General features: G+C 72.7%; 106 protein-coding genes, 1 tRNA gene and 1 pseudogene. 84 read left to right on the top strand and 24 right to left on the bottom strand.

What is annotated here, in order from left to right; all coding sequences use genetic code 11:
- Nucleotides 1–157: 157 nt before the first annotated feature.
- A complete protein-coding gene (locus ACGFZK_RS32850) occupies nt 158–1,642 on the bottom strand; it encodes a M28 family metallopeptidase (protein ID WP_393852505.1) in 1,485 nt (494 codons plus the stop codon).
- A 260-nt stretch (nt 1,643–1,902) separates the two neighbouring features.
- Between ACGFZK_RS32850 and ACGFZK_RS32845 the strand changes: the two genes are divergently transcribed.
- Nucleotides 1,903–2,931 carry an aspartate-semialdehyde dehydrogenase gene (locus tag ACGFZK_RS32845; protein WP_393852504.1) on the top strand — a complete coding sequence of 343 codons (1,029 nt, stop codon included), beginning with the start codon at nt 1,903–1,905 and terminating at the stop codon, nt 2,929–2,931.
- Nucleotides 2,932–2,990: 59 nt separating this feature from the next.
- Here the strand turns inward: ACGFZK_RS32845 and ACGFZK_RS32840 are convergent, their stop codons facing one another.
- Nucleotides 2,991–3,491, bottom strand: a complete 501-nt coding sequence (locus ACGFZK_RS32840; RefSeq protein WP_393852503.1) for a DUF1203 domain-containing protein — start codon at nt 3,489–3,491, stop codon at nt 2,991–2,993.
- A gap of 139 nt (nt 3,492–3,630) precedes the next feature.
- Here ACGFZK_RS32840 and pepN point away from each other — a divergent pair, with 139 nt between their 5' ends.
- Nucleotides 3,631–6,231 carry an aminopeptidase N gene (pepN, locus tag ACGFZK_RS32835; protein WP_393852502.1) on the top strand — a complete coding sequence of 867 codons (2,601 nt, stop codon included), beginning with the start codon at nt 3,631–3,633 and terminating at the stop codon, nt 6,229–6,231.
- Between the two features lie 126 nt (nt 6,232–6,357).
- On the opposite strand, the gene ACGFZK_RS32830 is transcribed toward pepN, so the two are convergent.
- From ACGFZK_RS32830 to ACGFZK_RS32815, 4 genes are read right to left on the bottom strand one after another with little or no spacing between them, the layout of a single operon-like run.
- Nucleotides 6,358–7,260, bottom strand: coding sequence for a LysR family transcriptional regulator (locus ACGFZK_RS32830; RefSeq protein WP_393852501.1), 903 nt, complete (start codon nt 7,258–7,260; stop codon nt 6,358–6,360).
- A 10-nt stretch (nt 7,261–7,270) separates the two neighbouring features.
- Nucleotides 7,271–8,191, bottom strand: coding sequence for a DMT family transporter (locus tag ACGFZK_RS32825; RefSeq protein WP_393852500.1), 921 nt, complete (start codon nt 8,189–8,191; stop codon nt 7,271–7,273).
- 51 nt (nt 8,192–8,242) lie between these two features.
- The gene (locus ACGFZK_RS32820) at nt 8,243–9,175 is read right to left on the bottom strand and encodes an EamA family transporter (RefSeq protein ID WP_393852499.1); all 933 of its coding nucleotides are present in this window, start codon (nt 9,173–9,175) and stop codon (nt 8,243–8,245) included.
- Nucleotides 9,176–9,201: 26 nt separating this feature from the next.
- Nucleotides 9,202–10,518 (bottom strand): MFS transporter, encoded by a 1,317-nt coding sequence (locus ACGFZK_RS32815; protein WP_393852498.1) that lies wholly within the window; start codon nt 10,516–10,518, stop codon nt 9,202–9,204.
- A gap of 104 nt (nt 10,519–10,622) precedes the next feature.
- Between ACGFZK_RS32815 and ACGFZK_RS32810 the strand changes: the two genes are divergently transcribed.
- A complete protein-coding gene (locus tag ACGFZK_RS32810) occupies nt 10,623–11,114 on the top strand; it encodes a MarR family winged helix-turn-helix transcriptional regulator (RefSeq protein ID WP_393852497.1) in 492 nt (163 codons plus the stop codon).
- 108 nt (nt 11,115–11,222) lie between these two features.
- Here the strand turns inward: ACGFZK_RS32810 and ACGFZK_RS32805 are convergent, their stop codons facing one another.
- Nucleotides 11,223–11,462 carry a hypothetical protein gene (locus ACGFZK_RS32805; protein ID WP_393852496.1) on the bottom strand — a complete coding sequence of 80 codons (240 nt, stop codon included), beginning with the start codon at nt 11,460–11,462 and terminating at the stop codon, nt 11,223–11,225.
- 20 nt (nt 11,463–11,482) lie between these two features.
- Nucleotides 11,483–13,507, bottom strand: coding sequence for a 4-alpha-glucanotransferase (locus ACGFZK_RS32800; RefSeq protein WP_393852495.1), 2,025 nt, complete (start codon nt 13,505–13,507; stop codon nt 11,483–11,485).
- 201 nt (nt 13,508–13,708) lie between these two features.
- Between ACGFZK_RS32800 and ACGFZK_RS32795 the strand changes: the two genes are divergently transcribed.
- Complete coding sequence (locus ACGFZK_RS32795) at nt 13,709–16,714, top strand: beta-N-acetylglucosaminidase domain-containing protein (protein ID WP_393852494.1); 3,006 nt, start codon at nt 13,709–13,711, stop codon at nt 16,712–16,714.
- A gap of 25 nt (nt 16,715–16,739) precedes the next feature.
- On the opposite strand, the gene ACGFZK_RS32790 is transcribed toward ACGFZK_RS32795, so the two are convergent.
- Complete coding sequence (locus tag ACGFZK_RS32790) at nt 16,740–17,276, bottom strand: HNH endonuclease (RefSeq protein WP_393852493.1); 537 nt, start codon at nt 17,274–17,276, stop codon at nt 16,740–16,742.
- 286 nt (nt 17,277–17,562) lie between these two features.
- Here ACGFZK_RS32790 and ACGFZK_RS32785 point away from each other — a divergent pair, with 286 nt between their 5' ends.
- From ACGFZK_RS32785 to ACGFZK_RS32720, 14 genes are all read left to right on the top strand, one after another.
- The gene (locus ACGFZK_RS32785; RefSeq protein ID WP_393852492.1) at nt 17,563–18,645 is read left to right on the top strand and encodes a mechanosensitive ion channel family protein; all 1,083 of its coding nucleotides are present in this window, start codon (nt 17,563–17,565) and stop codon (nt 18,643–18,645) included.
- A 156-nt stretch (nt 18,646–18,801) separates the two neighbouring features.
- Nucleotides 18,802–20,076, top strand: a complete 1,275-nt coding sequence (locus ACGFZK_RS32780) for an ROK family protein (RefSeq protein ID WP_393852491.1) — start codon at nt 18,802–18,804, stop codon at nt 20,074–20,076.
- 98 nt (nt 20,077–20,174) lie between these two features.
- Entirely contained in the window at nt 20,175–21,518 is a 1,344-nt protein-coding gene (locus ACGFZK_RS32775; protein ID WP_393852490.1) for an ABC transporter substrate-binding protein, read from the top strand.
- Nucleotides 21,519–21,522: 4 nt separating this feature from the next.
- Complete coding sequence (locus ACGFZK_RS32770; RefSeq protein ID WP_393852489.1) at nt 21,523–22,467, top strand: carbohydrate ABC transporter permease; 945 nt, start codon at nt 21,523–21,525, stop codon at nt 22,465–22,467.
- Entirely contained in the window at nt 22,464–23,318 is an 855-nt protein-coding gene (locus ACGFZK_RS32765) for a carbohydrate ABC transporter permease (protein WP_393852488.1), read from the top strand. The genes ACGFZK_RS32770 and ACGFZK_RS32765 overlap by 4 nt, the downstream gene beginning before the upstream one ends.
- A gap of 5 nt (nt 23,319–23,323) precedes the next feature.
- Complete coding sequence (locus tag ACGFZK_RS32760; RefSeq protein WP_393852487.1) at nt 23,324–24,589, top strand: 6-phospho-beta-glucosidase; 1,266 nt, start codon at nt 23,324–23,326, stop codon at nt 24,587–24,589.
- Nucleotides 24,580–25,569 (top strand): N-acetylglucosamine kinase, encoded by a 990-nt coding sequence (locus ACGFZK_RS32755; protein ID WP_393852486.1) that lies wholly within the window; start codon nt 24,580–24,582, stop codon nt 25,567–25,569. Before ACGFZK_RS32760 ends, ACGFZK_RS32755 begins: the two co-directional genes overlap by 10 nt.
- A gap of 207 nt (nt 25,570–25,776) precedes the next feature.
- Nucleotides 25,777–27,189 carry a hypothetical protein gene (locus ACGFZK_RS32750; RefSeq protein WP_393852485.1) on the top strand — a complete coding sequence of 471 codons (1,413 nt, stop codon included), beginning with the start codon at nt 25,777–25,779 and terminating at the stop codon, nt 27,187–27,189.
- Between the two features lie 5 nt (nt 27,190–27,194).
- The gene (locus tag ACGFZK_RS32745) at nt 27,195–28,301 is read left to right on the top strand and encodes a glutamate ABC transporter substrate-binding protein (protein WP_393852484.1); all 1,107 of its coding nucleotides are present in this window, start codon (nt 27,195–27,197) and stop codon (nt 28,299–28,301) included.
- A gap of 110 nt (nt 28,302–28,411) precedes the next feature.
- Entirely contained in the window at nt 28,412–29,701 is a 1,290-nt protein-coding gene (locus tag ACGFZK_RS32740; protein ID WP_393852483.1) for a hypothetical protein, read from the top strand.
- A complete protein-coding gene (locus tag ACGFZK_RS32735; RefSeq protein WP_393852482.1) occupies nt 29,698–32,484 on the top strand; it encodes a tetratricopeptide repeat protein in 2,787 nt (928 codons plus the stop codon). The genes ACGFZK_RS32740 and ACGFZK_RS32735 overlap by 4 nt, the downstream gene beginning before the upstream one ends.
- 3 nt (nt 32,485–32,487) lie before the next feature.
- Entirely contained in the window at nt 32,488–34,029 is a 1,542-nt protein-coding gene (locus tag ACGFZK_RS32730) for a protein phosphatase 2C domain-containing protein (protein ID WP_393852481.1), read from the top strand.
- A gap of 60 nt (nt 34,030–34,089) precedes the next feature.
- On the top strand, nt 34,090–35,415 hold the full coding sequence (locus ACGFZK_RS32725) for a VWA domain-containing protein (RefSeq protein WP_393852480.1): 1,326 nt from the start codon (nt 34,090–34,092) through the stop codon (nt 35,413–35,415).
- Nucleotides 35,416–35,459: 44 nt separating this feature from the next.
- Nucleotides 35,460–36,500, top strand: coding sequence for an FHA domain-containing protein (locus ACGFZK_RS32720; protein ID WP_393852479.1), 1,041 nt, complete (start codon nt 35,460–35,462; stop codon nt 36,498–36,500).
- 13 nt (nt 36,501–36,513) lie between these two features.
- On the opposite strand, the gene ACGFZK_RS32715 is transcribed toward ACGFZK_RS32720, so the two are convergent.
- Nucleotides 36,514–37,503, bottom strand: a complete 990-nt coding sequence (locus tag ACGFZK_RS32715) for a methyltransferase domain-containing protein (protein ID WP_393852478.1) — start codon at nt 37,501–37,503, stop codon at nt 36,514–36,516.
- 120 nt (nt 37,504–37,623) lie between these two features.
- On the opposite strand from ACGFZK_RS32715, the gene ACGFZK_RS32710 reads away from it, so the two are divergent.
- Complete coding sequence (locus tag ACGFZK_RS32710) at nt 37,624–38,028, top strand: globin (RefSeq protein ID WP_393852477.1); 405 nt, start codon at nt 37,624–37,626, stop codon at nt 38,026–38,028.
- 15 nt (nt 38,029–38,043) lie between these two features.
- Here ACGFZK_RS32710 and ACGFZK_RS32705 read toward each other — a convergent pair whose 3' ends face one another.
- From ACGFZK_RS32705 to ACGFZK_RS32670, 8 genes are all read right to left on the bottom strand, one after another.
- Nucleotides 38,044–38,757, bottom strand: coding sequence for a hypothetical protein (locus ACGFZK_RS32705; RefSeq protein ID WP_393852476.1), 714 nt, complete (start codon nt 38,755–38,757; stop codon nt 38,044–38,046).
- The gene (locus tag ACGFZK_RS32700) at nt 38,754–39,296 is read right to left on the bottom strand and encodes an acyl-CoA thioesterase (RefSeq protein WP_393852475.1); all 543 of its coding nucleotides are present in this window, start codon (nt 39,294–39,296) and stop codon (nt 38,754–38,756) included. The genes ACGFZK_RS32705 and ACGFZK_RS32700 overlap by 4 nt, the downstream gene beginning before the upstream one ends.
- A 10-nt stretch (nt 39,297–39,306) precedes the next feature.
- Complete coding sequence (gene ettA / locus ACGFZK_RS32695) at nt 39,307–40,971, bottom strand: energy-dependent translational throttle protein EttA (protein WP_393852474.1); 1,665 nt, start codon at nt 40,969–40,971, stop codon at nt 39,307–39,309.
- A 170-nt stretch (nt 40,972–41,141) separates the two neighbouring features.
- Nucleotides 41,142–42,617, bottom strand: a complete 1,476-nt coding sequence (locus ACGFZK_RS32690) for a bifunctional phosphatase PAP2/diacylglycerol kinase family protein (RefSeq protein ID WP_393852473.1) — start codon at nt 42,615–42,617, stop codon at nt 41,142–41,144.
- 112 nt (nt 42,618–42,729) lie between these two features.
- Nucleotides 42,730–43,893 (bottom strand): thioester domain-containing protein, encoded by a 1,164-nt coding sequence (locus tag ACGFZK_RS32685; protein WP_393852472.1) that lies wholly within the window; start codon nt 43,891–43,893, stop codon nt 42,730–42,732.
- Between the two features lie 221 nt (nt 43,894–44,114).
- On the bottom strand, nt 44,115–44,522 hold the full coding sequence (locus ACGFZK_RS32680; RefSeq protein WP_393852471.1) for a single-stranded DNA-binding protein: 408 nt from the start codon (nt 44,520–44,522) through the stop codon (nt 44,115–44,117).
- Nucleotides 44,523–44,621: 99 nt separating this feature from the next.
- Complete coding sequence (locus tag ACGFZK_RS32675) at nt 44,622–46,457, bottom strand: GTPase (RefSeq protein ID WP_393852470.1); 1,836 nt, start codon at nt 46,455–46,457, stop codon at nt 44,622–44,624.
- A 4-nt stretch (nt 46,458–46,461) separates the two neighbouring features.
- Complete coding sequence (locus ACGFZK_RS32670; protein ID WP_393852469.1) at nt 46,462–48,078, bottom strand: dynamin family protein; 1,617 nt, start codon at nt 48,076–48,078, stop codon at nt 46,462–46,464.
- 332 nt (nt 48,079–48,410) lie between these two features.
- Between ACGFZK_RS32670 and ACGFZK_RS32665 the strand changes: the two genes are divergently transcribed.
- Nucleotides 48,411–48,483, top strand: a tRNA-Arg gene (locus ACGFZK_RS32665).
- Between the two features lie 193 nt (nt 48,484–48,676).
- Nucleotides 48,677–49,651, top strand: coding sequence for a tyrosine-type recombinase/integrase (locus ACGFZK_RS32660; RefSeq protein ID WP_393852468.1), 975 nt, complete (start codon nt 48,677–48,679; stop codon nt 49,649–49,651).
- 29 nt (nt 49,652–49,680) lie between these two features.
- Here the strand turns inward: ACGFZK_RS32660 and ACGFZK_RS32655 are convergent, their stop codons facing one another.
- Complete coding sequence (locus ACGFZK_RS32655; RefSeq protein WP_393852467.1) at nt 49,681–49,818, bottom strand: hypothetical protein; 138 nt, start codon at nt 49,816–49,818, stop codon at nt 49,681–49,683.
- A 208-nt stretch (nt 49,819–50,026) separates the two neighbouring features.
- Nucleotides 50,027–50,425, bottom strand: coding sequence for a hypothetical protein (locus tag ACGFZK_RS32650; protein ID WP_393852466.1), 399 nt, complete (start codon nt 50,423–50,425; stop codon nt 50,027–50,029).
- Nucleotides 50,426–50,937: 512 nt separating this feature from the next.
- On the opposite strand from ACGFZK_RS32650, the gene ACGFZK_RS32645 reads away from it, so the two are divergent.
- The 23 genes from ACGFZK_RS32645 to ACGFZK_RS32535 all read left to right on the top strand — a co-directional run bounded on the left by ACGFZK_RS32645 (nt 50,938) and on the right by ACGFZK_RS32535 (nt 59,939).
- Nucleotides 50,938–51,204, top strand: a complete 267-nt coding sequence (locus ACGFZK_RS32645) for a hypothetical protein (protein WP_393852465.1) — start codon at nt 50,938–50,940, stop codon at nt 51,202–51,204.
- Nucleotides 51,205–51,280: 76 nt separating this feature from the next.
- Entirely contained in the window at nt 51,281–51,643 is a 363-nt protein-coding gene (locus ACGFZK_RS32640) for a hypothetical protein (RefSeq protein WP_393852464.1), read from the top strand.
- The gene (locus ACGFZK_RS32635; protein WP_393852463.1) at nt 51,640–52,134 is read left to right on the top strand and encodes a hypothetical protein; all 495 of its coding nucleotides are present in this window, start codon (nt 51,640–51,642) and stop codon (nt 52,132–52,134) included. Before ACGFZK_RS32640 ends, ACGFZK_RS32635 begins: the two co-directional genes overlap by 4 nt.
- Nucleotides 52,124–52,489, top strand: coding sequence for a hypothetical protein (locus ACGFZK_RS32630; RefSeq protein ID WP_393852462.1), 366 nt, complete (start codon nt 52,124–52,126; stop codon nt 52,487–52,489). The genes ACGFZK_RS32635 and ACGFZK_RS32630 overlap by 11 nt, the downstream gene beginning before the upstream one ends.
- On the top strand, nt 52,486–52,860 hold the full coding sequence (locus tag ACGFZK_RS32625; protein ID WP_393852461.1) for a hypothetical protein: 375 nt from the start codon (nt 52,486–52,488) through the stop codon (nt 52,858–52,860). The genes ACGFZK_RS32630 and ACGFZK_RS32625 overlap by 4 nt, the downstream gene beginning before the upstream one ends.
- Nucleotides 52,857–53,012 (top strand): hypothetical protein, encoded by a 156-nt coding sequence (locus ACGFZK_RS32620; protein WP_393852460.1) that lies wholly within the window; start codon nt 52,857–52,859, stop codon nt 53,010–53,012. The genes ACGFZK_RS32625 and ACGFZK_RS32620 overlap by 4 nt, the downstream gene beginning before the upstream one ends.
- A complete protein-coding gene (locus ACGFZK_RS32615) occupies nt 53,009–53,230 on the top strand; it encodes a hypothetical protein (protein WP_393852459.1) in 222 nt (73 codons plus the stop codon). The genes ACGFZK_RS32620 and ACGFZK_RS32615 overlap by 4 nt, the downstream gene beginning before the upstream one ends.
- 4 nt (nt 53,231–53,234) lie before the next feature.
- A complete protein-coding gene (locus ACGFZK_RS32610) occupies nt 53,235–53,615 on the top strand; it encodes a hypothetical protein (RefSeq protein WP_393852458.1) in 381 nt (126 codons plus the stop codon).
- Between the two features lie 49 nt (nt 53,616–53,664).
- Nucleotides 53,665–54,696, top strand: a complete 1,032-nt coding sequence (locus ACGFZK_RS32605; RefSeq protein WP_393852457.1) for a hypothetical protein — start codon at nt 53,665–53,667, stop codon at nt 54,694–54,696.
- Between the two features lie 14 nt (nt 54,697–54,710).
- The gene (locus ACGFZK_RS32600) at nt 54,711–54,914 is read left to right on the top strand and encodes a hypothetical protein (RefSeq protein ID WP_393852456.1); all 204 of its coding nucleotides are present in this window, start codon (nt 54,711–54,713) and stop codon (nt 54,912–54,914) included.
- A 12-nt stretch (nt 54,915–54,926) separates the two neighbouring features.
- On the top strand, nt 54,927–55,244 hold the full coding sequence (locus ACGFZK_RS32595) for a hypothetical protein (RefSeq protein ID WP_393852455.1): 318 nt from the start codon (nt 54,927–54,929) through the stop codon (nt 55,242–55,244).
- Nucleotides 55,232–55,456: a hypothetical protein gene (locus ACGFZK_RS32590; RefSeq protein ID WP_393852454.1), complete on the top strand. Its 225-nt coding sequence runs from the start codon at nt 55,232–55,234 to the stop codon at nt 55,454–55,456. Before ACGFZK_RS32595 ends, ACGFZK_RS32590 begins: the two co-directional genes overlap by 13 nt.
- A complete protein-coding gene (locus ACGFZK_RS32585) occupies nt 55,453–55,818 on the top strand; it encodes a hypothetical protein (RefSeq protein WP_393852453.1) in 366 nt (121 codons plus the stop codon). Before ACGFZK_RS32590 ends, ACGFZK_RS32585 begins: the two co-directional genes overlap by 4 nt.
- Nucleotides 55,819–55,846: 28 nt before the next feature.
- Nucleotides 55,847–56,377 carry a hypothetical protein gene (locus ACGFZK_RS32580; protein ID WP_393852452.1) on the top strand — a complete coding sequence of 177 codons (531 nt, stop codon included), beginning with the start codon at nt 55,847–55,849 and terminating at the stop codon, nt 56,375–56,377.
- Nucleotides 56,374–56,544, top strand: a complete 171-nt coding sequence (locus tag ACGFZK_RS32575) for a hypothetical protein (protein WP_393852451.1) — start codon at nt 56,374–56,376, stop codon at nt 56,542–56,544. The genes ACGFZK_RS32580 and ACGFZK_RS32575 overlap by 4 nt, the downstream gene beginning before the upstream one ends.
- Nucleotides 56,545–56,553: 9 nt before the next feature.
- Complete coding sequence (locus tag ACGFZK_RS32570; protein ID WP_393852450.1) at nt 56,554–57,264, top strand: WhiB family transcriptional regulator; 711 nt, start codon at nt 56,554–56,556, stop codon at nt 57,262–57,264.
- Nucleotides 57,261–57,476, top strand: coding sequence for a hypothetical protein (locus tag ACGFZK_RS32565; RefSeq protein WP_393852449.1), 216 nt, complete (start codon nt 57,261–57,263; stop codon nt 57,474–57,476). The genes ACGFZK_RS32570 and ACGFZK_RS32565 overlap by 4 nt, the downstream gene beginning before the upstream one ends.
- Nucleotides 57,476–57,796 (top strand): hypothetical protein, encoded by a 321-nt coding sequence (locus ACGFZK_RS32560; protein ID WP_393852448.1) that lies wholly within the window; start codon nt 57,476–57,478, stop codon nt 57,794–57,796. The genes ACGFZK_RS32565 and ACGFZK_RS32560 overlap by 1 nt, the downstream gene beginning before the upstream one ends.
- Complete coding sequence (locus ACGFZK_RS32555) at nt 57,793–58,023, top strand: hypothetical protein (RefSeq protein ID WP_393852447.1); 231 nt, start codon at nt 57,793–57,795, stop codon at nt 58,021–58,023. Before ACGFZK_RS32560 ends, ACGFZK_RS32555 begins: the two co-directional genes overlap by 4 nt.
- Nucleotides 58,020–58,679: a hypothetical protein gene (locus ACGFZK_RS32550; RefSeq protein ID WP_393852446.1), complete on the top strand. Its 660-nt coding sequence runs from the start codon at nt 58,020–58,022 to the stop codon at nt 58,677–58,679. The genes ACGFZK_RS32555 and ACGFZK_RS32550 overlap by 4 nt, the downstream gene beginning before the upstream one ends.
- An 82-nt stretch (nt 58,680–58,761) precedes the next feature.
- Entirely contained in the window at nt 58,762–59,034 is a 273-nt protein-coding gene (locus ACGFZK_RS32545) for a hypothetical protein (RefSeq protein WP_393852445.1), read from the top strand.
- Nucleotides 59,035–59,122: 88 nt separating this feature from the next.
- Nucleotides 59,123–59,533, top strand: a complete 411-nt coding sequence (locus tag ACGFZK_RS32540; RefSeq protein ID WP_393852444.1) for a helix-turn-helix domain-containing protein — start codon at nt 59,123–59,125, stop codon at nt 59,531–59,533.
- Nucleotides 59,534–59,537: 4 nt separating this feature from the next.
- Nucleotides 59,538–59,939: a DUF6221 family protein gene (locus ACGFZK_RS32535; RefSeq protein ID WP_393852443.1), complete on the top strand. Its 402-nt coding sequence runs from the start codon at nt 59,538–59,540 to the stop codon at nt 59,937–59,939.
- A 97-nt stretch (nt 59,940–60,036) separates the two neighbouring features.
- Here ACGFZK_RS32535 and ACGFZK_RS32530 read toward each other — a convergent pair whose 3' ends face one another.
- Complete coding sequence (locus ACGFZK_RS32530) at nt 60,037–60,282, bottom strand: hypothetical protein (protein WP_393852442.1); 246 nt, start codon at nt 60,280–60,282, stop codon at nt 60,037–60,039.
- A gap of 92 nt (nt 60,283–60,374) precedes the next feature.
- On the opposite strand from ACGFZK_RS32530, the gene ACGFZK_RS32525 reads away from it, so the two are divergent.
- From ACGFZK_RS32525 to ACGFZK_RS32365, 33 genes are all read left to right on the top strand, one after another.
- Nucleotides 60,375–60,584 carry a hypothetical protein gene (locus ACGFZK_RS32525; RefSeq protein WP_393852441.1) on the top strand — a complete coding sequence of 70 codons (210 nt, stop codon included), beginning with the start codon at nt 60,375–60,377 and terminating at the stop codon, nt 60,582–60,584.
- Between the two features lie 138 nt (nt 60,585–60,722).
- A complete protein-coding gene (locus tag ACGFZK_RS32520) occupies nt 60,723–60,878 on the top strand; it encodes a hypothetical protein (protein WP_393852440.1) in 156 nt (51 codons plus the stop codon).
- Nucleotides 60,879–61,390: 512 nt separating this feature from the next.
- Entirely contained in the window at nt 61,391–61,864 is a 474-nt protein-coding gene (locus ACGFZK_RS32515; protein ID WP_393852439.1) for a hypothetical protein, read from the top strand.
- The gene (locus ACGFZK_RS32510) at nt 61,854–63,482 is read left to right on the top strand and encodes a hypothetical protein (RefSeq protein ID WP_393852507.1); all 1,629 of its coding nucleotides are present in this window, start codon (nt 61,854–61,856) and stop codon (nt 63,480–63,482) included. Before ACGFZK_RS32515 ends, ACGFZK_RS32510 begins: the two co-directional genes overlap by 11 nt.
- Before the next feature lie 10 nt (nt 63,483–63,492).
- Nucleotides 63,493–65,001: a phage portal protein gene (locus tag ACGFZK_RS32505; RefSeq protein ID WP_393852438.1), complete on the top strand. Its 1,509-nt coding sequence runs from the start codon at nt 63,493–63,495 to the stop codon at nt 64,999–65,001.
- Entirely contained in the window at nt 64,985–65,953 is a 969-nt protein-coding gene (locus ACGFZK_RS32500; protein ID WP_393852437.1) for a hypothetical protein, read from the top strand. Before ACGFZK_RS32505 ends, ACGFZK_RS32500 begins: the two co-directional genes overlap by 17 nt.
- A gap of 53 nt (nt 65,954–66,006) precedes the next feature.
- The gene (locus tag ACGFZK_RS32495; protein ID WP_393852436.1) at nt 66,007–66,753 is read left to right on the top strand and encodes a hypothetical protein; all 747 of its coding nucleotides are present in this window, start codon (nt 66,007–66,009) and stop codon (nt 66,751–66,753) included.
- Between the two features lie 14 nt (nt 66,754–66,767).
- The gene (locus tag ACGFZK_RS32490) at nt 66,768–67,631 is read left to right on the top strand and encodes a P22 coat protein - protein 5 domain protein (RefSeq protein ID WP_393852435.1); all 864 of its coding nucleotides are present in this window, start codon (nt 66,768–66,770) and stop codon (nt 67,629–67,631) included.
- A gap of 15 nt (nt 67,632–67,646) precedes the next feature.
- Nucleotides 67,647–68,018: a hypothetical protein gene (locus ACGFZK_RS32485; RefSeq protein ID WP_393852434.1), complete on the top strand. Its 372-nt coding sequence runs from the start codon at nt 67,647–67,649 to the stop codon at nt 68,016–68,018.
- A 1-nt stretch (nt 68,019) separates the two neighbouring features.
- Nucleotides 68,020–68,400, top strand: coding sequence for a hypothetical protein (locus ACGFZK_RS32480; protein ID WP_393852433.1), 381 nt, complete (start codon nt 68,020–68,022; stop codon nt 68,398–68,400).
- Between the two features lie 16 nt (nt 68,401–68,416).
- Complete coding sequence (locus tag ACGFZK_RS32475) at nt 68,417–69,013, top strand: hypothetical protein (protein WP_393852432.1); 597 nt, start codon at nt 68,417–68,419, stop codon at nt 69,011–69,013.
- A complete protein-coding gene (locus tag ACGFZK_RS32470) occupies nt 69,010–69,357 on the top strand; it encodes a head-tail adaptor protein (RefSeq protein ID WP_393852431.1) in 348 nt (115 codons plus the stop codon). Before ACGFZK_RS32475 ends, ACGFZK_RS32470 begins: the two co-directional genes overlap by 4 nt.
- Nucleotide 69,358: 1 nt before the next feature.
- Complete coding sequence (locus ACGFZK_RS32465) at nt 69,359–69,694, top strand: hypothetical protein (RefSeq protein WP_393852430.1); 336 nt, start codon at nt 69,359–69,361, stop codon at nt 69,692–69,694.
- Nucleotides 69,694–69,858 carry a hypothetical protein gene (locus tag ACGFZK_RS32460; RefSeq protein WP_393852429.1) on the top strand — a complete coding sequence of 55 codons (165 nt, stop codon included), beginning with the start codon at nt 69,694–69,696 and terminating at the stop codon, nt 69,856–69,858. Before ACGFZK_RS32465 ends, ACGFZK_RS32460 begins: the two co-directional genes overlap by 1 nt.
- Before the next feature lie 2 nt (nt 69,859–69,860).
- Complete coding sequence (locus tag ACGFZK_RS32455) at nt 69,861–70,229, top strand: HK97-gp10 family putative phage morphogenesis protein (protein WP_393852428.1); 369 nt, start codon at nt 69,861–69,863, stop codon at nt 70,227–70,229.
- Entirely contained in the window at nt 70,226–70,639 is a 414-nt protein-coding gene (locus ACGFZK_RS32450) for a DUF3168 domain-containing protein (RefSeq protein ID WP_393852427.1), read from the top strand. Before ACGFZK_RS32455 ends, ACGFZK_RS32450 begins: the two co-directional genes overlap by 4 nt.
- Before the next feature lie 4 nt (nt 70,640–70,643).
- On the top strand, nt 70,644–71,057 hold the full coding sequence (locus ACGFZK_RS32445; protein WP_393852426.1) for a phage tail tube protein: 414 nt from the start codon (nt 70,644–70,646) through the stop codon (nt 71,055–71,057).
- A gap of 30 nt (nt 71,058–71,087) precedes the next feature.
- Nucleotides 71,088–71,489: a hypothetical protein gene (locus ACGFZK_RS32440; protein WP_393852425.1), complete on the top strand. Its 402-nt coding sequence runs from the start codon at nt 71,088–71,090 to the stop codon at nt 71,487–71,489.
- Nucleotides 71,490–71,503: 14 nt separating this feature from the next.
- Complete coding sequence (locus ACGFZK_RS32435; protein WP_393852424.1) at nt 71,504–71,857, top strand: hypothetical protein; 354 nt, start codon at nt 71,504–71,506, stop codon at nt 71,855–71,857.
- A complete protein-coding gene (locus ACGFZK_RS32430) occupies nt 71,805–73,877 on the top strand; it encodes a phage tail tape measure protein (RefSeq protein ID WP_393852423.1) in 2,073 nt (690 codons plus the stop codon). Before ACGFZK_RS32435 ends, ACGFZK_RS32430 begins: the two co-directional genes overlap by 53 nt.
- Nucleotides 73,878–73,888: 11 nt before the next feature.
- A complete protein-coding gene (locus tag ACGFZK_RS32425) occupies nt 73,889–76,588 on the top strand; it encodes a hypothetical protein (protein WP_393852422.1) in 2,700 nt (899 codons plus the stop codon).
- Between the two features lie 10 nt (nt 76,589–76,598).
- Complete coding sequence (locus ACGFZK_RS32420) at nt 76,599–77,042, top strand: hypothetical protein (RefSeq protein WP_393852421.1); 444 nt, start codon at nt 76,599–76,601, stop codon at nt 77,040–77,042.
- 64 nt (nt 77,043–77,106) lie between these two features.
- Nucleotides 77,107–77,382 (top strand): hypothetical protein, encoded by a 276-nt coding sequence (locus ACGFZK_RS32415; RefSeq protein WP_393852420.1) that lies wholly within the window; start codon nt 77,107–77,109, stop codon nt 77,380–77,382.
- Nucleotides 77,382–78,218 (top strand): hypothetical protein, encoded by an 837-nt coding sequence (locus tag ACGFZK_RS32410; protein WP_393852419.1) that lies wholly within the window; start codon nt 77,382–77,384, stop codon nt 78,216–78,218. Before ACGFZK_RS32415 ends, ACGFZK_RS32410 begins: the two co-directional genes overlap by 1 nt.
- Nucleotides 78,219–78,234: 16 nt before the next feature.
- Nucleotides 78,235–78,492 carry a holin gene (locus ACGFZK_RS32405; RefSeq protein WP_393852418.1) on the top strand — a complete coding sequence of 86 codons (258 nt, stop codon included), beginning with the start codon at nt 78,235–78,237 and terminating at the stop codon, nt 78,490–78,492.
- Between the two features lie 33 nt (nt 78,493–78,525).
- Complete coding sequence (locus tag ACGFZK_RS32400; protein WP_393852417.1) at nt 78,526–78,828, top strand: hypothetical protein; 303 nt, start codon at nt 78,526–78,528, stop codon at nt 78,826–78,828.
- 174 nt (nt 78,829–79,002) lie between these two features.
- Entirely contained in the window at nt 79,003–79,320 is a 318-nt protein-coding gene (locus ACGFZK_RS32395) for a hypothetical protein (protein WP_393852416.1), read from the top strand.
- Between the two features lie 10 nt (nt 79,321–79,330).
- A complete protein-coding gene (locus ACGFZK_RS32390; protein ID WP_393852415.1) occupies nt 79,331–80,638 on the top strand; it encodes a hypothetical protein in 1,308 nt (435 codons plus the stop codon).
- Between the two features lie 91 nt (nt 80,639–80,729).
- A complete protein-coding gene (locus ACGFZK_RS32385) occupies nt 80,730–81,914 on the top strand; it encodes a helix-turn-helix domain-containing protein (protein WP_393852414.1) in 1,185 nt (394 codons plus the stop codon).
- Between the two features lie 257 nt (nt 81,915–82,171).
- A complete protein-coding gene (locus tag ACGFZK_RS32380; RefSeq protein ID WP_393852413.1) occupies nt 82,172–82,402 on the top strand; it encodes a hypothetical protein in 231 nt (76 codons plus the stop codon).
- Nucleotides 82,399–82,554 (top strand): hypothetical protein, encoded by a 156-nt coding sequence (locus ACGFZK_RS32375; protein WP_393852412.1) that lies wholly within the window; start codon nt 82,399–82,401, stop codon nt 82,552–82,554. Before ACGFZK_RS32380 ends, ACGFZK_RS32375 begins: the two co-directional genes overlap by 4 nt.
- Nucleotides 82,555–82,617: 63 nt before the next feature.
- On the top strand, nt 82,618–83,178 hold the full coding sequence (locus ACGFZK_RS32370) for a hypothetical protein (protein WP_393852411.1): 561 nt from the start codon (nt 82,618–82,620) through the stop codon (nt 83,176–83,178).
- A gap of 23 nt (nt 83,179–83,201) precedes the next feature.
- Nucleotides 83,202–83,432 carry a hypothetical protein gene (locus tag ACGFZK_RS32365; RefSeq protein ID WP_393852410.1) on the top strand — a complete coding sequence of 77 codons (231 nt, stop codon included), beginning with the start codon at nt 83,202–83,204 and terminating at the stop codon, nt 83,430–83,432.
- Nucleotides 83,433–83,594: 162 nt separating this feature from the next.
- On the opposite strand, the gene ACGFZK_RS32360 is transcribed toward ACGFZK_RS32365, so the two are convergent.
- Nucleotides 83,595–83,834, bottom strand: coding sequence for a helix-turn-helix domain-containing protein (locus ACGFZK_RS32360; RefSeq protein ID WP_393852409.1), 240 nt, complete (start codon nt 83,832–83,834; stop codon nt 83,595–83,597).
- 812 nt (nt 83,835–84,646) lie between these two features.
- On the opposite strand from ACGFZK_RS32360, the gene ACGFZK_RS32355 reads away from it, so the two are divergent.
- Nucleotides 84,647–85,924: a phosphoribosyltransferase family protein gene (locus ACGFZK_RS32355; protein WP_393852408.1), complete on the top strand. Its 1,278-nt coding sequence runs from the start codon at nt 84,647–84,649 to the stop codon at nt 85,922–85,924.
- A 91-nt stretch (nt 85,925–86,015) separates the two neighbouring features.
- Nucleotides 86,016–87,134: a sulfite oxidase gene (locus tag ACGFZK_RS32350; RefSeq protein ID WP_393852407.1), complete on the top strand. Its 1,119-nt coding sequence runs from the start codon at nt 86,016–86,018 to the stop codon at nt 87,132–87,134.
- A gap of 37 nt (nt 87,135–87,171) precedes the next feature.
- Here the strand turns inward: ACGFZK_RS32350 and ACGFZK_RS32345 are convergent, their stop codons facing one another.
- Nucleotides 87,172–87,654: a phospholipase gene (locus ACGFZK_RS32345; RefSeq protein ID WP_393852506.1), complete on the bottom strand. Its 483-nt coding sequence runs from the start codon at nt 87,652–87,654 to the stop codon at nt 87,172–87,174.
- A 215-nt stretch (nt 87,655–87,869) separates the two neighbouring features.
- Between ACGFZK_RS32345 and ACGFZK_RS32340 the strand changes: the two genes are divergently transcribed.
- Nucleotides 87,870–88,385, top strand: coding sequence for a hypothetical protein (locus tag ACGFZK_RS32340; RefSeq protein ID WP_393852406.1), 516 nt, complete (start codon nt 87,870–87,872; stop codon nt 88,383–88,385).
- Between the two features lie 85 nt (nt 88,386–88,470).
- On the opposite strand, the pseudogene ACGFZK_RS32335 reads toward ACGFZK_RS32340, so the two are convergent.
- A pseudogene (locus ACGFZK_RS32335) lies at nt 88,471–89,240 on the bottom strand (alpha/beta fold hydrolase).
- A 116-nt stretch (nt 89,241–89,356) separates the two neighbouring features.
- Here ACGFZK_RS32335 and ACGFZK_RS32330 point away from each other — a divergent pair.
- The 4 genes from ACGFZK_RS32330 to ACGFZK_RS32315 all read left to right on the top strand — a co-directional run bounded on the left by ACGFZK_RS32330 (nt 89,357) and on the right by ACGFZK_RS32315 (nt 94,738).
- Nucleotides 89,357–89,791 carry a GNAT family N-acetyltransferase gene (locus ACGFZK_RS32330; protein WP_393852405.1) on the top strand — a complete coding sequence of 145 codons (435 nt, stop codon included), beginning with the start codon at nt 89,357–89,359 and terminating at the stop codon, nt 89,789–89,791.
- A gap of 276 nt (nt 89,792–90,067) precedes the next feature.
- Nucleotides 90,068–91,774 (top strand): serine/threonine-protein kinase, encoded by a 1,707-nt coding sequence (locus tag ACGFZK_RS32325; RefSeq protein WP_393852404.1) that lies wholly within the window; start codon nt 90,068–90,070, stop codon nt 91,772–91,774.
- A gap of 121 nt (nt 91,775–91,895) precedes the next feature.
- The gene (locus ACGFZK_RS32320) at nt 91,896–93,230 is read left to right on the top strand and encodes a S8 family peptidase (RefSeq protein ID WP_393852403.1); all 1,335 of its coding nucleotides are present in this window, start codon (nt 91,896–91,898) and stop codon (nt 93,228–93,230) included.
- A 224-nt stretch (nt 93,231–93,454) separates the two neighbouring features.
- A complete protein-coding gene (locus tag ACGFZK_RS32315; protein WP_393852402.1) occupies nt 93,455–94,738 on the top strand; it encodes a hypothetical protein in 1,284 nt (427 codons plus the stop codon).
- Nucleotides 94,739–94,894: the final 156 nt, after the last annotated feature.

The following is a 94,894-nucleotide window of genomic DNA, read 5'->3' as shown; positions in this document are numbered from 1 at the left end:
GACCCGCTCCCCCCCCCCCGCGCCCCCGCCGCCGCCCCCGGCAGCGGGCCCAGCGCGAGGGCCCCCCCGTCGCCCCCGGGGGCGGGCACCCGGCGGGGGCGGCCCCCCCCCGCGCCCCCCCCCCTCGGGCCGTTCCCCCTCGGGCCGTTCCCCGGTCCTACTTCCCGCCGAGCGAGCGCAGCGACTCGGCGTACGTGCCGACCGCGTGTGCGATCACGTCCAGGTTGGTGTCGAAGACCTTGAGGTCCAGGTTCTTCAGGTCGTCCCCCGCCCCGTGGTAGTTCGGGTCGTACGGGGCCCCGGCCGTGCCGCCGTGGCGCCCCGCCTGCTCGGCGGTCTTGATGCCCTCGGCGCCGGTGAAGGTGCCGCCCGCCGGGATGCCGTTCGCGATGAACGGGCCGTAGTCGGAGCGGCCGTCGAAGTCACTGCCCTCGTGCGGCTTGCCCTTCTTGTCGAGGAAGCCGTTGATCAGCGCCTCGATCTGCGCCGAGCCCGCCGGGCCCGCACCCGCACCCGTCCTGTCGGAGTCGTCCCCGTCGTAGACGAACTGCACCGGGTTCGGGGAGGCGATCATGTCGAAGTTCAGGTAAAGGGCGATGTCCTTCCTCTGCTTCTCGGACAGCTGCGCGACGTAGTGCTCCGAGCCGAGCAGGCCCAGCTCCTCGGCCGACCACCAGCCGAAACGCACCTTGTTGGCGGGCCCCTTGCCCTTCCTGTTGGCGCCCTCGTCCGCGAGCTTGAGGGCCACCTCCAGCAGACCGGCCGAGCCGGAGCCGTTGTCGTTGATGCCCGGGCCCTCGGGTACGGAGTCCAGGTGGGCGCCGAGGGTCACCACCCGGTCGGAGCGGCCGCCCTTGGTCTCGGCGATCACGTTGCGGGTCGTCTTCTTCACGTGCTCCTGGTCGAGGTCCAGGCGGACCTTGACCTCGCCCTGGGCGGCGGCCGCGGTCAGCTCCTCGCCGTCGGCCAGCGTGATGCCGGCGCTCGGGATGATCCCCTCGGCGGGCGAGGAGAACCCGCCGCGCACCGGGGTGGTCCCGCTGTGGTTGTAGACGATCACCCCGAGCGCGCCGGCCTCGGCGGCTGCCCGCTGCTTCTCCACGAAGGTGCACGCGCCCCGCTTGACCAGGGCGATCTTCCCGGCGAAGGCACCGGCCGGGTAGTCGTCGGCCGTGCAGCCGGGGGTCTCGTCGACCCGGGCCAGGGCGAGCGGCGCGGCCAGGCCGCCGGCGGGGGTGGACTTGGTGAAGGTGAAGGCGGCGGTGGCCAGCTCGCGGGAGCCCTGGCCGAGGACGGTGGTCTTCTCCGTCTTGGTGTGCGCCTCGTAGATGTCGAAGTCCTGGTACGAGACCTGGTACCCGGCCTTCTTCAGCGTGTCGTACACGTAGGCGGCGGAGGCCGCGTGGCCCGGCGTGCCGGCGGCGCGGTTGCCGCCGTTGGCGTCGGCGATCTGCTGGAACTTCTTCAGATGGCGGTAGGCGCCCTTGGCGGTCACCTCCTCCACCAGCTCCTTGGCCAGCCTGCCCTCGCGGGGGTGGGCGGCCGCCGGAGTGGCGGTCAGCAGGACGGGTGCGGCGACGGCGGCGGCCGCGAGGGCGGCGAGCGCCGGTATGGACCGGCGGCGGTGGCGGATGGCGCGCACGGTGGATCTCCCCGAATCGGATGGTTCGTTCTGCGGTCGGTCACGTCCGGAAACCGGACACGACGGACTGGACGCTAACCGGCGCCGACCAGGCGAAACGGGTGTTCAGGCGCCGTGCAACACTCCTGCCACGAACTCGCCACGGGGGTTCACATTCGGGACACCGTCCGTTCCTCGGACAATGGATTGGACAAGGATCGTGGGGTCGTACGCATGATGGCTTACGCGCGCCCGCGTCGTACGTACCAAAAGGAGTCACCGTGAGGGTCGGAATCGTCGGAGCCACCGGACAGGTCGGCGGAGTCATGCGCGGCATCCTCGCCGAGCGGAAGTTCCCGGTGGACGAGCTGCGGCTGTTCGCCTCGGCCCGTTCCGCGGGCTCGACCCTCGTCTGGGAGGGCCAGGAGATCACCATCGAGGACGCGTCCACGGCCGACTACTCCGGCCTGGACATCGTGCTCTTCTCCGCGGGCGGCGCCACCTCCCGGGCGCTGGCCGAGAAGGTCGCCGCCCAGGGCGCCGTCGTGATCGACAACTCCTCCGCCTGGCGCGGCGACCCGGAGGTCCCGCTCGTGGTCTCCGAGGTCAACCCGCACGCGATCAAGAACCGCCCCAAGGGCATCATCGCGAACCCGAACTGCACCACCATGGCCGCGATGCCGGTGCTGCGCCCGCTGCACGACGAGGCCGGCCTGACCGCGCTGATCGCCACCACCTACCAGGCCGTCTCCGGCTCGGGCCTGGCCGGTGTGGCCGAGCTCAAGGGCCAGGCCTGCGCGGTCTCCGAGGCCGCCGACCAGCTGACCTTCGACGGCGGCGCGGTGGACTTCCCGGAGCCCGCCGTCTACAAGCGCCCGATCGCCTACAACGTGGTCCCGCTCGCGGGCAACCTGGTCGACGACGGCTCCTTCGAGACCGACGAGGAGCAGAAGCTCCGCAACGAGTCCCGCAAGATCCTGGAGATCCCGGAGCTCAAGGTCTCCGGCACCTGCGTGCGCGTGCCGGTCTTCTCCGGCCACTCCCTCCAGGTCAACGCCCGCTTCGCGAACCCGATCAGCGTCGAGCGCGCCTACGAGCTGCTGAAGGACGCCCCGGGCGTCGAGCTCTCGGAGATCCCGACCCCCCTGCAGGCGGCGGGCAAGGACGCCTCGTACGTGGGCCGCATCCGCAGCGACGAGACCGCGGAGAACGGCCTCGCGCTCTTCCTCTCGAACGACAACCTCCGCAAGGGCGCGGCCCTGAACGCGGTGCAGATCGCCGAGCTCGTGGCCGAGGAGCTGCGCGGCTGATCCCGCGGGCAGCACGACGAGGAGGGCGGGCGCCGCACGGCGCCCGCCCTCCCGGCGCGTCAGGGCCTGTGCACCTCGAAGTGGAAGCACCCGAACTCGGCGGCGCGGACGTGGACGAGGGCCACCTCGGGATCGGCGAAGGCTTCGGCGAGGGCCCGCTCGAGCACCCCGTCGGGATCGTCCCCGAGGTCCAGGACGCGCCCGCCGAGGATGTGCCCGCGGGCGTCGTACCGCCGGGCGGTGCGCTGCGCCCCGGCGTGGGCGAAGGGGTACCCGCCGCCACCCGCCGGCCCCGCGCACTCCCCGGCGTGGATGAAGACGGGGCCCTGCTCGTCGTAGGCACCGGGATCCACCCCGGTCCGCGCCGCCCAGCGGCGCAGCGGCGCGTACGAGACGAGCGCGATCCGCTCACCGGCCGCGCCGGTCCGCAGGCAGCACCGCAGCGGCGCCCCGCCTTCCCCGTCGGTGTAGGGGACGCACGCGCGTCCCGCGTCGTCGCGTACGCGGAGCTCCGCGAGCACCGCTTCCTCGATGGGCCTCGCCCGGTCTCCGCTGGTCATGGCCTCCAGCGTGCCGCTGTGGCCCGCCGGTGTCCGGCAGGAATGCGACGTCGCGTTCGCCCGTGGATTACTCCGAGACGGTGACGCTGTCCGGATGGCAGGATGGCCGGGCAACGTCACCATCAAAGGAGATGACCGCGTGCCAGGCACGAATCTCACCCGTGAAGAGGCTCAGCAGCGGGCAAAGCTGCTCACCGTCGACTCCTACGAGATCGAACTCGATCTCAGCGGTGCGCAGGAGGGTGGCACCTACCCGTCCGTGACCACCGTGCGCTTCCAGTCGGCCGAGGCCGGGGCCGAGACGTTCATCGACCTGGTCGCCCCGGCCGTGCACGAGGTCGTCCTCAACGGCAAGGCGCTGGACGTCGCCGCGGTCTTCCGGGACTCCCGGATCGCCCTCGGCCACCTGGAGGCCGGGGCCAACGAGCTCCGTGTCGTCGCGGACTGCGCGTACACGAACACCGGTGAGGGTCTGCACCGCTTCGTGGACCCGGTCGACCAGCAGGCCTACCTCTACACCCAGTTCGAGGTTCCGGACGCGCGGCGGGTCTTCGCCAGCTTCGAGCAGCCCGACCTGAAGGCCACGTTCCAGTTCACCGTGACCGCCCCCGAGGGCTGGACGGTCATCTCGAACTCCCCACGGGACATTCCTGAGGGGGCGGAGGCCGCGGACGTCAAGGACAACGTCTGGCGCTTCGAGCCGACCCCGCGCATCTCCTCGTACATCACGGCGTTGATCGTCGGCCCGTACCACGCGGTGCACAGCTCCTACGAGGGCGCGGACGGCCAGTCCGTTCCGCTCGGCATCTACTGCCGGCCCTCGCTCGCCGAGTTCCTCGACGCGGACGCGATCTTCGACGTGACCCGGCAGGGCTTCGACTGGTTCCAGGAGAAGTTCGCCTACGACTACCCCTTCGCCAAGTACGACCAGCTCTTCGTCCCGGAGTTCAACGCGGGCGCCATGGAGAACGCGGGCGCGGTCACCATCCGCGACCAGTACGTCTTCCGCTCGAAGGTGACGGACGCGGCGTACGAGGTGCGCGCGGAGACGATCCTCCACGAGCTCGCCCACATGTGGTTCGGCGACCTGGTCACCATGGAGTGGTGGAACGACCTGTGGCTGAACGAGTCCTTCGCGACGTACACCTCGATCGCCTGCCAGGCCTACGCCGAGGGCTCGAAGTGGCCGCACGCCTGGACCACCTTCGCCAACTCCATGAAGACGTGGGCGTACCGGCAGGACCAGCTGCCCTCCACGCACCCGATCATGGCGGACATCCGTGACCTCGACGACGTCATGGTCAACTTCGACGGCATCACGTACGCCAAGGGCGCCTCGGTGCTCAAGCAGCTCGTCGCCTACGTCGGCATGGACGCCTTCTTCAAGGGCGTGCAGGCGTACTTCAAGGCGCACGCGTTCGGGAACACGCGCCTGTCCGACCTGCTGGGCGCCCTGGAGGAGACCTCCGGCCGCGACCTGACCGCCTGGTCGAAGGCGTGGCTGGAGACGGCCGGCATCAACATCCTGCGCCCGGAGGTCACCACCGACGCGAACGGTGTCATCACCGCCTTCGGCATCCGCCAGGAGGCGCCCGCGCTGCCCGCCGGCGCCAAGGGCGAGTCCACCCTGCGCCCGCACCGCATCGCGGTCGGCCTGTACGAGCTCCAGGACGGCGCCCTCGTGCGCACCGACCGGATCGAGCTGGACATCGACGGCGCGCTGACCACGGTGCCGGAGCTGGTCGGCCGCACCCGCCCGGCCGTCTTCCTGCTGAACGACGACGACCTGTCGTACGCGAAGGTTCGCCTGGACGAGGAGTCCCTCGCCACGGTCACCGCGCACATCGGCGACTTCACGGAGTCCCTGCCGCGCGCACTGTGCTGGGCCTCGGCCTGGGACATGACGCGTGACGGCGAGCTCGCCACCCGCGACTACCTCGCGCTGGTCCTCTCGGGCATCGGCAAGGAGTCCGACATCGGCGTGGTCCAGTCGCTGCACCGGCAGGTGAAGCTGGCCATCGACCTGTACGCCGACCCGGCGTGGCGGGAGCAGGGTCTGGCGGCCTGGACCGAGGCCACCCTGGAGCACCTGCGTGCCGCGGAGCCGGCCGGTGACCACCAGCTGGCGTGGGCGCGGGCCTTCGCGGCCTCGGCCCGCACCGAGGGACAGCTGACCTACCTGTCGGCGCTGCTCGACGGCTCGGCGGAGATCGAGGGCCTGGCCGTCGACACCGAGCTGCGGTGGACGTTCCTGGAGCGCCTCGCCGCGACGGGTGTCGCCGACGAGCCGGCCATCGCGGCGGAGCTGGAGCGGGACGCGACGGCGGCCGGCGAGCGCCATGCGGCGACCGCCCGGGCGGCGCGGCCGACGGCGGAGGCCAAGGCCGAGGCGTGGGCCTCGGTGGTGGAGTCCGGCGACCTGCCGAACGCGGTGCAGGAGGCCGTGATCGGCGGCTTCGTCCAGACCGACCAGCGCGAGCTGCTGGCCCCGTACACCGAGAAGTTCTTCTCGGCGGTCAAGGGTGTCTGGGAGTCCCGCAGCCACGAGATCGCCCAGCAGATCGCGGTGGGCCTCTACCCTGCGCTGCAGGTCTCGCAGGAGACGCTGGACGCGACGGACGCCTGGCTGGCCTCGGCCGAGCCGAACGCGGCCCTGCGCCGCCTGATCTCGGAATCCCGCGCGGGTGTCGACCGCGCCCTTCGCGCGCAGGCGGCCGACGCGGCTGCCGCTCAGGTCTAAGGGCTCACGGGCTCTGCCCGCACCCGCGGGGGCTCCGTCTCCCGCGGGTGCGGCTCCGTACCCGGGGCTCCGCCCCGGACCCCGCGCCTCCAGCGCCGGCGGGGCTGGTTCTGCCCGGCATCCTCGCTACCGCCGGGCCTCGGCCGCTTCGCGCAGGGCCGCGAGGACGTAGGACAGCGCGGGCGCGGATTCGGCGCCCCGGCGGACCGCCGCGATCACGTGGCGGGTCGGGCGGTCGTGGGCCAGCACCCGGACCGTCCCGCTGGGGGCCCGGCGCGAGACCATCCGCGGCACCAGCGCCACCCCCATCCCCGCCTCGACCATGGCCAGGATGGCGGTCCACCCGGACGCCGAGTGCGCCTGTTCCGGGACGAAGCCCGCCGCCTCGCACGCGGACCGGGCGATCTCCGACCAAGGGCCGCTGCCCCCGTAGATCCACGGGTCGCCGGAGAGGTCCGCCAGCCGCAGGTCGACCGCGTCCGCCAGCGGATGCCCCGGCGGGAGCGCCACGTCCAGCGGGTCCTCCAGCAGCGTCACCCGCGTGAACCGGGCATCCCGCGCGGTCGGCGCATGGGCCGCCAGGGACAGCGCCAGGTCCACGCCCCCGGCCGACAGGAGCTCGTACGACTCCGCGGCCTCCGTCTCCCGGACCCTGACCTCCACCCCGGGGTGGGTCGTGCGCAGCGCGGCCACCGCCGGGACCACGAGTGCCGGTACGGCGGTGGAGAAGGCGCCCACCCGTACCTCTCCCGTGTCCCCCGAGAGGTACCCGGCCAGTTCCGCGTCGGCGCGCTCCAGTTGGGCGAACACCGCCTCCGTGTGCCGCAGGACGAGGTGGGCCGCGTCCGTGAGCCGTACCCGGCGGCCCTGTGCTTCCAGCAGCACCACGCCCAGTTGCCGGGCGAGGTTGGTCAGTTGCTGCGAAACGGCCGAGGGCGTCATGTGCAGCGCCTCGGCCGTCCTGGTCACGGTCCCCTGTTCGGCGAGGGTCCGCAGGATCCGCAGCTTCTTGATGTCCCACTCGGTCATGGGCCCGAACCTACCGCCGGGCACTCCCCAGCCCGACTCCGCCGAGGATCAGCGCCATGCAGAGCAGCTGCGCCGGTCCGGTGTGCTCGCCCAGCAGCAGGAAGCCGAGCCCGGCCACGCAGACCGGCTGGAGGTAGTAGACGATGCCGGCGCGGGCGGCCCCGATGATCGAGATCGCCTTGTTCCACGCGAAGAAGGCGACGGCGGAGGAGAACACGCCGACGTACAGCAGCGGTCCCACGGTCCCGGCGGTGATCTCGAAGTCGCCCTGGACGGAGACGGAGACCGCGTAGGCGGGCGCCAGCATCAGCGCGCCGAGCACGAAGGTGGTGATCAGGAAGGCCAGTCCGCCGAGTTCGGCGGGCTTGCGCCGCAGCAGGGCGCTGTACGTGGCGAAGGAGAGGGCTGCGCCGAACATCCACAGGTCCCCGGCGCCGAAGTCGAAGCCGATCGAGCCGTCCCCGACGAGCAGCAGCACCCCGAAGGCGGCGAGCAGCATGCCGAAGGCCCGCCGCCTGCCGAGCCGTTCGCCGCCGAGGCGGGCGTAGAGCGCCATGATGACCGGCGAGGCGGCCATGATCATGCCCATGTTGGAGGCGGAGGTGGTCAGTCCGGCCTGGTGCACGAGCGTGTTGTAGAGGGCGACGCCGAACAGCGAGGCGAGGGCGATGAAGCCGAAGTGCCGCCGGATCAGGGCCCGCTGCTGCCAGGCCTGACGGGCGGCGAAGGGGGCGACGGCGAGCAGGGCGATGATCCAGCGCCAGAAGACCGCCTGGACGGGCGGGACGGTCTCGGCCATGCCCCGGGTGGCGACGAAGCTGCCGGACCAGACGACCGTCGCGAGCAGGGCGAGGAGGACGCCGAGCCCGGCGGCACCCTTTTTCCCCGTGCTGCCGGGCTCGGCCTGCGAAACGGTACGGACGCGGTCCATGACGGCCACTGTGTGTCTGCTCCTCGGTGTCGACGGGTGGTGCGGTGTGGCCTACCGTCGCACCTCCTCATCCATCAGGTCTATCGAAATGTTCTGATCCTTCTGTTCAGCAGAACTGAACGATCGCGCCTGGCGTGCGGCCGCCAGCTGACCGGCGACGGTGGCTCCGAAGGCGATCGCCATCCCCACGAGCTGTACGGGCGACAGCGCCTGCCCGAGGGCGGCCCAGCCGATGACGGCGGCGGTGAGCGGGGAGAGCGGGCCGAGCAGGGTGACCGAGGTGGCGCTGAGGGCTCCGATACCGCGGAACCACAGCCAGTAGGCGATGCCGGTGTTGATCAGCATCATGTAGCCGTAGCCGAGGAAGGCCTTGCCGTCGAGCGCGGGCGGAGCCCCCTCGACCAGGGCGGCCACCGGAATGATGAACAGCCCGCCCGCGGTGAGCTGCCAGCCGGTCATGGCCAGCGGGCCCACGCCCTCGGGGCGGCCCCAGCGCTTGGTCATCACGGTGCCGGCGCCCATGGAGGCGGAGGAGATCACACCGGCGAGGATGCCGACCGCGTCGAGTTTCGCCTCGGCGGTGAGGACGACCATGCTCACGCCGAACGCCCCCACGACGGCGGCCAGTACGGTGCGCAGGCTCGCCCGCTCGCCGAGGACGAGTGCGGCCAGTCCTACGACGAACAGCGGGCCGGCGGCGCCCAGGACGGCCGCGACCCCGCCGGGGAGCCGGTAGGCGGAGAGGAACAGCAGCGGGAAGAAGGCGCCGATGTTGAGGATGCCGAGGACGGCGGACTTCCACCACCACTGGCCCCTGGGCAGGGTGCGGGCCAGGGCGGTCAGCAGCAGACCGGCGGGAAGGGCCCGCATGACCCCGGTGAACAGCGGCCGGTCCGGCGGCAGCAGTTCGGTGGCCACGGCGTAGGTCGAGCCCCAGGAGATGGGGGCAAGGGCGGTCAGGGCGACGGTGGCCAAACGCTTCATGGCGGGCTCCTGGAGAGGGTGAAGGATCAGACGGCGGCGGTCGCGGGGGCCGGTGCGGTCACCGGTGCCCCGGCGGCCTTGACGACCGCCGGCGGCTCGGCGTGCACGGCCTCGGCCGGCAGGTGCCGCTCCAGCCGGAGCAGCGCCAGGGCGGCGCCGAGGGCGGCCACGGCCAGGACGGCCCAGGGCAGGCGGCCGTCGACGGCGAGCAGGGCGGTGAAGAGGGAGGGGGCGAGCGCGCCGGCCAGCGAGTAGGACAGCTGGTAGGTGGCCAGGTAGCGGCCGCGGACGGCCTCGGGGGCGGCGGAGACCGACAGGGCGCCGCCGGAGGGGCTGTGCACGAGTTCGCCGAGGGTGTAGACGACCACGATGGCCAGCAGGGCGACCAGGGTGACGCTCTGGCCGGGCCGCAGCGTGCCCAGCACGATCTGCCCGGTGAAGGCGGCGGCGAAGAGCAGGGCGCCGAGGGCGGCCGAGCGGGTGCGGCGGGCGCCGGAGCGGCGGACCCGGCCCGCGATCAGCACGCCGATCCCGGCGCAGAGCACCGTGTTGACGGTAAAGGCGGCTCCGGTGAGGGAGTCGGGGGCCGTCAGCCAGGTGGAGAGGTAGAGCGGGAAGAGGACGGAGAGGGCGGAGTAGCCCAGCGCGGTGAGGAAGTTGGCGGCGGTGAGCCCGAGGAAGGGGCGGTCGCGCAGGACCGTGCGGTACCCGGCGGACGGCTGTCCGGCCGCTGCGGTCGCCACGGTGCGGACCGCCCGGACCCGGCTGACGAGCAGTCCGGCGAGGGCGAAGGCGAGGGCGTTGCCCCAGGCGGTGTACGTGAATCCGCCGGTGCCCCACAGCGCCAGCACTCCGGAGACGAGCAGGGCGCCCGCGCCCATCCCGGCGTTCTGCAGGGCCCGGGTGGACGCCTGGAGCCGGTCGCGGGCGGCGCCCAGCGCCACCTCGCCGATCAGGGACTGCTGGACGACCCCGAAGGAGCGGTCGGCGAGTGCGGTGACGAGGGCGACGGCCGCGAAGGCGGGCAGCGAGTCCGCGAAGGGGTAGAGGGCGAAGCCGAGCGCCCGTATCCCGTAGAGCACCAGGTTGACCTTCTTCGCCCCGTGCCGGTCGACGGCCGTGCCGGCCAGCGGCATGAACGCCAGCCCGGCCAGCCCGGTGACCGTCATGACCAGGCCGACGAGGGTGAGGGAGAGGCCCGTGACGTGGTGGAAGAAGACCAGCGAGAACGGGATGTACATACCGATCCCGACCGAGCTGATACCGATGCCGAGGAGCAGCGACCGCTCCCCCGCGACCTTCGCTTCCCTTGATGCGGCTGTCTTCCCCGTGAACACGCCCATGACCTCTCCCCGGACTCGATTGCTGGTAAGTAGCTTACCGCTAAGCTACTTACCGTCAAGCAACTTTCTTGCGAACGATCCTCAGGAAGCCGGATACTGCACGCATGAGTGACGACAAGGACGCAGTGGATGCGATCACGGCCCAGTGGTTCGCCGTGCGCCCCGACCTGGACACGGCCCCCATGGCCGTCTTCGGACGCATCTACCGGATCACCAAGTCCATGGGTGACGCGATGGAGGAGTGCTACGCGCGCTTCGGCATCTCGCGCGGCGAGTTCGACGTCGTGGCCACGCTGCGCCGGTCGGGCGAGCCCTACACGCTCTCGCCGCGCCAGCTCTCGGCCACCCTCATGCTCACCACGGGCGGCATGACCGGGCGTCTGGACAAGCTGGAGAAGGCCGGGCTGCTCTGCCGCAAGCCCGATCCGCACGACCGGCGGGGGCTCCAGGTGACGATCACCGACCGCGGCCTCGCGCTCATCGACGAGGCCGTCGCCGCCGGTCTGGAAGTACAGCGCGCCGCGCTCACCGGGCTGTCCGACGAAGAGGTCGCCGTGCTCACCGGTCTGCTCCGCCGGCTGCTGGCCGGCGTCTGAGGACACGACAAGGCGCCGGGGGTCGCCACACGGCCGATGCGTCTCGGCGGTGCGGACCCCCGGCGCCCGGGAAGTCCTGCGGTGCTGCCCCTGGTGGGGTCAGCCCGGTCAGCCCTGCTGCGGTTCCTTGCGCGACTTGTCGAGGACCATCACGAGACCCACGATGACCAGGAAAATCACGAGGGGCGCGGCCACGTAGAGACCGAGCGTCTCGCCAATGCTCAGGCCCGGGCCCGGGTCGTCACCGTCGTCGCGGGTGAGCGCGAGGGCGGGAGACGTCATCAGCAGCATCATCAGCGCGGTTCCGGCCGTGACGGCGCCGGCGCGCAGAGCGTTCTTCTTGTCCACGGTGCAAACGTAGCGAACACCTAAACCGGGCGCGCGCCCGGGGGTGCCGTACGAGGTCGTGCGCCCTCCCCCACCGCGCTCAGCAGGGCGTTCGCCCGGGGCGAGGCGACCAGCTCCTCCAGCGACAGCGGCCGCCCCCCGGCATCGGCGACCGGCAGCCGCCAATTGGGGTACTGGTCCCAGGTGCCCGGCAGGTTCTGCGGCCGCCGGTCCCCCACCGCGTCCGGCAGCCATACGCCGACCAGCCGCGCCGGGGTGCGCAGCAGGAAGGTGTAGAGGGCCCGTACGGCCGCCTCCTCCCCCTTGGTGTCCAGCCCCAGCCCGTCCAGCAGCTCCAGCCACTCGGCGGTGTCGGCGGCGTCCTCGGCCCGCTCCAGCTCGGCCGGGCGGGTCAGCAGGCCGAGCCGGTCGCGCAGTTCCACATGACCCCCGGCGAGCTTGGCGGCCGTGGGCGGCAGATCGTGGGTGGTGACGGTGGCGAGGCAGTCGGACCGCCAGGCCTGCGGGGCCAGCGGGCTCCCCGAGCCGTCCCAGTCCCGCTCGAACCAGAGCACCGAGGTGCCGAGCACCCCGCGCCGGGCCAGCTCCTGACGGACCCGCGGCTCCACCGTCCCGAGGTCCTCGCCGATGACCAGCGCGCCCGCGCGGTGGGCCTCCAGGACCAGGATCGCCAGCATGGCCTCGCCGTCGTAGCTGACGTACGCACCCTCCGCGGGCGGGGTCCCCTCCGGGATCCACCAGAGCCGGAACAAGCCCATCACGTGGTCGATCCGCAGGGCGCCCGCGTAGCGGAACACCCCGCGCAGCAGGGACCGGAAGGGGGCGTACCCGGTGGCGGCCAGCACGTCCGGGCGCCACGGCGGCAGCCCCCAGTCCTGGCCGCGCGCGTTGAAGGCGTCCGGCGGGGCCCCGACCGAGATGTGCCGCGCGTGGAAGGAGCCGGTCCCCGCGTCCGAGCCGTCCGGGTGCACCCCGACGGCGAGGTCGTGCACGATTCCCACGGCCATGCCGGCCGCCCGCGCGGCCCGCTGGGCGGCCGCGAGCTGGGTGTCCGTCAGCCACACCAGCCAGCGGTGGAAGTCGGCCCGCTCCCGCGGGTCCTCCCCCGCCGCGGCCGCGCACCAGACGGCGTGGGTGTCCAGCGAGGGGCCCTGGCTCGCGCGGAACTCCTGGTAGGCGGCTTCGCGTTCGGGCGTGCGCGGTACCGCGTACAGCAACTCCAGGGCGGCCCGCTTCAGGTCCCAGACGGCGTCCCGGTCGATCAGCGCGCCCTTCTCCAGTACCTGCCGGCGCAGCTCCCCGCCTCGGGAGGCGAGCCCCTCGAGGGCCTCCCGGTCGGGGCAGTCGGTGTACTCGGGAACGTCCTCGACCGCCAGGTGCACGGGATCCGGGAAGCGCCGCGAGGAGGGCCGGTACGGGGAGGGGTCGGTCGGGGTCCCGGGCACGGCCGCGTGCAGCGGGTTGACCTGGATGAACCCGGCGCCGTGGGTGCGGCCCGCCCAGCGGGCGAGTTCCGCGAGGTCGCCGAGGTCACCCATGCCCCAGGAGCGCTCGGAGAGCAGGGAGTAGAGCTGGACGAGCAGCCCGTGGGCCCGCTCGGGCGCGGCCGGGGCCCGCTCCGGGGCCACGACCAGGGTGGCCTCGGCCCGGCGCCCGTCGGTCGCCTCGGCGGTGAGCCGGTGGACGCCGAGCGGCAGTCCGGGGCCCCAGGTGAGCACCTCCCCCGTCTCCTCCTCCACCACGCGCACCCGGGTGCCCGGCGGCAGCCCGGGGGGCTCCGGTGACACGGGTTCCCCCTGCCAGAGCACCACCGTGGGCGGCAGCAGCCGCCGGGCCGCCTCCCGTGCCGCGTCCTCGGCGCACACCCGGATGCTGGCCGCGTCGTCGGTGACCACCCCCAGCAGCCCGAGGACCGCCTTGACGGTGGCCTCCGGTACCGGGACGGTGACGTCCGCGGCGGGCCGGTAGTCGGTGGCGACGCCGTACTGGGCAGCGAGCCGGGCCAGGTCGTCCATCTGCGGGCGCTCCTTCGTGCGTGCGGGCATAAGGGCATGAGGATGTGTCAGAAGAGTGGTGCACGGGGGTCGGACGCCGCCGGGGAACACCGCGTCCATACCCACTCGGAGGCACCGCATTCCTGGCACAACCGGGCCAGACCGCCCACCCGCATTGACACTCCGGCCGCACGGATGGTGGGCTCGGGCTCATTCGTACGAGTGGGGGACGTCTCGCGACGAGGAGGCTCTGTGCAGCTCAGGGGCAGGAGGCGGACCACCGCCGCCGCCGTGGCGGTGATCGGCTCACTGCTGGGCGGCGCCGTGTCCGCCGCGCCACCCGGGGCCCTCACGGCTCCCTCCGCACCGGACGGGCCGGTGCGCACACCGCCCCCCGGCGCCGCCGCCCCCGGAGCCGTCCTTGCGGGGCCCGTGCTCGACCCCGGGGCCGACACGCCCCGGGCGGCCTCCGAGGGGCCCGCCGTGTGGCCCCGGCCGCAGTCGATGACCGCCGATCCGGCGCGCGAGCTGCCGCTGGGCGCCGAGGCCGTACTGGTCGCACCGGCCGACGCCGATCCGTACGCCGTCCAGGTGGTGCGGGAGGCCCTGCGCGGGGCGGGCGTGAGGACCGTCCACGAGCGGGCCCCCGGGGCGCCGCTGCCCGGGCGGGGCACCGTCGTACGGCTCCAGGACGCGGGCGCGGAGCAGGCGCTGCGCGCTCTGGGCGCGGCCGCGCCGGGCGACATACCCGGCGGGGGCTACCGGCTGGCCGTGGGCCGCCACGCCGGCCGGGACACGATCGCGCTGGCCGGCGTAGGGGAGGAAGGGCTCTTCCACGCCGCGCAGACCCTGCGCCAGCTGCTCGCGGCGGGCGCCGGGAAGGTGCCCGGGGTCCTGGTGCGGGACTGGCCGGCCGCGCCGGTGCGCGGGATCACCGAGGGCTTCTACGGGGAGCCGTGGACCCGGGAACAGCGCCTCGCGCAGGTGGACTTCATGGGCCGCACCAAGCAGAACCGGCTGCTGATCGCGCCCGGCGACGACCCGTACCGCACGACGGCCTGGCGCCAGGACTACCCGCAGCAGCAGCAGGGGGAGTTCCGCGCGCTGGCCGAACGGGCCCGGGCCAACCGGGTGGTCCTGGCCTGGGCGGTGACCCCCGGGCAGTCGATGTGCCTGTCCTCGGAGGCCGACCGGGCGGCGCTCGCCCGCAAGCTGGACGCGATGTGGGACCTCGGCTTCCGCGCCTTCCAGGTGCAGTTCCAGGACGTCAGCTACACCGAATGGGGCTGCCGGGCCGACCGGGAGCGGTACGGGAAGGGCCCGGCGGCGGCCGCCAAGGCGCACGCGGAGGTCGCGGGCGGGCTCGCGGCGCACCTGGCCGCCCGCTATCCCGGGGCGCCCGCGCTCTCCCTGCTGCCGACGGAGTACTTCCAGGAGGGCCCCACCACCTACCGGACGGCCCTGGCGGGCGCGTTGGACCCGCGGGTGGAGGTGGCCTGGACGGGCGTGGGCGTGGTGCCGCGCACGATCACGGGCAAGGAGCTGGCCGGGGCGCGCTCCGCCCTGGCGCACCCGCTGATCACCATGGACAACTACCCGGTGAACGACTGGGATCCGGGCCGGATCTTCCTCGGCCCGTACGCGGGGCGCGAGCCGGCGGTGGCGGGCGGTTCGGCGGCGCTGCTGGCCAACGCGATGCCGCACGGCACCCTGTCGCGGATCCCGCTCTTCACGGCGGCGGACTTCGCGTGGAACCCGCGCGGCTACCGGCCCGGCGAGTCCTGGGCGGCGGCGGTGCGCGACCTGGCGGGCGCCGACCCGCGCACCCGCGAGGCGGTGGCGGCGCTGGCCGGGAACACCACGTCGTCGGGGCTCAAGCAGGAGGAGTCCGCGTATCTGAAGCCGCTGGTCGAGCAGTTCTGGAAGGCGCGCGCCGCGGGCGATCCGGCGGCGGGGACCGCACTGCGCAAGGCCTTCACCGTCCTGCGCGAGGCCCCGGACCGGCTGCCGGAGCTGTCGGACGAGGCGGGTCCCTGGCTGGAGCGCCTGGCGCGCTACGGGACGGCCGGCGAGCTGGCGGTCGACGTCCTCCAAGCCCAGGCCCGCGGGGACGGGGCGGCCGCCTGGCAGGCCTCCCGGGCCCTGGCCGAGGCCCGCAAAGCGCTGGCGGAGCCGGGCCCGGCCCGGGTGGACAAGGCCGTCCTGGACCCCTTCCTGGCGAAGGCGGCGGCGGAGGCCGACGCCTGGACCGGGGCCACCCGCAAGACCGGCACGGTGACCAAGGAGGCCGAGGCCTGGACGGTACGGCTGGACGCCGCGCGCCCGGTGTCGGCGGTGACGGTGATGACCGACCCGCTCCCGGTGGGGGCGCGGGGCACCACGGTGGAGGCGCACGTGCCCGGCGAGGGCTGGCGCAAGGTCGGCGACGCCACGGCCTCGGGCTGGACCCAGGTGGACACGGCGGGGCTGAGCGCGGACGCGGTACGCCTGTCCTGGGCCGGGGCCGAGGCCGCGCCCACGGTGCACCAGGTGGTGCCGTGGTTCGGGGACGGCCCGCGGGCCCGCTTCGAGCTGACGGACGGGGCCGAGGCCGACGCCGAGATCGGCGGCGCGGCGCAGCGGGTCTCGGCCCAGCTGTCCGCCCTGGGCCCCGGCGAGGTCCGCGGGCCGCTGTCGGCACATCCGCCGGCGGGCATCGAGGTCCGCCTCCCGCAGGCCGCGGTGGCCCCGCGGGGCGGTCAGGTGTCGATCCCGCTGGAGGTCAGCGTCGCCGCGGGCACCCCGCCGGGCAACTACCAGGTGCCGGTGACCTTCGACGGGGAGACACGCACGCTGACCGTGCGTGCGCTGCCCCGGACCGGCGGCCCGGATCTGCTGCGCGGTGCGCGGGCCGCGTCCTCGGCGGACGAGACCCCGGGCTTCCCGGCGTCGGCGGCCGTGGACGGCTCGGCGAACACCCGCTGGTCGTCACCGGCGGTGGACGGCGCGTGGTGGCAGGCGGAACTGCCCGCCCGGGCGCGGGTCGGGCGGCTGGAACTCCACTGGCAGGACGCGTACCCGTCGGCGTACCGGGTGGAGACCTCCACGGACGGGGTGACCTGGCGCCCGGCGGCGACCGTGGCGGCCTCCCGCGGCGGCCGGGAGTCCCTCCGCATGGACGCCCCGGACACGCGCTTCCTCCGCGTCACGTGCGAGACCCGCGCCACGCGCTACGGCTGCTCCCTCTGGTCCGCGGAGGCCTACGCGATCACGCCGTAGCCCCGGCCCACGAAGATCGCCCGGCCTAGCCGGCCGCGACCCCGATGCGATCCAGTGCGTCCTCGGCCCCGTACGGCTGGAGGTACGGCATCCACCGCGGATCCCGGTGCCCCGTCCCGATGATCCGCCACGCCAGCCCGGACGGCGGAGCCGGCTGGTGCCGCAGGCGCCAGCCGAGTTCCAGCAGGTGCCGGTCGGCCTTGACGTGGTTGCAGCGGCGGCAGGCGGCGACGACGTTGTCCCAGGCGTGCTGTCCGCCCCGGCTGCGCGGAACGACATGGTCCACGCTGGTGGCGACGGCTCCGCAGTACATGCAGCGTCCGCCGTCCCGCGCGAACAGAGCGCGCCGGGTGAGTGGAACGGGCCCCCGGTAGGGGACCCGCACGAAGCGCTTGAGCCGTACCACGCTGGGCGCGGGGACGACCCTTGTCGCGCTGTGCAGATAGGCGCCGGATTCCTCCAGGGAGACCGCTTTGTTCTCCAGGACGAGGACGAGCGCGCGGCGGAGCGGTACGACACCGAGGGGCTCGTACGACGCGTTGAGGACCAGGACGTGCGGCACGGACTGCCTCCTTGTACGCCGGCGGCGCGTGGCTCGCGCCGGGACGATCTGCCTTCCAGTCTCTCCTTAGGGCTGGTCGAAACGCCACCACTCGCCCGTAACGGGTCCGAGGTGTTTTCAACCACAGTCAGTCATCCCCAGGTGAATCTGGTCTCTCCCTCGAACACGGCACCAAGGTGAAGGGATTGCCCCGTTAGTGTGGTTGGTCTGTCCCGCATATCCCCGGTTCCCCTCCGGGGGTACCCCCGGTTCCGCGGGCAGACCGCTACACCTGGAGGTTCCCGTCGTGCCCTGGCCCGCCGCCCTGCTGCCACTGGCAGCCGACGTTCCGGACGCGCCCGCATCGGTCAAGGAGGCGCAGACGAGCGTCAACGAGGCCGCCAGCTTCATCGAGCAGAACTGGGCCACCTGGCTGAGCATCGGCCTGCGGATCCTGCTGATCATCGTGATAGCTGCGGTGATCCGCTCGGCGGTCCGCAAGGCGCTGACCAAGCTCATAACCCGGATGAACACCAGCGCCGAGGCGGTGGAGGGCACCGCGCTGGGCGGCCTGCTGGTCAATGCCGAGCGGCGGCGCCAGCGTTCGGAGGCGATCGGCTCGGTGCTCCGGTCGGTGGCCTCGTTCCTCATCCTGGGCACGGCCGCGCTGATGGTCCTGGCCGCGCTGAAGATCGATCTGGCCCCGCTCCTGGCCAGTGCCGGTGTGGCCGGTGTGGCGATCGGTTTTGGCGCCCGGAACCTGGTGACGGACTTCCTGTCCGGCGTCTTCATGATCATGGAGGACCAGTACGGCGTCGGCGACAAGATCGACGCGGGCGTGGCCTCGGGCGAGGTCATCGAGGTCGGCCTGCGGGTGACCAAGCTCCGCGGGGACAACGGCGAGATCTGGTACGTGCGCAACGGCGAGATCAAGCGGATCGGCAACCTCAGCCAGGGCTGGGCGACCGCGGGGGTGGACGTTCAGGTCAGGCCCTCGGAGAACCTCTCCAGGATCCGCGAGGTCGTGGGCCAGGTCGCCGACACCCTGGCCAAGGAGTCCCCGTGGGACGAGCGCCTGTGGGGTCCGGTGGAGGTGCTGGGTCTGGACGAGGTGCTGCTCGCCTCGATGACCGTGAAGGTGTCCGCCAAGACCATGCCCGGCCAGCAGTTCGCGGTGGAGCGGGAGCTGCGCTGGCGGATCAAGGAGGCCTTCGACGCCGCGGGCATCCTGATCATCGGCGGCGTGCCGGCCGCCGACGAGGACGAGGCGGCCCCGGCGGACCCGTCGGCCTCGGTCGCCGCGCCGTCCGCGCTGGCGAACCCGGCCTCCCCGCAGTCGCTGGCCACCACCCCGATCCCGCCGCCGGCCGGCCCGCGGATCACCAAGTAGCCGCACGCGACGCGAGCCCCGCTCGCCCCCGCCGCACCCACTGCCCCGCAGGTCGTTCTCGAAATGACCCAGCCTGCGGGGCAGTGGCATTGACACAGTTCAACAAGTGATAGGAAACTTACCTAACAGATCACCTCGGTGAGGGAGAGCCGCTCGATGCCCGCCGCCACGCCCGGAACGCCCAGCCTGTTGCGCGCCATGAACGACCGGGCCGCACTCGAACTCCTGCTGACGCACGGCCCGCTGTCCCGGACCCGCATCGGGCACCTGACCGGGCTGTCCAAGCCCACCGCCTCCCAGCTGCTGGCCCGCCTGGAGGCGGTCGGGCTCGTCGTGGCCACCGGCACGGACGGCGGCCGCCCCGGCCCCAGCGCCCAGCTCTACGCGATCAACCCGCGGGCCGCGTACGTCGGCGGCCTCGACGTCACCCCGGGGCGCGTGCTGGCGGCCGTCGCCGACATCACCGGCACCGTCGTCGCCACCCACGAGGTCCCCTACACCGAGGGCGCGGACGCGGTCGACCAGGTGACCGGGGCCCTCGGCGAGGCGGTCAAGGCCGCCGGACTGCACCGCTCCGACCTGCGCCGGGTGGTCATCGGCACGCCGGGCGCCTTCGACCCGCAGACCGGCCGGCTGCGCTACGCCAGCCACCTCCCCGGCTGGCACTCCCCCACCCTCCTGGAGGAGCTGGCGGCAGCCCTGCCGATGCCCGTCGAGTACGAGAACGACGTCAATCTCGCCGCCGTCGCCGAACAGCGGCTCGGCGCGGCCCGCGGACACGAGGACTTCGTCCTGCTGTGGAACGAGGAGGGCCTCGGCGCCGCGCTGGTGCTCGGCGGCCGGCTGCACCGCGGCTGGACCGGCGGCGCGGGCGAGGTGGGCTTCCTGCCCGTACCGGGCCGCCCCCTCGTCCGGCAGGTCACCCGGGCCAACTCCGGCGGGTACCAGGAGCTGGCCGGAGTGGAGGGGCTGCCCCGGCTCGCCGCGGAACTGGGCGTCGAGCCCTCGGACGCCCCCGATGCCCCGGCGGCGCCCACGCCCTCCGGGGCCCCCGGCGCGTCCGGCGCGTCCGACGCGAACGGGGCTCCGCACGGCCCGGAGGTCGCCGCCGCCGTCGCCCTGCTCACGCGGGCCGCCGCCGCGCCCGAGGGGGCGCAGCTGCGCTTCCTCCAGTCGTACGCCACCGCGCTGGCCACCGGTCTGGCCTCGGTCGTCGCCGTGCTGGACCCGGAGATCGTGGTCCTGTCCGGGGCCGCGATCAGCGCGGGCGGTGAGCCGCTGCGCGCGCTCCTGGAGGCCGAGCTCGCCGAACTGGCCCCCTCCCGGCCCCGGCTGGTCCCGGGCGGGGTACGCGAACGGCCGGTCCTGCACGGCGCGCTGGAGATGGCGCTGGCCGCCACCCGGGACGAAGTGTTCGACACCTCGGGCTGAACCGCCCCGCGCCGCCACCCTCCCGCCCGGCCCGAGCCCGCCCCCACCCCTCACCGGCACCCCCACGGAAGTTCCTCCCGCAGAGAGCGAGCCCCGCCATGCCCAGAATCGGACGCAACCGAAGCCTGACCACCGCGACCGCCCTCCTCGCGGTGATATCCGCCCTCGCCACGGCCTGTACGGGCCAGAGCGCGGACACCGCCTCCGACGATCCGAAGGCGGACGTCACGCTCACCTTCTGGCACGGCTGGTCCGCGCCGAGCGAGACGAAGGCGATCGAGGACAACATCGCCCGGTTCGAGAAGGCGCACCCGAACATCAAGGTCAAGGTCACCGGCAACATGACCGACGACAAGATCAACCAGGCGCTGCGCGCGGGCGGGGACAAGGCCCCCGACGTGGTCTCCTCCTTCACCACCGACAGCGTGGGCAAGTTCTGCAACTCCCGCGCCTTCGCCGACCTGAACCCCTTCCTCGAGAAGTCCGGGGTGGACAAGACGAAGGTCTTCCCCAAGACCCTGCTGGAGTACACGGAGTTCGACGGCAACCAGTGCACGCTGCCGCTGCTCAACGACGCGTACGGCCTCGTCTACAACAAGACCGCCTTCGCCGCCGCCGGCATCACCGAACCGCCGAAGACCTGGAGCCGGTTCGTCGAGGTCGCGCAGAAGCTGACCAAGCCCAAGGGGGACTCGTACGAACAGGTCGGCCTGATGCCCACCTTCCACGGCTACGAGACCACCCCGATGCGGCTCGCCGCGCAGTGGAGCCCCACCTACTTCGCCGCCGACGGCGCCTCCAACCTGGCCCGGGACCCCGCCTTCGCGAAGATGCTCACCGCGCAGAAGGACCTGGTGGCGGGGCTCGGCGGCTACGAGAAGCTGGAGCGGTTCCGCAACACCTTCGGTGACGAGTGGGGCGCCGAACACCCCTTCCACACCGGCCAGGTGGCCATGCAGATCGACGGCGAGTGGCGCGCCCCGATGGCCAAGGAGGCGGGCGTCACCTTCGAGATCGGCACCGCCCCGCTGCCCGTCCCCGACGAGCAGGCCTCCGACTACGGCAAGGGCTACCTCTCCGGCACCGTCATGGGCATCGCCGCGGGCAGCGCGAAGCAGAACGCCGCCTGGGAGCTGGTCAAGTACATGACGACCGACACCGAGGCGGTGGTGGCCTTCGCCAACGCCATCCACAACGTGCCGTCCACGCTCGCCGCCCTGGAGTCCCCGGACCTCCGGGTGACACCGGAGTTCAGGACCTTCCTCGACATCGCCCGGCACCCGAAGTCCAGCACCACCCCGGCCAAGGCCGACGGCGGCACCTACCAGCTGACCTTCCAGGACTTCGCGTACGCTGTCGAGAAGGGCGATGTCACCGACATCCCGGCCGGTCTCGCCACGACCGACCGGCAGATCGACACGGACATCGCGAAGGCGAAGTAGCCCGATGACCGGCACGCGCCCCCTGCGGTCGAAGCGGCGGCGTTCCGCCCTGCGGACCGCGGCCTTCATGTCCCCCTGGCTGATCGGCTTCTCGGTCTTCTTCGTCTATCCGCTGCTGTCCACCCTGCACTTCTCGTTCACCCGGTACGACGGCTTCCGCCAGCCCGTCCCCAACGGCCTGGACAACTGGAGCTACGTCCTCACGGACTATCCGCTGTTCTGGCCGGCGATGCGCAACACGCTGTGGCTGGTCCTGGTGATGGTGACCTGCCGGGTCGCCTTCGGCCTGGGCGTCGGCCTGCTCATCACGAAGATCAAGACAGCGGCCGGGATCTTCCGGACCCTGTTCTACCTGCCCTACCTGGCCCCGCCGGTCGCCGCGACCCTGGCCTTCGTCTTCCTGCTCAACCCCGGCACCGGGCCGGTCAACACCCTGCTGGACGCGGTGGGGCTGCCCACCCCCGGCTGGTTCACCGACGCCGACTGGTCCAAGCCGGCCCTGACCGCCCTCGCCCTGTGGGGGGTGGGCGACCTGATGGTCATCTTCATGGCCGCGCTGCTCGACGTACCGAAGGAGCAGTACGAGGCGGCGGAGCTGGACGGGGCCGGAGCCTGGCGGCGCTTCCGGCACATCACGCTGCCCAACATCTCGCCGATCATCATGTTCGCGGTGGTCACCGGGGTCATCCAGGCCATGCAGTACTACGCCCAGCCGCTGGTGGCCGGAAAGGTCGCGGCCGGCGTGATCGGCGGCTCGGGCCAGCAGTTCGAGCCGGGCTACCCCGACAAGTCCACCCTGACCCTGCCCCAGCTCGTCTACAACCTCGGGTTCCAGCGCTTCGACTACGGCGCCGCGTGTGTCGTCGCGCTCGTCCTGTTCGCCCTCTCCATGGCCTTCACCGCACTCCTGATGCGGCGCCGTGGCGGTCTGATCGGAGCAGGCGAATGAGCAGCACGCACAGCCGTCCGAGGTCCTCCCGGCCGATCCTGCACTGGGTCGGGGTGCACTCGCTGGGCGTGGCCGCCGCCCTCTTCTTCGTCCTCCCCTTCGTCTTCCTCCTCCTCACCTCCCTGATGGGCGACCGGCAGGCGCTGACCCGCGATCTGTGGCCCGCCCCCTGGGAATGGGGCAACTACGCGAAGGTGTGGCACACCCCGGGCTTTTTGACCTGGTGGCGCAACACGCTCCTGTACGCCGGACTCGGCACCCTGTTGACCGTGGTCTCCTCCGTGCCCGTCGCGTACGCGCTCGCCAAGTTCCGCTTCCGCGGGCGGCGGTTCTCGCTGCTGCTCGTGATCGCCATGATGATGCTGCCGCCGCAGGTGGTGGTCATCCCCATGTACCTGTTCTGGGCCAAGCAGCTCGACCTGTCGGGCACCCTGTGGCCGCTGATCATCCCGATGGCCTTCGGCGACGCCTTCTCCATCTTCCTGCTCCGCCAGTTCCTGCTGACCATCCCCGACGAGTACCTGGACGCGGCCCGCGTCGACGGCTGCGGCGAGGTGCGCACCCTGCTGCGGGTGGTCCTGCCGATGGCCCGGCCCGGGATCGCCGCCGTCGCGCTCTTCCAGTTCTTCAGTGCCTGGAACGACTACTTCGGCCCGCAGATCTACGCCTCCGACAACCCCGCCGCCTGGACCCTCAGTTACGGACTGGAGTCCTTCAAGGGGGCGCACCACACCAACTGGAACCTGACCATGGCCGCGACCGTACTGGTCATGGCACCGGTGATCGTCCTCTTCTTCTTCGCTCAGAAGGCGTTCGTCGAGGGAGTCACCCTGACCGGCGTGAAAGGCTGACGACGATGAAACTCGCAGTGGTGGGCGGCGGTTCCACCTACACCCCCGAACTGATCGACGGCTTCGCACGGCTGCGCGACACCCTGCCCGTCAGCGAGCTCGTCCTGATCGACCCGGCCACCGAAAGGCTGGAGCTGATCGGCGCCCTGGCCCGGCGGATCTTCGCCCGGCAGGGCCACCCGGGCACCATCACCACCACCTCGGACCTCGACACGGGCATCACCGGGGCGGACGCGGTCCTGCTCCAGCTGCGCATCGGCGGGCAGGCCGCCCGGCTGCAGGACGAGACCTGGCCGCTGGAGTGCGGTTGCGTCGGCCAGGAGACCACGGGCGCGGGCGGGCTCGCCAAGGCACTGCGCACCGTCCCGGTGGTCCTCGACATCGCCGAACGGGTCCGGCGGGCCAACCCGGACGCGTGGATCATCGACTTCACCAACCCGGTCGGGATCGTCACCCGGGCCCTGCTGCAGGCCGGCCACAGAGCCGTCGGGCTGTGCAACGTCGCCATCGGCCTCCAGCGGAAGTTCGCGGCCCTGCTGGAGCTGGCCCCGGCCGACATCCACCTGGACCACGTGGGCCTGAACCACCTGACCTGGGAGCTCGGGGTGCGCCGGGGCGGCCCGGACGGCGAGGACCTGCTGCCGGGGCTGCTCGCCGCGCACGGCGAGGCGGTCGCCGCGGACCTGCGGCTGCCGCGGGCGGTGCTGGACCGGCTCGGAGTCGTGCCCTCGTACTACCTGCGCTACTTCTACGCCCACGACGAGGTCGTACGGGAGCTGGGGACCAAGCCCTCGCGGGCCGCCGAGGTCGCCGCCATGGAGCGGGAACTCCTCGCCCTGTACGGGGATCCCGCGCTCGACGAGAAGCCGGCGCTGCTGGCCAGGCGGGGCGGCGCCTTCTACTCCGAGGCGGCCGTGGACCTGGCCGCCTCCCTGCTGGGCGACGGCGGCCCGGCCGTGCAGGTGGTCAACACGTACAACAGCGGCACGCTGCCCTTCCTGCCCGACGACGCGGTGATCGAGGTGCAGGCCCGCGTCGACGGATCCGGCGCCGCCCCCCTCGCGGTCCCGCGACTGGACCCGCTCTACGCCGGACTGATCGCGCACGTGAGCGCGTACGAGGACCTCGCGCTGGACGCGGCGCTGCGCGGCGGGCGGGAGCGGGTCTTCAAGGCGCTGCTGGCGCACCCGCTGGTCGGGCAGTTCGACCTGGCCGAAGGGCTGACCGACCGGCTCCTCGCGCACAACAAGGAGCACCTGCCATGGGCGTGACCCTCCACTCGGTGCTGGCGATCGACGCGGGCAACAGCAAGACGGACGTGGCGCTCCTCGGTCCGGACGGTGCGGTGCTGGCCAAGGGGCAGGCCGGAGGTTTCCAGCCGTCCCGCACGGGGGTGGCCGCGGCCGTCGACGTGGTGGCCGAGGCCATGGCCTCCGTCGGGCTGCGCGCCGGTCACGGGTCCGGGCCGTGGGCCGAGCACGTGTCGGCCTGCCTGGCCAACGCGGACTTTCCGGTGGAGGAGCGGAAGCTGGCGCGTGAGATCGAGCGCCGCAACTGGGGCCGTACGACGACGGTCCACAACGACACCTTCGCGCTGCTGCGCGCCGGGCTGCCGACGGGCGCCGGCCCGTGCGGTGTCGCGGTGGTGTGCGGGGCGGGCATCAACTGCGTCGGGATGGCCCCGGACGGGCGGACCGCGCGCTTCCCCGCGGTCGGGCGGATCTCCGGCGACTGGGGCGGCGGGGGCGGACTGGCCGGGGAGGCCCTGTGGTTCGCGGCCCGGGCCGAGGACGGGCGGGGCGGGCCGACGGAGCTCGCCCGGGCGCTGCCCGCGCACCTCGGCCACGACTCGATGGCCTCGCTGATCGAGGCGATGCACCTGGGCCGGATCCCGCGCGGGCGGCGGCACGAGCTGACGCCGGTGCTGTTCGCGGTGGCGGCCGCCGGGGACCCGGTGGCGCTGTCCCTGGTGCACCGGCAGGCGGACGAGGTCGTGGCCATGGCGTCGGTGGCGCTGGGTCGTCTGGGTCTGCTGGAGCAGGAGGTGCCCGTGGTGCTGGGCGGAAGCGTGCTGGCGGCCGGCCACCCGCAGTTGAACGAGCGCATCGCGGCGGGCCTCGCCGAACGGGCCCCGCACGCCCGGATCTCCGTGATCACGGCGCCGCCGGTCCTGGGCGCCGGGCTGCTGGGCCTGGACGCGCTCGGGTCCCCGCCCCCGGCATACGAAAAACTCCGTGCCCATTTCGGGTGAACCCGCCCCGGAAGCCCTCCGGTCTGGAACCGTGGCGCCCGTGCGGACGTATTGACGGTGAAGGGGCGACGAAGGGCACCCCCGGGGACAGATCGCCCTGGATCCAGCACCGGGTGCTGTGGTCGACCGGCACTACGGCCATACTGCTGCGCAGGGGGTACCTCCCAGCGTCGGCTGGGGGACGAGAGGACCGAGGGGGAGGTCACGGTGGCGATCACATCACGCGCGCCCGCGCCGGGGGGCGGTGTTCCCGTGCCACCCGCCGGGCCGCCGTCGGCGCCACCACCCGACGGACCACCCGGGCGGGGCACCGCCTGGGCCGAGGGCGTGGAGCGGCTGCGCGAGGCGGCGACCACCGAGCCGGGCCGGCTGCGGATCATCGGCGCGGTACTGGCCGCCCTGATCGTGCTGTTCGGCACGGTGAGCGTGTGGGAGATCTCCGACCGGGCCGCCGCAGCCGACGACGTGGTGGGCCGCAGCCAGCCGCTGAGCGCGGACGCGGCCAGCATCTACCGCTCCCTGGCGGACGCCGACACCACCTCCTCCAGCGGGTTCCTGCTGGGCGCCAAGGAACCGCGCGAGGTCCGCCAGCGGTACGAGAAGGACATCGCCAACGCCTCCAAACTGCTGGTGAGCGCGGCCGCCAACACCGGCGGCAACGAGGACTCCCGCGAGCAGATCGCCCTGCTGAGCGAGCAGCTCCCCCGCTACACCGGTCTGATCGAGCAGGCCCGCGCCACCAACCGGCAGGGCCTGCCGCTGGGCGGCGCCTACCTCCGCTACGCCAACGAGCAGATGACCACCCAACTCCTGCCCGCCGCGCAGCGGCTGTACGAGTCGGAGACCAAGCGGCTCTACACCGACCACGACGACGCCCGGTCCTGGCCGCTGGCCTCGATCGGGCTGGGCCTGCTCGTGATCGCCGCCCTCGTGTGGGCGCAGCGGCGCAACTACCGGCACACGAACCGGGTGCTCAACCACGGACTGGTGGCCGCGACGGCCGCGTCGGTGGTGGTCCTGCTGTGGCTGGCCGTCGGGCACACGGTGGCGCGGTCCTCGCTGAGCGAGGCCCGGGCGGACGGGCAGGAGTCCATGAAGGTGCTCAACGACGCGCGGATCGCCTCCCTCCAGGCGCGGGCCGGTGAGAACCTGACCCTGATCGCGCGGGGCGCCGTACTGGCCGAGGACAAGAAGTCCGACAAGTACGACGTGGACTTCACCAACAACATGAAGCAGCTGGACGCCGGGCTGGCGACCGCACTGCGGCTGGCCGACGACGAGGCCGGCGAGGTGCCCGTCGACCGGGCCATGGACGGCGTGAAGCAGTGGAAGGAGCGGCACACGGCCGCTCGGGAGGCGGACTTGAAGGGGGACTACGACTCCGCGCTGCCCCAGGTCGTCGGAGACGAGGAGCACAAGGAGAGCAGCGGCGCCGCCTTCGACACGGTGGACGCCTCCCTGGAACAGGCCGTCGCCCACGAGCAGCGGGAGTTCACCCGGGCGGCCCGCGACGGGCTGGGCGCGCTGGGCGGTCTGGTGACCGGCTCCGCCGCCCTGGTGATCATCGGCGCGGCAGCGGCTCTGCTCGGCATCGGGCGCAGGCTTTCGGAGTACAGGTGAGCGCGATGCGGATACGAGCGAGGCGGGCCGCCGAAGGTCACGAGAGCCACGAGGGCCACGCGGGCGTTGAAGGCCACGCGGGCCCGGAGACGACCGCGGTCGCGCGGTCCGGGATCCGCCGCGCGGCGGGCCGGCTGCGCGGCTGGGGCGGGGTGAGCGCCATGGCCGTCGCCTGCGCGGTGACCGCCGCGGTCGTCCTGCTGCCGCTGGCGCACGCGACGCCCGACACCGGGCGGCCGGCGGTCCGCCGGCCCGCCGCGATGGCGGCGGCCCCGGCCGCCCCGTGGGCCCTCACCGACACCTGCCAGGACCCCGAGGCCAGCCTGCGCCCGTCCGACGTGGACGGGGCGACCATCGCGCGGATCAAGGCGGCGGGCAAGCTCGTCGCCGGCGTGGACCAGAACAGCTTCCGCTGGGGCTACCGCAACCAGTCCGCCGAGGGCAGCCGCCTCGACGGCTTCGACATCGACCTGGTCAAGGCCATCGCCAAGGACATCCTGGGCGACGAGAACGCGGTCATCTACCGGGCCATCCCCACCAGCCAGCGCGTCCCCGCCCTCCAGGAGGGGCGCGTCGACATCGTCGTGCGGACCATGACCATCAACTGCAAGCGGCTGGAGGACGTCGCCTTCTCGACGGCCTACTTCGAGGCCGGACAGCAGGTGCTCGTTCCCAAGGGCTCGAAGATCACCGGTTACGACACCTCGCTGAAGGACCAGCGGATCTGCTTCGCCGCCGGCTCGACCGCCGAGGCGGCGCTCAAGGCCCAGCCGTACGGCTCGTCGCCGGTCACCGTCGCCAACCAGCTGGACTGCCTGGTCCGGCTCCAGCTGGGCGAGGTCGACGGCATCATCACCGACAACGCCCTCGCGGCCGGCCAGGCCGCCCAGGACCCGTCGGTGCAGCTGGTGGGCTCGCCCTTCACCCGTGAGTTCTACGGGGTGGCGATGAACAAGGACGCGCCGGACCTGGTCCGCCGGGTCAACAAGGTCCTGGAAGGCTACCGCGCGGGCGGCGACCAGAGCGCGTGGATGAAGGCGTACCTCAAGCACCTGCAGCCCGTGCTGCCGGGTGTGTCCGGACCCCCCGCACCCAAGTACCGGGACGGCTGAGGCCGGTGACGGTTTCGGACACGGGACCGGGCACGGGAGGGGCCACGGAGGCGGACACGGAGGCGGCAGCGGAAGCGGAGGCACAGTCGGTGGAGGCGGGGTCTGCAGTGATGGACCGGGACGACGTCGACCGCGCCCTCGCCCGGCTGGGGGCGGAGCACGAGGCCGTCGAGACCTCGCTGCTCGCCCTCCAGGACCACGCCGGCCGCCGGCTGCTCGAAGGCGCCGCGCTGACCGGGGTCACCAAGGACCGCTGGACGGCCGCCGACGCGGACATCAGCCGGCTGTGGAGGTACTTCGACGCCTACAGCGGGGCCCTGACCGCCGCCCGGGAGGTACGGGAGCGGCGCCGCTGGCTGAACCGCGACGACCTCGTCGAGCTGACCGAGCGGCTGCGCGGGCCCGGCGTGCTGATCGCCGGGGCCGCGGCCGAGGGCGTCGCGCTGGCGGAGCGGCTCTCGCTCGCCGAGCTGGTGGCCCGGATGAACGGTCTGTACGCGCGCTCGCTGGACGTGGTGGTCGCCGCCGACGCGGTGTGGTCGGCGCTGCCCGCCCGGATCGACCTGCTCGCGGCCGAGCTGCACCGCACGCGCTCGCTGGCCCGCTCGGTGGGCGTGCGGCCGGGCGAGCACCCCTCGGGCGACGACCTGGAGGACATCACCGCCGAGCTGACGGAGCTGCGCGCGCAGGTGATCGCGGACCCGCTGGCGTTCTGGCTGCCCGCGACGGGCAGTTCGGCGCCGGGCGGCGGCCGTCCGGACACCGGGCGCTACGACCGGGCCGCGCTCGCGCTGGAGGACGTGCGCCGCGAAGTCGAGGCCGTGCTGGGCGTACGGCAGGACGCCGAGCAGCGGCTGATCGCCCTGCGGGACGTGCTCTCGCGGGCCGACCGGACCCTCGCGGAGGCCCGGACCGCACGCGGCGAGGTGCTGGCGAAGATCGCCGCGTCCGAGGTGCCCGCGGTGAGCGGCCCGCCCACGGTGCTCCAGGAGCAGCTGGCGGCGGCGGCCGAACACCGGCGCCGGGCCCGCTGGCACCGGCTCTCGCCGCTGCTGGAGTCGCTGGAGGAGCGGGCCGAGGAGGAACTGCGGCGGGCCCGTGAATCGTTGACCGCGGTGACGGCACCGCTGGCCGTACGCGCCGAACTGCGCGGGCGGCTCGACGCGTACAAGGCGAAGGTCGCCCGCCACGGAATGGCGGAGGACCCGCTGCTGATCGAGCGGTACGACGCCGCCCGGCGGATGCTGTGGAGCGCGCCCTGCGACCTGCGGGCCGCCGAACAGGCCGTCCTGCGCTACCAGCAGGCGACGGCGGAGGCACTGGTGGCGCCGCAGGACCGGCCCGACCAGCTGCGACACCAGGAACAGCGGCCCGTGGGGCCGGGGGAGGAGGACGCATGAGCCTGACCGGAACGGCGTGCGTTCGCCCCGGCTGCCCGGGGACGTACGAGGACATGGGCGGCGGCGAGCTCTACTGCGACACCTGCGGGCTGGCGCCGATCGGCTCGATCGCGGCAGGCGCGGACGAGCTGGTGTCGCCGCCGACGGGGATGACGAGCGCGGCCCGGGGCTCCCTGGGCTCCGGCGGATCCCGGGGCTCGATGGGGTCTCAGGGCTCCCACGGCTCGGCGCGCTCCTCGGCCTCGGCCAGGTCCTCCCGGTCCTCCTCCTCGCGCCGCTCAGTGTCGGGGCGGCTCTCGCGCTCGGTGTCGGGGACGACGTCCACCCGGTCGGTGTCGGTGCGCAGTTCGGGCTCGGCGGCCTCGGGCCGCAGCCGGCTGGGAGCCGGTCTGGTCAACGTGCCGGAGGTGCCGCGCCCGAATCCCTCGACCGCCGTCCTGGAGAATCCGGAGGTGCCGGAGCGCAAGCGGTTCTGCTCGCGCTCGGACTGCGGGGCCCCGGTGGGCCGCTCCCGGGGCGACCGGCCGGGCCGGACGGAGGGGTTCTGCACCAAGTGCGGGCACCCGTACTCCTTCGTGCCCAAGCTGCGTTCCGGTGATGTGGTGCGCGGCCAGTACGAGGTGCTGGGCTGCCTCGCGCACGGCGGCCTCGGCTGGGTGTACCTGGCGGTGGACCGCGCGGTCGCGGACCGGTGGGTGGTGCTCAAGGGCCTGCTGGACACCGGGGACCAGGACGCGATGGAGGCCGCGATCTCGGAGCGGCGCTTCCTCGCGGAGATCGAGCACTCCAACATCGTGCGGATCTACAACTTCGTGGAGCACCTGGACCAGCGGACCGGTTCGCTGGACGGGTACATCGTCATGGAGTACGTCGGCGGCAAATCGCTGAAGGAGATCGCGAACGAGCGGCGTCGGCCGGACGGGCGGCGTGATCCGCTGCCGGTGGAGCAGGCGTGCGCGTACGGCATCGAGGCGCTGGAGGCGCTCGGCCACCTGCACAGCAGAAACCTTCTGTACTGCGACTTCAAGGTCGACAACGCGATCCAGCAGCAGGACCAGCTGAAGCTGATCGACATGGGCGCGGTACGGCGGATGGACGACGAGGAGTCGGCCATCTACGGCACGGTGGGCTACCAGGCTCCGGAGGTCGCGGAGCTGGGCCCCTCGGTCGCCTCCGACCTCTACACGGTGGCGCGCACGCTGGCCGTGCTGACCTTCGACTTCCAGGGCTACACCAATGTGTTCGTGGATTCGCTGCCGGATCCGGAGCACATCGAGGTGTTCCGGCGGTACGAGTCCTTCTACCGGCTGCTGGTACGGGCGACCGACCCGGACCCGGGGCGGCGGTTCGCGTCCGCGCAGGAGATGGCGGACCAGCTGACGGGCGTGCTGCGGGAGGTGGTCGCGCTCCAGACGGGCCGGCCGCGGCCTCAGCTGTCGACGCTCTTCGGTCCGGAGCTGCGGGTTCCGGACACCCGGCTGTTCGCCGACACGGCCGGCATCGTGGTCTCCCGGCTGGGCCACCGGCCGCTCGCCTCCCGGCGGGGTGGCGGGCTGTTCGGGCTACTGGGCCGTGGCCCGGCCCGGGCCGCGGCCACCGCTGTCCCGGTTCCGGGCACGGGCCCGGCCCGGGCGGCCGGCCCGTGGGGGCACCCGCACGGCACGCCGCCCGGCGGGCCCGCGCTGCCGGTGGGCGCCCCGGCCGGGGCGCCGCTGCCCGCGCTCGGCAGCACCGCCACGCACGTGACGAGTGCTCCGGTGCCGGGACCGCGCTCCGCGGCGCCCGCACCGGTCCTGGGCGCGGGGGCCGTACTCACACCCGTGTCGCCGCCGCCCGCCGCGGCAGCGGCCACGGCGGGAGCGACCACGCTCGACGCGCGCGACACCGCGCTGGCGCTGCCCGTACCGCTGGTGGACTCGGGCGACCCGAACGCCGGTTTCCTGACCGGCCTGCTGGCCTCCGCGCCCGGCGACCTGCTGGGCGCGCTGAGCGCGGCGCCGGCCGACTCGGCCGAGCTGCGGCTGCGGGAGCTGCGGGCCCGCCTGGAACTGGGCGAACTGCCCGAGGCCGGGCACACGCTGGCGGATCTGGAGGCGCGGCATCCGGACGACTGGCGGGTGGTGTGGGCCCGTGGGATCGCCTCGCTGGCCACCGGTGACAACGAGAGAGCGGCGCTGTCCTTCGACGCGATCTACGACGCCTTCCCGGGCGAGCCCGCGCCGAAGCTGGCCCTCGGGCTGTGCGCGGAGGTGCTGGGCCAGCTGGACAACGCCGCCGAGTACTACCGCCTCGTGTGGATCACCGACCCGGGATTCGTGAGCGCGGCCTTCGGGCTGGCCCGCGTACAGCTGGCCGCCGGGTACCGGGACGCGGCCGTGCGGACGCTGGAGTCCGTGCCGGAGGCGTCCATCCACTACACCGCCGCGCGGGTGGCGGCCGTACGCGCACGTCTGCGCGACCGGTCCCCGCAGGAGGCTCTGCTGGCCGACCTGGCGGCCGCCGCGGACCAGGTGGAGGCCCTGCGGCGGTTCGGTCTGGACCCGGAGCGGCAGGAGCGGCTCGCGACGGAAGTTCTGGGCTCGGCCCTGGACTGGGTACTGTCGGGTAGCCGGGGTTCCGACCCCGGTCGGACCTCGCTGCTCGGCAGTCAACTGGACGAGCGGGGCCTGCGCTTCGGACTGGAGCGCTCGTACCGCGTACTCGCACGGCTGGCGCGGCGTGGCGAGGAGAGGATCGAACTGGTGGAGCGGGCAAACCGTTTCCGTCCCCGGACGTGGGTGTGAGTGATGTCGATGCATCGGCTGTCGGGCTGCCCCAGCTGCGCGGAACCCCTGGAGGAGGGTGACCGTTTCTGCGGCGTCTGCGGCTACGCCGTGAGCGCTCCTCCCCCGGCGGCGTCCGTGGACAACCCGACCATCCCCATCCCACCGGCCCCGTCGGCTCCGCCCGCTCCGCCGGCCCCGTCGGCTCCGCCCGCTCCGCCGGCCCCGTCGGCCGCCGCCGCGGGCGGTTACGGGACCCCGGCCCCCGGCGTTTCGCACGCAGCCGCCGAGCCCGCCCCGGGCTGGGGCAGCGCCGCCTCGGCCGCGCCGACGCTGGTGGACGACCCGGCCGCCTGGGCCGCCGCCCCGGCGGAACCGGAGCGCGAACCGGAGCCTGGGCAGTCCCCAGCCGGAGCCACCTACGCGGCCTCCGGCCACGGGAACCCGTACGGCACCGGCACGCCGCCGGAGGGCACCCCGTGGGGAGCTGCGGAGCACCCGTACACCGCGGAGGAACCGGCGCCGCAGGCCAGGTACGACGTGCCCGGAGGCGGCACCCCGCCCGAGGGGACCGGGCACTCCGCGGGCGACGGCCCGTACGGCACCCCGCAGCCCCCGGCCGCAGCACCGGAGGGCGGGAAGACCTGCGTCGCCTGCCGGGCCGGACACGTCGACACCGACGGGTACTGCGAGCACTGCGGGCACGCGCAGCCCCGCGAGCGCGACCACGTCGAGGAAGAGCTCGGGAGCGTCGCCGCCGTCAGCGACCGGGGGCTGCGCCACCACCGCAACGAGGACTCGTTCGCCGTGGCGGCCACCGCCCTGCCCGACGGTTCCGCCGCCACCGTGGCCATCGTCTGCGACGGCGTCTCCTCCGCCAGCCGCCCCGACGAGGCCTCGGCCGCCGCGGCCGCCGCCGCCAACGAGGCACTGCTCGAAGCACTCCCCCGGGGCGCGCACCCCCAGGAGGCCATGCACGAGGCGATCCTGGCCGCCGCCGCCGCGGTGAACGCCCTGGCCCCGGAGACCCCCGGCGCGCAGAACGCCCCCGCCTGCACCCTGGTCGGCGCCGTCGTCAGCGGCGGCCTGCTGACCATCGGCTGGGTGGGCGACAGCCGTGCCTACTGGGTCCCCGACGACCGTGCCGCCCTGTCCCGCCGCCTCACCGAGGACGACTCCTGGGCCGCCCAGATGGTCGCCGCCGGTCTGATGGGCGAGGCCGAGGCCTACGCGGACGTCCGCGCGCACGCCATCACCGGCTGGCTGGGGGCCGACGCGTACGAACTCGAACCGCACACCGCGACCTTCAAACCGGACCATCCCGGAGTGGTGGTGGTCTGCACCGACGGACTGTGGAACTACGCGGAATCCGCGCGGGAGATGGCCCAGGTGCTGCCCGCCGACGCCGCGACCCGCCCGCTGCACAGCGCCCAGGTGCTGGTGGGACACGCCCTCGACGGCGGCGGCCACGACAACGTCACCGTGGCGATCGTGCCGTTCGCCACGCACCCCGAGCAGGAACCGGGACCGGATGCGGAGCCGGGCCCGGCGGCAGGACCGGAATAGGAAGTGGAAGCGCGCCCGCAGGTCTGACCCGCCTGCCCGAGCCCCCTAGGAGTCCAACCGATGGCGAATTTCGCCAAGCCGAGTGCCCCGCGCTTCAGCGTGGAGGTGTACCAGAACGAGTTTCTCCCCGAGGGCGGACGGGACGTCCACGCCATCGTCACGGTCACCGCCACCGGCGGCGCCACCGCCACCCGCACGGCGGTCGCCGACGGCACGGCGGCCGTCGTGCTCATGGTCGACTGCTCAGGGTCCATGGAGTACCCGCCGGAGAAGATGCGCGGCGCCCGTGCGGCCACGGCGGCGGCCATCGACACCCTGCGCGACGGCACCGCCTTCGCCGTGATCGCCGGAACGCACGTGGCCAAGGAGGTCTACCCGGGACAGGGCCACCTCGCCGTGGCCGACCCGGCCACCCGCGCCCAGGCCAAGGAGGCGCTGCGCGGACTCAGCTCCGGCGGCGGCACCGCCATCGGCACCTGGCTGCGCCTCGCGGACGGCCTGCTGCGCGGCTCCACCGCCGCCATCCGGCACGGGATCCTGCTCACCGACGGCCGCAACGAGCACGAGGAGCCGGCCGTGCTCCGCGCCACGCTCGACGCCTGCGCGGGCCGCTTCACCTGCGACGCCCGCGGGGTGGGCACCGACTGGGACGTCAAGGAGGTCACCGGCATCGCGAGCGCGCTGCTCGGCTCCGCCGACATCGTGGCCGACCCGGCCCATCTCGCCGAGGACTTCACGCGCGTGATGGAGAACGTCATGGGCAAGGAGGTCGCGGACGTCGCGCTGCGCCTGTGGACCCCGGTCGGCGTGGAGATCCAGTACGTCAAGCAGGTGGCGCCCGCCGTCCAGGACCTGACCGACCGCCGCACCGAGGCGGGTCCGCGCGCCGGTGAGTATCCGACCGGTTCGTGGGGCGACGAGTCCCGCGAGTACCACGTGTGCGTCCGCGTCCCGACCGCCACCGTGGGCCAGGAGATGCTCGCCGCCCGCACCACCCTGGTCCTGCCGGGTGCGGCGGGCGAGCCGGCCACGGTACTGGCGCAGGGTCTGGTGCGCGCGGTGTGGACGAACGATCTGGCCGCGTCCACCGCCATCAACGCGCAGGTCGCCCACTACACCGGGCAGGCGGAGCTGGCGGAGGCTATCCAGCAGGGCCTGGAAGCCCGCAAAATGGGTGATGTCGGTGGTGCGACGGCCAAGCTGGGGCGTGCGGTACAACTGGCGAGTTCCTCCGGGAACGCCGACACAGCACGACTTCTGTCGAAGGTGGTGGATGTGGTGGACGCGGTGGCGGGTACTGTGCGGCTGAAAGCGAAGGTCGCCGATGCCGACGAGATGACTCTCGACACGCGTTCGACGCAGACCGTCCGAGTGAAGAAGACCTGAGACCTGACGTGATGACGCAGGGAGAAGAAGGGGGAAGCGCCGCCATGCCGACCTGCCCGAACGGGCACCAGTCCGCGTCCGACGACTGGTGCGAGGTCTGCGGCCACCGCATGGCTGCCTCCGAGGGCCCGCCTCCGGTGCCTTCCTACGGCTACGGCTTCCCCCCGACCGCCGGTGAACCGACCGCCCAGGCCGAGCTCTGCCCGCAGTGCCGGACCCCGCGCGAGGCCATGGCCCCGTTCTGCGAGGAGTGCCGCTACAACTTCCTCACGCGGACGGCGACTTCGTACGCGCCGCCGGCCCCGGACCCGGGACCCCAGGCGACGGGCGCCGGCGGTGCCGGTGGCGCCGGCGGTCGCGGTACGCCTCCACCGCCCGTGCCCGCTCCCGGGAACTACTCCCAGGACCACTTCGAGTACCAGGGCTCGCGGCCGTCCCGGGTCAACCGGCCGGCCGAGCCGCTCCAGCGCGAGGACGACTGGCTGCTGCCGCCGCCCGCGCACGAGTCCCCGCTGGAGTACCAGCAGGCCCCGCCGCAGCCCCCGTACCAGCAGCAGCCCCCGCCGCCCCAGCAGCGGGAGTACCAGCAGGAGTACCAGCAGCAGGCACCGCCGCCTCAGCAGCAGCAGTACCAGCAGCAGCCTCCGCCGCAGCACCAGCCCTTCCCGCCCCAGGGCGGCGGTGCCTGGAGCGCGACGGTCGGCCCCGACCGCTCGTACTTCATGGCGATGATGCAGCGCAGCGGCCCCGAGGCCGCCGGGCTGAACCTGCCCGCCTACTCCCCGGAGCAGCACCTCCCGCTGTCCGGCGGCCAGATCACCATCGGCCGCCGCCGCGCCTCCACGGGCGAGTCGCCGGACATCGACCTGTCGGTGCCCCCGGAGGACCCGGGCGTCTCCCACCAGCACGCGGTGCTGGTCCAGCAGCCCGACCTCAGCTGGGCGGTGGTGGACCAGAACTCCACCAACGGCACCACGATCAACGGCGGCGAGGAGCCGATCCAGCCCTACGTCCCGGTCCCGCTCGCCGACGGCGACCGCGTCCACGTGGGCGCCTGGACCACGATCACCATCCGCCGCGGCTGATCCGCCCCTCGGCTCACCCTTCCCCCAGGGGCCAGACGTACGGCCCCTGGGGATCGTCGAGCCACGCCCACTGGCCCTCCGCGCTCACCGAGACACCGAAGCGCTCCCGGGCCGGGCGGCCCTCGCGGCGCCACAGGTCCAGGGCCTCACGGGGGTGCAGGACGCCCGCGGTCAGGACGAGCATGAACTGGAAGCGCTCGTTCTCCACCAGCTCGTACGGAAGGCCGTACTCCATACCGCCCGGGTCGGGCGGCGGCGCGGCCACCGCTCCGCGCAGCGGGACGAAGTACGCCGAGGTGTGCAGGAAGTTGCCCTCGGCGAAGCCGGCGTCCCGGACCGTCAGCGCGATCAGCCCGGTCGACAGCGGGGCCAGGATCCGCGCGCCCGGCCGGCACTGGCCGAGCCAGGCGTGCGGGATCAGCGGCAGGGTGCAGGTCACCATGATCCGGTCGAAGGGTGCCCGGGAGGGGCAGCCGCGCGCACCGTCCCCGGTGACCACCGCGGGGTGGTAGCCGAGCTCGGCCAGGTGCGCCCGGGCGGACTCGGTGATCTCCTCGTCCAGGTCCACCGTGGTGACGTGCTCCTCGCCGAGCCGGTGGCAGAGCAGGGCAGCGTTGTAGCCGGTGCCGGCGCCGACCTCCAGGACGTCGTCGCCGTCACGTACGTCCAGGGCCGCCAGCATCTTCGCCATCAGGGAGGGCTGGCTGCTGGAGGAGACCAGCCGGCCGTCGCGCAGCCGGGTCGCCAGCGGGGTGTCGACGTACACCCCGCGCAGCCAGCGGGCCCGGCGTTCGGGGTCGGGGTCCTGCGCCCAGAGCCGTTCGTGGCCGGCACCGCGGCCGGTCCAGAAGTAGGGGACGAACACGTGCCGGGGCACGGCGGCGAACGCCGCCCGCCAGCGCGGGTCCTCCAGCACCCCGGCGGCGGTCAGCTCCCGCACCTGGGCGGCGTGCGCGGTCTCCCGCAGATCCCGTGCCTCGGTGTGTGCGGTGTGTGCGGCCATGCCTCCACTGTCCTGCGCCCGGGCCCGGCGTGCGAACGCGCGGGTCACGGGGCTCGGGGGGCTACGGGTGCCGGTCCTAGGACCTGGGTCCTGGATCCGGGCGTCTGAGACGATGGTCGGGTGAATGAGATTCCGCGGGGCACGCTTCAGGAGCAGACCTTCTACGAGCAGGTGGGCGGCGAGGACACCTTCCGCCACCTCGTCCGGCGCTTCTACCAGGGGGTCGCGGAGGACCCGCTGCTGCGCCCGATGTACCCGGAGGAGGACCTGGGCCCCGCCGAGGAGCGGTTCGCGCTGTTCCTGATGCAGTACTGGGGCGGTCCGACCACCTACAGCCAGCACCGCGGCCACCCGCGCCTGCGGATGCGGCACGCGCCGTTCCAGGTGGACGCGGCCGCCCACGACGCGTGGCTGCGGCACATGCGGGTCGCGCTGGACGAGCTGGGCCTGGCGCCGGAGCACGAGGCGCAGCTGTGGAAGTACCTGACCTACGCCGCCGCCTCGATGATCAACACGGCGGGCTAGCAGACGTCCCGGGGGTCAGACCGGCCGGACCTGGAGGGCGCCCAGGCCGCCGGTGACGCCGGGGCGGCGCATGGCGACGGAGCCGTACGGGGTCCGCAGCCGCAGCCAGGTCCCGGCGGCGAGCAGCGCCACGGGGGCGGGGGCGCCGGGGGCGGGGGCAGGGGCGGGCACGGCCGTCCGTACCGGGCGCAGGAAGCCCAGGGACTGCGCGGCGTGCACGGCGCGCAGCGGGAGTTCGGTGTCACCCAGGGTGCGGGACCAGATCTCGCGGCCGATGCGGTCGCGCTCGGACCGGGTCCGGTGCTGCACGGGCAGGGCCTCGTCACGGGCCCGGAACTCGGCGACCGCGGCGGCCACGGCCTCGCCCATCGCCTCGGGGCCGGGCAGCCCGGGAACCTGCCGCCAGCCACCGCGGGGCGGGAGCACGCCGGCCCAGGGCGGTCCGGTGACCGGGCCGGGCACGGTGGCCTCGGCCGAGGCCTCGTCCACGGACTCCAGCAGCTCACCGGCGGACACCGTCAGGTCCAGCGGCATCGCGACGGGCGCGGCGAGCCGCACCGTGCGGATGGCGAGGATGTCGAAGGACGGCGGCCGTCCGAAGACGGCGAGCGCGCCGCCGCCCGCCTGGAGGCGTACGGCGGCGGCGCGGTCGTAGTGCACCAGCCGGCCCAGGAAGGCGGCGAGGTCCGCCGCCTCCCCGGAGTCGGCGAAGCGCAACTGGTCGTTCATGCCGCGAGGGGCCCTTCCCGGCCGGTGCCGGACCCGGACCCGGACGCGGACCCGGACCCGGACGCGGACCCGGAGGCCGACGCGGAGGCCGACGCGGAGGCCGACGCGGTCGCGGGCTCGTCCAGGTACTCCTGGAGGAAGCGCTTCTCCTCGGCCGTGATGCGGCGGGGCCGTCCCGCGGCGAGGTTGTAGGGCACGACCACGGTCTCGGCGCGCACGTAGACCGTCTCGGGCGCGTCCTCGGTCGCCTCGTCCTTGACCTCGTAGCGAATGGTCAGGGACGCGGCGCCTATCCGGGTCACCCAGGACTCGATGAGGACCGGCTCGTGGCGGTGCACGAGGGGCAGCTTGTAGTCGATCTCGTGACGGGCCACGACGGACCCGCCGGTGAAGGACTCACTGCCCTCCCCCGGCGCGAGGCGGAACATGAAGTCGATCCGCGCTTCCTCCAGATAACGGAGGAAGACGACGTTGTTGACGTGCCCGAAGGCGTCCATGTCCGCCCAGCGCAGGGGGCACCGGTAGTGGTGTCTGGCCATGACGGCGACCTCAGCCTCGGGTGAGCTTCTTGTAGGTGGCACGGTGCGGGCGGGTGGCGTCCGCACCGAGACGCTCGACCTTGTTCTTCTCGTACGACTCGAAGTTGCCCTCGAACCAGTACCACTTGGACTCGCCCTCGTACGCCAGGATGTGCGTGGCGACCCGGTCGAGGAACCAGCGGTCGTGGGAGATGACCACGGCCGCACCGGGGAACTCCAGCAGCGCGTTCTCGAGCGAGGACAGGGTCTCGACGTCGAGGTCGTTGGTGGGCTCGTCGAGGAGCAGCAGGTTGCCGCCCTCCTTCAGCGTCAGCGCCAGGTTGAGGCGGTTGCGCTCACCACCGGACAGGACGCCGGCCGGCTTCTGCTGGTCCGGGCCCTTGAAGCCGAAGGCGCTGACGTACGCGCGGGACGGCATCTCGACCTGGCCCACGTTGATGTAGTCCAGCTCGTCCGACACGACCGCCCAGAGGGTCTTCTTGGGGTCGATGTTGGCGCGGGACTGGTCGACGTAGCTGATCTTGACGGTGTCGCCGACCTTGACGGAGCCGGAGTCCGGCGCCTCCAGGCCCTGGATCATCTTGAAGAGCGTGGTCTTGCCCGCGCCGTTCGGGCCGATGATGCCGACGATGCCGTTGCGCGGCAGCGTGAAGGACAGGTCGTCGATGAGGACCTTGTCGCCGAACGCCTTGGAGAGGTTGTTGACCTCGACCACGATCGAGCCCAGACGCGGGCCCGGCGGGATCTGGATCTCCTCGAAGTCCAGCTTCCGCATCTTGTCCGCCTCGGCGGCCATCTCCTCGTAGCGGGCGAGGCGGGCCTTGGACTTGGTCTGGCGGCCCTTGGCGTTGGAGCGGACCCAGTCCAGCTCTTCCTTGAGGCGCTTCTGGCGCTTCTCGTCCTTGCGGCCCTCGACCTTGAGGCGGGTGGCCTTCTTCTCCAGGTAGGTGGAGTAGTTGCCCTCGTAGGGGTGCGCGCGGCCGCGGTCGAGCTCGAGGATCCACTCGGCGACGTTGTTCAGGAAGTACCGGTCGTGGGTCACGGCCACGACGGCGCCCTTGTACTGCGAGAGGTGCTGCTCCAGCCAGTTCACCGACTCGGCGTCGAGGTGGTTGGTGGGCTCGTCGAGGAGGAGCAGGTCCGGGGCCTCGATCAGCAGCTTGCAGAGCGCCACGCGGCGCTTCTCGCCACCGGAGAGGGTGGTGACCGGCCAGTCGCCGGGCGGGCAGCCCAGGGCGTCCATGGCCTGCTCGAGCTGGGCGTCCAGGTCCCACGCGTTGGCGTGGTCCAGGTCCTCCTGGAGCTTGCCCATCTCGTCCATGAGGGCGTCGGTGTACTCGACGCCCATCAGCTCGGCGACCTCGTTGAAGCGCTTGAGCTTCTTCATGGTGTCGGCGGCGCCGTCCTGGACGTTCTCCAGGACCGACTTCGACTCGTCGAGCTTGGGCTCCTGCATGAGGATGCCGACGGTGAAGCCGGGCGACAGGAACGCGTCGCCGTTGGACGGCTGCTCCAGGCCCGCCATGATCTTCAGAACGGTGGACTTACCGGCGCCGTTGGGGCCGACCACACCGATCTTCGCGCCGGGCAGGAAGTTCAAGGAGACGTCATCAAGAATCACCTTGTCGCCGTGCGCCTTGCGCGTCTTGCGCATGGTGTAGATGAACTCAGCCAAGAGAAACCGTCCGGCAGATCGATGGTGGGCAGATACACCCCATCTTGCCGTACGTCCATACCCGCGGGCGAATGGGTAGGTCAGGGACCCCTGGCCTGGAAGGCACCGGACGGCGGGGCCGGGCGGAGGGCGAGCGGGCCCTTGCGCCCCCGGGCCGGCGCCCGAACCGGTCAGCGGGGGCGGTAGACGGTCAGGGCGTCCGGGAGCTCGTCGAGGACGAGGGCGGGCGGGGCCTCGGCGTACTCGCCGTCGTAGGCGAGCGGGGTGCCCTCGGGGATGTCCCCGATGCGCAGGCTGCGGAGGCGGGTGGCCACGTGGACCGGGGAGCGGCTCAGCGGGCCCGTGAAGGCGGCTGCCAGGAGCCGGGTGCCGGGGCGGCCGCCGCCGTAGACGAGCCGGAGGTCCAGCAGGCCCTCGCCGAGGCTGTCGCGGCGGCGGGGGGTGGGGCCGGTGCCGTGGTAGGTGCCGTTGCCCGCGAAGAGCAGCCACACGCTGCGGGGCCGCCCGGCCAGCCGCAGCCGCACGGGCCGCTGGGCGCGCAGCACCCGCCAGGCCGCCAGCAGCGCGGCGGGTCCCCCGCCGATGCGCGGGCCCCAGCGCAGCCGGTGGCCGAGCAGTTCCGGATAGGCGCCGATGCTGAAGTTGTTCAGGAAGTAGCCGGGCTCCCCGCCGGGGCCCGGGGAGAAGCGGCCCACGCCGATGCGGACGGCCTGCCCGTGGGTCAGCGCGTGGCAGGTGCCCTCGGTTCCGCTGAGGCCGAGGTCCAGCGCGAAGTGGTTGAGGGTACCGCCGGGGAACACGGCCAGCGGCACCCCGGCCCGCAGGGCGGCGGTGGCGGCCGCGTTGACCGTGCCGTCGCCGCCGCAGACCCCGAGGACGGCGGACCGTGAGGCCGCGTCCGCGAGCGTGGCGGGCAGCTCCGGGCCCGCGCACTCGATCACCTCGGCCTTGGGGAGGCGGGCGCGCAGCAGCTCGAGCCCCGCGGCCGCGGCCGTCCCCGACCCGGTGTTGACGACCACGGTGAGCCCGGCCCCCTCGGGCAGGGCTGGGGCCCCGGCGGCCGCCCGCTCGTCGCCCGGTACGACCCGGGCCTCCTGCGCGTCCCGCGCGAGACGGCGTACGACGAACCCCGCGGCCACCCCGAGCGCCGCGCCCACGAGCACGTCGGAGGGGTAGTGCACGCCGGTGTAGACCCGGGAGAACGCGACGGACGCGGCGACCGGGGCCAGCGCGGCCCCCCAGCCCGGGGACTCCAGCGCCAGCCCGGCGGTGAAGGCGAAGGCCGATGCCGAGTGCCCGGAGGGGAAGGAGGTGGTCTGCGGCTGCGTGGCCAGCTGCCGGGTCAGGGGCACGCCTTCCAGCAGCGGCCGCGGCCGGCGTACGGACCACTTGCCGACGGTGTTGATGGTCGCGGAGGCCAGCGCCAGGGAGGCGACCCCGCGTACGGCGGCCTTGCGGGCTCCGGCCGATCCGAAGACGGCGATGGCGGCGGCGGCTCCGCCCCACAGCACGCCGTGGTTCGCGGCCCGCCCGAGCCGCGGCAGCACCCGGTCGGCCCCGGGCCAGTGCCGCCGGGCCACCGCGTCGAACAGCCGGCGGTCCCATCGGGCCAGCGCGCCGTGCCAGGTCAGTTCTTGATCGGCCATCTTCTGCCACTACCCCGGGCGGCGGATCCGAATCGGCCCCCGCGGCCACCCGGCCCACCCGGCCCATCCGTCCGGGCCGGCCGGGCCGGCCGGGCCGTCCCGCACTGCGCCCCTACGCCTCGTCCTCCTCGTCCAGCGGGCGCTTGCGGAGCAGGAGCACCACCAGCCCGCCCAGGACCACCAGGCCCACTGCCAGGGAGGCGATGACCGGGGTGGCCGCCGAGCTGCCGCTGGTCGCCAGCCGCTCCTCGTCCGGGGAGGTCGTCGGGAGTGTCCCGGACTGCGCGCCCAGCGCCTCGACCGCCGAGCCGGTACCGGTGCCGGTTCCGGTGCCCTCGGTGGTGCCCGAGGTGGTGCCCACCGCGGTCACCGGAGGCAGCGGCCAGACCGCCGTGGCCGTGGCGGCGGCCGCGGACTCGCTGGAGCCGGCCACGATCTGCGCCTGGCTCGGCAGCTCACCGGTGAAGACCCGGCCGACCGGCACCTTGGTCGCGCCCTGGACGGTGACCGAGGCCGTCCCGTTGGGGGTGCCCGCGGGCACCTCGAAGTACAGCCGGCTCCCGTTGACCGCGGTGGTCAGCGGCTGCCCCTCGGCGTCCACCACCCGCACCCCCATCGCGACGGCCGCTGCGTCCGGGACGACCGACACGCTCCGCGCCCCGGTCCGCACGGTCACCGGGCCGAGCCGGGTGCCCACCGCCCCCGACACGTCGCCCGGGTCCAGCCCGAGCGAGGCCGGCGGCTCCGGCAGCTGCCCCGCCGCCCGCTGCAGGTAGTCGGCCAGCTTCTCAGCCGCCGGGTCCGCGGCCTCGACCTGTACCCCGTCCGCCAGCCGCCAGATCGCCACCTGGGTCCCGGCCGCCGCGCTCTCCGCGCTGAGGGCCCCGGCCCCGGCCGCCTTGGCGAGCCCGGCCAGATCGTTCAGCTGCGGGTAGGAGTGCTCCAGGACCCAGCGGATCCGGCCCGCCTCCCGGTTCCCGGCGAGCGGGCTGCGGCTCCAGCCGCTCTCGGTGTACCGGGCCTGGGGCTGGGCGTTGCCCGTCACGCCGACCCCGTACGTCTGGAGCATCCCGCCGCCGTCGACCCGCATCTCGTAGAGCCCGGCCGGGATCTGCCGGACCGATCCGTCCCCGGAGCGCAGGACCGCCTGCCCGTACGTCTTCAGCCCGTCCAGCACGGCGCTCGCACCCTCGGGTGACCGGGGTGCGGCCGGGCCGGAGTCGGCGGCCGCCCGGGCTCCGGGCGCGGCGGCGAGGGCCGCGGCCAGCAGGGCCACCGCCAGCGGCCGGCGTGCGGAGCCCCGTACCGCGGCAGGAGGTTCGAGAGAGGGCCGAGCAGGAACAGGGACAGGAACTGGGACTGGGACAGCAGCAGCAGCAGGAGCAGAGATGGGATCAGGAGCGGAGGATGCGGGAACGGCAATCGACACAGTCTTCCCCTTCGGGCCAAAGACCCAGGTGCCCGTGAGTACCGGCGAATCCTATCCGCCTCGAACATTCAGACCACCGCCGCCTTCTGAGTGGCCATCAGTGGCGTCTCCGTACGCACCACCCGCCGGAAGGCCGCGGTCCCCCGGTTCAGGTCGTGTCCGATGGCCGTCGCGTCGATCTCCGCCGAGAACCACCGGTTGCCCTCGCCGTCGGGCGGATCCTCCCGCACCCGCAGTCGCCCGTGCACCACCAGCGGCTCGCCGACCGATACGGAACCGGCGAGGTTCACGGCGAGGGTCCGCCGCGCCCACACCGTGTAGAAGCTGGTGGTCCCGTCGGTCCAGGCGTCCTTGCGCCGGTCGAAGTACCTCGGCGTCACCGCGAAGCGGAACCGCGCCGCCGGTCCGTTCACCGTCTCCTTGTAGTCGATCTGCGTAGCCACATATCCGACCAGCGTCACCTGGGTGTCGTACATCCCGGCCGCCCTCCCCCGTGGTCCAGGCCCGTACGGACCATCCGTACGAGGTACGAACCATGCTGCGGCAGGCCGCCGGTGCCCGCTCCGGCCTGTGGATTACTGGCGGGTTGTGGACAACTTGCTCCCCCCTGCGGCGACCGTGGCGTACTGCTCCCGCACCTCCCGGTAGCGCAGCAGCTCCGCCGCGACCGGTTCCAGCACCCGGGACCGCCCGCACCCGGCGGCCGCCTGCCGCAGTCTGCGCTCCGCGTCCTGCCCGTACCGCCGGGCCGGGCCCCGGGCCGCGATCGAGCAGGACCATTCCACGAGCGGCCCGCCGATGATGCCCGCCACCATCAGCAGCACCGGGGGCAGCAGCCTCGGCTCCAGGACCCCGACGATCTGCCCGACCAGCCACAGCCCGCCGTAGATCTGCAGCAGGGTCATGGCCGCCTGCGCCAGCACGGCCACCGGCCACCACGTGGGCCGCGGCGGTTTGACGCTCGGCACCGCGACCGCCGCGCCGAGGGTCACCGCGATCTCGTCCAGCGCCTCCGGGAGCCGGTCGGCGCCGCGCACCGCGGTCTCCCGGACCGCCTGCGCCCACGGATCGGGCAGCCCGGAGACCGCCTCGTCGGCAACCACCCGTACGGCCTGCTCCACCCGCTGACGCGCGGTCACCTCCTCCTCGACCGGGGCCTCCGCGACCGCCGGGGCGCGGCCGCCGATCGCCGCCAGGGCGGCCAGACCCGCCAGGGTGCGCGGCGCGCGACGGCCCTCGTACCAGCGCCACAGCCGCAGCCACGGCGTCCCGCACGCCTTTCCGGCGTTGCGCCGCCACGCGCGCTCGGCGGCGAGCCCGGCCGCATACGCCCCGACCGCCTCGGCGAGCCGGTCCTCGAACTCGGCGCGCGCCGCCTCCCCGATCTCCGGCCCCGGGTGCCCGTCGGCCACGTACAGCGGCCGCAGGCGCACGGCGGCGCGGTCGACGTCGGCGGAGATCCGCCGGGTGGCCGCGCCCTTCTCCTGGGTGAACTGTCCGAGGAGCTCGCGCAGTTCCCCGACGCCCTCCCCGGTGAGTGCGGACAGCCCGAGGACGGTGGCGCCGGGCTCGCCGTGCTCGCCGAGCGCGATGCCGTCGTCGTCGAGGAGCCGGCGCAGGTCGTCCAGGACGAGGTCGGCGGCCTCCCCGGGCAGCCGGTCCACCTGGTTCAGGACGACGAAGGTCACCTCCGCGTGCCCGGCGAGCGGCCGCAGGTACCGCTCGTGCAGCACGGCGTCCGCGTACTTCTCCGGGTCCACCACCCACACCACGGCGTCGACCAGCGCCAGGACGCGGTCGACGTGGTCCCGGTGCGCGCCGACCGCCGAGTCCAGGTCCGGCAGGTCGACGAGGACCATCCCGCGCAGCGCCTCGGCCTCCGAGGTCTCGCGGGGGCGGCGCCGCAGCCGCCCCGGGATCTCCAGCCGGTCCAGCAGTCCGGCGGCTCCGTCCGACCAGCTGCAGGCGATGGGGGCGGCGGTGGTCGGGCGGCGCAGCCCCATCTCCGAGATCTGCACACCGGCGAGTGAATTGAAGAGAGTGGACTTGCCGCTTCCGGTGGCTCCGGCGATCGCGACGACCGTGTGCTGGGGCGACAGCCCGCGGCGCGCCGCGGCCTCGTCCAGGACCCGCCCGGCCTCGGCGAGGGTCTTGCCGTCGAGCCTGGTCCGGGACAGCCCGACCAGCTGGCGCAGCGCGTCGAGGCGCAGCCGCAGGGCCTGTCCCTCGGGACTGAGCGGGGGTGCGGTCGACTTGCCGCCGTCGCTGCCCGCGCCGGAGACGGCCCGTACGAGCGCGTCGTCGCCCTCGTCGCCGTCCTCCTCCTCGCTCCCGTCGGCGGGCCGGGGGCGCGAGCGCGCGATGAGTCCGTCGTCCCAGCGGTCGTCGGTGCGGTCGGTCAGGGCGGTCACCGCGTCACCTCTCCTTCTGCAGTACGGACAGCGCGGCAATCAGCTCGGCCTGTGGTTCGGGGGTCACTTCGAGCGCCTCCAGCGGGCCGAGCCGGCGGTCGCGTTCGGCGCGCAGCACCTGGTCGAGGTGGTCGCCGACCAGTTCCCCGCCCCGGTCGCGCAGCCGCAGGGCGGCCTGCGCGCCGATCCGTTCGGCGAGCTTCTCGCCCGCGGGCCGGGCCCGTTTGCCGCCGAGGAGGGCGGCGACGAGCAGGGCGGCGACGCCGTCGGGGTCGGGTGCGGGCTGCTTGTCGAGCTTGGCCACCTCCTCCTCGGCGAGTTCCTCCAGGACCCGCCGCCACCGGCGTACGGCCATGCCGATGCGTTCGCCCGCCTCCCGGTCGGGCGCGGGCAGTGACACGGCGCCGGCGGCCGGTTCGCGCCGCCAGGCCTCGGCGATGCGCTCGTCGGCGGCGGCGACGGCGCACTGGAGGAGGGCGGCGAGGGATTCGGCGAGCGAGTCCAGCAGTTCGTCGGCGCTCGTGTCGAGCGGGTAGCCGCGCCACCGGGTCAGTGCGTCCCCGGCCAGTACGGCGCCGTGGTCGAGGCGGTTGCGGACCCGCTTGCCCTCTCGTTTGTACGCGTCCTCGACGGCCGAAGTCATCCGTACGGCGGCGGCGTGCTGGGCGGCGACGGCGGAGGCGAGCTCCGGCATCCGGCGCCCGAGGGAGTCCAGCGCGCCGAGCGCGGTGCGCCCGACGGCGTACTGCCGGGCGGCCGGGTCCTGCGCGTGGTGGGCGAGCCAGGCGAACAGCGGGGCGACGGCGCTGGCCGGCAGCAGCCCGCCCCCGCCGGCGGACTCGGGCAGTTCGGGGACGGTGAACCGCGGTACGTCGCCCAGCCCGGCCTTGGTGAGCAGGGCCCCGTACTGCCGTGACACCTCGGCGAGCACTTGGTGCGGGACCCGGTCGAGGACGGTGATGAGGGTGGCTTTGTACTGCTTGGCGGTGCGCAGCAGGTGCCAGGGGACGGCGTCGGCGTACCGCGAGGCGGTGGTGACCATCACCCAGACGTCGGCGGCACAGATGAGTTCGGCGGCGAGGGTGCGGTTCTCGACGACGAGGGAGTCGATGTCGGGCGCGTCGAGGATGGCCAGGCCGCGCGGCAGGCTGGAAACGGTCTCGATCCGCATCTCGCGGGTCGCGTGGGTGTTGGCCGGTCCGCGCTCGCGGAGCCGGGACTTGGCGGCGGGGGGCACCTCTTCTTCCTCGTGCGGCACCCAGACCCGCATCAGGTCGGGCAGTACGCGCATTCCGGCGAACCAGTGGTGGTCATCCGGATGGCAGACGAGCACCGGTGTGCGCGTGGTCGGGCGCAGCACCCCGGCTTCGCTGACCTGTCGGCCGACGAGGGAGTTGACGAGGGTGGACTTACCGGCCCCGGTGGACCCGCCGACGACGGCGAGCATCGGCGCCTCGGGCGCCTTCAGCCGGGGTACGAGGTAGTCGTCGAGCTGCGCGAGCAGCTCCGCTCTGGTCTGGCGGGCGCGCGGAGCGCCGGGCAGGGGCAGCGGCAGACGCACGGACGCGACCCGGTCGCGCAGGGCGGACAGGGCATCGAGCAGCTGAGGCCGAACATCCAAGGTCACCACATGCGAAGAATGCCCAATTTGGGACCATTTTTGAAGCTTATACGTCCTCTGCGCGCCGAGTGCGACTCCAGTGGGACATTCTGGGCACGACGGACGAGTGGGGCGCAGGCATAACGAGTGCACAACACCCAGGGCGCCGCGGCGCAAAAGCGATGCGAGAATCGCACCTGCCTGCGATTATCGGGACCGCTTCACCGAACCTCCACATCGTGGCCCGCGAGTGAAGCAACCGGGACAAGGCAACCGGAGCCCTATCCTTGACCCGGCGCGGACCTCAGCCCCACCCCCACCAGGGGCTCCAGGCCCACCAAGGCCACCTTCCGGCCCCCGTAGCTCAGTGGATAGAGCAGGTGCCTTCTAAGCACTTGGCCGCAGGTTCGAGTCCTGCCGGGGGCACTTAACCATCTGACCAGCGGAAACGCTGGTCATCTTTTTTCCCCGCGTTCCGCACAGCGCTAATTGGCCATGTGCCTAGCCCAGTTCGCGAATCGGGCGTAGCGTTCAGGCACTCCCCCCGGAACACCTGGCCGGCCATCCGGGGTGAGCTCCATTCGCATACCCGAACGCGAACCTCTGGAGAGTGCCACCCGTGCCCGCAGCCACGTTCCTCGAGCCCACTCCATCTGATCGCTACAACCTCTCCCCCGACGTGGCCAGCTGGGTCCGCTCCCTGCGCGCCCGCAACCTCGCCGAGAACACCCTGATCGTCTACCGCCGCGCCGGCCAGGGCCTGGCCGACTTCCTTCTCGCCGACTACAAGCCGGACGAGGACGGAGGCCGCGCGGCTCCGCGAACACTGGACGATGTCCACCGCGAACACGTCGAGGCGTACCTGATCGCGCTCACGGAGAGGACGTCCGCAGCGAGCGCGAACCAGCAGTTCCGCAGCCTCAAGACGTTCTTCAACTGGCTTGTGGACGAGGAGGAGATGGACCGCTCGCCGATGCGGACCATGAAGCCGCCCACGGTGCCGGAGGTGGAGGTGCCGATCATCTCTGACGACGCGTTGAAGCAGCTGCTCAAGGCCTGCTCGGGGAAGGCCTACAAGGACCGCCGAGACACGGCGATTCTCATGCTCTTCATCGACACCGGTGTCCGGCTGTCCGAGCTGACGGAGCGGACCATCGACGACCTCGACCTGGACCTGATGGTGCTCCGCGTCCTCGGCAAGGGGCGGCGGCCGCGCACCGTGCCGTTCGGCCGCACGACGGCGCAGGCACTCGACCGGTACCTGCGCGCCCTGGCCAAGCACCGCGGCCGCGCCGCCAAGCCGGAGGACCCGCTGTGGTGGGGCGAGCGGTCCGGCAACCGGCTGACAATCTGGGGCGTCGGGACCATGGTTCGGAATCGCTGCAGCGAGGCCGGGATTCCGCACATCCACCCGCACCAGTTCCGGCACACGTTCGCGCACCAGTGGAAGCTCGGCGAGGGTAACGAGGATGACCTGATGCGCATCACGGGGTGGCGGTCCCGTCAGATGCTGTCGCGGTACGCCTCGTCGGCCGGCGCCGAGCGTGCCCGCGAGGCCCACAAACGCCTGAGCCCCGGCGACCGGCTGAAGTAGCCGGCGGTCGGGGCTCGGAGCGGAAGCGTTCAGGTGTCGGCGCGGCGGACTTCCATCGCGTCGACACCAGGTACGCGCTGGCCCAGCAGCGTAAGAGCAGCGCGCTCGGTGGTGCGGGTGGGATCGAATGCCATGCGCACGCGCCGGCTGAACACCTTGTAGATCATCAGGACTCCATCGTCCAGGTCGGCGCGCTCTACGAGTACCTCGGTCGCCACATGACCCCCTGTCCACCGTGAGCAGACCAGGGCACGCCGGTCGTACGCACGTTCGATCGCTGCGAGGCGTTCGTCACTCTACGCCTTCACACGTTCCCCCCATAGTGATTCAACGGGAAACGACCGGCGCAATCGGTCGCGCGACAGGTATGACCAGTCACTCTGCGGAACGGTTGTGCGGAATCTCAGATTCATCATCCGCCCAATCCGCCATCTTGGCACGGGACTTGGGTGCATCCGCGACATCCGCATCCGGCATATGCACGACCTTCCCGCCACCCAGGTCCGAGGTGAGGAACCCGGTGAACTGGAAGGCCGCTGCCGCCTGGACCCGGGACAGCGGCAGCTTGAGGCCGGCCGCCATCGCCCGGACGAGTTCAGGGTTGACCTTGATGGCCGCCCCGGTCGCGATGCGCCACACGAGGTTGGGGCTCGGCTTGTACCCGCTCTCTGGGTCGACGCTCTTCTGTGCGAGCTGCTCATAGGTCAGCGGTCGCCCTGTCCCCGCGGCTTCTGCCACCAGGTCAGCGAAGGTTTCCACTCTGTCGGCGGTCATCGGCTCCCCATCTGACGCCTGGGCGATGGATGGTGTCCCACCCGCGCTTGAGTCGCACAGTCGCGGCCCCATTGTCCACAACCCCGTACGAGGATGGGTATGCGGCCTGCGTAAAGAGGCTGAAAACTGTGGGGCGCGTTGACGCTCACTCGCTTCTTTGTGCGCCGGGGTAGACCCCCGGCTAGCGCTGTGCTTAGCTATCCCCATCCTCGAATGGGGATGAAGGAAGGGACAGCAGTGCGCCCAGGCAGATACCGCGTACACGACGGCCGGCTGCTCCGGCGGCTCATGCAGAGCCCCGAGTCCACCGGGACAGCGCACACCGTGCGCAGCCTGGCCAGGGCGGTTGGACTGTCGCCCAGCAAGATCCAGAGGCTCATCACCGAGGAGCGCCCCACCGTGACGGACACGCAGGCCACCCGCATCGCGGAGGCGGTCGACGTGCGCCGCAGGGCGCTTTTCGTGCCAACACCATCCCCATCCTCGAATGGGGATCGAGAGGAGATCGACGCATGAGCCCGGAAGAGAGGTCCCTGCGTGCCCGGCTGGCTGCGCACATCAGTTGGGCCGCGACCCGCGACCCGGCCAGCCGTACGGCCAAGGCCCGCGCGGCGGCCGCTGGCAGGTTCGAGAAGCAGGCCCGCGAAATGCACCCCGACGCGACGGAGGAGGACATCGCCCGCGTCGCCAAGTCGCTGCGCTCGGCCCACTTCTCGCGTATGGCGCTCAAGGCCGCGACGGCCAGGCGGCGCAATTCGGCCACCCAGAACGCCGCCTGAATACAGAAGGGGCCACCCGGACGGGCTAGGTCCGAGGGCCCCCGACGCACCTCACACACCGACTGAGAGGCACACCGTGAACCACCAGAGTAGCCCGACGCCTCCACACCCCGCCCTGGCGAGCGCCTCGGCGGCGTTGTCCTCCCTGCTGGACATGTACGCCGGCCTCCCCACGCCGCCGTACGTCGTCATCCACACCTTCGAGGGTGTCTCGACGGTCGACCTTCAGCTCGACACGCCGTACGAATTCGAGCAGTGGTGCACCGCGCTCACGGTCCCCGCCGAAGCCATCGACCTGCTCACGCACGGGGGTACCAGCTGGCTCGCCGCTGTCGCGGTTTTCCAGGGGGTCAAGGTCAAGCTGTCCGGGCACGGCATCGCGCTGCCGCCCGGGTTGGAGGCCGCCGCAGCGGGCCGTACCGGCGGTGCGAGCGAATGACCGCCTCACTGCGAGTCCAGGCCGCCGCAGGCCGATTGCGCGCGGCGATGGAGGTCGGACACCAGACGCCGGAGGAACTGGCGCAGGCACTGGAGGACTGCCGGCTGCTGCAGTCTCCGGAGACCGCGGCCGCCCGGGCTGAACGGACGGCCGTACGGCTGCCCGCGTTCCTCGAGGAGCGCCACACCGTCGGCCTGGATGTCGCCGAGGATTCCCCGGCCGCGGACCTGGCCCTGCGGCTGCGCCTGTCCCAGCACGACGTGACACACACCGACGTGCGGTCCGCCACGAAGCTGCGGATCACCGTGCGCCCGCAGTCCGTCGACTGCCTGCGCTGGTGGATCTGCTGGTTCGAGGCTGGGACCGCGAGCGGTGCCTACATGGACGGCGAGTACACCGTGCGCGGTCGCCGCGGCGACGTAGCGGTCGACCTGACCATCGTGGGCGACGCCGTGCCGGCCTGGCTGGAGGTCGCGCCCCATGCCTCGTGAGCTGCCCTTACTTCTATTCGCACTGGTCTGCCTCGTCGTGCACCTCGCGCAGTACCTGGTGCGGCGCCGACTGGAAAGGCAGCCGCTCCACCGGTACCCGGCGGTGGTCCTGCCCGCCACGGATCTGCTGTCCAACCCCGGCAGCGGCCGGCACCGCCGCGGCGGCGGCGCACCGGACGAGTGGGCCGCCTGCCACACCACCCGCTGCGCCCACCTGACCACCCCCCACACCCGCACCCCGGCCGGCCTCGTCTGCGACGACTGCGGCCACCTGATCCCCGGAGGACCCGTGCACGACGACACCGAGTACACCGACGAGATGGAGCTGCCCACCGGCGCGGAGGAGGCGCTGTGACCGGGTGGTGGGCGTCCCGGCGACGCCTGCAGGCGCGGGCCGAGTACCTGCAGCTCCAGCTCGACGCGGCGCGCAAGGCCCCCCGGCTGGTCGTGCGGCCGGGGCCGCCCCCGGTACCGATCGAGTCCGACACCCCGGAGCCGGTCGAGGCCAACCTCCGTGCGCAGATTCGCGTGCTGCAGGGTCTGAAGACGGTCGAGGGGGCCCAGGAGCTCTCCGCCGAGGTCCGTGCCTGGCGCGAGCGTGCGGTCCGGCTGTGCGACATGCTGCGCGCCGCCGAGACCGATAACGAATGGTTCAGGCGGGAGCTGGCCGCGCTGCAGACACCGATGGCAACGGTCCCGCAGCAGAGAGAGCCGGGGCTGGGATGACCGGCTACCTGCCCGCCCTCGTCCTCCTGGTCCTGCTGTTCACCGGCCTCCTCGCGTGGACGGTCGCCCTTCTGGCCGGACTGATCTTCCTAGTCCGGGCCGTGGTCGCCGGGTGGCAGGCCGCCGTGGCGGCGGCCGTCCGCCGGACGTGAGCCGCTCGCCCCGGCCCTGCGAGGCCCTGCTCCTGCCGCACAGCCTGCAGCCCGCCCGCCTGTACCCCTGCGGGTGGCGCTGCGACCGGCATACCCCCAACGCGCTGGCCGGGCGGCCCGAGACGCCGCCCGGTCCGGGCTGGCCCGCCGGGTCCTACCTCAACCTCCAACTCCCCGACCCCGACCCGCACACCGACGACGCGCCTCCGGAGGACTGACCCCATGACCACTGCCATCCCCACGCCCGCCGCCCTCGCCGCGCGGATCACCAAGCCCCCGGTCCTCGCCGGGTCCTACCGCGCGTTCCGCGGCCACTACCTGCTGGCCGTGCGTGAGGCGCGCCTGATCCCCCACACCAAGCTGGTCGGCCTGGTCCTCGGGGTGTACGCGAGCCCCGACGGGGTCATCCCCGCGAACCGGCAGCCCGGCGTCGACGGCCTCGCCGCGACCACCGGTCTCACGCCCGGGCTGGTCGTCGTGCAGCTGCGCGTGCTCGAGCAGCGCGGCTGGCTCCAGCCGGTCCCGGGCGGCCGGTACGAGACCAGCCCGCTGTGCCTGTCCGTCCCCGCCGCCCTGATGGCCCGGGTCCGCGGCCCTCGATGACGCCACTCCCGCCCGCACCACAGCATCACCCGGACCAAGAGAGGCGATCGTGCCCGACGACCAGCAGCCGGACCACACCAGCGGCGGCGTCCCGCACAGCTTCCGCAACATCCTCTACTGGCGCTGGAGCCGGGAGCTGCCCCGCCCCCTGAAGCAGGGGTTCGTGAAGCTGCTCTACGCCCTGGGTACGGCGGCCAACACCCGTGGCGAGCTGCGGTTCGCACGGGACGGCAAGCCGATGCGGATCTCGGACATCGCGTCGGGCGCCGTGATGGATGAGAAGGACTGCCTGCGGCACATCGACGCCGCGATCGCCGCCGGGGTCGTCGCCGTGGTGGGGACCCGCCGCCGGGGCACACAGACGGTGTACCAGGTGATGGTCCTTCCGCACCCGGACTGGACTGCCGCGGTCGCCTCCCTGGAGGCCAGCCAGCCGACCAAGAAGAGGGCCCGCAAGCCAGCCCCGTGGCAGGAAGAGCCGGCCGAGGAGTTCGGGGGACCGCCCCCGGAACTTGAGAGCCCGAGTTCGGGGGGCGGTCCCCGGAACTTCCCCGAGCAAAGTTCCGGGGGCGGTCCCCCGAATGAGTTCCGGGGGCGGTCCCCGGAACGGTTCCGGGGGCGGTCCCCGGAACAACCCAGGGTTACCCAGGTACTACCCCAGGATTCGGCTGATGTTGGTGACCACCTGACCCTGGGGGTCGCTCCGGAGGACCTCGGCGAGCCGCCCGAGTACGACGAGATCGACACCACGCCGACCGAGGCCGACCCGTTCGACGTCGACCCTCCACCGCCCGGCCCGCCGCAGCTGACCCTCACCACCCAGCAGCGCCGCGACGCCCGAGCCGCTGAGGTCAAAACGAAAAGCGCCAGCAGCCAGGGGCAGATGCCGCTCCTGCTGTCGGTCCGTGACCCCGAGCACGTGGCCACGATCGCCGAGGTGCGCGCGGCCGCCGAGGACGATCCCGAGGCCGTACGGCGGGCGATCCGCTCGCTCGGCCGGACCGAGGCCATCCGCGTCTACGGGCACCGCCTGACCTTCCAGCACCTCCGCGACGACACCACCGACACCGACACCGCCTGAGAGGGCCACACACCATGACGATCCACCTCGCCCCCGCCGCCCTGGACCTCGACGAGGAGTGGGCCGACACCGCCCCGGTCTCGTTCAAGGGCGCCGACCCCGTCCCGGCCGCCCTCGCCGCCGCCGAGGAGCTGGCCTCCGAGGGCCTGCACGTCCACCTGGTCGGCGCCGACGTGCAGTGCCTCACGGGCGACTGCATCGCGCTCCCGGGCGCCTGAGGGAGGCCGCCGATGCCCAGCGACCACGACGTCACCGGCTGCCCCAGCTGCGGCCAGGCCATCCGGTGGGCCATCACCGCCGCCGGCCGCCGCCAGGCCGTCAACGCGGCCCCCGACCCGGCCGGCAACACCGCCGTCTACCGCGACGGAGTCGGCACCCTGCGCGCCCGCGGCCTCAACGGCGAGCGCCCCAACGTCGAGTCGTACGAGTGGCTGGCCAAGCCGCACGCCGCGACCTGCACCGCGCCCCGGGCCGGGCGCAGCGGCCGTGCCGCGCCCCGTGGGCGGTCCGGCGTGCGCCCGGTGCGCTGGCAGGGGTGGACGCGGTGAACCGGCCGCTCGGTGCCGTGGCGGACGCGGTGGGCGCGGTCATCGCGGCGTCCGTGCAGCGCGAGCTCCTGGCGCTCGGCGTGGAACTGCCCGAGCGGATCGCCGCCCTCCTCGGGGAGCAGGCCGTGGCCGACGTCCGCCGCGAGGGCTGGCACATCTCCTCCCCCACCACCGCGGCCGAGGGCCGCCCCGACCAGAGGAACCCCGCATGATCATCAACCTGACCGGTGAGACCGTCCGCCTGTACGGACCGGAAGCCCCCGACGTCATCACCGACGACGCCCTCGACCTCCGCTGCACCGTGTTCGCCGCCGAGGTCCCGCCCGCCGAACTGCACCTGGAACACCTCGACTTCGGCGAGCGGACCTACCACGGCGGCCGCCCCGTCCAGACCTACCTGGTGCGGCACACCGTCCGGGACCTGCCGGCCCGCCGCGGCGGCGCGCACCTGCTCGTCGACCCCGCGGTCGGCATGTGCGTCCGGGGCCGGTCCGACCTCCTCATCCCGTACGGCCCGGTACACGACTCCACCGGCGCGATCGTCGGCTACCGCCACCTCGTCAGCCCCTGCTGACCCGCCCCCCGCACCCCGAAGGACCACCATGCGCGTCTCCGCCGCCGTCGTGATGCAGATGCACCGCGACGGGTACAGCGACCAGCAGATAGCCGACCAGACCGGCGCCGCCCTAGCCGACGTCACCGCCATTCTCGACACTCACAAGACCCTCGCCGCCCGCGCCCACATCCCTCCGCGTGAGGAACCCCCGGCCGTACCCAACGCCGTGGAGCTCCTCGCCTGGGGCACCCGACACGAGGCGGCCGCGGTCCGCCGACACGCCGAGCGGGCCCTCGACGCGCTCGAATCCCTGCACGCCAGGCACAAAGACGAGACCGAGCTCCTGAGGATCTCCGGCGAGGTGGATGCGCTGGAGCAGCGGATGACGCGTCTGCGCTCCCGGCAGGCCGAGCTGAAGGGGAGCAAAGGCACCCGCCGGTCTCCCACCCGCGACTACGTCCCTGCCGAGGTGCGGGCCTGGGCGCGCCAGGCCGGCGTGGGCTGCCCGCCGAACGGCACCGTGCCCAAGCCCGTGCTCGCGCAGTGGCGGGCGGCGACCGGCCGGGCCCAGCCGTGACCGGTGTCCCGGACGCCGCGCTGCGGGTCATCGCGGCCGCCATCGAGGACTACCGCACCCTCGTCCCGCCCGACCGGTCCACCCCGGCGCTCCTCGCCGAGACCATCGCCGAGTACCTGATCAGCAGCCACTGGACCGTCACCCTGACCGCCCCCGACGGAGCCTGAGGAGGCCCGATGTCCACCCTCGTGTCCAACATCCGCTCCCGCCCCCACGCCGACACCGGCCGAGGCGCCCACTGGATCGACCGGGCGGCCTGCGCCGACCGCCAGGACGAGTTCCGAGCCAGCACCGCCGCCGCCAAGGCCATCTGCAGGGGCTGCCCCGTCCGCATCCTGTGCCTGGACGCGGCCCTGCAGGAGGAAGGCACCGCCGCCCCCGCCTACCGCGCGGATGTCCGAGGAGGCCGGGACACCCACGAACGCGCGGCCCTGGCCGGGTACCAGCGTCCCAAGGCCGCGCCCGCGGGACGGTGCGCCGGCGACATGGACGAGGTCGAACGGCTCCTGCGCATGCGGACCATGAGCGACCAGCAGATCACCGACGCCACCGGCGTAGGCCGCGACTCCGTCGGCACGCTCCGTCGCTCCCTCGACATTCCCCCGTTCCTCGACCCGAAGCCCTCCACCCCGCAGCAGCGCCTGGCCCTGCGGACGGTCCAGGGCCCGGACGGACACCTGCTGTGGGTGGGCAGCCCCAGCACGGTCGTGAGCGGCCGCAGGACCAAGGGCCCCCGCCTGGCCTTCGAGGTGAAGTACGGCCGGCCTCCCGAGGGGATCGTCCGGCGGACCTGCGACACCGAGGGGTGCGTGTCCCACCTCACCGACAGCGTCCTGCGCCGCGCCGCACGGCAGCCGTCCCCCACCCGCGCCGGGGCGCAGCAGTGAGCGCCTCCATCACGGTCCGCTGCGACCGCACCGGCCAGTACGGCAGCTGCCCCACCCAACTCTTCACCACCACCAGCGACGCGGACGAGGCGTACGCGTACGCCTCCCGCCTCGGCTGGACCGTCAACGGCACACCCGACTACTGCCCCCAGCACTCCAGCAACACCCGACCCACCCCCGCCGTCGTACCGCTGCACCTCCGGGAGCCCTGATGTACCCCACCCTGTTCACCACCCCCGGCCTGGCCGCCTTCGCCGAGGAGGTCGACGCCGAGCGCGGCCGGCAGCTCGCCAAGTGGGGCGACCAGCGCCACCGCGACGGCACCAGCTTCGGCAACGCCAGCTGGGCCCAGGAGGCCAACGCCCAGTGCCAGCACGCCGCTGACGAGGACTGCCTCACCTGGGGCCACATCCTCTACGAGGAGTTCACCGAGGTCATGGCCGAGCCCGACCCGGCCCGGCTGCGCGCCGAGCTGATCCAGGTCGCCGCGGTGTGCGCAGCGTGGGTGTCCGACCTCGACCGCCGCTCATGAGGACGCTCCTGCAAGTTCTCGCCGTCTGGGTGGCGGTCAGCGTCCTCGTCGGCCTCGTCCTCGCCTGCCTCGGCTACCGCCGCAAGAGCCGCCGCAAGAGCCAGCCGCCCGCCGTCCACATCGGCGGCCGCGCCAACGCCGAGACCTGCCCGGCCTGCTCGGGCACCGCCCTGCCCTGGCCGTTCATCTGCCCCGGCCCTGACACACCGACGGAGCCCACCTCATGAACTCCTGCACCTGCCGCGGGGAACTGGCCGCCGGCGAGACCCTGTGCCAGCGCTGCCGGTCCGCCACCCTCGGCCGGCTGCGCCGCATCCCCGCCCTGTACCGGTTGCTGCAGCCCGAGCTCCACCCCTCGGCGGGCGCGCCCACGTACGGCCGCGTAGGCCTCGTCGAGGCGCCCCTGCCCGTGTCGCTGCGCGTCCTGACCCTGCGCGGCCCGGGCGGCATCGTGGGCGTCCTCGAGGACTGGTGGACCCGCATGCAGGCCTCACGCGCCGGATCAGCCCCCGTGATCAGCGGCACGATCGAGGACCGCGTCCGTACGGCCGCCGCCCGGCTCGCGTTCCACCTCGACTACATCGTCACCTGGCCCGAGGCCGGCGCGCTCGCCACCGCGATCCGGCAGCTCGACGAGCACGCCCTCGGCATCGTCTGCCCGGCCGACACCCGCGCCCGCGGTGAGCGCCTCGGCCCCTGCCCGTCCGAAACGAGCACGGGCGTCCTGTGCGGGGCCGTCCTGCGCTACTACCCCGACAGCTCCCCCCAAGCGGTCACCTGCCCGTGGTGCGCCGTCGTGTACCCGCCCGACTCCTGGGCCGACCTGAAGTCCTCGATGGACCACGACCGGGAGGAGCAGGAGGTGCTCCTGGCCGTCGGCTGACCCCGTACACACGACGGCCCCCGCCGGTGCGCGAACACCGACAGGGGCCTACCGAACACCTTGAGAGACCAAGGAGTCGACTATGCCCGATCTTGCCACACCCCCGCCCACCGACACCTGCCGCGCACTGCTACTGAAGATCGCCGACTACCTCGACCGCTCCCGCCCCGACAGCCTCATGTGGCCGGCCTCCCGCGAGCTCCTCGCCGGCCAGTTCGCCGCCGAGCACTACGGCATTCGCACCGACCTCGTCGCCCAGGCCGAGACCGAGCTCCTGGCCCACGCCCCCGGCGTCACCCCCGGCACCCGCCGCAAGGACTACGCCGAGGAACTACGCGACGCCGCCCGGCACTGACCGGCGCACGGCCGGGCCCCGCGCACCGCGCCAGGCCCGGCCCCGCATGAGCCAGGACACCACCCGCATGAGCCAGGGACCCACACGCATGAGCCAAACCCCGCAGACCCGAGCCGACCGCCGCGCCACCGTCGCCCGCCTGGCGCAGACCGGCGCATCCCAGCGGCGCATCGCCACTGAGCTGGGCATCTCCAAGGACACCGTGCGCCGCGACCTCGCCGACGCCGCGACACCGCGCGACGACGTGACCGAGCGGCTGCGCCATCGCGCCACCCTGGCGCACGAGGCGATGCGCCACCTGCGCCAGGCCGTGAGCCAGGCCACCGAGGCCCGCCCGGGCCACTGCCCGGGTATCGACGACGAGACGGCCGCCCAGTGGCACACCCAGCTGCGCGAGGACGCCGCCGCCCTCGCCGCCCTCGCCGAGACCTTCCGCGAGTACTACCCGCACCTCACGGCACAGACCGCAGCCGAGACCGACACCAGAACGGCAGGATGACCCCATGGACGACCTCGTGCAGTTCCTCCACGCCCGCCTCCACGAGGACGAGCAGACCGCCAACGGCCACCAGCAGTGGTCAGCCAGCTGGCACCAGGACGACATGGCCAACGAGATCCGCGACGACGAGAACGCCGGCACCGTCGCATTCGTACCGCGCGCCGGCGACCGAGCCCACATCGCCCGCCACGATCCGGCCCGCGTCCTCGCCGAGATTGGAGCCAAGCGCCAGATTCTTCGCAGGCTGGCAGGTGCGGAGTTCGCCCTGAGCGTTACCAAGAAGGACACGGTTCCCCACGGCCTGATGACGGGCGCTGTGAACTCGTGGCGGGACGCTGTGCGTCTCCTCGCCGTACCGTACGCCGACCACCCGGACTACCGCGGCGAGTGGCGGCCTGCCGCCTGACCGCGGCAGCCCGCTGTCAGATCCGGCCCGTACTGTCGAGGCATCCCATACGCGCTCGCAGGGCTGCTGGCGCTACTCGGGACCCGGCCCCGCCCGATCACACATCGGGCGGGGCCTCCGGCTGTTCGTACACGTGCGGATGCCCGCCCTGCCAACCGATCCCCGGTGAGTCGCCCAGGACGAGCTCCTCCGGGTCCGGCACCTCCAGGCGCCGCAGGAACTTGATCAGGTCGCGATCGGTGTAGGCGACGCCGAGGACCGTGTCCACGCCGTTCACCCGGATCGTCACCCGCCGGCCACCCGACGCGGAGATCCGGTGCACGGTGACCGGTGCTCGCTCCATCCCTCCACCCTGCTGCCCGCCGATGCCGTCCGCATCCTGAGCACGGGCCACCGAGCAGCGAGCGCACCCGCTGCTCAGCGACACTGGCGGGCATGGAGTACCGCTCCCTGCCTCCCGGGCAGGTCACCACCACAACGGCCGCCCTCGCCTGCGGGGTGCAGCCGGCCACCATCCGAGACTGGGTCCGCCGAGGCGTCCTCACCCGCATGGGAGGCACGCCCAAGAGGCCGATCTACAGGTTGGCGGACGTCCTCGCCGCCCGTGACGCACCCAAGCCCACCCGCCCCGGACAGCGCGCGTGATCATCCCGCTTGACTATCGCACGCGCGCGCGCCACGATTTGGGCGTACAGCCATGCCCAGATGCAGGCTGACAAGGACATCGAAGGCCCCGACCACGCAATGCGGTCGGGGCCTTCGCCATGCTCAGGAGGCAGCTCCATGGACAGTCCCAACGATGCGCCGACCAGTCCTCTCTCCAAGCTGGCGACGGCTGCTGTATCCCTGCACGAGCTCTACACCGAGTACGTGAAGGCAGGGTTCACCAAGGCCGAGGCCATGGAGCTGTTGAAGGCGTTGATCACCAAGAAGTCATGAGCCCACGCAAGGCCATGCAGGTGTGCCCGACTCCTGGTTGCCCCACCCTCACCCCCATGGGGAAGTGCGGACCATGCAGGGCCGAGGCCGAGGCGAGTAGGCCAGCGCACAAGGACGCAGGACGTGATGCACGTTGGCGCAAGGCCAGCGCTCGTTACCTTGAAGATCATCCGTACTGCGAGTGTCCGAGCTGCGCCGTGCTGCCTCCTCTGCAACGTGATGTTGCTACGGAGGTCGATCACATCGACGGACTCGGGCCGCTCGGTCCGCGTGGCTTTGACCCGACCAACTGGCAGGCCATGAGCAAGCGGCATCACAGCAGGAAGACGGCTCAGGAAACGTGGGGATTCTGATCACGTTTTGTGACCGACCCAGGGGGGTGACTCCGGCCGCCCCGGGGGGCCCAGACGCGGGGGAGGGCTCCGGGAAGTCCGTCAGGTTCAAAGGGTCCCCGGCAGTCACGCAATGTGACGTCGATCGGTGCCGCGCAACGCGGCCGAGGAGTGATCAACATGCCCCGTGGTGGAGCCCGCGCCGTGTCCGGCCCGGCCCCCGACCCGAACGCGCTGCGGCGCGCGCGCAAGACCGACGCCGCGGGCTGGCGGACCCTGCCGGCCGACGGCCGGCCGGGCGAGGCGCCCGACTGGCCCCTGACCGAGGCCACCGAGCGCGAGTACGAGGTGTGGCTGGACCTGTGGGAGAAGCCGCAGGCCCTGATGTGGGAGGAGCTCGGCCAGGTGCTGGAGGTGGCGCTGTTCGTCCGGACGCTGGCGGAGGCCGAGCGGCCCGACGCGCGGGTCGACATCAAGAAGATGGTGCGCGGCTACCTCGACAGCCTCGGGTTGAGCGTCCAGGGCATGCTCCGCAACCGGTGGAAGATCGCCCCGGCCGTCTCGGAGCCCGTCGAGAGCGCCCCGGCTCCCGCTGTGCGCCGGGCGTCGGCCCGCGACCGGCTCAAGGTCGTGCCCAGTGGCGATGGGGCGTGAGGCGGCCGCCGAGTTCGTCGTCGACTTCCCGACGCTGTGGGTGGTTGCGGACTGGATGGAGGAGCACTGCCCCGTCCCGGACGGGTTCCGCCGCGGCGAGCGCATGGAGATGTACCCGTGGCAGCTGTGGTGCACCGTCAACCACTACCGGGTCAAGCCGCGCGCCCGGGTGGGGCAGCTGGCGCCGGCGTTCCACTACCGCCGCTCGCAGGTCGTCGCCCCGCAGAAGACCGGCAAGGGCCCGTGGTCGGCGGCCCTGGTCCTGGCCGAGGCCGCGGGCCCGGTCGTGTTCGACGGCTGGGCGAAGGGCGGGGAGCGGTACGAGTGCGCGGATCACGGCTGCGACTGCGGCTGGTGGTACGAATACCGCGCGGGCGAGCCCATGGGCGTGCCGTGGCCGACGCCGCTGATCCAGCTGACGGCCACCTCTGAGGACCAGGTCGCCAACGTCTACCGGCCCCTGCAGGCGATGGTGAAACTCGGCGCGCTGGCCGGCCGGATGCGGGTGGGCGAGGAGTTCACCCGCGTCGGCGACGAGGGCCGCATCGATGTCGTGACGTCCTCGGCGCTGTCCCGGCTCGGCAACCCGATCATCTTCGCCCTGCAGGACGAGACCGGCCTGTACAACACGGCGAACAAGCTGCGCCGCGTCGCCGAGACGCAGCGCCGCGGCTGCGCAGGCATGGGCGGCCGCTCCATGGAGACCACCAACGGTTGGGACCCGTCGGAGAACTCGGTCGCCCAGACGACGTCGGAGGCCAAGGCCAAGGACATCTTCCGGTACCACCCGCAGGCCCCCAAGTCCTTGTCGTACAAGGACAAGAGGCAGCGGCGGAAGATCCACAGCATCGTGTACGCCGGGTCCGCGCACGTCGACCTCGACGCGATCGAGGCCGAGGCGGCCGAGATCATGGAGAAGGACGAGGCGCAGGCCGAGCGGTTCTTCGGGAACCGGTGCGTGGCCGGCTCCGCGTCGTGGCTGGACGTCGCGAAATGGGCGGCCAAGGAGAAGCCGCGCCGGGTCCGGCCGACGACCCGCATCGTCCTCGGGTTCGACGGGTCGGACTCGGACGACTGGACGGCGATCCGGGCCGAGACGATGGACGGCTACCAGTTCACGCCGGTGTACGGGCCGGAGGACGAGCCGACCATCTGGAACCCGGCCGACTACGACGGCCAGGTCCCGCGCGCCGAGGTACGGGCCGCGATGGACCAGCTGATGAACCGCTACGACGTGGTGCGCCTGTACGCGGACCCGCCGTACTGGGACACCGAGATCGACGAGTGGGTCGACCTGTACGGGGAGGAGCGCGTCATCCGCTGGCACACCCGCCGCATCGTGCAGATGCACTCCGCCTGCGAGCGGCTGAAGACCGACGTCATCAAACGCAACAGCGCGGGGGCGGCGTTCACGCACGACGGCTGCGAGATCACCGCGAGTCATCTGGCGAACGCGCGCGCGGCCGCGCGGCCGATGGACCGGTACGTGCTGCGCAAGGCGTCACCGCCCCAGAAGATCGACGCCGTCATCCCGTCCGTCCTGGCGCACGAGGCCCTGGGCGATGTCATCGCGGCCGGCCTGGCCGAGCGCGACGACTCCTACTACTACGGCAGCTGAGGAGGGACCCATGGCCACAGAGCACGAAGCCCTCCGGCTCGTCGCGCTGCTCGAGAGCGAGCTCATCCGGCGGCGCGGCCCGATCGACACGCACAACGGTTACTACCGGGGTGAGGGCCGGCTGAAGTTCGCCTCGGAGGAGTTCGCGAAGTTCCACGGTGAGCGCTACAAGGACTTCTCCGACAACTGGGTGCAGGTCGTTGCCGACGCCCCGGTGGAGCGCCTGGTCGTCACCGGGTTCGTCGCCGACGGCGACCTGTCGGCGGACAAGGACTTGTGGAAGGTGTGGCAGGTCAACGGCCTGGACGCCGATTCGCAGCTCGGGTTCCTCGGCGCGATCACCGGCGCCCGCACGTTCGTCCTGGTCTGGGGCGACCCGAACGACCCGGACATGCCGGTGGTCACCTTCGAGGACGCCACCCAGTGCGTCATCGCCTACGAGGCCGGCTCCCGCCGTAACCGGCGGGCCGCGCTGAAGAGGTGGCAGGACGGCGGCGAGGACTACGCCACCCTGTACCTGCCCGATGAGGTGTGGAAGTTCCGGCGGCCCCTGCAGCGGCAGGACAAGACGCCGCAGATGGCCGACGTCGACGAGGAGTTCAAGCGGTGGCGGCCGCGGGAGATGAGGGACGAGCCGAACCCGCAGCCCAACCCCATGGGTGTCGTCCCGATGGTGGAGCTGCCCAATAAGCCCATGCTCGTCGAGGACCCGATCAGCGACGTCGCCGGTGTGATCGCCATGCAGGACGCCATCAACCTCATCTGGGCGCACCTGTTCACCGCGTCCGACGCTGCGTCCTGGCCGCAGCGCGTCATCATGGGCGCCGAGCGGCCGATGATCCCCAAGCTGAACGCGGCCGGGGAGATCATCGGCAAGCAGCCCGTGGACCTGGAGAAGTTCCAGGTGGACCGGGTCGCGTGGATCACCGGTAAGGACGCGCGGATCGCCGAGTGGCAGGCCGCCAACCTGGCCATGCACACCGGGATCATCGAGGTCGCCGTCGGGCACGTCGCAGCGCAGTCCCGCACCCCGCAGCACTACCTGGTGGGGAAGATGGCCAACATCGGCGAGGGCACGCTGCTGGCCGCCGAGACCGGCCTCGTCAAGCGCTGCGACGAGAAGACGCTGTGGTTCGGGCAGGGGCTGCGCGAGATGGCGCGGCTGATCTTCCTGGCCAAGGGCGAGTACGCCAAGGCGGACGCGATGCGTTCGGGCCGGGTGCTGTGGGCCGAGACCGAGTCCCGCAGTCACGCGCAGATGGCCGACGCCCTGCTGAAGCTGAAGCAGCTCGGGTTCCCCTTCGAGTGGCTGGCCCTGCGCTATGGCCTGACCCCCACGGAGGTCGCCACCGTGATCGCCATGCGGGAGCGCGAGATCGAGGCGGACCCGGTCGCCGAGATCACCCGCATGATGGCCAACCAGCCCGGCGCGTCCGGCCCGCCCGCGGAGGAACCGGACGGGCCGGACGACCAGGAGCAGGACGAGGCCGAGGAGGCGGACCGTGCCGCCGCCGGGTGATCCCGTCGCGCACATGGAGGCCCGGGCGCGGCTGGCCGCCGCGACATCGCGGGGCGTGCGCGCGCTGTGGGGCCGGGTGGACCGCGACAACATCCACGCCTCCTGGCTCGGGCTGCTCCTGAACGTGGTGACCATCGTGGGGGGCGGGCAGCTGGCCGCGGCCTCGGCGACGGAGCCGTGGCTGCAGTCCCTGCTCGGCGACGACGAGGACCGGGCAGCCTCGGACCGCCTCGTCCCGTCCTCGCTCGTCGGGGTCACCGGCAACGGACTGCCCCTCGCGGACGTCCTGATGGCCCCGATGTGGTCCGCGCTGCGCCTGGTCACCGCCGGCGTCCCGGTCGTGCACGCGATGGCGCGCGGGCAGGCTCTGCTCGACCTCATCGTGCGCACGACGATCGCCGACACCGGCCGCGCCGCGGACTCCGTCGGCATGGTCTCCCGCCCGGCCATCACCTCCTACGTCCGCGTCGTCGAGGCCGGCGCGTGCAACCGCTGCGTGGTCCTCGCCGGACGGGAATACGGGGTCAGTACCGCGTTCGACCGGCACCCGCGCTGTCACTGCAGCATGGAGCCCGTCACACGCGACCACCGGCCCAAGCCCACCAGCGCCGAGGACGTATACGCCGCGATGTCCGCACGGCAGCGGCACCGCATATTCGGTGAGGCCGCCGTCAAGGCCATCGCGGCCGGCGCCGACATCGGCCAGGTCGTCAACGCCCGCCGCGGCATGACCTCGGCCACCGTGTTCGGACGCACGGTGCAAGCCACCACGGAGGGCATCACCCGCCGCGGCCTGGCCGGGCAGCGCCGCAAGGACTTCGAGAAGCTGCCCGGCAACCGGTACCGCACCGCCAAGACGCCTCGGCTCATGCCCGAGGAGATCTACCGCCAGGCCAAGGGCGACCGCGAGCACGCGATCCGGCTGCTGCGGCGCAACGGCTACGTCCTCTGACCCGCGCACGCGCGCAACGCGCACGCGCCCACACCCCGCAACGGGAGCACCCCATGCAGCGATCCACCCTGCCCCGCCACGCCCGCGCGCACGCGCCCGGCTGGGCCCACCCCTACCCGTCCGGCCCGTTCTCCCCCGTCTTCTACGCCGACGGCGACCAGGACGACGACGGCCAGGACGACGGCCAGGACGGCGACGAGGGCAAGGGCGACGACGGCCAGGACGCCGACACCGACCCCGACGCCGACGCGGGGAAGGACGGCGACGACGCGGACCCGGCCGGCGCCGACGAGCTCGGCGACAAGGGCAAGCGGGCGCTGGCCTCCATGAAGGGGAAGTGGCGGGCGGAGCGCGACCGGGCCAAGGCTCTGGAGCAGCAGCTGGCCGAGAAGGACGGCGCCGACGAGGCCGCCACCATGCGCCGCCAGGCCGAGCAGGACGCGGTCGCCAAGGCCAACGCCCGGATCATCCGCTCCGAGGTGAAGGCCGCGGCCAAGGGCGTCCTGGCCGACCCGGCCGACGCCTACAAGTTCCTCGACCTCGAGCAGTTCGAGGTCGACGAGGACGGCAACCTCGACGAAGACGAGGTCGCCGAAGCAATCCAGGACCTCATCAAGTCCAAGCCCTACCTGGCAGCCGCACCGGCCAAGAGGTTCCAGGGCACTGGCGACGGCGGAGCGGCGCGCAAGGCGTCCCGGCCCAAGCAGCTCACCCGAGCAGACCTCAAATCCATGACCGCCGAGGAGATCGACCGCGCCCGCGACGAGGGCCGGCTCGACGACCTCATGGGCGGCAAGTAGGCCAGGAGGCCACCATGACCGTGCGGAACTTCGTTCCCGAAATCTGGAGCAGCAAGCTCCTCGTCGCCACCCGCAAGGCCCTCGTCTACGCGGCACCGAACGTCGTCAACCGCGACTGGGAGGGCGAGATCGGCGACGCGGGTGACACCGTCCGCATCACCACCGTCTCGCGGCCGGCGATCGGCACCTACGTGCCCGGCTCCACCGTGATCACCCCGGAGAAGCTGACCACCGGCCAGCGCACCCTTACCGTCGACCAGTCGAAGTACTGGGCGTTCATGGTCGACGACGTCGACAAGCGGCAGGCCAAGGGCGCCCTGGTGCCGCAGGCCATGAGCGAGGCCGCCTACGGGCTGGCCGACGTGATGGACCAGTACGTCGCCGGCCTCTACACGCAGATCCAGGCGTCGAACTTCCTCAACGTGGTCGGCTCCCCCATCGACACGTACACCAACCCGACCCACTTCTACGACAAGATCCTGGTGCCGCTGCGGACCAAGCTGACCAAGGCCGACGTGCCGACCGCCGGCCGGTACGTCATCGTCCCGCCCGAGGGCTACGGATCGCTGCTCCTGGACGACCGCTTCATCAAGGCCGACAACGCGGGCACCGACGCGGGCCTGCGCAACGGCCTCGTCGGCCGGGCCGCCGGGTTCGACATCTACGAGTCGAACAACTGCCCCGTCCCGAGCGGCGACACCACCGTCGTCATGGCCGGCGTGAAGGAAGCGATCACCTTCGCCGAGCAGCTGAACAAGACCGAGGCCTACCGCCCCGAGTCCAGCTTCTCGGACGCGGTCAAGGGCCTGGCCCTGTACGGCGCGAAGGTCATCAGGCCCGACCACCTGGCCGCCGCGTTCATCAACCCCGCCGCCTGATCGGAGACATGACTCATGGCGACCACACAGCTCAGCTACTCCAACCTCGTCCCGAACTCCAACCTGGCGCAGCCCGCGGGCACCACGCTGGTGGCGGCGCCGACGAACAACATGCAGCTGGCCAACGCGTTCCCCGAGCTGACCGTCCTGCGGGTGTCCAACACCGACGACGACACCGCGCTCACGCTGACCGTAAAGGCCGGCGACAACCCGCCCGCGCTCGCCGCCGGGCAGGGCGACCTGGCCGTCACCGTCGCGTTCGGCACCGTCCAGTTCATCGGCCCGTTCGAGTCCGGACGGTTCGTCCAGAACGACGGCTCGATGACGATCGAATCGAGCACGACCACGGGCACCATCACCGCGCTCAAGGTCCCGAGGAACACCTGACATGGCCGAGACGATCTACGTCCGGGGCGAGGGCGGGGCCATCATCGCGATGGACCTGCCCCTGCCCGAGGGGATCGCCGAGCGGTACGAGGCGGGGCTGCTGGTCCGCGTCCATTCCGAAGGCTCCCCGTACACGCCCGCTGCCGCGCGCCCGCCCGCACCGCCGGAGCCCGGCCCGGGCGGCACCGGCAAGGACCCCGAGCCTGCGCCGCCCGGCGACGACCCGGACCCGGCCGTCGTGCCGGAGGCGCCGCGGGCCGCCCGCCCGGGCGTCAACGCCCCCAAGTCGGAGTGGATCGCCTACGTCGTGGCGTCCGGCCTGCACTCCGCCGAGGACGCCGCGAACTACACGAAGGCCGACCTGATCGACATGGTCAGCTGACAGGCGGGAGGCCCCCATGGCACTGACCCCTCTGGCCGGGATCGAGGATCTGTCCAAGCGGGGCCTGGCCGTCGAACCCGAGGAGACGGCGATCACCGAGGTCTACCTCGACGTCGCCTCCACCGCCGTCCGGGAGGCGGCCGGAACCCCGATCAGCACGACCACCTCCACCGTCACCCTCGAGGGAGAGGCGGGCCAGTGGCTGCGGCTGCCGGGCGCTCCGGTCTCCTCCGTCGCCACGGTGAAGATCGACGGCGTCACGGCGACGGACTGGCGGCTGCGGTCCGGGATGCTGTGGCGGGCGGCGGGCTGGACCGGCTTTGACGGCCCCTCCGAGGTGGAGGCGACCTACACGCACGGCCTGCCCGCCGTCCCCGCCGACATCATCGACCTCGTCTGCAGGATGGCCGCGGCCGCCCTGGTCTCCTACCGCGCGCAGGAGGACGGTTCCGGCCTGGCCGCCGGGAAGACCGTCACCTCCGAGCGGCTCGGCGACTGGGCCGTCACCTACGCCGCCGACGGCCGGATCAGTGAGATGGAACTCTCCGCCTCCTGGACCGAGCGGCTCGCCGCCCGGTTCGGCGGCGGGATCTCCCTGGCGCGGTCGCGGTGATCAGCCCCGGCCGGCACCTCAACCGGCGCCTGCAGGTGTGGCGGCCGATCACCTCCGACGACGGCGCCGGCGGCCAGGACACCACCCTCGTCCTGCAGGGCACCGTCCGCGCCAAGGTCGACCAGCCCTCCAACGCCGACCGGATGCTCGCCGCGCAGGCGGGCAGCCAGCACGACCACACCGTGTTCCTGCTGCCCGGCGCCGACGTCCGCCGCGGCGACGAGCTGCGCGGCACCGACCGGCTCGGCACCGCCCAGGTGCTGCGCGTCCTGGCCGTCGTCGAACCCTCCACCCCCGTCTACCGCAAAGCCCCCTGCCAGCTGATGCAACGAGAAGGAGTCTGACGTGGCCGCACTCGCGCTCACCGTCGTGCCCGTGGCCGGAGGCGCCACCCTGGACACCACCGCCGTGGCCGCGGCCGGCGGCGGCGACACCGCCCCCTGCGGCACGAACCGCTTCCTCTGCGTCTTCAACGGCGACGCCGCCCCGCACACCGTCACCATCGTCACCCCCGGCAAGGTGTCCGGCGTCGCGATCGCCGACGTCACCCTCACCGTCGCCGCGGGCAAGACCGGCTGCATCCCGCTGTCGAACGTCTTCCGCGGCACCACCGGCCGCGCCGCGATCACCTACGACGGCGTCACCTCCGTCAAGGTCGCCGCCTTCGAACTCGGCACCTGATGGCCGCCGACCCCGACGGCCCGCAGCCCGAGCCGCAGACCTGCCTCGCCCGCGCCGAGGCCGAGCTCCACGACACCCGCACCACCTACGCGATCGCGTGGGCCCTGCTCGCCATCGCCGGCGAGCTCGCCACCATCCGCCGCGACCTGCGCAAGAGGAGGTAGCCGTGGCCGTGACCGTGCGCGTGACCGGCCTCGAGGAGCTCGCCAAGCGCCTGGACGAGCTGCCCGAGGAGATCAAGGAAGCGCTGCGCCGGGCCGTGCGGGACTCGGCGGAGTCCGTGAAGAAGGACACCCAGCAGGCCGTCCGCGTCGACACCGGCAACCTGCGGGAGAAGGTGGACATCACCTACTCCGAGTCCGGGCTGACCGCCCAGGTGGGGTGGAGCGACGCGGACACCGCCGCCTACGCCACCCTGCACGAGCACGGCACCCGGAAGATCACCGCGAACCCGGCGCTCGGCCCCTCCCTCGAGGTCGAACGCGGCCGGATCGTCACCCGGATCACCGACGAAGTCCGGCGGGCGACCCGATGACCGCACCCACCGCCCTCGGTCCCGTCCAGGCGGCCGTGTACGCCCTCCTTACGGGCGACGCCACGCTGATGGCGCTGATCACCGGGGTGTACGACTTCGTCCCGGAGAAGGTCGCCTTCGACTACGTGGTCATCGGTGAGGCCACCGAGATCCCCGACAACCGGCACGGCGGGTTCGGCCGCGAGACCACGCTCGCCCTGCACGTCTGGTCGAAGTACCGCGGGCACGCACGCGGCCAGCGGATCGCCGCCCGGATCACCGCGCTCCTCGACCACCAGCCGCTCACGATCGCCGAACTGCACCACGTGAGCACACGGTTCGAGTTCTCCCAGACCCTGACCGACCCGGAACCGCCCGGGGACATCCGGCACATCCCGATGCGGTTCCGCATCGTCACCGAACAGGAGTAGACCTATGGCTGGAATCGACGGATTCGGCACCCAGTTCAAGCGCGGCGACGGCGCGGGACCGGAAGTTTTCACCGCGCTCGCCAACATCACGAACATCTCCGGCCCGGGCCTGTCCCGCGAGACGATCGACGTGACCACCCACGGCAGCCCCGATCAGTGGATGGAGTTCATCGGCGGCCTCAAGGACGGCGGCGAGGTCTCCCTCGACGTCAACTACGACCCCGCCAACCACGACTCGCTGATCGGCGACTTCGACGACGACGCGCCCCGCAACTACCAAGTCGTCTTCCCCGACGACGACACCACCACGTGGGCGATCAAAGCGGTGATGACCGGGTTCGAACCCGAGGCACCCTACGACGACAAGCTGGCCGCCACCCTGACGTTCAAGGTGTCCGGCAAGCCGACGATCTCCTGACCCCCACCCCATCGAGAGAGAGGCGCGGCCGTGGCCCTGCTGACCCGAGCACAGATCGACACCGCCGAGGACCGGATCTACGAGGACGTCCCCGTCCCCGAGTGGGGCGGCGAGGTCCGCCTCCTGGCCCTGTCCGGCACCGAACGCGACGCCTACGAAGCCTCCATGGTCCGCGTCGGCACCACCGGCAAGGTCGCCGGGGTCAACCTGCAGGAGAAGTCCGCGCGGCTCCTCGCCAAATGCATCGTCGGCGAAGACTTCGAGCGGCTCTACACCGACAAGGAAGTCGCCGCGCTCGGCGCCCGCAACGGCAAGGTGATCACCCGCCTGTACGCCCAGGCGCAGAAGATCTCCGGGCTGGGCAAGGACGCTGTCGAGGTCGCGGCGGGAAACTCCGAGCCCGCCCGGAGCGGGCCTTCTACTTCCGCCTAGCCCTCGCCAAGGGCGTGTCCGTCGCCGAGCTCCTGGCGACGCACTCCTCGGCCGAGCTCACCGAGTGGATCGCCTACGAGCAGATCACCGGCACCATCGGGCAGGCCCGCGACGACCTGCTCATGGCCGTGCTCGCCGCCACGGTCAGCAACGCCAACCGCGGCAAGGGCCGGAAGGCGAAGATCACCGACTTCCTGCCCAAGTGGGACCGCGCCGCCGGGCGCCCGCGCATGGACTGGACCGAGATGCTCGCCGCCGTCAAGACCATGAACCGCTCCATGGGCGGCCGCGACCTCACCAAGGAGGGCCAGTCCGATGGCGCAGACTCTGGCCGAGCTCCTCGTCGAGCTCGGGATCAACAGCGATGAACTGACCCAGGGCGCGCAGGGCGCCGCCGATCAGGTCGACCGCTCCCTCATGGGCATCGGCGGAGCGGCGGCCGGCGCCGCGGTCGGCGGCATGTTCGCGGTCGGCCTGGCCGCCGCGATGGACGCGAGCTCGGCGAACGCGAAGCTGACCGCCCAGCTCGGCCTCACCAAGGAGGAAGCGCAGCGCGCGGGCGACGTCGCCGGCGACGTCTTCAACGCCGGGTTCGGCGAGTCGATCGCCGAGGTGAACGAGGGGATCGGCGCGGTCGCTTCCTCGCTCGGCGGGATGAGCAACATCGGGACGGCCGAGCTCGAGGAGATGACCCGGGCCGGCCTCGCGCTCGCCGAGACGTTCGAGATCGACATCGCGGACGCGTCGACCGCCGCCGGAGTGATGATCAATACCGGGCTGGTCAAGGACGGCACGGAGGCATTCGACGTCCTGACCAAGGCCGCGCAGACGCTGCCGAAGTCGATGATGGAGGACATCCCGGCCGCTATCAACGAGTACGGCAAGCACTGGTCCCGCATCGGCCTGGACGCCAAGGACGCGATGGGCATGATGTCCCAGTACGTCAAGGCCGGCGGCCGGGACATCGACCAAGCCGGTGACGTGCTGCACGAGTTCGCGCGCATCACCTCGGAGGAGACCGACAAAGCCTCCGAGGCGTTCAAGGGCCTCAAGCTGCCCGCGAAAGAAATGCTCGACGAGATCCACAAGGGCGGGGCGCCCGCCAAGGCCGCGCTGCAGCGGACGATCGAGGCCCTGCGCGGGGTCAAGGACCAGGGCGAGCAGAGCGCCCTGGCGGTCGAGCTGTTCGGCGACATGGCGGGCGAGGGCGCCGACGCTCTGTGGGCGATGGACCCGGCCACCGCGGCGGCCTCCTCCGGGATGGCCGACGCCGCGGGCGCGGCCGCCTCCATGGAGGAGGCCCTGGCCGCCGACCCGATGCACGCCTACGACTCCATCGTCCGGTCCCTCTCCAGCAGCCTGGGCGAGCTCCTGGGCCCCGCGCTGGCCACGGTCGCCGGGTTCGCGAAGGAGCACCCCGAGGCCTTCAAGGCGATCGCGGCCGCGCTCGCAATCTTCGCGGTGGCCATGGGTATCGCGGCTATCGCGCAGTGGGCGATGAACTCGGCGATGCTCGCCAACCCCGTCACGTGGATCATCCTCGCAATCGTCGCCCTCATCGCCGTGATCGTCCTGATCGCGACCAAGACCACGTGGTTCCAGACCGCGTGGAAGGCCACGACGGACGCGGTCGGCGCCGCCTGGGACTGGCTGTGGGACAAGCTCTCCACAGGGTTCGGTGGGCTCGGCGAGCTGTTCATGACATGGACCGGCGCGCAGTTCCTCCTGGACCACTGGGAGGACATCCAGAACGGCGTCGGTGCGGCGATGGACTGGGTGAGCGGGAACGTCGAGGAGTCCATCCAGGAGTGGATGGCCCGGTTCGACTGGCTCGCGGCCCTGCCCGGCCGGGTCGGCGCGTACTTCGGTGCGATGGCCACCGAGGCCCGGGCTCGGGGCGAGGCGATGCTGGCCTGGGTGCGCGGCATCCCCGGCGCCGTGCAGCGGTCCGTCGGCGACCTCGGCGGGCTGCTCCTGGGCGCCGGCCGCAGCATCGTCCAGGGTTTGATCGACGGGGTCACCGGCATGATCGGTTCCTTGCAGCGCCGCTTCTCCACGATCACGAACATGATCCCCGACTGGAAGGGCCCCATGTCCCTGGACATGAGGCTGCTGACCCCCTCCGGCGAGGCCCTCATGACCGGCCTCGTAGGCGGTGTCGAGGACGGGCTGCCCGCCCTGCGCCGCACCCTGCAGGGCGTCACCTCCGAGATCCCCCACAACGTCAACGTGGGCGTCTCCGGCGCCGGCGGTGGCGGCCGGCAGGACGTCGTGGCCCGCCTCGTCATCGACTCCACCGTCGACTCCGCGTTCGCCACCGCCATCAAGAGGTCCGTCCGCATCGACGGCGGCGGCGACGCGGACGGCTACTTCAGCCCCGACTTCTAAGGAGCACCGCCGTGGCCTACAGCCTGCGGACCGAGGCGCAGATCGCCGGGGTGTGGAGCGACATCTCCAACAAGGTGTACTCCCGCTCCCCGGTGGTGATCGAACGCGGCCGCCGTGAGGAGGACTCCGCCGTCGGCCCGAGCAAGGGCCGCCTGCAGCTCAACAACCGGGACGTCGAGTTCTCCCCGGACAACCCGCGCTCCGTCAACTACGGGCGGATCGGGCCGAACACCCCGATCCGGATGTCGGTCGACGGCGCCGAAAGCTACTTCGCGTCGACCGGGGTGTCCGGGGACGTCCTGACCACCCCCGATCACGCCTCGCTCGACATCGTCGGCGACATCGACGTCCGCGTCGAGTTGACCGCCGACTGGTACCTGACCACACCCCAGACGTTGATCGGCAAGTGGTCGGCCATCGACGGCAACCGCAGCTGGCTGATGCGCATCACGGCCGGGCAGGTGCACTTCGTGTGGTCGCCCACCGGCCTGTCCGCGGGCGCGTTCTTCGCGTTCGTCGACCTGCCGCAGATGCCCCGCCGGGCAGCACTGCGGGCCGTCCTCGACGTGAACAACGGCGCCGGCGGCTGGACCGTCTCCTTCTACTGGTCGACGTCGCTGTCCGGGACGTGGACGCTCATCACCACCGTGACCATCGCGGGCGTAACGAGCATCTACAGCGGCAGCGCACCGCTGGAGATCGCCCCCACACAGGTCACCACGTCGGAGACCCGGCTGCCGTGGCGTGGCCGCCTGCACCGGGCAGAGGTCCGCTCCGGCATCGGCGGGTCGGTCGTCGCGGCCCCCGACGTCCGCGCCAAGGCCGTCGGCACAACCAGCTGGGCCGACTCCGCCGGCCGGACATGGAGCGTGGCCGGCGCCGGGACGGTGACCAACCGCGAGTGGCGGCTGCACGCCGAGGTCTCCGCCTGGCCCACCCGCGGGGACGTCGCGGGCCGCGACATCCATGTCCCCGTCGAGGCCGCCGGGATCCTGCGCCGACTGGGCCAGGGCGTCAAGCCGCTGGCCTCCACCCTGCGCCGCCGCATCCCCGCCGTCGGCGCGCCCGTCGCCTACTGGCCCCTCGAGGAAGGCCGCAACGCCACCCAGGGCTACTCGCCGCTGCCCGGCGTCGACCCGCTGGTCGTCACTGGCTTCTCCTTCGAGACGGACGACACCCTGCCCGGCTCGTCCTCCCTGCCGAAGATCGCCGCCGCAGCCACCATGCGCGGCAACGTACCCGCGTACACGCCGACAGGGCAGTGGCACGTCGCCTACGTGGGGTACTCCCCGGCGGCGCCGGCCAGCGTCACGAAGTACCTCGAGTTCTTCACGACCGGCACGGCGAAACGGATCACGTTCACCGCCGAGCCCGGCTTCCTGGAGATGATCGGCTACAACTCGGCCGGCGGTGTCCTGTTCACCACCACCGTGGGCGAGAGCGACTTCCACGGGCACTGGACCGGGGTGGGCCTGACCGCGGCCGAGACTGGCGGGAACGTCCGCTACGAGATCAACTGGGACGTCGTCGACGGCCCCGGCTACGTCGCCGGGTCCACCGTCGCCGGAACCGCGGGCATCGTCACCTCCGTGAACACCACCTTCGGCACGCTCGCCGCCGACCTGCGGATCGGGCACCTCGGCGTGTTCCCCAGCTCCAGCACCGCGGTGTACCGATTCGGCGACAACGGCTGGGGCGGGGAGGAGGCCAGCACCCGGCTGATCCGGCTCGGCACCGAGGAGTCCGTCCCCGTCATGGCGAACTACTCCGGCACGCCCCTGGGCCCCCAGCGCCCGAACAAGTTGCTGACCCTGCTCGGCGAGTGCGCCGCCGCGGACCTCGGCCTGCTCTACGAATCCCGCGACCGCCTCGGCCTGGCCTTCAAAGCCCGGACCAACTTCTACAACCAGCCCGTCGCCCTGACCCTGGACTACGCCGCGCGCGGCGAAGTCTCCCCGCCGCTGGAACCCACGCCCGACGACCAGCGCATCCGCAACGACCGGATCGTCAACCGCGTCGGCGGGACCTCCGCCCGCGCAGTCGACGAGACGGGCCCCCGGTCGATCAACCCGCCGCCCGCCGGGGTCGGCCTGTACGACGACTCACGGACCCTGAACCTGCGCTACGACAGCCAGCCCGAGCCCATCGCGGACTGGCTCCTGCACATGGGCACCTGGGGCGAGGCCCGCTACCCCACGGTGCGCATCAACATGGCCGCCATCCCGGCCCAGCTGATGCCCGCGGTCCTGGCCCTCGAGATCGGCGACCGGATCCAGATCATCAACCCGCCCGAGTGGCTGCCGCCCGGGCCGATCGACCTGATCGTCGAGGGCTACACCGAGACCCTGCGCCCGCCCGGCCGCTGGGACCTCGTCCTCAACTGCAGCCCGGCCGGCATGTGGACGGTGGCCGTTAGCGACGATCCGGTCCTCGGCCGGCTCGACACAGCCGGCTCGACGCTCGTCTCGGGCGTCAGCAGCACGGCGACGTCCCTGTCGGTGGCGACCACGACGGGCCCGATCTGGACCACAGCCGCCGGCGACCTCCCCTTCGACATCCGCGTCGGCGGGGAGGTGATGACCGTCACCGCGGTCTCCGGCGCCTCCTCGCCCCAGACGTTCACCGTGACGCGGTCCGTCAACGCCGTCGTCAAGGCCCATCTCGCCGGCGCCGACGTGCGCCTCGCCCAACCTTCGATCCTGTCCTACTGAGGAGACACTCGTGGGCACACACCGGCGCGCCGCACAACGCCTCACCGCGGCCATTGAGACGTACCTGGCCTCGCAGGTCGAGGACACCACCAGCCGCACCACGACCGCCACCGGCTACGGCAACCTGGCCACCGGCGGAGCGTTCAGCACCACGGTGGTGGTCCCGGCATCCGGCTGGGTGCGGGTCGATATCCGGGCCACCCAGCGCAACTCGGCGGCCAACAACACGATCACGTCCTGGCGAGCCGTCGGATCGTCCACCGGTACCAAATACACCGAGAACGACACCGCCGCGCTGATCATCGCCGGGACGAACAACTTCCCCGTCGGCCTCAGCTACCTGCTGACCGGCCTGGTCCCCGGCGAGACCCTCACCGTCACCATGCTGCACCGCGTCAACGCCGGTACCGGCACCGTCGACTACCGACAGATCGTGCTCACCGGCCTGCCGTAACCCACCCCCGCACCCGCCCGCCCCGCGCCGCCGGCCGGGGCGTTTCTCATGCCCTGGAGCCCACATGCCTGAACCACAGCCGTCCGTCGGCCGGATCGTCCACTACGTCAGCCACGGCACGCCGGGCGGCGAGTACCCATCGCAGTGCCGTGCGGCCATCGTCACCGAGGTTCCCGAGTTCCTGACGGCCGAGCCCTTCGACGGGTGCCCGAACGGCACCGAGGGGCAGTGGGCGGCCGGGCTGGCAGTCCTCAACCCCGAGGGCTGCTTCTTCAACCGTGACGTCGCGTACTCCGAGGAGCAGCACGGCGGCACCTGGCACTGGCCGGAGCGTGCCTGATGGGACTGTCCCGCACCGCGTACGTCAACCTCCTGCGTAGCCTGACCGGCTACCACGAGGGCCGCGACGCCAACGGCAACTGGAACAACATCCAGCGCTTCTCGCCGGAAACCCTGGGGCTCGAATGGAGCCAGGGGCAGGCCTGGTGCGCCACCTTCACCGCATGGGGCGCGGACGAACTCGGCGCCCGCAGCTCCTGGCCCATCACGGCGTCCTGCTGGACGGCCGTGCAGTGGTGGAAGAAGGCCGACCGCTGGACCGACTACCCCGTCCTCGGCGGCCCCTTCTACCTCGGCTCGGTCGGACAGGACCACGTCGGTGTCGTCTACGCCTACGACGCGAACTCGATCTACACCGTCGAGGGAAACACCAACGCCGGCGGCAGCTTCCAGGGCGACGGCGTGTACCAGCGCGTGCGCCCCCGCCGCGGCGCCGGCAGCCCGTACGGCTACGGCGTACCGCAGTTCGACGAGGGCACCGTGTCCGCCGACCCGACACGGGGCGGGACCCGCACCGCGTCCGTCCCCGTCCCGGCGCCGCCCCAGGTCCGGGTCTCCGCCGCCCACATCGCTGCGGCCGCCCGCCGGGACCCGGGCCTGCGTCAGGGCGGCACCACCTACCCCGCCGAGGTCAACGTCGTCGAGGTCGCACTCGCCGCCGAGGGCCTGCTGCAGGACGCGTACGCCCACGACGGGTCGTTCGGCTCCCTCAGCGTCGCCGCCTACGCCCGCCTGCAGCGCCAATACGGCTACTCCGGCACGGACGCGGACGGAATCCCCGGCCAAACCTCCCTGACCCGCCTGGGCAAGGCCCGCGGCTTCACCGTCATCAGCTGACCAAGGAGATACCCACATGTTCACTCGCGCCTTCTGGAAGTCCACCGCCGAGCGGTCCGTCCGCACCTTCGCCCAGGCCGTCATCGCCACCCTCAGCGCCGACCAGCTCGGCCTCCTCGACGTCGACTGGGGCCAGGCCGCATCCATCGGCGGCCTCGCCTCCGTCCTGGCGATCCTCACCGCCATAGCCACCTCCGGCGGCACCGAGGGCCCCGGCATCACCGAGACCGTCCGGCATCCCGCCGACAGCCCGGCTGGCCCGTTCGGAGTCTGATCGTTGCCCGTACAACCGCAGGAGGTACCGGCCGTGGACATCTTCGGCTTCACCCCGACCGACCTCGGCGCGGCCGGCCTCCTCGTCCTGGTCGTGCTCCTCATCCTCACCGGCCGCCTCGTCCCACGATCGACGCTGGTGGACATGCGCGAGGAGCGCGACACCTGGCGGGCCGCCCACGGGGAGTCGGAGAAGGCGCGCCAGGCCGAGCGAGAGCAGACCACCGAACTCCTCGAGCTGTCCCGAACGGCGGGCCACCTGCTCGGCTCGCTGCCCCGCGCCAAGGAGGTGTCCGATGCTCCGATGGCTGAAGCGCACGATGGGCTGCAGGGGTAGCACGAGCGCCGGGCAGAGGGCCGCGAGCGGTGCCCTGTACCGCGCGCAGTGCGCCCGCCAGGCAGCGGAGGCGAGGCGGCCCGAGGTCGACGCTGCAGCGCAGGTACTGCGCACCGCCCGAGAACAGAACCACTTCGCAGAGCGCATCGCGCTGGCGTGGAGAGGAGGCACTCCATGATGCAGTTGACCCCGGACCAGTGGGTGAACATGATCGCGTCGGGTGTCGCGGCTGCCGCATGTGCCGGTTTCGCTCTCGTCTACCACCTGCGCGCCCCATGGTGGCGCAGTGACGTCGGCCGGAACCTGATGTTGCTGGCCGGGGCGCTCGGCGGCCTGTGCCTGTACACCGTGCTGATCATCATGTGGCCCGAGGGCTGCCCTGCCACCATCCTCCGCGGCATGCGGACCGCGATGGTCCTGGCGATCGCCGGTCTGATGGTCCAGCGGACCCGCATGGTCATCCGCGCCCAGCGCACCACCACGAGCAGGTAGGAGGCTGGGCATGCCCACCACCCGTACCGTCACCGGCCTCGTCGGCAGCCCGATCATCGGGGCGCCGTCGGGGATCCGGCGGGTTGTCCTCGCCCCCTACCCGGCGCGCTGGACCGACACCGAGGGGGACGAGATCCTCGCCTCGGCCGGCGAGGAGCAGACCCTCACCAACGGCGCCTGGTCCGCCGAGCTCGTCACCACCGACGACCAGACCATCGAGCCCGCCACCGGCAAGCTGTGGCGGTACGAGGAGTACCACCAGGGCGTCATCGTCAGGGTGTTCCACTTCCTGCTGCCGCTCGGCAACGGGACCGCGGTGCCCATCACCGACCTGATCCAGGCCGACCCGGGGGCGGTCGGCTACCTGCGCGGCCCCGAGGGCCCGAAGGGAGACCCCGGCGAGGTCGGACCACAGCCCCCGCTGGGCGCCGCTGGCGCGGGCGCGAACATCGCGCTGCGCTCCAACGACCCGACCACCACCAACGCCCGCACCCCGACCGCGCACGCGGCGAGTCACGGCTCGGGCGGCACGGACCCTGTCACCCCGGCAGCGATCGGCGCCGAGACACCGGACGCAGCGCAGACCAAAGCCAACGCCGCGCAGGCCGCCGCCGAGGCCACTGCTGCAGGAGCTCTCTCGGCGCACGCCGCGGACACCACGGCCGTGCACGGCATCACGGACACGAGCGCGCTCGAGACATCGGCCGGCGCCGCTGGGAAGGTGACGGCCCACGCGGCCGCCAGCGACCCGCACGGTGACCGCGCCTGGGCCACCGGGCAGTTCTACCCGCTCGCCTCCGGCAACGCCCTCAACGGGTATATCGACGACGCGCTGTTGCGCATCGCGGACCTCGAGACTCGGATGACCAACTCGGAGGCCGAGACCCGCACCGCGGTGAAGACCGCCGACGAGCCGATCACCAACAACACGCTGCAGGACGACGACCACCTGGCCCTGTCCGTCGTGGCGAACGGCTGGTACGAGGTCGCCCTGTATCTCGATGTGGAGGGCGACCCCGCCGCCGACCTCACCATGGGCTGGACAGTCCCCGCCGGCGCCGCCCTGTCCTGGACGGAGAACGGGGTCAGCGCGGGCAACACGAACAACATCGGCTCGGTCAAGCTCCAGCGCAACGACGCTGCCATCGCCTCGGGCGTCGGCATCATCGCGGCCGGATCGGCCGTCCTCCCACGCGGCGTACTCCGCGTCGCAGCCACCGCCGGGACGCTACAGTTCCGCTGGGCACAGACATCCACGAACGCCAGCCCAACCATCCTCAAGGCCGGGTCGATGCTCAAGCTGACCCGCATCGCGTAGCGCACAGCGCCCCCTCTCGCCGTCGGGCGGGAGGGGGCGATTTCTGCGTGTCCAGCTATCGTTCAGGTGTCGAGTCTGAACGGGAGCCAGTATGCACTCTCTACCGCACGACCACACCGGCGCACGCATCAAGCGCCTCCGCCTCGAACGCCACCTCACCCAAAGAGCCCTGTCCGACCTGTCCCAGGTCCCCTACGGCACGCTCACCAAGATCGAGCAAGGCGTCACCGCTGCCACCCCGTACGTCATCGCCGCGCTGGCCCGCGCCATGCGCGTCGAGGTCGCCACGGTCACCGGCCAGCCCTACACGACCGAGCTGCGAGCCGACCAGCTGGACATACTGATCAGGCCGATCCGCCAGGCCCTCGACGTCTACGACCTCGGCGCCGACCCGGACATCAGCCCGCGCGCCGGCCAGCTCCTCGCCGACGACGCGGAGACCCTCCTCATCGCGGTCCGCGCGGGCGAGATCAAGCAAGTCGCGGCCCAACTGCCGGGCCTGCTGCTGGAGGCGACCACAGCCGCGCACGCCGCGCCGGGTCGGGAGCGCTGGCTGCTGCTGGCGAGCCTGTACCGCACGGCCTACGACGTCGCCTCCAAGCTGGGCTACTACGACCTGGCCACTCTGTCCTTGGCCCGCATGGACTGGGCGGCCGAGCGCGGCTCAGACGCGGTGTTCGGCGGCATGTACCGCTACATGCGGGCCCTCACCTACCTCCGCGACGGCGAGTACCGGACGGGCGAGCGTCTCGTCCGGCTCGGGCTGTCCACACTCGGCCAGGCGGAGCCGTCCCGGGAGCGGGAGGTCGTCACCGGCCAGCTCCACCTCGGCGCCGCGGTTATGGCCGGCCGGTCGAAGGACCGCAGCCGCGCGGACGGGCACCTCGACGAGGCGGAGCGGATCGCAGCGGGAACCGGCGAGGCGGTCGAGACGCACTGGCTGGCGTTCGGGCCGACGAACGTGGCCGTGCACCGGGTCAGCGTGCTAGCCGAGCTGGACGAGTACGGGCAGGCCGCACAGACCGGCCGCGGGGTGAACATCCCGAAGGACTGGCCGAAGTCCAGGAGGAGCCACCACTACGCCGAGCTGGCACGGGCGCAGATGTGGACGGGCGACCTCGATGGCTCGTTCCAGAACCTGTTGCGGGCGCGGAAGACGGCGCCGCAGCAGGCCCGCTATCACCAGACGGTGCGGGAGACGTACGCCGGGCTGGAGGCGGCTCGCCGCCAACTCCCGGACTCCTTCCTGTCGTACGGCTCCTGGCTAGGCGTCTGACGCTCCGCGAACCCTTGGCCCCGACTATCCGAAACCTCGGATAGTTGGGGCCTTGTCGTGCTCCCACACTCGTCTCACCACCCGCTGACGACGGTAGGGAGCCCCGACATGACTGACGAACCCTGGTGTGAGTGGCACGACGGGCCGGGCACCGCCTTGAAGGTTGTGTCGGGCCCCTCGAACTCCGGCCCGGGCACACTCGTTCTCGCGTGTGGGTCGTGTCGGGAGCAGCACGGCCTCACGCCTGTGGAGCGGGCATGACCAGCACCCCGGCCGACGCAAACTGCGAGATCCCTCACGCCCTCCTCCGCAAGCCGGTCCGCGACATCGCGTCCGGCACCGAGGGCACGCTCATGGCCGTACGGGTGGAAAACACCGCCGCCGCCCCCAGTTACGAGGACCGGTGGGCGGAGATCGCATACATCCGCCCGCACGGCGGCGGCACCGAGCTGACCACAGCCGTCGCGAACATCGAGGCCGCCCGGTGACGACCGACGAGATCACCTGGCAGCGCGAGAACGTGCAGTCCCCCGAGCCCTGCCGCTGCGGCGCCAAACCCCTGCCGATCGGCGGCCCCGAGGGCGGCGCCGTCGTCCACGCACAGGGCTGCCCTCAGGGCGGCCGCCACGGGATCACCTGATCCTGCCCTGCGCTCCGCCATCAGCCCTCACCGATCCAACACTCCAACTCGAAGGGGACAGCCATGTCCACTCCCGTACCGCCCCCGTGCAGCACCGGCAAGGGAGACAGCCCGACACCGGCCCACACCGGAGGCACCATGACCCTCACCACCCCCCTCACCCGCAGCGCCCGCGCCCTCATCACCGAGACAGACTTCGCGGCCGTCGCCGCGACAGTCGCCAGCAACAACCCCGACATGTCCAGCGCCGACGCCGACCGAATCACCGAGGAGGGCCTCAAGTTCGTCGCAGCCGCAGCCCTGTTCCCCGGCGGCATGCGCCCGTCCCGGGTGGTCGACGAGGGCTGGCACGCACTCATCCTCCACACCCTCGTGTACGCCAAGCTGGCCGCCCAGCTCGGCCGGTTCGTCCACCACCTGCCCGAGCTGCCCGACCCCACCCGGTACACGCCGGGTGCCCTCGACCACACCCTCGAACAGATCCGTGCGGCCGGCTACGAGCCGGACATGGAGCTGTGGACCGGGCCGCTGGAGGGCATCGCGGTCGCGGCGAACTGCCAGCACGACAACCAGTGCGCCGACGGGAACTGTGAGGCGAACTGCCGCGCGGACCACCCCAACTAGACATGCTCGCTAGGCTGACAGCTATGAGCGCGCAGGGACGCCCCGACTACGGACCGTTGATCAACCATCTCCAGGAGCTGCGTCGCAAGGGCGCAGTGCCGCGCCGCAGAGCCGAGATCAGGTCTGGTTGCGGGGCCTGCCGTGGCCTGCAGCGCACGATCCTGGTGGACGGCGCGCATCGAGTCGTCTACAGCCAGCCGTGCCTCGCCTGCCGCGGTGGCGGGGCCAGCGACCGCGAGCACACCTCAGCCTGACGAGCGAGCAACCGCCCCGGCCGGCATCCCCCTGCCGGCCGGGGCTACCTCGGCAAAGGGGTCCGCGGACTCGTTGCGGAATTGGGTCTTCCGTCCAGCCGTGTAATCCGTATGGTTGCACCATGCACATGACGCGGGCCTTACCTGCGGCCCGCCGAGGCCCTACTCCCTGACGAGCGCCGACAGTGGCACGCCGATCGCCTCCGCGATGAGGATCAGCGTGTCGAGGAGCGGGCTGGCCTGCCCCTGCTCGATACGGACGTACGTCGCACGGTCCATGCCGATGCGGAGGGCGACCGCCTCTTGAGTCAGGTTCCTGGCCAGTCGGGCCGCCCGGATTTGCCTGCCGATGTGTTGCCGTCTGGCGATGACGTGGGGCGGGACGGGGGCGGCGCGAGACACCCGTCCAAGCTGTCGTGATCATGGGGTGATGTATGTAGGGTGCACCCTACATTGTGTGATCTTGTGTTTAGGCGGGCATCACCCAGGCTCCCCACAAGCTGCGCGCCGCCCCAAACGGCGCGCAGACCGTGAAGTCGCTTCCTGCGAGGTGCGGCGATCCCGTCCCGATGGCGGGACACGGTTGCAGAGCTGCCCCGGGTGCCGCAATGGCCTCGGGGCAGCGCTGTACGTTGGGGCAGCAGCGAGTCTCCGCCAACCTTCCCGAGACATTGGCCAAGTGCCTTGCATTAATTTGGTGCAACGGATCCTGGGAAAACGCAGGTGAGCACAGCGCTCGGTGCCGTATACCTTCTAAGCACTTGGCCGCAGGTTCGAGTCCTGCCGGGGGCACTCTCTCCGCACCACCCGAAGCCCTCCCTCCGCGGAGGGCTTTCGTGCAGGTCGCAACGGCTGAAGTGGCGCGGCGGACGGGCGGAGTTGGCTGGTTCCGGATGCCTGCCAGCCCGTGTACGGGACGCCGGTTCGGGGCCGGCTCGGAGCCGTACGTGCAGGAGGGCGGGAACGGGCCGGACCGGCCCTCGTCCACGACCCCGTACCGGCCGGCGGACCCGGGCGGCGTGCGCACCCGTGCCGGGTCCGCACGCATCACGTCGTACCCGCCGCCCGCTCCCCGCCGCGTCCTGATCCGTGCCCCGTACCGCATGCCCCGTACCGCATGCCCCGTACCGACTTGCGGGAAGGCCCGGGATGGGGTTGCGTCGAAGGAGGTGGGTACGCGGTTTCCGTCTCCCCTGGGTTGGGGGTGAGCCATCGTGCTATTCACCCATCGCACGGAGGCCGGCGAGCGTCTGGCCGAGGCCCTCCTGCACCTGCGGGGGGAGGATCCCGTCGTACTGGGCCTGCCCCGCGGCGGAGTCCCGGTCGCCTTCCGGGTGGCCCGCGCCCTCGGCGCCCCCCTCGATGTGATCGTCGTGCGCAAGCTCGGCGTCCCCCACCACCGTGAGTTGGGCTTCGGCGCCATCGGCGAGGGCGGCGTACGCGTCATCAGCGAAGACATCGTCCGCAGCAGCCGGGTCCGCCCCGAGGACCTCGCGGCGGTCGAGCACGCCGAGGAGGCGGAGCTCGCCCGGCAGGCCCGCAGGTTCCGGGGGGACCGCCCGCGGGTGGCCCTCGGCGGCCGGACCGTGATCGTCGTGGACGACGGGATCGCGACCGGGGCGACGGCCGCGGCCGCGTGCGAGGTCGTACGGGCGCAGGGCGCGGCGCGGGTGGTGCTGGCGGTTCCGGTGGCCCCGCCGGACGCGGTCGCCCGGCTGGGCTCCGCCGCCGACGAGGTCGTGTGCCTGTCCACCCCGCATGCCTTCCGGGCGGTCGGCGAGTGGTACCAGGACTTCTCCCAGACCCCCGACGAGGAGGTCGTCTTCCTGCTGGCGAGGGCGGCCGCCGACGCCGCCACCCGCTCGCCCGTGCGGACCGCCGCGGTCGAGGTGGACGCCGGCGGCCTTGCCCTGGCCGGGGACCTGGCCCTGCCCGAGGGCGCCGGGGCGGTCGTGATGTTCGCCCACGGCTCCGGCAGCAGCCGCCACAGCCCGCGCAACCGGTCGGTGGCGGCGGAACTCAACCGGGCGGGTCTCGGCACCCTGCTCCTCGACCTGCTCACGCCCGCCGAGGAGGGCGACCGGGCCAACGTCTTCGACATCGAGACCCTGGCGGGACGGCTCGCGGACGCCACCGTCTGGCTGCGCGGCCGCGAGGCACTCCCGGTGGGCTGGTTCGGGGCGAGCACCGGAGCCGGGGCGGCGCTGTGGGCCGCGGCCTCGGACCCGGACGTCTACGCCGTGGTCTCCAGGGGCGGCCGGCCCGACCTGGCCGGGCCGCGGCTCGCCGCCGTACGGGCCCCCACCCTGCTGATCGTGGGCGGCCGGGACACGACGGTGCTCGACCTCAATCGCGCGGCCCTGCGCGAGCTGCGCTGCGAGAAACACCTGGAGATCGTCCCGGGAGCCACCCACCTCTTCGAGGAACCGGGCGCCCTGGACGAGGTGGCCCGCCTGGCCGGCGACTGGTTCACCCGGCACCTGGCGCCATAGTGCAAGGGAGCGCGGCGGCGCCGTGACACGAGGGCGCGGTGGCGCGGCTGCGCGGTGGCGCGGCTGCGCCGGTACGCGCGACCATGGGGAGATGGAGCAGGCGTCGGTGCAGGATGTCAGCGCCCCGGGCCGTATCGCGTCGCCCGGTGAGGACATCAGCCCGGAGGAATTGGCGCTCGCGGCCCGCAACCACGGACTTCCGCTGGAAGCGCTGCGCTACGAGGTCACACCGCCCGGACTGCACTACGTCCTGGTCCACTACGACATCCCCGCCACCGACGCGGCCGGGTGGAGTCTCGCCGTCGACGGCCTGGTCCGTACGCCGCTGGCCCTGGACCTGGCCGCCCTGCGCGGATTCCCCGCGGTCACCCACCGCGTCACGATGGAGTGCGCGGGCAACGGCCGGGCCCGCCTGACGCCCCGGCCGGTGAGCCAGCCGTGGCTGGTCGAGGCGGTGGGCACCGCCGACTGGACGGGCGTCCCGTTGCGTCTCGTACTCGCCGAGGCGGGCGTACGGCCGGGGGCGGTCGAGGCCGTGTTCACCGGCGCCGACCACGGGGTCGAGCGCGGCGTCGAGCAGGACTACCGGCGCAGCCTGCCGGTGGCGGCCGCCACGGGGGACGACCCCGAGGTCTTGATCGCCTACGCCATGAACGGCCGGGACCTGCCGCCACAGCACGGGTGTCCGCTGCGGCTGGTCGTCCCCGGCTGGTACGGCATGGCCCATGTGAAATGGCTGCGCCGGATCACCCTCGTCGACGCGCCGTTCACCGGATTCCAGCAGGCCGTGGCCTACCGGTACCGCAGGTCCGACGATCCGGACGACCCCGGCGAGCCGGTCACCCGGATCGCGCCGCGCGCCCTGATGGTCCCGCCGGGATTCCCCGACTTCATGACGCGCACCCGCGTCGTGCACCCCGGCCCCGTCCGGCTGGAGGGGCGGGCCTGGTCCGGCCACGGGGCCGTCGACCGGGTGGAGGTGAGCGCCGACGGGGGCCGGTCGTGGACCCGGGCCGAGGTCGCGCCGCCGGGGCCGCACCGGTGGGCGTGGCAGGCATGGACCTGCGTCTGGGAAGCCGCACCGGGCCTCCACACGCTGACCGTCCGGGCCACGGACACCGAGGGCGGTACGCAGCCCCTCGAACAGCTGTGGAACCGCGGCGGTTTCGGCAACAACCTGGTCCAGCAGGTCCCGGTCCTGTGCTGCTGAGCAGACCGGGAACAAGACACTCCCCGGACAGGCCGGCCTACGAGATGCCGAGGAGCCGGACCGCTTGGTAGTAGGTCCACGCGGTGCCGTCGCACGAGCTCCTGCGGGTGCCCGAGTACTGCGCGCAGACCCGCTTCAGGTCCGCGTGGAACGCCAGGTCCAGCCGGTCCTTGGCGGCCGGGAACAGCCCTGCCGCGCGGTGGTTCCGGTAGCCGAAGTCGTGGCGTGCGCAGGCCGCCGAGAAGGGGAAGCCGAAGGGGTTGTCGGGGGACGAGGTGCACTGGTCCGTCGACCAGTCGAAGCCGTACGCGGCCCAGGCCGCCCGGTGCTCGCGCGCCTCGGCCCAGGCGTCGTAGCTGGCGGCACTGGTCTGCGTCCAGCGGCTCAGCACCTGCGGCTTGTCGGCCGGGACCTGGGGTGCGGCCCAGGCCGCCGGGGCGAGGGCGAGGACCGCGGTGGCGGCGGCGGTGGCGAGAGCGGGGGCGAGACGGCGGCGGGGCCGGGGCCGGGGACGGTCCATCGGGCGGGGACGGTTCATGGGGCGGGGATTCCTCGGGGCCTGGGCGGACGGGTCACCTCCGGCCAACTCCCGGACGGGCCCCGCGGTTACTGCGCGTCGACGGAACCGAACCCGACACCCTCCCAGGTATGAGTCCGTATGGGACCTGCGGCTCACTCCCGCTTCGTCCTGAGGAGGGACGCGCGACGGGGGTCCGTCCGCCGAGACTGGAGAGCATGAACCGCCGCCCGCTCGTCATCGCCGCATCCACTGTGGGAGTCCTCGCCACCGCCGCCTTCGCACTGCCCAACCTCCCGCCCAATCCCGTGACCGACACGATCGACAGCAAGGTGCACAAGGAGACGGGCAAGCGCTTCGCGACCGCCGCCGATGCGCCCACGCGCGCGGAGGCCGCGTTCGCCCTGCCGTCCTGGATACCCAAGGACGCCACCGACGTCCGCATACGAGTGCACAAGACGGGCGAGGCCCGCATGATCCGGTTCACCCTCGGCGCGACGCCGCTGGACGGCCCCCAGTGCACCGCGGGCACGCCCAAGCCGCTGGGTGTCCCGGCTCTGCACGCCAAGTGGTGGCCGGGCAGCCTGCGGGCCGAGGCGCGCTCGGAGTGCCGGGACGCCCACCAGTACCAGGTCGCGGTGCGCGGCAAGCGGGTCTACGCCTGGACGGACGGCACTTCGTCCCCCGGGGCCGGGCCCCGGGACGGCGCTCCCGCATCCCGCGCCCACGGCTGACCGCCCGGCGGGCGTAGGGCACTTGTCGGGCGGACGGTCCTCGGCAGCCGGGCGGCGGCCACGGCTCTTGCCGGGGCGCGGGCGGTCAGTCGCGGGTCAGCGCCGCCGCGGTGGCCCGGGCGAAGCCTTCCGGGTTGTCGAGCATGATGTTGTGCCCGCAGTCGGGGACGGACACCACGGCCACGCCCGAGGCCTCCAGGGCTTCGGCGCCCGGGAGCGGCCCGTCCGCCTCCGGCAGCAGGTAGGTGCACGGGATCTTCGACTCCAGCAGCAGCTCACGCATGGTGGGCGTGGTGCCGGCGACCAGGTGGACGGCCGTGCGGTACAGGGCGGTTCGGCCGGCCAGCCGCATGGTGGCCCACCAGTGCGCGCCGACCCGGTCCCGTACCTCGGCCCAGCCCCCGGCCAGGAACTCCTCCTCGGTGTAGGAGGCGATCCCGCTGCTCCCGGGCATGACGGGGACGGGCTGCTGCGGATCCAGATTGGCGTCGACGAGCACCAGCCGGGACACCAGGCGGGGGTGCCGGTCGGCGAGCACGATGGCCACGGCACCGCCCATGCTGTGGGCGATCAGCTCGGCGGCCTCCACACCGGCTTCGGCGAGGGCGGCCGCCAGCGCGTCGGCGTGCGCTTCGAGGGTGTAGCTGAACCCCTCGGGCCGGTCGCTGTGCCCGTGGCCAGCAGGTCGACCAGGAGCGAACGCCGTCCCGCCAGCAGCGGGTGGGTGGCGCTCGCCGCGAAGTAGGCGGGCGAGGTGGCCCCCAGCCCGTGCACGTAGACCCGGGCCGGCTCCTCCCCCGCCAGCTCGACCCAGCGGATCCGGTCGCCCTCCGGCGTGACCACGGCGTTCCTCATGATGTTCCCCCTCAAGTCCTGGTCCGGCCGGGGACGATACCCCTGGCTCCCCGTCAGGAGTGTTCCGGGGTGGCGCACCGCCACGCCGTGCCGGACATCGCCTGACCGCCCGTCATGTGCGCACTATCGTGGCCGCCATGGACATCCGCCGGGCCCGCACCCCCGCCGAGCTCTCCGCCGCCGAATCCCTCTTCGACGGGCCCGCCCGCGAGGAGTGGTCCGAGCGCTTCCTCGCCGCCCCGGGACACGTGATGCTCATCGCCTACGTCGACGGCGTACCCGCCGGGATGGTCTCCGGCATCGAGATGAGCCACCCCGACAAGGGCACCGAGATGTGCCTGTACGAGCTCTCCGTGGACGAGGGGTACCGCCGGCGCGGCATCGGCCGCGACCTGGCCCTGGCCCTCGCCGAGGAAGCGAAGGCGCGCGGCTGTTACGGCATGTGGGTGGGGGTCGACACCGACAACGAGGCCGCTCTGGCCACGTACGCCTCCGCCGGCGCCCGTGACGAGGGCGTCTTCTCGATGCGCGGCTGGCCCCTCACCCCCTAGAGGGGTGTCCTTCCGATCAGGCCGGGCCGCGCTGCCTGGCACGGCACGGCACCTCGCCGCGTTGTCGTAGCGCGGGAGTACGGCCACCTACCAACTGCGATCCTCCGCCTTGCGATGCACCGCAGCAGACAACGCGGGCCGACCCACGAAGACCGCCCGGACAGGGCCTGGCCGGGACCGTTCCCGGACCGCCTCCCCGGCAATCTCCCGGCCTTACCCGCCGCTTAGGGTTGTCGTGATCAGCTCATCGGTTGATCAGGGGATGGGGGAAAGCCGATGCAGCACAGCGCGACCGAGGTGTTCGAGCCGCTCCATGCGGACGATCCGTCCACCGTGGCCGGTTACCGCATCGCGGCCCGGCTCGGCGCGGGCGGCATGGGCCGGGTCTATCTGTCGCACACCCCGGGAGGACGGCCGGTGGCGATCAAGGTCGTCCGTCCGGAGCTGGCCGAGGACCCGGCGTTCCGGCGGCGGTTCCGCCGCGAGGTGGAGGCCGCCCGGCGCGTCCGGGGCGCGTACACCGCCGAGCTGATCGACGCCGACGCCGACGGAACGCCGCCCTGGCTGGCCACCCTGTACGTGCCCGGGCCCTCGCTGTCGCAGGCCGTGTCCCGGCGCGGACCGCTGCCCGTGCCCGCCGTGCTGTGGCTGATGGCGGGCGTGGCCGAGGCCCTGCAGGCCATCCACGGTGCCGGCATCGTGCACCGGGACATGAAGCCGTCGAACGTGCTGCTGGCCGCCGACGGGCCCCGCGTCATCGACTTCGGCATCTCACTGGCGTCCGACACCACCGCGCACACGGCCACCGGCAACACCATCGGCACGCCCCAGTACATGTCCCCCGAGCAGGCGTCGGCGGGCGAGGTCACGGCAGCCGCCGACGTGTTCGCGCTGGGCCAGACGGCGGCGTTCGCCGCACTGGGCGAGCCGCTGTACGGCACCGGGCCCTCCGCGACCGTGCTGTACCGGATCGTGCACTCCGAGCCCGACCTGTCCCGGCTGCCGCAGGAGCTGCGTCCGCTGCTCGCCCGCTGCCTGGCCACCGAGCCGCAGGAGCGGGCCACCCCGGCGGAGATCGTGGCGTGGTGCCGGCAGCAACTGGGCGAGGACTCCGACGCGGACGGCGGCCCGGCCCTCTGGCGGGAGGTGACGGGGCCGGAGGTGACGGTCCCGGAGCCGGAGCCGGAGCCGGAGCCGGAGCCGGTATCGGAGGGGCCCGCCCTGTTGCCCGCTCCGGGTTCCCCCTGGACTCCCGGCCGGACCCCCGCCTCGGCACCCGCCCGGGCACCCCTGTCCGCGGACACGATGCGTCAGGCATGGCAGCCCCCGCAGAAGCCGGCGCCGGAGACACCCGGGCAACGGCGCAAGCGCCGGCGGCGCAACGCGCTGGTCACCGTCCTGTCGCTGCTGACGGTGGCTCTGATGGTGGGCTCGGCGGCCGCGGTCATCGACAGGATGGCGGACGGCGTGCGCAACCGGGCGAAGGCCGAGCAGTCCCCGGCGGCCGCGGGAACCCCCACGGGTCCGGCGGCCCGCTCGGCGAGCGGCAACCCCACCCCGGGAACCGTCACCCCCACGCCGAGCCCGACCCCGGCCGGGCCGCCGAAGCCCATGGCCTACGCCGCTCTGAGCCTGGACGAAACGAACTCGGTCGGCGTCCAGGAACCGGCCCAGCGCGCGACCCGCACAGGCGACGTCCGCCTGGACTGCGAACGGATCGGCTGCGAACTGCGCAGCGACACCAGTGTGATCACCATGCTGCGGGGCAAGCCGAACGGCTCCCTCGAGTCCTGCCAGACCGCCCTCAAGCGCGTCACCGACAGACGTCAGACACTGGTCACGGCGGCGGCCGGCAGCGAGTTCTGCGTCAAGCACCCGTCGGGGGACATCGCCCTGCTCGTGCTCACGCTGAAGTCGACTCCGGGGATGTCGGACGCGGAAAGCTTCCTGCTGCTGGACATGACGGTCTGGCGCGCGGCCTGACGCAGGGCGCCGTCGCGCGGGCCCCGGCAAAGGCCCGGATACGCTCGCGCGGCGGCGTGTCGTGCGCCCACTCGGCGCACCCTCCGCGCGCCCGCGCCGCCGCTCGCCGAGCATCGGCCGCATGACCGCATTCGCCGTGCTCCTCCCCGCCGCCGCCCTGCTCGCGGCGGCCACCACTGCCACCACCGCCACGGCGGGCCCCGCCCCGGCTCCCCGCTCCGACACCGCCCCCTACGTCGTCGTTCTCAAGGACACCACCACCCGCGCCCCGACCCGCGCCCTGGCCGCCGAGGCCGTGGACGCCGGCGACGAGGTCGGGGCCGTCTACGAGGCCGCCCTGAACGGCTTCGCCGTCCGCACCACGGCCGCCCGGGCCGCCGCCCTGGCCGCCGACCCCCGGGTGGCATCCGTGGAACCGGACGCCGAGTTCCACACCACCGACACCCCCGGCACCATCGACACCCCCGACACCCCTGGCACCATCGACACCACCGACACCCCTGGCACCACCGACACCCCCGGCACCACCGACACCCCCGGCACCATCGACACCCCCGGCGCCCCCGACACCCCCGGCACCATCGACACCCCCGAAGCGCTGATGCAGCCGCAGGCGCCCGCGCCCTGGTCCCTGGACCGGATCGACCAGCGCCAACTCCCCCTCGACGGCTCGTACACGTACCCCACCAGGGCCGAGGGCGTCACCGTCTACGTCGTCGACACCGGCATCAACACCGGGCACGTGGAGTTCGGCGGCCGCGCCCGCGCCGGTTACAACGCGGTGTTCCTCGGCAGCTCCCGCGACTGCAACGGCCACGGCACGCACGTCGCGGCGACCGTGGGCGGACGGACGTACGGGGTCGCCAAGGGGGTCTCGCTCGTCGGCGTGAAGGTGGCCGACTGCCGTGGTTCCGCAGCCCTGTCGGCCATGCTCAAAGGGCTCGACTGGGTGGTGAAGGACGCCGCCAGGGCCCCGGCCACCCCGGCCGTGGCCAACATGAGCATCGGCGGCACCCGCAGCTACGCCCTCGACGCGGCGGTGATGCGGGGCGTCGCCTCCGGGATCACCTTCACCGTGGCCGCCGGGAACGACGGCAGGAACGCCTGCTCCGGATCACCGGCCTCCGTCCCCCAGGCCATCACGGTCGGCGCGACCGACGCCGAGGACCGGCGTGCCCGGTTCTCCAACCACGGCCCCTGCGTCGACCTCTCGGCGCCGGGCGTCGGCATCACCTCGGCCTGGAAGGACTCCCCCACCGCCACGGCCCGCGCCTCCGGCACCTCGATGGCCGCCCCGCACGTGGCCGGGGTCGCCGCGCTCGTCCTGGCGCGCGGTACGGCCCGCACCCCGGCGCAGGTGTCCCGGGAGCTGCTGCGCAACGCCGTACCCGACCGGATCACCGGACTGCCGGCCGGCACCCGGAACCTGCTGCTCCACACCCCTACCGCCCGCTAGCCGGACCGCACGTCAGCCACCCCGACCAGTCGGTATCCGATGGGCCATCAGACTCTCTCTGATGGCCCATCAATTTGTGGGTGCTTCGGGCGAAAGCAAGTCATTGACTTCTCATCACGGCGACGCGTCAATATCGGCCACCGCACCGGCTCGGCCTCCCCCACACAGCGGGTGGGGGGAGGGGTTCGTCATGACGAAGGAGTCGCGACCCAGTGAGTACGAGAATGCTCAGACGAAGAGTGCTGGCCGGGGCGGGAGCCCTGTCTCTGGCCCTGACGGGCGGCGTGGTGGCCCTGACGGGTTCCGCGCAGGCCGCGACCAAGACCACGGCCGTCTTCGAGAACTGCGACGCCCCGGCGCCGCAGGCGGACGGCTCGGGCAACCAGAACTACACGGTCACCCTGCCCGACGGAGCCAAGGCCGGCGACGTCGTCCCGATCACGATCGACCCGGGCGCGAGCCCGCTGATCCCCGCGTTCTCCGTCACCACGGTGAACACCTCCAAGATCACCCTCAAGGTCGGGACCACCACCCAGGTGGTCACCAGCCCGCCGGAGACCGTCTCCGTCGTGGCCGGGCAGCCGCTCGACCCCAAGGCGTTCTCCGGGACGATCAGGATTCCGGACGGCAGTGAGGGGACCACGGTCCAGGTCGCCCTCGACCTGGCGGTGACCGACGCGGACCTGTCCGGTTCGGTCTTCACCACCACCTGTACCCCGGCGCCGCGCCCGAGCGCCTCGCTCGGCTCGGTCGCGGTCGAGGCCCTCCCCCAGGACCCGGTCACCACGAAGCTGACGCCCAACAGCGGCCCGGCGGGCACCGCCGTCACCGTGACCGGCGCCAACTTCCCGGCCGGCGCCGTCGCCTGCTCCGCCCTGCTCGGGGGCGTGGCGACCGGTGACACCGGGGCGGGCACGGCGGGTGCCTCCGGCGCGGCCACCTGCAACCTCACGGTCACCAAGAAGGCCGACGCGATCCGGATCGACGGTTCGATCACCCCGTACAAGGCCTTCGTGTTCCTGGAGGAGCAGGCCGGTGTGAAGAACCCGGTCGACGTCGAGGTCCTGCCCGGACCGCTGGCCCTCGGCCCGAAGGACGGCCAGCCGGCCGTCAGCTTCGGCGCGGTCACCATCAACGGCAAGGCCCAGTCGGTGGTCGGCGTCTTCAACGCCGCGACCGTCCAGGACTTCCGCGGCGGCTCCCTGGGCTGGGACGTGACGGCGACGCGCACGCCGTTCCTGAACCAGGCCACCGGCCACTCGATGGCGAAGGCGCAGATCGGCATCCAGCCGTCCTGCACCGTGACCAACCCGGACAGCCCGAGCACCTGCACCGCGGGCACCCCCGGCGCGATCTCCGACGTCCCGATGAAGGTGGCCTCCCAGGCCGCCGGCGGGGAGGAGCTGACCGGTGGTGAGTTCGCCGTCGGCGGCGCCGGAATGATCCAGCTCCCGCCCTTCATGTTCGCGGACACCTACCAGACGGTCGTGACCTTCTCGATCGCCTGACCCGTACGGCCCGCTCGACCCAGGGTGGTGGGGGGGGGGGGGGGGGGGGCCCCCCCCCCCCCCCCCCCCCCCCCCCCCCGCCCCCCCCCCCGCCCCCCCCCCCCCCCCCCCCCCCCCCCCCCCCCCCCCCCCCCCCCCCCCCACCCCCCCCCACCC

It is taken from the genome of Streptomyces sp. NPDC048257 (assembly GCF_043201855.1).
Lineage (GTDB): Bacteria > Actinomycetota > Actinomycetes > Streptomycetales > Streptomycetaceae > Streptomyces.
The sequence above is the reverse complement of the archived record's forward strand: the minus strand, read 5'-3'. Positions and strand labels throughout refer to the sequence as shown.

Bases quoted from the DNA above. Each gene is read 5' to 3' on its own strand.
- ACGFZK_RS32475 (WP_393852432.1), top strand. From the start codon at position 68,417: ATGGCACTGACCCCTCTGGCCGGGATCGAGGATCTGTCCAAGCGGGGC.
- ACGFZK_RS32720 (WP_393852479.1), top strand. From the start codon at position 35,460: ATGCCGACCTGCCCGAACGGGCACCAGTCCGCGTCCGACGACTGGTGC.
- ACGFZK_RS32445 (WP_393852426.1), top strand. From the start codon at position 70,644: ATGGCTGGAATCGACGGATTCGGCACCCAGTTCAAGCGCGGCGACGGC.
- ACGFZK_RS32315 (WP_393852402.1), top strand. From the start codon at position 93,455: ATGCTCAGACGAAGAGTGCTGGCCGGGGCGGGAGCCCTGTCTCTGGCC.
- ACGFZK_RS32655 (WP_393852467.1), bottom strand. From the start codon at position 49,818: ATGATCTACAAGGTGTTCAGCCGGCGCGTGCGCATGGCATTCGATCCC.
- ACGFZK_RS32815 (WP_393852498.1), bottom strand. From the start codon at position 10,518: ATGGGCGTGTTCACGGGGAAGACAGCCGCATCAAGGGAAGCGAAGGTC.
- ACGFZK_RS32495 (WP_393852436.1), top strand. From the start codon at position 66,007: ATGCAGCGATCCACCCTGCCCCGCCACGCCCGCGCGCACGCGCCCGGC.
- ACGFZK_RS32760 (WP_393852487.1), top strand. From the start codon at position 23,324: ATGAAACTCGCAGTGGTGGGCGGCGGTTCCACCTACACCCCCGAACTG.
- ACGFZK_RS32680 (WP_393852471.1), bottom strand. From the start codon at position 44,522: ATGTACGACACCCAGGTGACGCTGGTCGGATATGTGGCTACGCAGATC.
- ACGFZK_RS32725 (WP_393852480.1), top strand. From the start codon at position 34,090: ATGGCGAATTTCGCCAAGCCGAGTGCCCCGCGCTTCAGCGTGGAGGTG.
- ACGFZK_RS32415 (WP_393852420.1), top strand. From the start codon at position 77,107: ATGCCTGAACCACAGCCGTCCGTCGGCCGGATCGTCCACTACGTCAGC.
- ACGFZK_RS32635 (WP_393852463.1), top strand. From the start codon at position 51,640: ATGACCGCCTCACTGCGAGTCCAGGCCGCCGCAGGCCGATTGCGCGCG.
- ACGFZK_RS32520 (WP_393852440.1), top strand. From the start codon at position 60,723: ATGGACAGTCCCAACGATGCGCCGACCAGTCCTCTCTCCAAGCTGGCG.
- ACGFZK_RS32645 (WP_393852465.1), top strand. From the start codon at position 50,938: ATGAGCCCGGAAGAGAGGTCCCTGCGTGCCCGGCTGGCTGCGCACATC.
- ACGFZK_RS32600 (WP_393852456.1), top strand. From the start codon at position 54,711: ATGACGATCCACCTCGCCCCCGCCGCCCTGGACCTCGACGAGGAGTGG.
- ACGFZK_RS32385 (WP_393852414.1), top strand. From the start codon at position 80,730: ATGCACTCTCTACCGCACGACCACACCGGCGCACGCATCAAGCGCCTC.
- ACGFZK_RS32550 (WP_393852446.1), top strand. From the start codon at position 58,020: ATGAACTCCTGCACCTGCCGCGGGGAACTGGCCGCCGGCGAGACCCTG.
- ACGFZK_RS32460 (WP_393852429.1), top strand. From the start codon at position 69,694: ATGGCCGCCGACCCCGACGGCCCGCAGCCCGAGCCGCAGACCTGCCTC.
- ACGFZK_RS32580 (WP_393852452.1), top strand. From the start codon at position 55,847: ATGCGCGTCTCCGCCGCCGTCGTGATGCAGATGCACCGCGACGGGTAC.
- ACGFZK_RS32320 (WP_393852403.1), top strand. From the start codon at position 91,896: ATGACCGCATTCGCCGTGCTCCTCCCCGCCGCCGCCCTGCTCGCGGCG.
- ACGFZK_RS32735 (WP_393852482.1), top strand. From the start codon at position 29,698: ATGAGCCTGACCGGAACGGCGTGCGTTCGCCCCGGCTGCCCGGGGACG.
- ACGFZK_RS32765 (WP_393852488.1), top strand. From the start codon at position 22,464: ATGAGCAGCACGCACAGCCGTCCGAGGTCCTCCCGGCCGATCCTGCAC.
- ACGFZK_RS32560 (WP_393852448.1), top strand. From the start codon at position 57,476: ATGTACCCCACCCTGTTCACCACCCCCGGCCTGGCCGCCTTCGCCGAG.
- ACGFZK_RS32370 (WP_393852411.1), top strand. From the start codon at position 82,618: ATGTCCACTCCCGTACCGCCCCCGTGCAGCACCGGCAAGGGAGACAGC.
- ACGFZK_RS32830 (WP_393852501.1), bottom strand. From the start codon at position 7,260: ATGACCGAGTGGGACATCAAGAAGCTGCGGATCCTGCGGACCCTCGCC.
- ACGFZK_RS32570 (WP_393852450.1), top strand. From the start codon at position 56,554: ATGTCCACCCTCGTGTCCAACATCCGCTCCCGCCCCCACGCCGACACC.
- ACGFZK_RS32345 (WP_393852506.1), bottom strand. From the start codon at position 87,654: ATGGACCGTCCCCGGCCCCGGCCCCGCCGCCGTCTCGCCCCCGCTCTC.
- ACGFZK_RS32380 (WP_393852413.1), top strand. From the start codon at position 82,172: ATGACCAGCACCCCGGCCGACGCAAACTGCGAGATCCCTCACGCCCTC.
- ACGFZK_RS32700 (WP_393852475.1), bottom strand. From the start codon at position 39,296: ATGGCCAGACACCACTACCGGTGCCCCCTGCGCTGGGCGGACATGGAC.
- ACGFZK_RS32405 (WP_393852418.1), top strand. From the start codon at position 78,235: ATGTTCACTCGCGCCTTCTGGAAGTCCACCGCCGAGCGGTCCGTCCGC.
- ACGFZK_RS32755 (WP_393852486.1), top strand. From the start codon at position 24,580: ATGGGCGTGACCCTCCACTCGGTGCTGGCGATCGACGCGGGCAACAGC.
- ACGFZK_RS32555 (WP_393852447.1), top strand. From the start codon at position 57,793: ATGAGGACGCTCCTGCAAGTTCTCGCCGTCTGGGTGGCGGTCAGCGTC.
- ACGFZK_RS32620 (WP_393852460.1), top strand. From the start codon at position 52,857: ATGACCGGCTACCTGCCCGCCCTCGTCCTCCTGGTCCTGCTGTTCACC.
- ACGFZK_RS32410 (WP_393852419.1), top strand. From the start codon at position 77,382: ATGGGACTGTCCCGCACCGCGTACGTCAACCTCCTGCGTAGCCTGACC.
- ACGFZK_RS32485 (WP_393852434.1), top strand. From the start codon at position 67,647: ATGGCGACCACACAGCTCAGCTACTCCAACCTCGTCCCGAACTCCAAC.
- ACGFZK_RS32515 (WP_393852439.1), top strand. From the start codon at position 61,391: ATGCCCCGTGGTGGAGCCCGCGCCGTGTCCGGCCCGGCCCCCGACCCG.
- ACGFZK_RS32480 (WP_393852433.1), top strand. From the start codon at position 68,020: ATGGCCGAGACGATCTACGTCCGGGGCGAGGGCGGGGCCATCATCGCG.
- ACGFZK_RS32535 (WP_393852443.1), top strand. From the start codon at position 59,538: ATGGACGACCTCGTGCAGTTCCTCCACGCCCGCCTCCACGAGGACGAG.
- ACGFZK_RS32705 (WP_393852476.1), bottom strand. From the start codon at position 38,757: ATGAACGACCAGTTGCGCTTCGCCGACTCCGGGGAGGCGGCGGACCTC.
- ACGFZK_RS32545 (WP_393852445.1), top strand. From the start codon at position 58,762: ATGCCCGATCTTGCCACACCCCCGCCCACCGACACCTGCCGCGCACTG.
- ACGFZK_RS32730 (WP_393852481.1), top strand. From the start codon at position 32,488: ATGTCGATGCATCGGCTGTCGGGCTGCCCCAGCTGCGCGGAACCCCTG.
- ACGFZK_RS32775 (WP_393852490.1), top strand. From the start codon at position 20,175: ATGCCCAGAATCGGACGCAACCGAAGCCTGACCACCGCGACCGCCCTC.
- ACGFZK_RS32715 (WP_393852478.1), bottom strand. From the start codon at position 37,503: ATGGCCGCACACACCGCACACACCGAGGCACGGGATCTGCGGGAGACC.
- ACGFZK_RS32430 (WP_393852423.1), top strand. From the start codon at position 71,805: ATGGCGCAGACTCTGGCCGAGCTCCTCGTCGAGCTCGGGATCAACAGC.
- ACGFZK_RS32450 (WP_393852427.1), top strand. From the start codon at position 70,226: ATGACCGCACCCACCGCCCTCGGTCCCGTCCAGGCGGCCGTGTACGCC.
- ACGFZK_RS32505 (WP_393852438.1), top strand. From the start codon at position 63,493: ATGGCCACAGAGCACGAAGCCCTCCGGCTCGTCGCGCTGCTCGAGAGC.
- ACGFZK_RS32390 (WP_393852415.1), top strand. From the start codon at position 79,331: ATGCCCACCACCCGTACCGTCACCGGCCTCGTCGGCAGCCCGATCATC.
- ACGFZK_RS32365 (WP_393852410.1), top strand. From the start codon at position 83,202: ATGAGCGCGCAGGGACGCCCCGACTACGGACCGTTGATCAACCATCTC.
- ACGFZK_RS32530 (WP_393852442.1), bottom strand. From the start codon at position 60,282: ATGGAGCGAGCACCGGTCACCGTGCACCGGATCTCCGCGTCGGGTGGC.
- ACGFZK_RS32610 (WP_393852458.1), top strand. From the start codon at position 53,235: ATGACCACTGCCATCCCCACGCCCGCCGCCCTCGCCGCGCGGATCACC.
- ACGFZK_RS32745 (WP_393852484.1), top strand. From the start codon at position 27,195: ATGCGGATACGAGCGAGGCGGGCCGCCGAAGGTCACGAGAGCCACGAG.
- ACGFZK_RS32510 (WP_393852507.1), top strand. From the start codon at position 61,854: ATGGGGCGTGAGGCGGCCGCCGAGTTCGTCGTCGACTTCCCGACGCTG.
- ACGFZK_RS32325 (WP_393852404.1), top strand. From the start codon at position 90,068: ATGCAGCACAGCGCGACCGAGGTGTTCGAGCCGCTCCATGCGGACGAT.
- ACGFZK_RS32820 (WP_393852499.1), bottom strand. From the start codon at position 9,175: ATGAAGCGTTTGGCCACCGTCGCCCTGACCGCCCTTGCCCCCATCTCC.
- ACGFZK_RS32825 (WP_393852500.1), bottom strand. From the start codon at position 8,191: ATGGACCGCGTCCGTACCGTTTCGCAGGCCGAGCCCGGCAGCACGGGG.
- ACGFZK_RS32800 (WP_393852495.1), bottom strand. From the start codon at position 13,507: ATGCCCGCACGCACGAAGGAGCGCCCGCAGATGGACGACCTGGCCCGG.
- ACGFZK_RS32780 (WP_393852491.1), top strand. From the start codon at position 18,802: ATGCCCGCCGCCACGCCCGGAACGCCCAGCCTGTTGCGCGCCATGAAC.
- ACGFZK_RS32810 (WP_393852497.1), top strand. From the start codon at position 10,623: ATGAGTGACGACAAGGACGCAGTGGATGCGATCACGGCCCAGTGGTTC.
- ACGFZK_RS32395 (WP_393852416.1), top strand. From the start codon at position 79,003: ATGATGCAGTTGACCCCGGACCAGTGGGTGAACATGATCGCGTCGGGT.
- ACGFZK_RS32740 (WP_393852483.1), top strand. From the start codon at position 28,412: ATGGACCGGGACGACGTCGACCGCGCCCTCGCCCGGCTGGGGGCGGAG.
- ACGFZK_RS32630 (WP_393852462.1), top strand. From the start codon at position 52,124: ATGCCTCGTGAGCTGCCCTTACTTCTATTCGCACTGGTCTGCCTCGTC.
- ACGFZK_RS32525 (WP_393852441.1), top strand. From the start codon at position 60,375: ATGGAGTACCGCTCCCTGCCTCCCGGGCAGGTCACCACCACAACGGCC.
- ACGFZK_RS32490 (WP_393852435.1), top strand. From the start codon at position 66,768: ATGACCGTGCGGAACTTCGTTCCCGAAATCTGGAGCAGCAAGCTCCTC.
- ACGFZK_RS32650 (WP_393852466.1), bottom strand. From the start codon at position 50,425: ATGACCGCCGACAGAGTGGAAACCTTCGCTGACCTGGTGGCAGAAGCC.
- ACGFZK_RS32540 (WP_393852444.1), top strand. From the start codon at position 59,123: ATGAGCCAAACCCCGCAGACCCGAGCCGACCGCCGCGCCACCGTCGCC.
- ACGFZK_RS32340 (WP_393852406.1), top strand. From the start codon at position 87,870: ATGAACCGCCGCCCGCTCGTCATCGCCGCATCCACTGTGGGAGTCCTC.
- ACGFZK_RS32585 (WP_393852453.1), top strand. From the start codon at position 55,453: ATGATCATCAACCTGACCGGTGAGACCGTCCGCCTGTACGGACCGGAA.
- ACGFZK_RS32690 (WP_393852473.1), bottom strand. From the start codon at position 42,617: ATGGCCGATCAAGAACTGACCTGGCACGGCGCGCTGGCCCGATGGGAC.
- ACGFZK_RS32350 (WP_393852407.1), top strand. From the start codon at position 86,016: ATGGAGCAGGCGTCGGTGCAGGATGTCAGCGCCCCGGGCCGTATCGCG.
- ACGFZK_RS32770 (WP_393852489.1), top strand. From the start codon at position 21,523: ATGACCGGCACGCGCCCCCTGCGGTCGAAGCGGCGGCGTTCCGCCCTG.
- ACGFZK_RS32840 (WP_393852503.1), bottom strand. From the start codon at position 3,491: ATGACCAGCGGAGACCGGGCGAGGCCCATCGAGGAAGCGGTGCTCGCG.
- ACGFZK_RS32595 (WP_393852455.1), top strand. From the start codon at position 54,927: ATGCCCAGCGACCACGACGTCACCGGCTGCCCCAGCTGCGGCCAGGCC.